91 protein-coding genes, 6 tRNA genes, 2 rRNA genes, 2 pseudogenes and 1 riboswitch (2 of these 102 only partly in view) are annotated in these 99419 nt (G+C 60.5%); of the genes and pseudogenes, 55 read left to right on the top strand and 46 right to left on the bottom strand.

Going from position 1 to position 99419, the window contains the following annotated elements:
• Together ACTG27_RS14055 and rrf are read left to right on the top strand one after the other, a co-directional pair.
• A 23S ribosomal RNA gene (locus ACTG27_RS14055) occupies positions 1–1375 on the top strand; it begins 1515 nt to the left of the window's first position.
• A 122-nt stretch (positions 1376–1497) separates the two neighbouring features.
• Positions 1498–1612, top strand: a 5S ribosomal RNA gene (rrf, locus tag ACTG27_RS14050).
• A 627-nt stretch (positions 1613–2239) separates the two neighbouring features.
• Here the strand turns inward: rrf and ACTG27_RS14045 are convergent.
• Positions 2240–2327, bottom strand: a tRNA-Ser gene (locus ACTG27_RS14045).
• A gap of 197 nt (positions 2328–2524) precedes the next feature.
• Here ACTG27_RS14045 and ACTG27_RS14040 point away from each other — a divergent pair.
• Together ACTG27_RS14040 and ACTG27_RS14035 are read left to right on the top strand one after the other, a co-directional pair.
• Positions 2525–3274, top strand: coding sequence for a DsbA family protein (locus ACTG27_RS14040; RefSeq protein WP_139747020.1), 750 nt, complete (start codon positions 2525–2527; stop codon positions 3272–3274).
• Positions 3275–3569: 295 nt separating this feature from the next.
• Entirely contained in the window at positions 3570–4472 is a 903-nt protein-coding gene (locus ACTG27_RS14035; protein ID WP_439965049.1) for a TSUP family transporter, read from the top strand.
• Here the strand turns inward: ACTG27_RS14035 and ACTG27_RS14030 are convergent.
• Positions 4387–5202, bottom strand: a complete 816-nt coding sequence (locus ACTG27_RS14030; protein WP_439979843.1) for a hypothetical protein — start codon at positions 5200–5202, stop codon at positions 4387–4389. The genes ACTG27_RS14035 and ACTG27_RS14030 overlap by 86 nt on opposite strands.
• Positions 5203–5417: 215 nt before the next feature.
• A complete protein-coding gene (gene hemL / locus ACTG27_RS14025; protein ID WP_439979842.1) occupies positions 5418–6704 on the bottom strand; it encodes a glutamate-1-semialdehyde 2,1-aminomutase in 1287 nt (428 codons plus the stop codon).
• 244 nt (positions 6705–6948) lie between these two features.
• Between hemL and clcA the strand changes: the two genes are divergently transcribed.
• The 3 genes from clcA (at position 6949) to erpA (ending at position 9562) form a co-directional block, all read left to right on the top strand.
• Entirely contained in the window at positions 6949–8337 is a 1389-nt protein-coding gene (gene clcA, locus ACTG27_RS14020; RefSeq protein ID WP_439979841.1) for a H(+)/Cl(-) exchange transporter ClcA, read from the top strand.
• Positions 8338–8428: 91 nt separating this feature from the next.
• Positions 8429–9124 carry a DUF6776 family protein gene (locus tag ACTG27_RS14015; RefSeq protein WP_005343032.1) on the top strand — a complete coding sequence of 232 codons (696 nt, stop codon included), beginning with the start codon at positions 8429–8431 and terminating at the stop codon, positions 9122–9124.
• A gap of 87 nt (positions 9125–9211) precedes the next feature.
• Complete coding sequence (erpA, locus tag ACTG27_RS14010) at positions 9212–9562, top strand: iron-sulfur cluster insertion protein ErpA (RefSeq protein WP_005340225.1); 351 nt, start codon at positions 9212–9214, stop codon at positions 9560–9562.
• Positions 9563–9700: 138 nt separating this feature from the next.
• On the opposite strand, the gene nhaC is transcribed toward erpA, so the two are convergent.
• Positions 9701–11110, bottom strand: coding sequence for a Na+/H+ antiporter NhaC (gene nhaC, locus ACTG27_RS14005; protein ID WP_047438574.1), 1410 nt, complete (start codon positions 11108–11110; stop codon positions 9701–9703).
• A 301-nt stretch (positions 11111–11411) separates the two neighbouring features.
• Here nhaC and ACTG27_RS14000 point away from each other — a divergent pair, with 301 nt between their 5' ends.
• Entirely contained in the window at positions 11412–11621 is a 210-nt protein-coding gene (locus ACTG27_RS14000) for a hypothetical protein (protein ID WP_005357820.1), read from the top strand.
• Here ACTG27_RS14000 and ACTG27_RS13995 read toward each other — a convergent pair.
• The 9 genes and pseudogenes from ACTG27_RS13995 to rsmC all read right to left on the bottom strand — a co-directional run bounded on the left by ACTG27_RS13995 (position 11616) and on the right by rsmC (position 16641).
• Entirely contained in the window at positions 11616–11888 is a 273-nt protein-coding gene (locus tag ACTG27_RS13995) for a late competence development ComFB family protein (protein ID WP_005343036.1), read from the bottom strand. The two genes, ACTG27_RS14000 and ACTG27_RS13995, sit on opposite strands and share 6 nt — an antisense overlap.
• A 109-nt stretch (positions 11889–11997) precedes the next feature.
• A tRNA-Leu gene (locus ACTG27_RS13990) sits at positions 11998–12083 on the bottom strand.
• A 71-nt stretch (positions 12084–12154) separates the two neighbouring features.
• Positions 12155–12240: transfer RNA gene (locus tag ACTG27_RS13985), tRNA-Leu, on the bottom strand.
• 44 nt (positions 12241–12284) lie between these two features.
• Positions 12285–12370: transfer RNA gene (locus ACTG27_RS13980), tRNA-Leu, on the bottom strand.
• 71 nt (positions 12371–12441) lie between these two features.
• A tRNA-Leu gene (locus tag ACTG27_RS13975) sits at positions 12442–12527 on the bottom strand.
• 53 nt (positions 12528–12580) lie between these two features.
• Positions 12581–12666 (bottom strand) — tRNA-Leu (locus tag ACTG27_RS13970).
• 128 nt (positions 12667–12794) lie between these two features.
• A pseudogene (gene glgA / locus ACTG27_RS13965) lies at positions 12795–14254 on the bottom strand (glycogen synthase GlgA).
• Entirely contained in the window at positions 14244–15461 is a 1218-nt protein-coding gene (glgC, locus tag ACTG27_RS13960) for a glucose-1-phosphate adenylyltransferase (RefSeq protein WP_323910785.1), read from the bottom strand. The pseudogene glgA and the gene glgC overlap by 11 nt, the downstream one beginning before the upstream one ends.
• 151 nt (positions 15462–15612) lie before the next feature.
• The gene (gene rsmC / locus ACTG27_RS13955) at positions 15613–16641 is read right to left on the bottom strand and encodes a 16S rRNA (guanine(1207)-N(2))-methyltransferase RsmC (protein WP_323910787.1); all 1029 of its coding nucleotides are present in this window, start codon (positions 16639–16641) and stop codon (positions 15613–15615) included.
• Positions 16642–16921: 280 nt separating this feature from the next.
• On the opposite strand from rsmC, the gene dapA reads away from it, so the two are divergent.
• Positions 16922–17794: a 4-hydroxy-tetrahydrodipicolinate synthase gene (gene dapA / locus ACTG27_RS13950; protein ID WP_439979840.1), complete on the top strand. Its 873-nt coding sequence runs from the start codon at positions 16922–16924 to the stop codon at positions 17792–17794.
• Positions 17795–17885: 91 nt separating this feature from the next.
• Here the strand turns inward: dapA and ACTG27_RS13945 are convergent, their stop codons facing one another.
• On the bottom strand, positions 17886–18854 hold the full coding sequence (locus ACTG27_RS13945; RefSeq protein ID WP_263085338.1) for a CYTH domain-containing protein: 969 nt from the start codon (positions 18852–18854) through the stop codon (positions 17886–17888).
• A gap of 169 nt (positions 18855–19023) precedes the next feature.
• On the opposite strand from ACTG27_RS13945, the gene ACTG27_RS13940 reads away from it, so the two are divergent.
• A complete protein-coding gene (locus tag ACTG27_RS13940; protein ID WP_005340244.1) occupies positions 19024–19704 on the top strand; it encodes a TIGR00153 family protein in 681 nt (226 codons plus the stop codon).
• Between the two features lie 25 nt (positions 19705–19729).
• Positions 19730–20995, top strand: coding sequence for an inorganic phosphate transporter (locus ACTG27_RS13935; RefSeq protein WP_005343043.1), 1266 nt, complete (start codon positions 19730–19732; stop codon positions 20993–20995).
• Positions 20996–21086: 91 nt separating this feature from the next.
• On the opposite strand, the gene ACTG27_RS13930 is transcribed toward ACTG27_RS13935, so the two are convergent.
• A complete protein-coding gene (locus ACTG27_RS13930; protein ID WP_439979839.1) occupies positions 21087–23540 on the bottom strand; it encodes a bifunctional aspartate kinase/homoserine dehydrogenase II in 2454 nt (817 codons plus the stop codon).
• The gene (metB, locus tag ACTG27_RS13925; RefSeq protein ID WP_439979837.1) at positions 23540–24712 is read right to left on the bottom strand and encodes a cystathionine gamma-synthase; all 1173 of its coding nucleotides are present in this window, start codon (positions 24710–24712) and stop codon (positions 23540–23542) included. Before metB ends, ACTG27_RS13930 begins: the two co-directional genes overlap by 1 nt.
• A gap of 205 nt (positions 24713–24917) precedes the next feature.
• Here metB and metJ point away from each other — a divergent pair, with 205 nt between their 5' ends.
• The 3 genes and pseudogenes from metJ (at position 24918) to ACTG27_RS13910 (ending at position 26427) form a co-directional block, all read left to right on the top strand.
• Complete coding sequence (gene metJ, locus ACTG27_RS13920; RefSeq protein ID WP_005340251.1) at positions 24918–25241, top strand: met regulon transcriptional regulator MetJ; 324 nt, start codon at positions 24918–24920, stop codon at positions 25239–25241.
• Between the two features lie 6 nt (positions 25242–25247).
• Positions 25248–26004 (top strand): annotated as a pseudogene (locus ACTG27_RS13915) (helix-turn-helix domain-containing protein).
• Positions 26005–26088: 84 nt separating this feature from the next.
• A complete protein-coding gene (locus ACTG27_RS13910) occupies positions 26089–26427 on the top strand; it encodes a tRNA-binding protein (RefSeq protein WP_439979836.1) in 339 nt (112 codons plus the stop codon).
• Between the two features lie 71 nt (positions 26428–26498).
• Here ACTG27_RS13910 and ACTG27_RS13905 read toward each other — a convergent pair whose 3' ends face one another.
• The 3 genes from ACTG27_RS13905 to nudE form a co-directional block, all read right to left on the bottom strand.
• Complete coding sequence (locus ACTG27_RS13905) at positions 26499–27770, bottom strand: aromatic amino acid transport family protein (RefSeq protein ID WP_058056504.1); 1272 nt, start codon at positions 27768–27770, stop codon at positions 26499–26501.
• Positions 27771–28207: 437 nt separating this feature from the next.
• The gene (cysQ, locus tag ACTG27_RS13900) at positions 28208–29020 is read right to left on the bottom strand and encodes a 3'(2'),5'-bisphosphate nucleotidase CysQ (protein WP_323914901.1); all 813 of its coding nucleotides are present in this window, start codon (positions 29018–29020) and stop codon (positions 28208–28210) included.
• 37 nt (positions 29021–29057) lie between these two features.
• A complete protein-coding gene (nudE, locus tag ACTG27_RS13895; RefSeq protein WP_005340262.1) occupies positions 29058–29666 on the bottom strand; it encodes an ADP compounds hydrolase NudE in 609 nt (202 codons plus the stop codon).
• A 147-nt stretch (positions 29667–29813) separates the two neighbouring features.
• On the opposite strand from nudE, the gene yrfG reads away from it, so the two are divergent.
• Positions 29814–30494, top strand: coding sequence for a GMP/IMP nucleotidase (gene yrfG, locus ACTG27_RS13890; protein ID WP_439979835.1), 681 nt, complete (start codon positions 29814–29816; stop codon positions 30492–30494).
• Positions 30495–30562: 68 nt separating this feature from the next.
• Here the strand turns inward: yrfG and ACTG27_RS13885 are convergent, their stop codons facing one another.
• The 4 genes from ACTG27_RS13885 to ACTG27_RS13870 form a co-directional block, all read right to left on the bottom strand.
• The gene (locus tag ACTG27_RS13885; protein ID WP_040067337.1) at positions 30563–30775 is read right to left on the bottom strand and encodes a hypothetical protein; all 213 of its coding nucleotides are present in this window, start codon (positions 30773–30775) and stop codon (positions 30563–30565) included.
• Positions 30776–30938: 163 nt separating this feature from the next.
• The gene (locus ACTG27_RS13880; protein WP_159157701.1) at positions 30939–31277 is read right to left on the bottom strand and encodes a DUF1294 domain-containing protein; all 339 of its coding nucleotides are present in this window, start codon (positions 31275–31277) and stop codon (positions 30939–30941) included.
• Complete coding sequence (locus ACTG27_RS13875) at positions 31274–31864, bottom strand: sugar O-acetyltransferase (protein WP_439979834.1); 591 nt, start codon at positions 31862–31864, stop codon at positions 31274–31276. Before ACTG27_RS13875 ends, ACTG27_RS13880 begins: the two co-directional genes overlap by 4 nt.
• Positions 31865–31950: 86 nt before the next feature.
• Positions 31951–33213, bottom strand: a complete 1263-nt coding sequence (locus tag ACTG27_RS13870) for an MgtC/SapB family protein (RefSeq protein ID WP_279488800.1) — start codon at positions 33211–33213, stop codon at positions 31951–31953.
• 217 nt (positions 33214–33430) lie between these two features.
• Here ACTG27_RS13870 and ACTG27_RS13865 point away from each other — a divergent pair, with 217 nt between their 5' ends.
• The 6 genes from ACTG27_RS13865 to cbl all read left to right on the top strand — a co-directional run bounded on the left by ACTG27_RS13865 (position 33431) and on the right by cbl (position 39224).
• Positions 33431–34432: a sulfate ABC transporter substrate-binding protein gene (locus ACTG27_RS13865; protein WP_201946985.1), complete on the top strand. Its 1002-nt coding sequence runs from the start codon at positions 33431–33433 to the stop codon at positions 34430–34432.
• A 56-nt stretch (positions 34433–34488) separates the two neighbouring features.
• Complete coding sequence (locus ACTG27_RS13860) at positions 34489–35064, top strand: RBBP9/YdeN family alpha/beta hydrolase (protein ID WP_439979833.1); 576 nt, start codon at positions 34489–34491, stop codon at positions 35062–35064.
• A gap of 271 nt (positions 35065–35335) precedes the next feature.
• Positions 35336–36175 carry a sulfate ABC transporter permease subunit CysT gene (cysT, locus tag ACTG27_RS13855; RefSeq protein WP_040067348.1) on the top strand — a complete coding sequence of 280 codons (840 nt, stop codon included), beginning with the start codon at positions 35336–35338 and terminating at the stop codon, positions 36173–36175.
• The gene (gene cysW, locus ACTG27_RS13850; RefSeq protein WP_005343065.1) at positions 36172–37062 is read left to right on the top strand and encodes a sulfate ABC transporter permease subunit CysW; all 891 of its coding nucleotides are present in this window, start codon (positions 36172–36174) and stop codon (positions 37060–37062) included. Before cysT ends, cysW begins: the two co-directional genes overlap by 4 nt.
• A gap of 22 nt (positions 37063–37084) precedes the next feature.
• The gene (locus ACTG27_RS13845) at positions 37085–38152 is read left to right on the top strand and encodes a sulfate/molybdate ABC transporter ATP-binding protein (RefSeq protein ID WP_439979832.1); all 1068 of its coding nucleotides are present in this window, start codon (positions 37085–37087) and stop codon (positions 38150–38152) included.
• Positions 38153–38276: 124 nt separating this feature from the next.
• The gene (gene cbl, locus ACTG27_RS13840) at positions 38277–39224 is read left to right on the top strand and encodes an HTH-type transcriptional regulator Cbl (protein WP_439979831.1); all 948 of its coding nucleotides are present in this window, start codon (positions 38277–38279) and stop codon (positions 39222–39224) included.
• Between the two features lie 58 nt (positions 39225–39282).
• On the opposite strand, the gene gbpA is transcribed toward cbl, so the two are convergent.
• Together gbpA and ACTG27_RS13830 are read right to left on the bottom strand one after the other, a co-directional pair.
• A complete protein-coding gene (gene gbpA, locus ACTG27_RS13835; RefSeq protein ID WP_439979830.1) occupies positions 39283–40704 on the bottom strand; it encodes an N-acetylglucosamine-binding protein GbpA in 1422 nt (473 codons plus the stop codon).
• 65 nt (positions 40705–40769) lie between these two features.
• Positions 40770–40855: riboswitch (cyclic di-GMP riboswitch) on the bottom strand.
• 265 nt (positions 40856–41120) lie between these two features.
• Positions 41121–42803: a methyl-accepting chemotaxis protein gene (locus ACTG27_RS13830; RefSeq protein WP_113740062.1), complete on the bottom strand. Its 1683-nt coding sequence runs from the start codon at positions 42801–42803 to the stop codon at positions 41121–41123.
• Positions 42804–43079: 276 nt separating this feature from the next.
• Between ACTG27_RS13830 and ACTG27_RS13825 the strand changes: the two genes are divergently transcribed.
• Positions 43080–44945, top strand: coding sequence for a M3 family metallopeptidase (locus ACTG27_RS13825; protein ID WP_439979829.1), 1866 nt, complete (start codon positions 43080–43082; stop codon positions 44943–44945).
• 84 nt (positions 44946–45029) lie between these two features.
• Here the strand turns inward: ACTG27_RS13825 and ACTG27_RS13820 are convergent, their stop codons facing one another.
• The gene (locus ACTG27_RS13820; RefSeq protein WP_439979828.1) at positions 45030–45263 is read right to left on the bottom strand and encodes a hypothetical protein; all 234 of its coding nucleotides are present in this window, start codon (positions 45261–45263) and stop codon (positions 45030–45032) included.
• A 308-nt stretch (positions 45264–45571) separates the two neighbouring features.
• Between ACTG27_RS13820 and ACTG27_RS13815 the strand changes: the two genes are divergently transcribed.
• Positions 45572–46864, top strand: coding sequence for a ferredoxin reductase family protein (locus tag ACTG27_RS13815; protein ID WP_439979827.1), 1293 nt, complete (start codon positions 45572–45574; stop codon positions 46862–46864).
• Positions 46865–46879: 15 nt separating this feature from the next.
• On the opposite strand, the gene ACTG27_RS13810 is transcribed toward ACTG27_RS13815, so the two are convergent.
• Positions 46880–50047: a S41 family peptidase gene (locus tag ACTG27_RS13810; RefSeq protein WP_439979826.1), complete on the bottom strand. Its 3168-nt coding sequence runs from the start codon at positions 50045–50047 to the stop codon at positions 46880–46882.
• 279 nt (positions 50048–50326) lie between these two features.
• Here ACTG27_RS13810 and ACTG27_RS13805 point away from each other — a divergent pair, with 279 nt between their 5' ends.
• The 6 genes from ACTG27_RS13805 (at position 50327) to ACTG27_RS13780 (ending at position 54980) form a co-directional block, all read left to right on the top strand.
• The gene (locus ACTG27_RS13805; RefSeq protein WP_042084254.1) at positions 50327–50806 is read left to right on the top strand and encodes a L,D-transpeptidase family protein; all 480 of its coding nucleotides are present in this window, start codon (positions 50327–50329) and stop codon (positions 50804–50806) included.
• A 120-nt stretch (positions 50807–50926) separates the two neighbouring features.
• The gene (locus ACTG27_RS13800) at positions 50927–51634 is read left to right on the top strand and encodes an AzlC family ABC transporter permease (protein ID WP_439979825.1); all 708 of its coding nucleotides are present in this window, start codon (positions 50927–50929) and stop codon (positions 51632–51634) included.
• A 1-nt stretch (position 51635) separates the two neighbouring features.
• On the top strand, positions 51636–51971 hold the full coding sequence (locus ACTG27_RS13795) for an AzlD domain-containing protein (protein ID WP_005340292.1): 336 nt from the start codon (positions 51636–51638) through the stop codon (positions 51969–51971).
• A 122-nt stretch (positions 51972–52093) separates the two neighbouring features.
• On the top strand, positions 52094–53620 hold the full coding sequence (locus ACTG27_RS13790) for a YjjI family glycine radical enzyme (protein WP_439979824.1): 1527 nt from the start codon (positions 52094–52096) through the stop codon (positions 53618–53620).
• A 10-nt stretch (positions 53621–53630) separates the two neighbouring features.
• Complete coding sequence (locus tag ACTG27_RS13785; protein ID WP_439979823.1) at positions 53631–54518, top strand: YjjW family glycine radical enzyme activase; 888 nt, start codon at positions 53631–53633, stop codon at positions 54516–54518.
• Positions 54519–54656: 138 nt separating this feature from the next.
• Positions 54657–54980 carry a DUF1820 family protein gene (locus ACTG27_RS13780; protein WP_005340296.1) on the top strand — a complete coding sequence of 108 codons (324 nt, stop codon included), beginning with the start codon at positions 54657–54659 and terminating at the stop codon, positions 54978–54980.
• A 63-nt stretch (positions 54981–55043) separates the two neighbouring features.
• Here ACTG27_RS13780 and ACTG27_RS13775 read toward each other — a convergent pair whose 3' ends face one another.
• The 3 genes from ACTG27_RS13775 to ACTG27_RS13765 form a co-directional block, all read right to left on the bottom strand.
• Entirely contained in the window at positions 55044–55976 is a 933-nt protein-coding gene (locus ACTG27_RS13775) for a LysR family transcriptional regulator (RefSeq protein ID WP_439979822.1), read from the bottom strand.
• A gap of 165 nt (positions 55977–56141) precedes the next feature.
• The gene (locus ACTG27_RS13770; RefSeq protein WP_439979821.1) at positions 56142–57338 is read right to left on the bottom strand and encodes an amino acid aminotransferase; all 1197 of its coding nucleotides are present in this window, start codon (positions 57336–57338) and stop codon (positions 56142–56144) included.
• Between the two features lie 127 nt (positions 57339–57465).
• A complete protein-coding gene (locus ACTG27_RS13765; RefSeq protein WP_005340299.1) occupies positions 57466–57741 on the bottom strand; it encodes a metal/formaldehyde-sensitive transcriptional repressor in 276 nt (91 codons plus the stop codon).
• Between the two features lie 71 nt (positions 57742–57812).
• On the opposite strand from ACTG27_RS13765, the gene dmeF reads away from it, so the two are divergent.
• On the top strand, positions 57813–58775 hold the full coding sequence (dmeF, locus tag ACTG27_RS13760) for a CDF family Co(II)/Ni(II) efflux transporter DmeF (protein WP_439979820.1): 963 nt from the start codon (positions 57813–57815) through the stop codon (positions 58773–58775).
• Positions 58776–58828: 53 nt separating this feature from the next.
• Here dmeF and ACTG27_RS13755 read toward each other — a convergent pair whose 3' ends face one another.
• Positions 58829–59242, bottom strand: coding sequence for a hypothetical protein (locus ACTG27_RS13755; RefSeq protein WP_213390241.1), 414 nt, complete (start codon positions 59240–59242; stop codon positions 58829–58831).
• Positions 59243–59504: 262 nt separating this feature from the next.
• Between ACTG27_RS13755 and pulA the strand changes: the two genes are divergently transcribed.
• Entirely contained in the window at positions 59505–63569 is a 4065-nt protein-coding gene (pulA, locus tag ACTG27_RS13750; protein WP_439979819.1) for a pullulanase-type alpha-1,6-glucosidase, read from the top strand.
• Positions 63570–63784: 215 nt separating this feature from the next.
• On the opposite strand, the gene ACTG27_RS13745 is transcribed toward pulA, so the two are convergent.
• A complete protein-coding gene (locus ACTG27_RS13745; RefSeq protein ID WP_439979818.1) occupies positions 63785–66226 on the bottom strand; it encodes a zinc/cadmium/mercury/lead-transporting ATPase in 2442 nt (813 codons plus the stop codon).
• A 184-nt stretch (positions 66227–66410) separates the two neighbouring features.
• On the opposite strand from ACTG27_RS13745, the gene tpx reads away from it, so the two are divergent.
• Positions 66411–66911 (top strand): thiol peroxidase, encoded by a 501-nt coding sequence (gene tpx, locus ACTG27_RS13740; protein ID WP_439979817.1) that lies wholly within the window; start codon positions 66411–66413, stop codon positions 66909–66911.
• A gap of 58 nt (positions 66912–66969) precedes the next feature.
• Here tpx and ACTG27_RS13735 read toward each other — a convergent pair whose 3' ends face one another.
• Positions 66970–67797, bottom strand: a complete 828-nt coding sequence (locus tag ACTG27_RS13735) for an ABC transporter substrate-binding protein (protein WP_439979816.1) — start codon at positions 67795–67797, stop codon at positions 66970–66972.
• Positions 67798–67941: 144 nt separating this feature from the next.
• On the opposite strand from ACTG27_RS13735, the gene ACTG27_RS13730 reads away from it, so the two are divergent.
• The gene (locus tag ACTG27_RS13730) at positions 67942–69162 is read left to right on the top strand and encodes a DEAD/DEAH box helicase (RefSeq protein WP_439979815.1); all 1221 of its coding nucleotides are present in this window, start codon (positions 67942–67944) and stop codon (positions 69160–69162) included.
• 2 nt (positions 69163–69164) lie between these two features.
• Here the strand turns inward: ACTG27_RS13730 and ACTG27_RS13725 are convergent, their stop codons facing one another.
• The 3 genes from ACTG27_RS13725 to ACTG27_RS13715 all read right to left on the bottom strand — a co-directional run bounded on the left by ACTG27_RS13725 (position 69165) and on the right by ACTG27_RS13715 (position 72292).
• The gene (locus tag ACTG27_RS13725; RefSeq protein ID WP_439979814.1) at positions 69165–69950 is read right to left on the bottom strand and encodes a hypothetical protein; all 786 of its coding nucleotides are present in this window, start codon (positions 69948–69950) and stop codon (positions 69165–69167) included.
• Positions 69947–71263: a sphingomyelin phosphodiesterase gene (locus tag ACTG27_RS13720; RefSeq protein ID WP_439979813.1), complete on the bottom strand. Its 1317-nt coding sequence runs from the start codon at positions 71261–71263 to the stop codon at positions 69947–69949. Before ACTG27_RS13720 ends, ACTG27_RS13725 begins: the two co-directional genes overlap by 4 nt.
• 198 nt (positions 71264–71461) lie before the next feature.
• On the bottom strand, positions 71462–72292 hold the full coding sequence (locus ACTG27_RS13715) for a CPBP family intramembrane glutamic endopeptidase (protein ID WP_335820039.1): 831 nt from the start codon (positions 72290–72292) through the stop codon (positions 71462–71464).
• Positions 72293–72412: 120 nt separating this feature from the next.
• On the opposite strand from ACTG27_RS13715, the gene ACTG27_RS13710 reads away from it, so the two are divergent.
• A complete protein-coding gene (locus ACTG27_RS13710) occupies positions 72413–73150 on the top strand; it encodes a substrate-binding periplasmic protein (protein WP_335820040.1) in 738 nt (245 codons plus the stop codon).
• A gap of 67 nt (positions 73151–73217) precedes the next feature.
• Here the strand turns inward: ACTG27_RS13710 and ACTG27_RS13705 are convergent, their stop codons facing one another.
• Positions 73218–73514: a hypothetical protein gene (locus tag ACTG27_RS13705; protein ID WP_005348860.1), complete on the bottom strand. Its 297-nt coding sequence runs from the start codon at positions 73512–73514 to the stop codon at positions 73218–73220.
• A 66-nt stretch (positions 73515–73580) separates the two neighbouring features.
• Entirely contained in the window at positions 73581–73955 is a 375-nt protein-coding gene (locus tag ACTG27_RS13700) for a YacL family protein (protein WP_041202421.1), read from the bottom strand.
• Positions 73956–74164: 209 nt separating this feature from the next.
• Here ACTG27_RS13700 and ACTG27_RS13695 point away from each other — a divergent pair, with 209 nt between their 5' ends.
• The 7 genes from ACTG27_RS13695 to ACTG27_RS13665 all read left to right on the top strand — a co-directional run bounded on the left by ACTG27_RS13695 (position 74165) and on the right by ACTG27_RS13665 (position 81589).
• Positions 74165–75280 carry a sugar diacid recognition domain-containing protein gene (locus ACTG27_RS13695; RefSeq protein WP_439979812.1) on the top strand — a complete coding sequence of 372 codons (1116 nt, stop codon included), beginning with the start codon at positions 74165–74167 and terminating at the stop codon, positions 75278–75280.
• 118 nt (positions 75281–75398) lie between these two features.
• Positions 75399–76658 carry a GntP family permease gene (locus ACTG27_RS13690; RefSeq protein WP_439979811.1) on the top strand — a complete coding sequence of 420 codons (1260 nt, stop codon included), beginning with the start codon at positions 75399–75401 and terminating at the stop codon, positions 76656–76658.
• Positions 76659–76667: 9 nt separating this feature from the next.
• Positions 76668–77801: a glycerate kinase gene (locus tag ACTG27_RS13685; protein WP_005348866.1), complete on the top strand. Its 1134-nt coding sequence runs from the start codon at positions 76668–76670 to the stop codon at positions 77799–77801.
• Between the two features lie 232 nt (positions 77802–78033).
• Entirely contained in the window at positions 78034–78597 is a 564-nt protein-coding gene (locus tag ACTG27_RS13680; RefSeq protein WP_439979810.1) for an NnrU family protein, read from the top strand.
• A gap of 58 nt (positions 78598–78655) precedes the next feature.
• The gene (locus ACTG27_RS13675) at positions 78656–79192 is read left to right on the top strand and encodes a glutathione peroxidase (RefSeq protein WP_439979809.1); all 537 of its coding nucleotides are present in this window, start codon (positions 78656–78658) and stop codon (positions 79190–79192) included.
• Positions 79193–79274: 82 nt separating this feature from the next.
• The gene (locus ACTG27_RS13670) at positions 79275–80210 is read left to right on the top strand and encodes a LysR family transcriptional regulator (RefSeq protein WP_005340335.1); all 936 of its coding nucleotides are present in this window, start codon (positions 79275–79277) and stop codon (positions 80208–80210) included.
• A gap of 182 nt (positions 80211–80392) precedes the next feature.
• On the top strand, positions 80393–81589 hold the full coding sequence (locus tag ACTG27_RS13665; protein WP_113740087.1) for a NupC/NupG family nucleoside CNT transporter: 1197 nt from the start codon (positions 80393–80395) through the stop codon (positions 81587–81589).
• A gap of 101 nt (positions 81590–81690) precedes the next feature.
• Here the strand turns inward: ACTG27_RS13665 and ACTG27_RS13660 are convergent, their stop codons facing one another.
• From ACTG27_RS13660 to ACTG27_RS13640, 5 genes are all read right to left on the bottom strand, one after another.
• Entirely contained in the window at positions 81691–82110 is a 420-nt protein-coding gene (locus ACTG27_RS13660; protein ID WP_005341419.1) for a DUF4426 domain-containing protein, read from the bottom strand.
• Between the two features lie 43 nt (positions 82111–82153).
• A complete protein-coding gene (gene yggU, locus ACTG27_RS13655; protein ID WP_005341417.1) occupies positions 82154–82456 on the bottom strand; it encodes a DUF167 family protein YggU in 303 nt (100 codons plus the stop codon).
• Positions 82456–83007 (bottom strand): YggT family protein, encoded by a 552-nt coding sequence (locus ACTG27_RS13650; protein WP_005341416.1) that lies wholly within the window; start codon positions 83005–83007, stop codon positions 82456–82458. Before ACTG27_RS13650 ends, yggU begins: the two co-directional genes overlap by 1 nt.
• Before the next feature lie 11 nt (positions 83008–83018).
• Positions 83019–83843, bottom strand: coding sequence for a pyrroline-5-carboxylate reductase (gene proC, locus ACTG27_RS13645; protein ID WP_439979808.1), 825 nt, complete (start codon positions 83841–83843; stop codon positions 83019–83021).
• Between the two features lie 142 nt (positions 83844–83985).
• Positions 83986–84687, bottom strand: a complete 702-nt coding sequence (locus tag ACTG27_RS13640; protein ID WP_439979806.1) for a YggS family pyridoxal phosphate-dependent enzyme — start codon at positions 84685–84687, stop codon at positions 83986–83988.
• Between the two features lie 39 nt (positions 84688–84726).
• On the opposite strand from ACTG27_RS13640, the gene tapT reads away from it, so the two are divergent.
• The 4 genes from tapT to ACTG27_RS13620 all read left to right on the top strand — a co-directional run bounded on the left by tapT (position 84727) and on the right by ACTG27_RS13620 (position 88340).
• Positions 84727–85761: a type IVa pilus ATPase TapT gene (gene tapT / locus ACTG27_RS13635; protein ID WP_005340354.1), complete on the top strand. Its 1035-nt coding sequence runs from the start codon at positions 84727–84729 to the stop codon at positions 85759–85761.
• A gap of 28 nt (positions 85762–85789) precedes the next feature.
• Positions 85790–86899, top strand: coding sequence for a type IVa pilus ATPase TapU (gene tapU, locus ACTG27_RS13630; protein WP_439980524.1), 1110 nt, complete (start codon positions 85790–85792; stop codon positions 86897–86899).
• A gap of 47 nt (positions 86900–86946) precedes the next feature.
• Positions 86947–87720: a peroxide stress protein YaaA gene (gene yaaA, locus ACTG27_RS13625; protein WP_064338818.1), complete on the top strand. Its 774-nt coding sequence runs from the start codon at positions 86947–86949 to the stop codon at positions 87718–87720.
• A gap of 194 nt (positions 87721–87914) precedes the next feature.
• Positions 87915–88340 carry a hypothetical protein gene (locus ACTG27_RS13620; protein WP_005340360.1) on the top strand — a complete coding sequence of 142 codons (426 nt, stop codon included), beginning with the start codon at positions 87915–87917 and terminating at the stop codon, positions 88338–88340.
• A gap of 359 nt (positions 88341–88699) precedes the next feature.
• Here ACTG27_RS13620 and ACTG27_RS13615 read toward each other — a convergent pair whose 3' ends face one another.
• Both ACTG27_RS13615 and arfB read right to left on the bottom strand, forming a co-directional pair.
• Entirely contained in the window at positions 88700–89191 is a 492-nt protein-coding gene (locus ACTG27_RS13615) for a methylated-DNA--[protein]-cysteine S-methyltransferase (RefSeq protein ID WP_439979805.1), read from the bottom strand.
• Positions 89192–89216: 25 nt separating this feature from the next.
• Positions 89217–89633, bottom strand: coding sequence for an alternative ribosome rescue aminoacyl-tRNA hydrolase ArfB (gene arfB / locus ACTG27_RS13610; RefSeq protein WP_021230947.1), 417 nt, complete (start codon positions 89631–89633; stop codon positions 89217–89219).
• A gap of 201 nt (positions 89634–89834) precedes the next feature.
• Here arfB and glnK point away from each other — a divergent pair, with 201 nt between their 5' ends.
• The 5 genes from glnK to ACTG27_RS13585 all read left to right on the top strand — a co-directional run bounded on the left by glnK (position 89835) and on the right by ACTG27_RS13585 (position 95230).
• On the top strand, positions 89835–90173 hold the full coding sequence (gene glnK / locus ACTG27_RS13605) for a P-II family nitrogen regulator (protein ID WP_005341406.1): 339 nt from the start codon (positions 89835–89837) through the stop codon (positions 90171–90173).
• 258 nt (positions 90174–90431) lie between these two features.
• Positions 90432–91439, top strand: coding sequence for a Fe(3+) ABC transporter substrate-binding protein (locus ACTG27_RS13600; protein WP_005340374.1), 1008 nt, complete (start codon positions 90432–90434; stop codon positions 91437–91439).
• A 39-nt stretch (positions 91440–91478) separates the two neighbouring features.
• Positions 91479–93104 carry an ABC transporter permease gene (locus ACTG27_RS13595; protein WP_439979804.1) on the top strand — a complete coding sequence of 542 codons (1626 nt, stop codon included), beginning with the start codon at positions 91479–91481 and terminating at the stop codon, positions 93102–93104.
• Between the two features lie 82 nt (positions 93105–93186).
• Complete coding sequence (locus ACTG27_RS13590; protein ID WP_236316902.1) at positions 93187–94221, top strand: ABC transporter ATP-binding protein; 1035 nt, start codon at positions 93187–93189, stop codon at positions 94219–94221.
• 103 nt (positions 94222–94324) lie between these two features.
• Positions 94325–95230 carry a Dyp-type peroxidase gene (locus ACTG27_RS13585; protein WP_040067425.1) on the top strand — a complete coding sequence of 302 codons (906 nt, stop codon included), beginning with the start codon at positions 94325–94327 and terminating at the stop codon, positions 95228–95230.
• A gap of 90 nt (positions 95231–95320) precedes the next feature.
• Here the strand turns inward: ACTG27_RS13585 and argR are convergent, their stop codons facing one another.
• Positions 95321–95791, bottom strand: coding sequence for a transcriptional regulator ArgR (gene argR / locus ACTG27_RS13580; protein ID WP_005340378.1), 471 nt, complete (start codon positions 95789–95791; stop codon positions 95321–95323).
• Between the two features lie 201 nt (positions 95792–95992).
• On the opposite strand from argR, the gene ACTG27_RS13575 reads away from it, so the two are divergent.
• From ACTG27_RS13575 to mdh, 5 genes are all read left to right on the top strand, one after another.
• Entirely contained in the window at positions 95993–96733 is a 741-nt protein-coding gene (locus ACTG27_RS13575) for an ATP-binding cassette domain-containing protein (RefSeq protein ID WP_005357971.1), read from the top strand.
• Between the two features lie 24 nt (positions 96734–96757).
• Positions 96758–97495 carry a transporter substrate-binding domain-containing protein gene (locus ACTG27_RS13570; RefSeq protein WP_005348898.1) on the top strand — a complete coding sequence of 246 codons (738 nt, stop codon included), beginning with the start codon at positions 96758–96760 and terminating at the stop codon, positions 97493–97495.
• A gap of 3 nt (positions 97496–97498) precedes the next feature.
• Positions 97499–98149, top strand: coding sequence for an arginine ABC transporter permease ArtQ (artQ, locus tag ACTG27_RS13565; protein ID WP_159142996.1), 651 nt, complete (start codon positions 97499–97501; stop codon positions 98147–98149).
• A 3-nt stretch (positions 98150–98152) separates the two neighbouring features.
• On the top strand, positions 98153–98815 hold the full coding sequence (artM, locus tag ACTG27_RS13560) for an arginine ABC transporter permease ArtM (protein WP_005348902.1): 663 nt from the start codon (positions 98153–98155) through the stop codon (positions 98813–98815).
• Positions 98816–99036: 221 nt separating this feature from the next.
• Positions 99037–99419, top strand: partial view of a malate dehydrogenase gene (gene mdh, locus ACTG27_RS13555; RefSeq protein ID WP_005340384.1) — the 5' end (the start) only. The gene runs 553 nt beyond the window's last position; only the first 383 of its 936 coding nucleotides appear in the window; the start codon lies at positions 99037–99039; its stop codon lies beyond the right edge, outside the window.

Here is a 99419-nt window from a genome sequence, read left to right as displayed (position 1 = left end):
CACACTACGGTGTGGAAGCCATTGATGCCCTGCTTCCAGGAAAAGCCTCTAAGCTTCAGATTACAAGTCATCGTACCCCAAACCGACACAGGTGGTCGGGTAGAGAATACCAAGGCGCTTGAGAGAACTCGGGTGAAGGAACTAGGCAAAATAGAACCGTAACTTCGGGAGAAGGTTCGCTCTTGACAGTGAAGTCCCTTGCGGATGGAGCAGTTGGGAGTCGCAGTGACCAGATGGCTGGGACTGTTTATCAAAAACACAGCACTCTGCAAACACGAAAGTGGACGTATAGGGTGTGACACCTGCCCGGTGCCGGAAGGTTAATTGATGGGGTTAGCGCAAGCGAAGCTCTTGATCGAAGCCCCGGTAAACGGCGGCCGTAACTATAACGGTCCTAAGGTAGCGAAATTCCTTGTCGGGTAAGTTCCGACCTGCACGAATGGTGTAACCATGGCCATGCTGTCTCCACCCGAGACTCAGTGAAATCGAATTCGCCGTGAAGATGCGGTGTACCCGCGGCTAGACGGAAAGACCCCGTGAACCTTTACTACAGCTTGGCACTGAACATTGAACCTACATGTGTAGGATAGGTGGGAGGCTTTGAAGGCGTGACGCCAGTTGCGCTGGAGCCGTCCTTGAAATACCACCCTTGTATGTTTGATGTTCTAACGCAGGGCCCTGAATCGGGCTCGCGGACAGTGCCTGGTGGGTAGTTTGACTGGGGCGGTCTCCTCCCAAAGAGTAACGGAGGAGCACGAAGGTTGGCTAATCCTGGTCGGACATCAGGAGGTTAGTGCAATGGCATAAGCCAGCTTAACTGCGAGACGGACAGGTCGAGCAGGTACGAAAGTAGGTCATAGTGATCCGGTGGTTCTGAATGGAAGGGCCATCGCTCAACGGATAAAAGGTACTCCGGGGATAACAGGCTGATACCGCCCAAGAGTTCATATCGACGGCGGTGTTTGGCACCTCGATGTCGGCTCATCACATCCTGGGGCTGAAGTCGGTCCCAAGGGTATGGCTGTTCGCCATTTAAAGTGGTACGCGAGCTGGGTTCAGAACGTCGTGAGACAGTTCGGTCCCTATCTGCCGTGGGCGTTGGATGATTGAAGGGAGTTGCTCCTAGTACGAGAGGACCGGAGTGAACGAACCTCTGGTGTTCGGGTTGTCACGCCAGTGGCACTGCCCGGTAGCTAAGTTCGGAATCGATAACCGCTGAAAGCATCTAAGCGGGAAGCGAGCCCTGAGATGAGTCATCCCTGACCCCTTGAGGGTCCTAAAGGGCCGTTGGAGACCACAACGTTGATAGGTGGGGTGTGTAAGCGCGGCGACGTGTTGAGCTAACCCATACTAATTACCCGTGAGGCTTAACCATACAACACCCAAGAAGTGTTCTAAGGCTTGTAACAGATACCAAGCGAACTACTCAAATTCAGTGATAGTGACAAGCCAAGCGCAACATCACTACTCACGTCAGCTTTCTAGATTAAGAATTTGCCTGGCGGCCATAGCGCCGTGGAACCACCTGATCCCATGCCGAACTCAGAAGTGAAACGCGGTAGCGCCGATGGTAGTGTGGCATTCGCCATGCGAGAGTAGGACACTGCCAGGCACCCAATACAAGAAACCCCGCTCATCGAGCGGGGTTTTTTATTGCCTGCAATTCAGTAAGTCACCTGATAATTGACCCATCTTATCTCTTCTCCTCTGTTCTTATTGTTACTCGACGCTGTTTTCAGGTTCCACAAATAGCCTGATGTTCCGCTTGGTACTCTTTCTTCGCTGAACCGCTGTCGCTTTGTACGGTGGCTCTGGCGTCGTCATATCCCGTGCATCCCATGATCGCCTATACGTCATGCTCTCTTGCTTGGGATCTCTGCTTCCTGAGTTAGCCGTCCCCTCTTTTTAAGCCGCAACCCCATCATCCCTGCTTTTCTGTGACTGTGTTAACCGACCCTTACTGTATTCCGAAGAGGGGTTATTGGCGGTAGCAACATGCTGGAGCTGTGGTCGCTGCATTGGGTCGCTGTTGTTTGGGGTAGTAAGGAAATGGGAAGGGATGTGCGCAGGAACTCAGAGGTTCGATGTTGGTAGGTGATCTTGTGGCAGCTATTTAGCTCGCAGGTGAGAAGATCAAGAAAGGAGTTGAAGAAGACTAATGTGTTGAGATCTATGAGGAGTGGCAAATAGCAGGCAAATAAAAAGCCCACGCAACATGGTTGCATGGGCTCGGTATGAATGGCGGAGGAGGTGGGATTTGAACCCACGGATGGTCGCCCATCGCCGGTTTTCAAGACCGGTGCATTCAGCCGCTCTGCCACCCCTCCGCAGCAGTGCGGAGAATATTACCATGCTGATCCGGCTTGTAAATCCCCGTCCGGTTTGATTGCTGGTTAATTGCGCGAAATGACATGAAAAAGTGGCAGTCAGGGCGCATCAAGCGCTTTTTTGGCCAGATAACTTGACTTGAAAACAGACTCAACCACTATAGTGGCCTCTATCATATCCTCTGCAAGATAACGTTATGACTATTAAAAATGCCCTCTTTTGCGCGCTGGCTGGTGTGACCCTGCTGGCGACGCCGGTACATGCAAGCGAGCTGACCAAAAGCGATGTCGAGCAAATCGTTCGCGACTATCTGGTCAAGAATCCCGAGATCCTGGTCGAGATGTCCAATGCCCTGCGTGCCAAGCAGGAGAGCCAGCAGGCCGAGAGTGACAAGGCGCTGATCAAGGCTCACTCCAAGCAGCTTTATGCCAATCAGGATCCCGAGATGGGGAATCCGAAGGCGTCGCTGACCATTGTGGAGTTTTTCGATTACAACTGTGGTTACTGCAAACGGGCCCATCCGCTGGTCAAGCAGCTGATGTCGGAAGATAAAGACATCCGGTACATCTACAAGCAGTTCCCCATTCTGAGCGAGTCCTCCTACTTCGCAGCTCGTGCTGCGCTGGCGGTCCAGCTGGGTCAGCCTGACAAGTACCAGGCGTTCCACGAGAAGCTCTATAGCCATCAGGGCCCGCTCGCTGATGAAGCACAGGTCAAGCAGTTGGCAGTGGCGGCCGGTGTTGACTGGAGCAAGGTGGAAGCGAAGATCAAGGATGGCAACATTGACCAGAACCTCGGTACCAACCGTGCGCTGGCTGAAGCGCTCGGTATCTCTGGTACCCCGGCCTTCATCATCGGTGATCAGATCCTGCGCGGTGCCCCCCGTGATCTGGCCAGCCTGAAGGGGTTTATCAAGGACGTGCGTGCCGGCAAGAGCATTCAATAAGCAGTTGCCATGGTCGAGGGCCCTGCGCCCTGGCCTGATACAGAAAGAGGGTCGGTATCACTACCGGCCCTCTTTTTTATTATGTCCTTTGGCACAAGTGGTCGTCGCGAAAGGACCATAACAACGTGCTCAGGACCCGGCCTGTTGGCCTCAGTAACAAGTATTAGCAGAGTCGTCGGAGTCTATTGATAAATATTTCGCCTCGCAGAGGCGTGTCGTGAGCATTGCTTAATTCCGGTCAAGATTTTTTCTGCTGCTTGCCTTAGAATCGCCGCCCGTTGCAGGAGAAACCCCTATGTTAGTTGATATTTTACGGCTGGTTTTTATAGCCGGAGGCCTCGTATTCATCTTTATGCTGGTGCAAGCCTGCTGGCGGAAGAAGCAGAGTGGATCCTTTGAGGCGACCCCCTTCTGGCCGGTGGCGTTGATCGGTGGGGTTGCCAACTTTCTCGATACCCTGGGGGTGGGCAGCTTTGCGGTAAAGACCGCCTGCTACAAGCAGTTCAAGCTGATCGATGATCGGGTGCTGCCGGGTACCCTAAATGGGCAGTGCGTGCTGCCAACCGTGACTCAGTCGCTGATCTTCGTCGGTGCAGTCGCAGTGGAGCCGCTGACGCTGATCAGCATGATGATGGCCGCCGCAGCGGGCGCAGCCTGGGGGGCTCGCCATGTGGCTTCGTTTGATCGGCAGACCATCCGGCTGGTGATGGCCATCTCCTTGCTGGTCGTCGCAGGGCTTATCTTTGCCGGTCTGCTGGGTCTTTTCCCTGTAGGCGGCGATGCGATGGGGCTCAGCGGCTACAAGTTGGCGATTGCCCTGCTTGGCAATTTCATCTTCGGGGTGCTGATGAATGTCGGTATCGGCCTGTTTGCCCCCTGCATGACGTTGGTTTATCTGCTGGGGATGAATCCGCTGGCGGCGTTTCCGATCATGATGGGCTCCACCGCCGTGCTCAGCGTCTTCTCCGCAGGCACCTTTATCCGCAAAGGGGCGTTTGATGCCAAAGCCGTGCTGGCGGTGGCCATCTTCGGCCCCATTGGTGTGGTGCTGGCTGCCATGCTGGTCAAATCCATGGATATGGAGATGCTGAAGTGGCTGGTTGCCTTTATCGTCATCTATACCTCCTGGACCATGTACGCTTCCTGGCGGGCGGCGCGTCGCTCCCTTGTGCAGCTGACGGTGGAGAGCGCAGGCTAGCCTGTACCAGTGCCGCTTCGGCCTTGGCCCCCAGAAAAACATAGAGGCCAAGCGCCAGCAGCAAACCCACCGCACACCCCATCACTCCGACCGCTGGCCAGAGCAGCTCGTTCTGGCCGAGCGAGCCTTTGAACAGCAGCAACAGCCCCTCGATGGAGACCGCGATCAGAATAGCGGCGATAAAGCGGGTGATGGTGCGGCGAATGGCGCTGTGGCGGAAGATATCCTTATGCAGCAGTACCTCCTCTTCCAGAATGGTCTTGCCCAGATCGAACACTGCCAGTGCCAGCGTCAGGAAGATGATGGCGCTAAAGGCGCCGAGCTGGTTCTGCTGCTCGCCGCACAATAGCTGGTAAAGCTGCTCCAGCCCGTGCCAGATGAGCGTCGCGACGATCAAAAACAGCGCCATGCTGAGCACCACATAGACCGCCTTGAACCAGGGCATGGCGCGGCGGCGCTCCCTGTCTCCCATCAACCAGCCAATCAGATGATTCAGACAGACGGTGATCTCTCGTCCTTGCCCCTGCACGATAAGGTGCAACCGGTTATGGGCGACCGGTGCCGCAGGCTGGATGCACATCGGCCCCTGATAGTGGTCAATGCTGACGACAAAGGGATACCCCTTGAGCGAGACAAGGGGGGCGCTGAGCAGCCCCTGCAGTAGCGGGGTCAACTCATCCTGATACTCCTGATAGCGCCGCAGCACATCGATGGGGCTCATCTCTGCCATATGGACCTCGGTGACGTGGGCTCTTGTGGTGAATGTGCAAATAGTGGGCCTGCTTTATGACAGGGATGGCGGGGCAAGTTGCACCAGAGAATGACAAATCGGTGGATGACGGGGGTAATGCACCAGAAATGGGCGTATTGCCGCCCTGTGTGGTGATGGAGTCTCTGTAATAGAAAAGGGCCCATGACGGGCCCTTTGCGACAACCAGCGGCGATTTAGCCAGCCAGCTTGGCGAAGCTGCGCTCGGCGGCGGCCAGGGTGTGTTCAATCTCCTTGTCGCCGTGAGCCAGCGACAGGAAGCCCGCCTCGTAGGCGCTCGGCGCCAGATAGACGCCCTCTTCCAGCATCAGATGATAGAAGCGCTTGAAGCGTTCCATATCGCAGCGAGTAACCTGCTCGTAGCGGGTGATTTCGGGCTCGTCGGTGAAGAAGAAGCCGAACATGCCGCCCACATAGTTGATGGCGAGCGTGATACCGTGTTTGGCGGCGGCCGCTTTCAGCCCTTCTGCAACCCGCGCAGTCTTGGCGCTCAGCTGCTCATAGAGACCCGGCTCCAGCAGCAGATCCAGCATGGTCAGACCGGCTGCCATGGCCACCGGGTTACCGGAGAGGGTACCCGCCTGATAGACAGGGCCGGTCGGTGCGATGTGTTGCATCACCTTCTTCTTGCCGCCGAAGGCGCCCACCGGCATGCCGGCACCGATGATCTTGCCAAGAGTGGTGAGATCCGGGTCGATGTTGTAGTGACCCTGGGCACCGCGCAAGGAGACGCGGAAGCCTGTCATCACTTCGTCCAGGATCAGCAGGGCTCCGAACTCGTCACAGATGGCGCGCAGCCCTTCCAGGAAGCCGGGGACCGGCGGGATGCAGTTCATGTTGCCTGCGACCGGCTCGACGATGATACAGGCGATTTCGCTGCCGTACTGGGTGAAGGCTTCACGCACCGAATCCAGATCGTTGAAGACGCAGGTCAGGGTGTGCTTGGCGAAATCGGCCGGAACGCCCGGGCTGTTGGGCTGACCCAGGGTCAGGGCGCCGGAACCTGCCTTGACCAGCAGGGAGTCGGCGTGGCCGTGGTAGCAACCCTCGAATTTGACGATCTTGTCGCGGCCGGTGTAGCCACGGGCCAGACGGATGGCACTCATGGTGGCTTCGGTGCCGGAGTTGACCATCCGCACCTGCTCCATGGAGGGGACAATCTGGCGGACTTTCTCGGCCATCAGCACTTCGATCTCGGTCGGTGCGCCGTAGCTCAGCCCTTTCTCAACGGCCTTAATGACGGCGGCCTTGATGGCCGGGTGGTTGTGACCCAGCAGCATGGGCCCCCAGGAGCCGATGTAATCCACGTAGGCCTGACCATCCACATCATAGAGATAGGCGCCATCGGCGTGATCGATGAAGCGGGGCGTGCCGCCGACCCCATTGAAGGCGCGGACCGGTGAGTTGACGCCACCCGGAATGGTCTGGCGGGCCTGTTCAAACAGCTGATCTGATTTTGACATGGATCATCCTTAATGGGATTTTGGTCGTCACACAAGGGATTGCAGCCGATTGAGACTCGGCAGGCCGGAGCATCAGGAGTATGCTTTGCGCTCTCGCCACCCGGACTCTCGGTCTGCTCCCGTGACAAAAATTTAACGGGCCGACTATAGCAGAAAGCCCCAGCCCTGGGCAGCCGAGCAACGCGCCGGGTGATCCTGATCTCAGCTAGCTGACGATATGGTTTTTCCAAGTTGGTGTAACAAGATGGCGCAACAAGCTCTCTCCTCTGAAGCCGATACCTCTTCGCGGGGGCCGCTTTCCCGCATTATCCTGCAAGACAAGATGCCCTTGCTGGTGCTGCTGCTGGCGGCGCTGGTCGGCACCCTGGCCGGACTGGTGTGCGGCCTGTTCGAATCGGGTGTCCACTGGCTGGCAGAGCAACGCATCGCGTTGCTGGCCGACCGTCCCTGGTGGCAGCTCGGTCTGCTTGGCTTTGGCTTCAGCGCCTTGTTGGGATTTGTCGGCTACTTCCTCACTCATACCTTTGCCCCCGAGGCTGGCGGCTCCGGCATTCCCGAGATCGAGGGGGCGATGGACGATCTGCGCCCTGTTCGGTGGTGGCGGGTGTTGCCGGTCAAGTTCTTCGGCGGCATCTGCACCCTGAGTTCCGGCATGGTGCTGGGGCGGGAGGGGCCTTCGGTACAGATCGGCGGCAACCTCGGCAAGATGGTGGCGGATATCTTCCGGCTGCCCAAGGAGCATGGCCATGCCCTGTTGGCCGCCGGTGCGGCGGGCGGTCTGGCGGCAGCCTTCAATGCGCCGTTGGCAGGCATTCTGTTCGTGATGGAGGAGATGCGGCCGCAGTTTCGCTACTCCTTTCTGGCCATCAAGGCGGTGGGGATCTCCGCCATCATGGCGACCTTGATGTTGCAGAACATGAAAGGGCAGGGGGCGGTGATCACCTTGCCTCACTACGATGCGCCAGCCCTCAAGGCGCTCTGGCTGTTCCTTTTTATGGGAGCCACCTTCGGGGTGCTCGGTTTTGTCTTCAACAAGTTGGTGCTGGCCTGTCAGGATGGCTATCTGGCGTTGCACCAGAACAAGCGCCACCGTTTTGTGGCCATCGGCATGCTGGTCGCCGGAACGTTTGGCGTGCTGTCGCTGTTTGCTCCCGCGGTGACGGGGGGCGGCACCGAGCTTATTCCCCATCTGATGGGGGATGAGTATGCGATGGCGACCCTGTTCCTCATCTTTTCGGTGCGGCTGGTCGCGACCCTCATCTGCTTCTGCTCCGGTGCCCCGGGCGGGGTGTTTGCGCCGACCCTGGCGTTGGGCACCTTGTTTGGCGTTGTGTTTGGCCATCTGTTTCATGCGGCGTTTCCGGAGCTTGGCATCGAGCCCGGCGCCTTTGCCATCGCCGGAATGGGGGCGCTGTTTGCTGCCACCGTGCGTGCCCCCATCACCGGTATCGTGCTGGTCACCGAGATGACCGACAACTATCAGCTGATTTTGCCGATGATGATCACCACGGTCGGTGCGACTCTGGTTGCCCAGTGGCTGGGTGGCCGGCCCATCTATTCCCAGATCCTGGAGCGAACTTTACGGCTCGCCGCGCGTCAAAAGCGGGGTGATGGCAGCGCCACGGCAAGTTAATTTTTCCCTTTATCGCCTTTGGCCCCGGTCAGGGCGGTATAGTGAAGGGAGAGGCGCTGCCGTAAATGGCGTGATAACGGGATGAGGGGCTATGTCCAATCTATTGAAGTTATTGGTCGTGTTAGCCGTTGGCGGGCTCATCGGTTACTTTGTCGGGAACCGTCAGGAGCTGGCTCAGAGCAGTCTGTTGGTGGTACAGCAGGAGACGCTGGATCGTCAGGGCAAGGCCATCGGCCAGCTCAAGACCGAATTGGGGGTGAAAGATACCCAGCTGGCGACCCAGAAAGCGGCCTTCGAGCAGTTGCAGACCACCCTGAAGAGTCAGGAGGCGCAGGTGCAGGAGCTCAAGCGCCAGCTGGCCTTTTTCGAGCGGATCATGCGCCCCACCGGCGAACAGGTGGGGGTGGTGATCGACAACCTGACCCTGCAGGAGACCAGCATTCCCGGTCGCTACCACTACCGTCTCGCCCTGACCCAGCCTGCCAAAAAGCGGGAGCTGTTTCGTGGTCAGGTGCAGATCCGGGTCGAGGGGAGCCTGGCTGACAAGCCGAAGACGCTAACCGGCCGCGATCTCGGGATGAAGGTGAGCGAGTGGCGCTATGCCCTGCGTTATTTCCAGCTGCTGGAAGGGAATTGGCAGTTGCCGGAAGGCTTTGTGCCGGATCGGATCCGTGTCACCATCAACAAGGATGGCAGGCAACCGGCGCAAGAGCTGCTGGTTGAGTGGGGTGAGGTGATCAAGCCGCTGGTCGCCGCACCGCCTGCTCCGGTTCCCGCGGCCGGTTAAACGTGGTGAATACTTGAACTGAATGGTCGGGTATTGGATAATTTCGCGGTTTCCATGTTTGTGGATCTAATGGTTGTGAGGTCAGTAATGAGTGCAGTAGCAGAAGCCCCGCTGCCCATCCAGATGACGGATGCGGCGGCCAACAAGGTGAAGAACCTGATCACCGAGGAAGAGAATCCCGAGCTGAAGCTGCGGGTATACATCACGGGTGGGGGCTGCTCCGGTTTCCAGTATGGCTTTACCTTTGATGAGAAGATCAACGACGGGGACACCGTAGTCGAGAAGAATGGCGTCACCATGGTGATCGATCCCATGAGCCTGCAATATCTGGTAGGCGGCAGTGTGGATTACACCGAGGGTCTGGAAGGTTCACGTTTCACCGTGACCAACCCCAATGCCACCACGACCTGTGGCTGTGGCTCCAGCTTCTCCATCTGATCGGCATATCGGTCTGATGAAACGGCTCTCGGCAACGAGGGCTGTTTTTGTTTGTGGTGATCAGTTAGCTCCATCAAACAGCATTTCTCTGAAACAACATAGGCGCCTCGATGGCGCCTATGTTGTTTGCAGGATGGCTTAGCGGGAGCTTGCCGCCGCGACCAGCGGGACCCGGTTCACTGCCTTGCCCATGTAGGCGAGGGTGATGGTCACAATGATGCAGGTGAAGCTCAGCCACATGTAGGGCAGGTAGTCGAGGGTTGCCACCCCCAGAACCCCGGCCATGAAGATGCCGTTGTCGCTCCAGGGCACCATGCCGCAGGTGAGGGTGCCGCCAAACTCGGCGTTGCGAGAGAGGTTCTTGCGCGCCAGTCCCAGTCGGTCGTAGTTCTTGGCCATGATCTTGGGGGTCAGGATCAGCGACACATACATTGCCGAGCCAAACACGTTGGCCAGAAACGCGGTGCCGATGGTGTGGCTGGTCAGGCTGCCGACGCTGTTGATGCGCTTCTCGAAGGCGCTGGCGATCACTTCCAGAATACCGACCTTCTCCAGCAGGCCGCCAAACCCGAGACCGAAGATTATGACCGCAACCGAGCCCAGCATGGACTCCATGCCGCCGCGACCTAGAATGTTGTCGATAAAATCGATGCCGGAGGTGATGGCAAAAGGACTATAAGCCGAGTGCATCGCCTTGACCGGATCCATGCCCTGGAAGGCGATGGCCCAGATCAGGCCCAGCAGGGCACCGAAGCTGATCACCGGGAAGGCGGGCTTGCGATTGGCCAACAGGCCCAGCACCAGCACCACCGGCACTATGGCCAGCGGGGTGATATTGAACTGGTTGTCGAGAGCCTCCATCACCAGATTGACCTGCTCCAGGCTGACGTTGCCCGAATACTGCATGCCCACCACGGTGAATAGCACGGCGGTGATGACATAGGAGAGCAGGCTGATAGGCAGCATCCCCTTGATGTGTTCCACCACGTCGACGTTGGACATGGTCGAAGCCAGCACTACTGAGTCGGAGAGCGGAGAGAGCTTGTCACCAAAATAGACGCCGGAGAGCACGGCACCGGCTACCAGCGGCGCAGGCACGCCGAGGCTGTGGCCGATCCCCATCATGGCGATACCGGCGGTGGCGGCAGAGCCCCAGGAGGTGCCGGTGGCCAGCGAGGTCAGGGAGCAGATGATCAGGGTTGCCAGCAGGAAGATGGACGGGTGAATCACCTTGAGGCCGAAGTAGATGATGCTGGGGACTATGCCACCAGCAATCCAGGTGCCGACCAGAGCACCGACGGAGACCAGGATAAGGATGGCCCCCATCCCCTTGGCAACGCCGTCAACGGCAGCCTGCTCCAGGGATTTGTAATCGTGGCCGAGTTTGATGCCAAGCCCCATGATGACGAACCAGGCGATGAACAGCGCCAGCTGGATCGGCAGATCGAGCACGCTGGTGAACGAGAATGCCAGGGCCAGGAAAATGGCCAGACAGGCAAACACCTGTGCCATGCCCGGTAGTCGGATGTGGTTTTGTTGGTTTTGCATAGATACTTCCTAAACTCTTGCTCGCCAAGGTCACTCCCTCTCGTCCTGTGGATACATCAATCCCGAGGAGGCAACCCAAAAAGAGGCCGCAATCTACCACAAACCCGACGGGTTAAAGCCCCATCAAATTGGCAAAAATGCACATTTGATTGAAAAAATCACAAATTAGTTGATCTCATAACCCGTTTTTGAGCGGCCTGTTGACACAAAGGGTCACATACGAAGCTTGCTCGTGACGCTACTTGCATCCCCAGTAGATGAATATGATAATTATTATCAATTGTTGATTGGGGAGAAAACAATGCGCTGGATATTGCGGGGGATGATGTTGCTGGTGGCGGTGGCCGTACTCGCATGGGGTCAGGATAAAGAGTACGGCACCTGGAGTGCCGGTTTTCTGCTGGCTGCTTGGGTGATGCTGGAGCCCGGATTGCGGCCCGCCTTGATCTTGCTGCCAGTGGCCGGGTTGACCGGTATCGTCACCCTGCTCTGGCAGCAGCCCTGGTTATGAGCTTTTGACGGGAGCCTGCTTGATCTTCTGCTGTGCCACCTTGAGCGATTCGACCACCAGCTTCTCCATTTCGGTGCGCTTGGCGTCGGTCAGGAAGTAGATCATGTCGACATTGTGGCGAATATAGTGGGCCGGAAGCTGGTTGAGAGTAAGGCAGCAGAGGTCGGCCATCTGATCGCTGTTGAGCTTTTGCTGCAGCCCCTGTTTCTCAATCTCCTTGAGCACCAGATGTTCGTAAAAGTTGTGAATGTCGGTATCCAGTATCATATGCGTTCCTTGGCATGACGATGAGCGGGGAGTCGTCAAAAGCATAGCCATAACAAGGAGTAAAAACAAAAGGCCCATCACTTTCGTGATGGGCCTTTTGCGTAATGAATGGTGCGAAGAGAGGGACTCGAACCCTCACATCCGTGGGACACTAACACCTGAAGCTAGCGCGTCTACCAATTCCGCCACCTTCGCACACTGATTTTCTCCAGCTGGTTTTTAAATGCGGTTGGAGCGCATTGCTCTGTGTTTACATGTCAGAATCATGGTGCGAAGAGAGGGACTCGAACCCTCACACCCGGGGGGCACTAACACCTGAAGCTAGCGCGTCTACCAATTCCGCCACCTTCGCACATTGTGTTACCAGTTTTGATTTACATGCTGTCTGGAGAAGCATGGTGCGAAGAGAGGGACTCGAACCCTCACATCCGTGGGACACTAACACCTGAAGCTAGCGCGTCTACCAATTCCGCCACCTTCGCACACTGATTTTCTCCAGCTGGTTTTTAAATGCGGTTGGAGCGCATTGCTCTGTGTTTACATGTCAGAATCATGGTGCGAAGAGAGGGACTCGAACCCTCACACCCGGGGGGCACTAACACCTGAAGCTAGCGCGTCTACCAATTCCGCCACCTTCGCACATTCGGGTTTTCTAGTTGGATTTACATGCTGCTGAATCAGCATGGCAGTATTGGTGCGAAGAGAGGGACTCGAACCCTCACATCCGTGGGACACTAACACCTGAAGCTAGCGCGTCTACCAATTCCGCCACCTTCGCATCACTGCGGAGGGGGATTCTATAGAGTTTTGGGGGAGCGTCAACAGCCAAAGGGGACTTTTTTCGCTGTTGACGCCCAAAGTGGCGCCAAGGGTACAAAACTTCAGCAATCAGCTGACGTTTGGCGTTCAGTAACGGCCCAATGCGCTCTGATACATCCGTTCATACTGGGTGACCGAGTCAGGCCAGTTGAAGCGGGTGCTCATGGCATTGCGCTGTACCTTGGTAAAACGCTCTTTGTCCTGCAGGAAATAGAGCAGGCTGCGGCGCATGGTATCGAGCAGGATGGCGGCAGTCGGATCGTTGAAGCAGAAGCCGGTGGCATGCTCGGGATCGGCATCCCAATCCACCACGGTATCTTTCAGACCACCCACGGCGCGCACCAGTGGCAGGGTGCCATAGGCGAGACTGTACATCTGGTTGAGGCCGCAAGGCTCGAACAGCGAGGGCATCAGGAAGAAGTCGGCACCGGCTTCGACCAGATGAGCCAGTCGATCGTCATAGGTGTTGATGAAGGCGAGCTTGCCCGGATAATCCCGGGCCATGGTTTGCAGTTGCGTGGCGAGCGCAGGATCGCCAGAGCCGACGATCACCACTTGTACCTGATGGTGGAGGAATTTCTCCAGCGCAGGGAGCAGCAGGGGACGCCCTTCTGCTCGGTCAGGCGGCAAACCATGCCGTAGATGGGCAAGTCCGCTACGGCCAGCCCCGCTTCCTGCTGCAGGCTCTGTTTGCAGATCTGTTTGCCAGCCATGTTGTCGATGCTGTAGGTCGCAGGCAGGAATTCGTCGAACTCCGGATCCCAGTCCTTGTAGTCGCAGCCGTTGAGGATGCCGCAGAGATCCGCCGCCCGTTGCTGGAAGATATGCGCCATGCCGTGGGCGCCGAGGTGAGTCAGCAGCTCCTGGGCATAGTTGGGGCTGACCGCATTGATTTTGTCGGCGTAAAGCACCCCGCACTTGAGCAGATTGACATGACCGTAGTCGTAGTTGATGCGGCGTTCGTAGTCGGCGATCTCGGGCATGGCCCAGAACTGCTCGCGGCCAAACACCCCCTGAAACGCCGCGTTGTGAATGCTGATCACGCTGCGGGTCTGCTGGAAGAAGGGGTTGTGGGCGTGACGGGTTTTCAGCAGCAGTGGCAGCAGGCCGGTGTGCCAGTCATTGCAGTGGGCGATATCCGGAGCAAAGCCAAGCTGCTCGCAGGCATGGAGGGCTGCGGCCGAGAAGAAGGCAAAGCGCTCTCCATTATCCGGATAGGCCTGATTGTTCTCGGCGTAGAGCTGGGGACGATCGAAATATTGCGGGCAGTCGAGCAGATAGACGCAGACGCCATCCAGCTCCATCTGGTAGATGCGATAACCGATATCCGGCAGCCCGGGGTGGGTTGGCAGCCAGCGTGACGCCACCAGTCTGGCCTCATCCCGTCGCTTTATCGTTTTGTAGAAGGGGAGCATGATCCTGACATCATGCCCCTTCTGGGCCAGGTACATCGGCAGGGCTCTGGCGACATCGGCCAGGCCCCCGGTCTTGACCAGCCCCTCAACTTCCGAGGCAACAAACAGGATTTTCAGTGGGTTAATAGCCAACTCTTGCTCCCTTAGGTACCACCACGATACCGCCTTCGGATACGGTAAATCGCTCTCTATCGTGGTCCAGATTTTCACCGATAACGGTGCCGGGCGCAATTTCAACATTTTTATCTATAATCGCGCGCCGGATGGAGCACCCTTCACCAATCTTCACGTCCCCCAGCAGCACGGATTCACTGATATGGCTGCACGCGCCGATATTGCAGCGGAAACCGAGGATGGATCGCTGGATCTGGCTGCCCTGAATGAAGCAACCGGCGGAGATCAGCGAGTTGGCGATCTTCACCTTGCACTCGTCGCTGTCGATGAAGGTAGCAGGCGGCAGCGCCGGATAGTGGGTGTGCAGGGGCCACTTGCGGTTATAGAGAGAGAAGGGGGGATTGTCGGCCACCAGGTCCATGTGCGCTTGCCAGTAAGAGTCGAGGGTGCCCACATCCCGCCAGTAGACGTACGGTTTCTCGCCGGGGATGACGTTGGTGCTGTAGTCATAGACATAGACGGGGGCACGTGGGTAGAGGCTCGGGATCACATCCTTGCCAAAGTCGTGGCTGGAGTTCTCCTCGGCGGCATCCCGCTTCAACTCGCGGCAGAGGGCATCGGTCTCGAAGATGTAGTTTCCCATGGAGACCAGCGCCTGGGTCGGATCGCCGGGAATGTGCTTGGGCTGCTTTGGTTTTTCCTGAAAGCCGATCATCCGCCCTTCGGTATCCACCTCGATCACCCCGAAGGCGCTCGCTTCTTCGATGGGCATGCGAAGTGCCGCGACCGTCATGGCGGCGTTCTTCTGCTTGTGGAAGGTGACCATCTGGCTCACATCCATCTTGTAGATGTGGTCGGAGCCGAAGATGCAGACGTGATCCGGTTCGGCTCGCTCGATAAAACCGAGGTTCTGGTAGATAGCATCGGCGGTGCCGTCATACCAGCGTTTGCCCATCCGCATCTGGGCCGGGATGGGATCGATAAAGCGGTCGGTGATGCCGACGATATTCCACCCCTTCTTCATGTGCAGGTAGAGGGACTGTGATTTGAATTGGGTCAGTACATAGATGCGCAGAAAGTCGGCGTTGACGAAGTTGTTGAGGACAAAGTCGATCAGCCGGTAGCTGCCACCAAAGGGGACGGAAGGCTTGCTGCGGGTAGTGGTCAGAGGCTGCAGGCGAGTACCTTCGCCACCAGCCAGGATCATGGTCAATATGCCTGCCATCGTATTTCTCTCCCTGAATTAACAACATGAAAAGGTTTTCAATGTTCGGTATAAAAACACCCCTAAAGGGGTGGTTTTTATCGTGTGTTTAATACCTTATCAGATGCCGGATGGCGCTCTCTAGCTGTTTTATTGTGCTGCTTACACTTATTTACATTTTGCTCAGATAGACCTTGAATTTGGCATCACTGCTGATCACTTCAGTCCGTTTGAAGTGTGTCTCCAGTATAGGCTGGTAGCGCAAGAAGGCGTTGGCAACAATGGTCAGCGAACCATTTGGCAGCAAAAATTCCGGCGCCTTGGCCAGGAACTGCTCGGTTGCCGCATAGAAGGTTTTGAGACCCGCATGGAATGGCGGGTTGGAGACGATGTGCTGGAAACGGATGGAGACATCCGAATAGACATCGGAAGCGGTGACCTTGCCCTGCAGACCGTTGATCGCCAGGGTGCGGCGGCTCGATTCGAGCGCCAGCGCGCTGATATCCACCATGTTGACCCGCAGATCCGGATTGCGCTTGGCCAGCACGGACCCAATCACCCCGGCGCCGCAGCCAAAATCGAGCAGTTCGCCCTTCATCGGCGGTACGGCGGCTAGCAGCATCTGGGTGCCGAGATCCAGCTCGGCGGCGCTGAAGACGCCGGGCAGCGCCAGCACGGTCAGTTCGGTATCACCGGCCTTGCACTGATAGCGGCCAAACCAGCTATCCAGATCGAACGGGGCGACCGGTTTGCAGAGCTCACCATGATAGAGGGAGCAGCGGCGGGCCGAATCGCGCTTGATCGGCTTTTCGCCATAGGGGACCAGTAGCTTGTCGGCGCCATTGATGCCGCCGCGGTTTTCACCGGCCAGGAACAGATCGGCACCCGCTTCCAGCAAGGGGGTCATCATGGCCAGCAGATATTGTGCCTCGGCCTTGGCCTTGGGCATCAGCAGTAACAGGGCATCGAAGCGCGGGGCGCCGCCGAGCTGGTGGTCGAACAGGATAGCTTCGCCGAGGGCGGCCTGCTGGCTGCGGTAGTAGCAGTAATCGGTGGTAAAGACGGTCAGGGTCCGGGCCAGGCTCACCAGCTGGCGGGGGTAGTCATCCTCCAGCGCGCCACAGACAAGTAGCCGCTTGCCGACAAAGAGGGCTTGGTTTCGTTCCAGCATCTGGCTGACGGCACTGATTGGGCTGCTCATCGGGTCTCTCCACGCAATTTTGGGCGGCCATTATACATAGCCCCTTTCGCCTTGACATTTATGCCGTGTTCCCGAAATATGCCCAGACACCATTTTTTGACCAGAGATGACGAAATGCGGTTCAACGGGTTGAAACGAAAGCACAAAAAAAGCCTGAAATTCGGGCCTGCCGACGTTCGCGCGTAACCTCTCATCCCTGAGAAGCTTCAAACCCCGGTTGCGCACATCGTACCGGGGTTTTTTATTGCCATATGCGCGTCATTTAGGAGAAGGAGATCCCATGTTTCAAGGTTCAATCGTTGCGTTGATCACCCCGTTTCGACAGGGAAAGCTGGATGAAGAGGCGCTGCTGCGTCTGGTGGAGTGGCATATCGAACAGGGCACTCACGGCATTGTGCCGGTGGGTACCACGGGGGAAAGTCCGACCCTGACCCACGACGAGCATTGCCGGGTGGTGGAGCTGGTGGTCAAACAGGTCGCTGGCCGTATTCCGGTGATTGCCGGAGCGGGCTCCAACAATCCGGTCGAAGCCATCGAGTACACCCTCCATGCCGAGCGGGTGGGGGCTGATGCCACTCTGCATGTAGCCGGTTACTACAACCGTCCCAATCAGGAGGGGCTCTACCACCACTTCAAGGCGGTACACGATGCCACCGCCAAGCAGATCATCGTCTACAACATTCCGCCGCGTGCCATCGTCGACGTGCAGCCGGCGACCCTGGCCCGTCTGGCCGAGCTGCCGCGCATTGCCGGGGTGAAAGACGCGACTGGCGATCTGGCGCGCCCCTGGACCGAACGCCAGCTGATCAAAAAGCCTTTCGCCTGGCTCTCCGGTGAGGATGCCACTGCGGTTGCTTACAACATCGGCGGTGGTCAGGGTTGTATCTCGGTGACCGCTAACGTCGCGCCCAAGCTGGTAGCCGAGGTGCAGAACCTCACGCTGGCGGGCAAGTGGCAAGAAGCGCGTAAGCTGCAAGACCGGCTGATTCCGCTCCATCAGGCGATGTTTGCCGAGCCGAGCCCGGCTGGTGCCAAGTATGCCGCCTCTCTGCTCGGTTTCTGCAGCGAGGAGTGCCGCCTGCCGGTGATGCCGCTGTCGGAAGCGACCCGCCAGCGCATTCGCAACGCCATGCAGCAGCTCAACCTGCTGTAGTGCAAAACGGGTGAGCCAAGGCTCACCCGTTTTGTTTTCGGCTTTTGTTTCTGGCCTTTATTTTCGACCTTTAGTACCGGTATGGCCACGCTCAGGCTGCGTGATGCAGCCAGGCGGCGATGGCCAGCTGCAACTCGACATACGCCGGATAGAGGAAGAGCTCGGCCAGCTCGGCAGGCCACTCGTTTTGCTCGCCCGATTGGGCTTGCAGATGGGCGTGCAGGCTGGACAATGCTGGCAGCCATGGCGCTGGCTGTGGCTGCGCGGCCGCACTGCGGGCGACCAGATCGATCCCCTGGCACAGGGCCGCGAGTGCCTGCTGTTGAATGCCTTTATCCTGAGGATGCTCCAGCCAGAGCTGCTCGTGATGCTGCCAGTGACGCAGCCCCTCGCTTACCCCCGTTATGCCATCCATACCTTCATGTTCGACCAGCGCCTGCAGGGCCAGCGGTTTGCCAAGACCAGCCAGTCGATAGCCGCGCTGGGCCTTGGATTGGGCGCCGAGGCGCAGCCCGCCGATCCTGGCGAGGCGCCGGGCCAGTGCAAACAGCGCCGCGGTCGCGCCGGATTTGAGCTCCAGTTCCAGCTCGTTGATGGTGGTGCTGCCCTGACTGCCGACGATCTCTCCCTGATCCCAGGCCAGTTCAATCTCGGCCCCCTCGAAGGCGATCAGCCAATGGCGGCGCAGGAAGTCGGTACGAAACTGGGCGACCAGTTGCTGCTGAATGTGGTCGCGCTCGCTCAGGGTCGGCCAAATCTCATCGGGAAAGGCCGAGAGGGTCGGCAGATCGCCGCTCACGGGAGCGTTGTACTCGGGTCTGGCGTGCAGGCCGCCCACCACCTGACCGCGGCATTTGATGGTCTGCTCGGCGAAGGCGTCGCAGCGGCGAATGCGCAGCCCCATGTCCAGACGACGCAGGGCAAGGGTCGGCGTATCGAAATAGACGTTGCCGAGCTGCTGTTGTGACGATTCTTTAATCTCAAGAGAATTCAGCAGGTTGGATAACTCGGGTTGAATGTCGCGGGCGACAAAAAACTTTATCTCGATCTCAGTTTGCATAGTCATTCCGGGCTGGCAGGCAACTTTGGGGGGCAGGATTCGGGTCGCGGGGATATAATGCCCGCGAGACGACTAGATTAATTCGCGGTTTAATTGAGGGCGCAGTTCGGTTACCATGCGCGCCTCATAAAATCGTATCGAGTGTTTTTTCACCGACACAGGTTTGGCCATGCCAGTAAATACTATTTTGGGGCTTTTTGCCAAGTCCCCCATCAAGCCGCTGCAGAAGCATATCGTCAAGGTTCACCAGTGCTCCCAGCAGTTGGTTCCCTTCTTTGACGCCGTTGCCGAAGACCGTTGGGAAGATGCCGAGAAGATCCGGCAGCAGATCGCCCAACTGGAAAAAGAGGCAGATACCCTCAAGCGTGAAATCCGTCTGAAACTGCCTCGCGGCCTGTTCCTGCCGGTTGCACGTACCGACCTGCTGGAGCTGTTGACCCAGCAAGACAAGATTGCCAACCGTGCCAAGGATATCTCCGGCCGCATGCTTGGCCGTCGCATGGAGTTCCCCGCCGAAATGCGGACGGATTTCATGGCTTACCTCAAACGTTGTATTGATGCGACCGCTCAGGCCGAGAAAGCGATCGGGGAGCTCGACGAGCTGCTCGAGACCGGCTTCAAAGGACGGGAAGTGGAAATGGTTGCCGAGATGATCCACCAGCTGGATCTGATCGAGGACGATACAGACACCATGCAGATCGGACTGCGCCAACAGCTGCAAGCGGTTGAGCACAATTACAATCCGATCGATGTGATGTTCCTTTACAAGATCCTCGAATGGGTAGGTGACCTGGCAGATCAGGCTGAGCGCGTAGGCGCCCGTCTGGAACTGATGCTGGCTCGTTCGTAATCGACTGACTGGGTAAACACTACTAATGGACATTATCGCGAATTACGGCACCACTCTGGTGCTCGTGGCGGCCTTGTTCGGCTTTTTGATGGCTTGGGGCATTGGCGCGAATGACGTGGCCAACGCCATGGGGACATCGGTCGGCACCAAATCCCTGACCATTCGTCAGGCGATCATCATTGCCATGATCTTCGAATTTGCCGGTGCCTATCTGGCCGGTGGCGAAGTGACGGCCACCATCCGTAACGGCATCATCGACAGCAATGCGTTTGTCGATAGCCCGGACCTGCTGGTGCTCGGCATGATCGCCTCCCTGCTGGCGGCCGGCGCCTGGTTGATCCTCGCCTCCTACTTCGGCTGGCCTGTTTCCACCACTCACTCCATCATCGGCGCCATCGTCGGTTTTGCGGTGGTGAGCATTGGCCCGGAAGCGGTGCAGTGGAGCAAGTTTGGCGGCATCGTCGGCTCCTGGGTCATCACCCCGGCCATCTCAGGTGTCATCGCCTACTTCATGTTCATCAGCGTGCAGAAGCTTATCTTCAACACCGATGACCCCCTGAACAACGCCAAGCGCTATGTGCCGTTCTACATGTTCCTGACTGCGCTGGTGATCTGTCTGGTGACCATCAAGAAGGGGCTGACCCACGTCGGTCTGCACCTGAGCGATGGCGAGGGCATTCTGCTCTCCATCGCCATCTCCATCGCAGTGGCGTTTGCCGGCTGGATCTACATTCGCGGCCAGAAGTACAACCCGCAGGATGACAGCAAGATGCACTTCGCCAACGTGGAGAAGGTGTTCGGCATCCTGATGGTGATCACTGCCTGTGCCATGGCCTTTGCCCACGGCTCTAACGACGTGGCCAACGCCATTGGCCCGCTCTCTGCGGTGGCCTCTATCGTGGCTTCCGGTGGCGAGATTTCCAGTCAGGCAGCCATTGCCTGGTGGATCCTGCCGCTGGGCGGTATCGGTATCGTGATCGGTCTGGCGACCATGGGCGAGAAGGTGATGGCGACGGTCGGTACCGGTATCACTCACCTGACCCCGAGCCGTGGTTTTGCTGCCCAGCTGGCCACTGCCGCGACCGTAGTGATCGCCTCCGGTACCGGTCTGCCCATCTCCACCACCCAGACCCTGGTCGGTGCTGTGATGGGTGTCGGTCTGGCGCGCGGCATTGCGGCGCTGAACCTGGGGGTACTGCGCAACATCGTGGTCTCCTGGATCATCACTCTGCCTGCCGGTGCCATCCTGGCTATCGCGATCTTCTACGTGCTGCAGGCCTGCTTCTCCTAATCGAAGCGGCATTCAGCAAAAAGCCCGAGTCATTGACTCGGGCTTTTTTATTGTGCGCGGGAGAGAGGTGCTGCTCCCTTTGCAATCAGCCTTAGAGGCTGGCGCAGATCTGCCACAGATCGTACTGGATAGCGGCGGCTGTCACTTCCCGACCCGCCCCCGGTCCCTGGATCACCAGCGGGTTGGTGCGGTAGCTGTCGCTCTCGATGGCGAAGATGTTGTCGCACGGCAAGAGGTTCGCAAACGGGTGATGGGGCTCCAGCGCCTCCAGTCCGACCCGCGCCTTGCCGTCATGCTCGAAGCGGGCCACGTAGCGCAGTACCTTGCCGAGGCGCTTGGCTCCTTCGAAGGCGGTCTGGATCGGGCCATCCAGCTCTTTCAGTCTGTCCATGAACTGATCGGCGGTCACCTTGCGCAGCGTGACGGGCACCAGATTCTCCAGCTCGATATCGGCGGAGTCGAGCTCGAAGCCCGCTTCCCGCGCCAGAATAAGCAGCTTGCGCCGCACATCCTGACCGGAGAGATCCTCGCGGGGATCCGGTTCGGTCAGGCCGTGCTGCCACGCCTCGTCCACCAGCTCGGAGAAGGGGCGGGTGCCGTCATACTGCTGGAACAGCCAGGAGAGGGTGCCGGAGAAGATGCCGGAGACCCCCTGAATGCGGTCGCCGCTCTGGCGCAGCATCTGGATGCTGGACTGGATCGGCAGCCCGGCTCCCACGGTGGCGTTGTAGCGCCACTGCACCTGATGGTCGCGACAGGTTTGCTTGATGCGCTGGTAGAACTCGCTGTCGGCGGCACCGGCAAACTTGTTGGCGGCGATGATATGAATGCCGAGCTGGGCAAAATCCGGATAGTAGCGGCTCACCGTTTCGCTGGCGGTCATGTCCAGCGCAACCAGCGCATCGAAGCCGTGCTGTTCAAGCTGGGAGAGCAACTCCGGCCAGATCAGCGGCTTGGGATTGAAGTTGTCCTGTACCTTGAGGGGGTTGAGTCCCTCTTCATCCAGCAGGCCCCCTTCCGAGCTGAACACCCCGTAGAGGGTGAGCGCCAGATTGAGCTCATGTTCGAGCCGTGCCTTTTCACGGGCGTAGAGGCTGAGCCAGTGGCCGCCGATATTGCCCTTGCCGAACACCACCAGTCCGACCCGGGTCGGGCGGCTGAACAGGGCGCTGTGCAGGGCGATGAGCAGCGGCTCCAGCACCACTTGGCGCAGCACCGCCACCAGACTCAGGCCATCTCTGGCCACCTGTACGAACTCCAGCGGTTGATCTGCCAGTAGCTGATAGAAGCGGTGGCACTGCTCCGCGTTATCGGTGACACCGGCCCCCACCAGCGCCACCAGACTGTACCCCTCTTTCTGAATGAGGCCGGTGAAGCTCCCTTGCAGCTGGAAGTCGCGCAGCAGCTCGAAGGCGCCCTGTGCTACCTCAAGGGTGTAGGCGAGGCGCAGGATCCGGCGATCCGGCTGGCGCTGCAGGGTGAGCGGGTTGAGACGGTGACGGGCCAGATGGGCCTCGATGGTGGCCACCGTCTGCTCATAGTTGGTTTGCGGCAGCACCTTCAGCTCGATGAGGGCGATCTGATCCACCGAGGAGACGATGCGGGCGCCACCGGAGCGGGGGGCGCGGCGCAGGATGTGGGTACAGCCCTCGTCCGGGTTGTAGCTGCAGCGCAAAGTGAGGCGCTGGCGGCTGTCGGCCACCGGTTGCAGGGTGCGCGAGTGCAATACCGAGGAGCCAAGACGGGCCAGCTCGTTCGCTTCCGCGAGGCTCAGGCGCTCCAGCAGACGCGCCTCCTTCACCCGACGCGGGTCGGCGCTGTAGACCCCGGCCACATCGCTCCAGATGGTGGTGGATTCGCCGTCCGCCAGCAGTGCCAACAGGCTGGCGCTGTAGTCGGATCCGTTGCGACCGAGCAGCAGGGAGCGCCCCTCCATGTCGGCGGCAATAAAGCCGGTCACCACGATGCGACCGGCATGCTCCGCCAGTCGCGCCTTGAGCAGTTCGCTGGAGAGGGCGGTATCCACCTTGACCAGAGCGCCATCCTCGGCGCGCAGGAAACTGCGGGCATCGAGCCAGATAGCCTTGTCGCCTCGGCTGGTGAGCAGGGCCGCCAGCAGGCGCGCCGACCACACTTCGCCAAAAGCGAGCAGGCCGTTGCGGGCGAAGCGATCAAACTGCCCTTCAAGCGTTTTGGCTATCAGTTGCATGTCGTCGGCCAGCTGCTTGCTCAGATCAAGCTGTAGCTCGCCCTCCAGCAGGCCGTCGATCAGGCTCTGCTGATAGGCCTGCAGGGCCGAGATGGCTTCACCGGCGGCTTCGTCCCCCGCTTCGGCCAGCTCCACCAGCTGGATCAGCCGGTTGGTGGTCTTGCCGGCGGCGGAGACCACGATCAGTTCATCCCCGCCCACCTGTTGTTCAACGATACTGGCGACCCGGCGATAACAGACCGGATCCGCCAGACTGCTGCCACCAAATTTGTGGACGTGACGTCGCTTCAATCCTGCTTCTGCTGCCACCGCGATCTCTCCTTGCTGCTGTTCCATTACTTCGCTACCTGTTTTGCCTGCTGCGCCTGTTCAAAAGCCTGAGCCAGATCGGCCACCAGGTCTTCACCGTGTTCAATACCGACCGACAACCGCAGCAGTTGGGCGCTGATGCCTGCTGCCTGCTGCGCCGCCGGGGTCATGGCCCTGTGGGTCATGCTGCCCGGATGGGCCACCAGACTCTCCACCCCGCCGAGGGACTCGGCCACCGAGAAGAGGGTGAGGGCCGCGAGGAAGGCGCGAATGCCTGCCTCGCTGCAATCGAGTTCAAAACTTAGCATGGCGCCGAAGCCGGACTGTTGACGGCGCGCAATATCGTGGCCCGGATGGCTCGGCAGGCTGGGGTGATAGATGCGTTTCACCAGCGGCTGCTGTTGCAGGAAGGCGAGGATGCGATCGGTATTCTCCTGATGGGTGCGCAATCTGGGGGCCAGAGTGCGCAGGCCGCGCAGGGTGAGGTAGGAGTCGAACGCCCCGGAGGTGAGCCCCAGACAGTTGGCCCACCACACCAGCGACTCGGCCAGTGCGGCCTCCTTGGCGATCGCCACTCCGCCCACCACGTCGGAGTGACCGTTGATGTACTTGGTGGTGGAGTGCACCACCACGTCGGCACCGAGGGCCAGGGGTTGTTGCAGCAGGGGGGAGAGGAAGGTGTTGTCCACCACCACCTGCGCACCCACCTCGTGGGCGGCGCTGGCGATGGCGCTGATATCCACCACCCGCAGCAGCGGGTTGGAGGGGGTCTCGACCCATACCAGCGCTGGCTTTTGCGCCAGTGCGGCGGCCAGTGCGGCCTCGTCACCCTGATCGACAAACTGCACCCGGTAGTGGCCCTTGGCCGCCAGATACTCGAACAGGCGCCAGGTGCCGCCGTAGCAGTCGTGGGGGGCGAGCAGCAGATCCCCCGCCTTGAGCAGTGCTGTGGTGACCAGATGGACGGCGCCCATGCCGGTGCCGGTGACCACGGCGCCAGCGCCTCCTTCCAGCGCCGCCAGCGCGTCCGCCAGATTGGTGCGGGTCGGATTGCCGGAGCGGGCATAATCGTATTGACGGGGCTCGCCAAAGTCGGCAAAGGTGTAGTTGCTGGAGAGGTAGATGGGGGGCACCACGGCACCGTGTTGCTGGTCTGTCTCAATCCCGGTGCGAACCGCCAGGGTGGCCTTGTGGGTCATATCACTCTCCTTGATGTCTCTTCACACGCCGGCATCTTGCTGCCACACGCCATCCCGCCATTGCGGGCTCATGGTCAACCACACTACGCCAGCTTAAAAAAGCCGTCAACACTTCCAGACGTCTAAATGGCTTTGCTGTTGGATTGCCATTAATTTCCTTAAGGGTTAAAATCCGCGCTCACGGCTAAATGAGAACAGGTGAGTCATGGGAACAGAGTGGAACGGCGACTACGTCAGCCCCTACGCGGAACACGGTAAGAAGAGCGAACAGGTCAAGAAGATTACCGTCTCGATCCCGCTCAAGGTGTTGAAAGTGTTGACCGATGAGCGCACCCGCCGTCAGGTGAACAACCTGCGCCATGCGACCAACAGCGAGCTGCTCTGTGAAGCCTTCCTGCACGCTTTCACCGGCCAGCCGCTCCCTTGCGACGAAGATTTGCGCAAGGATCAACCGGACAGTGTCCCGGCCGAAGCGCGCGCCATCATGGAAGCGCTGGGCAAAGAGATCGAAGATTTCGACAAGGAATAATCCCCAATGACGCGGCCCTGGCCGCGTCATTGCTATCTGCCATGTCCCGCTTCAGCCTGCGCCACTATCACCACCACGTCTGCAGTCATAGCCACGACTTTGCCCAGCTGGTGATCCCCCTCGACGGCCCCCTCGAGATCGAGGTGCAGGGCCGGGGGCGCAGGCTTGCCCCCGGTTCTGCCTGCGTCATCGCCCCCGGCGAGCGGCACGACTACGCTGCTGATCCGGCTCTTTCGTTTCTGGTGCAGGAGAGCGACTGGCTGCCCGGGGATCTGGCGGCCTGCCCCTTTATCGAGCTGGATGAGCCCCAGCGCCACTACCTCGCGTTTCTGCACCGCATGCTGGCCGAGGGGCGGCAGGTGGCGGGCATGGAGCAGGTGTGGCTCTCCCTGCTGGCGGAAGGGCAGGGGATGCAGAGCGCAGCCATTCCACGCCTTGCCGCTCGCATCCTCAAGGTGCAACGCCATATCGAGGCCAACCTCGCTGCCCCGCTGACCAATCAGCAACTCGCCGCCATCGCCTGTCTTGGCCAGAGCCAGTTCAAGCTCGCTTTTCGCCAGCAGCTGGGATGAGCGTTTCCCACTACATTCGCAGTCGACGCATGGCGCTGGCGCGTACCCTGCTTGCCGGTACGCAACTGCCCGTCGGCGAGATTGCCAGCCGCTGTGGTTACCAGAATCAGGGGGCCTTCAGCGAGCGCTTCCTGGCCGAGACCGGGCTTACTCCGTCCCTCTGGCGCCAGCAAAACGGCCACCTGCCGTAACGAAACGGCTGATCGCCGAAGACGGGATGCTCTCTTTGGGCCATGCTGCGGGTCATGCAAGGTACACGATAAACAGGAGCCGAAATGGAGACGATTAGCTGGCAGGATTTCGAGATGGTGGAGCTGAGGGTGGGCACCCTGGTGCGGGTCGAGCCGTTCCCCGAGGCGCGTAAACCGGCCTACAAGGTGTGGGCGGATTTTGGCCCTGAACTGGGGGTTCGCAAGAGCAGTGCCCAGATCACCGCTCTCTACCAGCCAGAGCAACTGGTGGGCCGCCAGATCATCGCCGTAGTCAACTTCCCGACCAAACAGATAGGGCCGTTTCAGTCTGAATTTCTGCTGACCGGTTTCTATCGGCTGGATGGCGCCGTAGTGATGGCCATTCCCGAGCGGGCGGTGGAGAACGGCGCCAAGCTGGGCTGAGTTCACACCCGAACAGAGACAAGAGAGGCGACCCCGGGGTCGCCTCTCTTTTTGTTATCTGCTGCGAGTCGTTACTTCAACAGGCTGAAGATCAGCGCCGATACCGCCAGCGACCCGGTCAGCAGGATAAAGCCGTTGGTCCAGCCGTGACGGAAGCGGGCCAGCGCCTCCACCTTGTAGATGGCAATCACCGGCATGATGAACAGGATCATGGCGATGACCGGGCCGGAGAGGGTCTCCATCAGTCCCAGAATGCCCGGGTTGATGACGGCGGCGCCCCAGATGGCGAAGAACATCAGGGCGATGCCTAGTTTGTCCGCCTTGGCAAGCGGCAGGCCGGTGGGCTTGGCGATCAGGCTTTTCAGGCTTTCACGGGCACCGAGGAAGTGGCCGAGGAAGGAGGAGCTGATGGCGATAAAGGCGATGAGCGGCCCCAGAGTCACGATCACCGGGTTGTCGGTGATGTTGGCGAGATAGGAGAGCACAGAGACGTTCTGGGCCTTGGCTTCGGCCAGCTGGGCTGGCGAAAGGCTCAGCACGCAGGAGAAGACGAAGAACAGCACGAAGCCCACCAGCATCACTGTGGTGTTGCGCAGGATCAGGCCGCTCTTGGCTTCTGCCTGCTCGCCATATTCACGACGCTGCACGTTGGCAAAACCGGAGATGGCGGCGGCGTGGCTGAAGGCGAACACGGTGACAGGCAGCGCCAGCCAGACGGTGTTGAGGAAGCTGACCCCCTCAAACGCGGTCACTTCCGGCCATTGCCACTGGGGAATGAGGTAGCAGGAGAGGGCCGCCAGAATGGCCGCCAGCGGATAGACCATAAAGGCGAAGGCACGCAGCATCGCCTTCTCACCCGCCAGCATCACGGCGATCATGGCAAACACCAGCACGCCGGAGAGCATCACCCGATCCGGGGTCGCCATGCCGAGCTGGTTGACCATAAAGCTCTCCACCGTGTTGGTCAGCCCGACCCCGTAGATGAGCAGGATCGGGAAGATGGAGAGGAAGTAGAGTGCCGAGATAAGGCGACCGGCCATCTTGCCGAAATGCTCCTCCGCCACTTCAGTGAAGTCGGCGTGGGGACGTGAAGAGGAGAGCACGAAGCGCGCCAGCCCGCGGTGGGCGAGGAAGGTCATGGGGCCTGCCAGTACTGCGACGATAACGAGGGGCCAGATGCCGCCCAGACCCAGATTGATGGGCAGGAACAGGATGCCGGCGCCAACGGCGGTGCCAAACAGGCTGATAACCCAGTGGGTGTCGTGACGGCGCCAGCGGGTGATGCTGGCAGTGGTGGAGCAGGAACCGGATAGCTCCTTGGTAGCCTCTACAGATAAACTCATTACTAATTCACTTTTTGTTAGTGTTTTAATCTGAGTTCATTGTGGTTTATCGGGATTTAATTCTCAAAAAGCGAGACTGAAACATATCACTGCTATTGCGGGGTTTAGCCAGCGAGATTGGGAATGGAATCTGGTTCACAGAATGTAACAAAACTGATATTTGTGATTTTTGTGAAATATAAAACCAAAATTTGATCCGCTCTCGTTTTTTTATTTTGGCTAAACAGGTGTTTTCAGAATTACGTGAAAAATCGTACCATTTCTCGCCGACCGATTGTGATGTTTCACTATCATTTCGCTTCTTTGCCAGCGTATCACGCTGTTCAAAAGCGCCTTTGGTAGCGGATCACACCGGCCATCACTCGGGGAAACTTCCCTGAAAAAGCAGGCGGCCATCGGGCCGCCTGCTTGTCTGGTGTGATGATATCGCTACTCGTCTAGTGGGCCAGAATGTTGCCCCAGGCGAGATCCGGATCCCCCATCACGATAAAGTCAGGGTTCTCCAGCGACTCGGTTTCGTTGTAACTGAGTGGCTGCAACGCCAGGCTGAGGATGCGGCCACCGGCCGCCTCGACGATGCACTGGGCGGCGGCGGTATCCCACTCGCCGGTAGGGCCGAGCCTTACGTAGCAATCGGCCGCACCTTCCGCCACCAGACAGGATTTGAGGGAGCTGGAGCCGAGCGGGATCAGCTCGTAGTTGATGGCCGGGTTGAGGCGGCGGGTGAGGTTCTCCAGCTTCTGGCGGCGGCTGATGGCTACTACCAGCGAGTCGGGCTGGTCATGCTCGTGATGTATGGCGCTGATGGGCAACACCTCGCCATTCACCTCCTTGAAGGCGCCGTAGCCGCGCACCGCCCAGTAGAGCACGTCAGACTCGGGGGCATAGATGACCCCGAGCACCGGCACATTGTCCCGCACCAGCGCGATCAGGGTGGCGAAGTCGCCGCTGCCCGCGATAAATTCGCCAGTGCCGTCGAGGGGATCCACCAGCCAGTACTGCCGCCAGTTGGATCGCTGGCTGAAGGGGATGTCGGCTGCCTCTTCGGTCAGCACCGGCACATGGGGGGTGAGCGCCGAGAGCGCCTGCTTGAGGTAGGCATCGGCAGCAAGATCGGCACTGGTGACCGGGGTCGCATCCTCCTTCAGCTGACGCTCGAACTGACCGCCGTGATAGATGTCGTGAAGGATCCTTCCGGCTTCGCGGGCAATCTCCTTGACCCCCGGCACCCAGGCCAACAACTCCTGCATCTCGTTATCCTCTGTCTGTTAACTGCCCGTCTGCGGGCTACTCTGCCTGCTCCGCCAGCCACTTCTGGGCCAAGAGCAGGGCACTGATGCTGCGCGACTCGGTGAAGTCGGGCCGCGCCAGCAATTCGTCGATCCGGTTGAGTGGCCAGGGGATCACCTCCAGCGGTTCGGGTTCATCGCCGATCCGCTGTTCGGGGAAGAGGTCCCGGGCCAGCAGGATGTCCATCCGGCTGGAGAAGTAACCGGGCGCCAGCGACACCTGCTTGAGTAGGGTCAGGCTGTTGGCGCCAAAGCCCGCTTCCTCCATCAGCTCCCGGTTGCCCGCCTCGAAGGCATCTTCGCCCGGGTCGATCAGCCCTTTAGGGAAGCCCAGCTCGTAGGAGTGGGTGCCGGCGGCATATTCGCGCACCAGCAGCAGGGTGTGGGCATCGAACAGCGGCACCACCATGACGGCGCCACGATTGCCGCCGCGCATCCGCTCGTAGACCCGCTCTTCGCCATTGGAGAACTTGAGGTGTAGCGATTCCACCTTGAACAGTCGGCTCTCGGCGACGATATCGGCTTTGAGGATCTCCGGTTTGCTCTTGGGATGATCCAGTTGGTCGGCAGAGATGTGCTCGGGTTTGCTCTTGTGGGGGTCGCTCATCGGACGCTGGCAGCTCGTTAAAAAATCGTGCTTCAAGAGTAAACGACTCTCACACCGAACACCACGGGCCAGGGATGGCAAAGGGGGAGGAAAAATCCGCTATACTGCCGCTCCATTTCTTTCGCGACACCGAGATCAAGAGACCCGATGCCACACTCCCGCGCTACCACCTTGCCCTGGCACCAGATAGACACCGTCTTGCTCGATATGGATGGCACCCTGATCGATCTGCATTTTGACAACCACCTCTGGCAGCAGCTGGTGCCGGAGCGTTACGCCGAGCGGCTCGGTCTGCCGCTGGATGAAGCCAAAGCGCAGATCGATGTCCACTATCACGCCGTCAACGGCACCCTCAACTGGTACTGCGTGGATTACTGGAGCGAGACCCTGGGACTCGATATTTGCGCCCTCAAGCAGGAGCTGCTGGCGAAGATCCAGTGGCGTCCCCACGCCATCCACTTTCTGGCCGCGCTGCGCGCCGCGGGCAAGCAGCTGGTGCTTTTCACCAATGCCCACCCCGCCAGTCTGTCGGTGAAGGATGCGCAGCTGGGGCTGAGCGACCATCTGGATCTGATGGTGAGTACCCACGAGCTGGGCTGGTCGAAGGAGAGCCAGTACTGCTGGCAGGCACTGGCCGAGCGGCTGGCGTTCGATCCGGCCCGCACCCTGTTTGTGGATGACAGCGAGCGGATCCTGCGGGCCGCCGCCGACTATGGCATCGGCTACCAGCTGGCGATCCAGAATCCGGATAGCTGCAAGCCGGAGCAGAGCATTACCGCTTTTCCGGCGATCCGCGACTATGCCGAGTTGCTGCCGCTGGCAATCTGAGCCTGCTGAAACAAGAGAGGGCTGCATCGTGCAGCCCTCTCTGTATCTGAAACCTTGCGGTGAAAAAATCACAGCTCCCGAAACGGGCGCCGTTTCTCCTCTTCGATGACGATCGCCTCCAGATTGGCGATCCTCTCCTGCAATTCTCTGATGATCATATCCTGCTTGCCGAGGCGGTCGGTGATGCGGGCATCCCCCATCTGATAGCGGGCCCGCTTGCCGAGATATCCGAACAATAGGCTGATAAATACGATCAGGACTATGCCTGTCCACATGGTCATGTCACGACTCCTTGTCGTCTATAAACGGCGAAAACGCTGATGGATCCGTTCTGTTTTCTCATAGCCGCCAATTGGCCGCAATGGGGCCCGTTTCGTCTTTGTGATGCAGTTGGCTATTGCTGCCAGAGCGGGCGGTCAAGCCACAATTTTGTTACTCGGGTGGCTATTGTTGCCAGAGGGGGCGGCCAAGCCAGAGGGCCCACAGGGTGAGGTGCAGCAGCACGATAAACCAGAAGACCAGCCGGTAGCTGCGCTTCTGGGTCTTGTGGCGCAGCCACTGGCGGGCCACCAGCGCCCCCGGCCAGCCGCCGCACAGCTCCAGCAGATGGAGCCTCGATTCGGGAATGCGCCACTCACCCCGTACCGCCTGCCGCTTGTCCCAGGCGTAGGCGGCTACCGTGAGCAGGCTCATGGAGAGCAACACGGCCAGGGGCCACCACTGCTGTTCGCCGAGGCCGAGCCAGAGGGCGGCGCCCAGTGGCAGCAGCGCCAGCGCCATCATTGGGCCAGCTCCCAGCAGCGCTCCTCGTCCTGCTTGAGGGTGCGGATCACCTTGGCCGGATTGCCCACTGCCACTGAGTCGGCCGGGATGTCGCGGGTCACCACGGTGCCGGCACCTATGATGGAGCGCGGCCCTATGGTGACGCCGGGGCAGATGATGGCGCCGCCACCAATCCAGCAGTCGTCACCGATCCGCACCGGCTTGTTGTAGGCGGTCCAGTTGCGTCGCTCCAGATAGTTCATGGTGTGGGTGGCGGTGTAGATCTGCACGTTGGGGGCCAGTAGCACATGGCTGCCGATGTGCACTTCGCCCACGTCGAGAATGGTGACGTTGAAGTTGAAGAAGGTCTTCTCGCCGATATGAATGTTGCGGCCGAATTCGCAGGTAAACGGCGTGCTGATCCAGCAGGAGTCGGGGCAGTGGCCAAAGAGCTCGCGGCAGATCTGCTGGCGCAGAGGGGCATCGCCCGCCGATGAACCATTGAGCCGGGCCAGCAGCGCCTGACCGCGGATCCGGTCGTTGGCTATCTCCTCGCTCTGGCTATCCAGTGCCCCGCCTGCCAGTACCTTGTCCCAGTCGCTCGCCATTGCTACCTCCCCATGCTGCAAGAGCAGGCAGTATACGTGACTGTCAGGGGCGCCGTCAGTCTGTCACTTGTTGCAGGTGATCCCGGTCATCCTGTTGGCCAGACGAGGGGAAGGATCAGCAGGGCCGAGACGAAGTAGGGGAGCAATACCCGCAGCCCGAGACTGCGCCCGCCGATGCCGAGGGCAAGCAACCCCTTTACCAGCGAGTTGACCAGTCCGGCGAGCAGAATGCCGCGAGCGGCCACCTCCAGTGCCAGCTCCTTGTGGGAGAGCTGGGAGAGTGACAGCGTGATGGCGTCCACGTCGGTGATCCCCGACACCAGCGACAGCAGATAGACCCCCGAGTTGCCTACCTTGTCTTGCAGCAGCGTTGCCATAAAGCCGATCAACGCCAGCAGCAGGCCGAACTTGATGGCGGTGGCCAGATCGAGCGGGTTGCTGGTTTCCGGCTGTACCGGGCCGTCAGTCAGCTCCTCGCGCTGGCGCCAGAACCAGAAGGCAAAGCCGTACACCGTGGTCGCCAGCAACACAAGCGGGGCGGCGAGGCGCATCGCCAGTTCGCTGTGAATGAGCAGCACCAGTACCAGCAGCCGCAGCCACATGGTGGCCCCCGCCAGCAGGATGCCGGTGGCCAGCAGCCGCTCCAGCCCTCCTTGTTCCTTGTTGAGGCGGGCAAACTGCAGGGTGAGGGCGGTGGAGGAGGCCAATCCCGCCAGTATGCTGGTGAGCACCAGTCCGGCGCGAGTACCGAGCAGCCGCACCGCGAAGTGGCCACAAAACGAGATGCCGGCGATCACCACCACCATCAGCCAGATTTTGAAGGGATTGAAAGCATCGAGGGGCCCCATCTCCTCGTTGGGCAGCACCGGCAACAGCACCAGCGAGATAAGCAGAAAGCGCAGGGTGGCGTGAAACTCGGTCTCGCTGAGAAAGAGCATCCCCTGCTGGATCTGTCCCTTCAAACCCATCAACAGGGCGGCCAGCACGGCGCAGGCCACCGCTTCGCTCGGGCTCAGCAGCACCGACATCAGCCCCAGCAAATAGGTGAGCAGCATAGCTACCGAGCTGGTGAGGCCAAACTCCCCTTGCCAGCGCTGGGCCAGCCAGACCGAGAGGCCGCAGCCGATCACCACCGCTAGAAGGCCGAGCAGCGGCAGCCAGGGGCCCAGGGTAGGCAGCAGCAAACCGCACACCCCGCCGAGCAGGCCGATGAGGCCGTAGGTACGCATCCCGGCGATGCGCTGGTTATCACCCAGCTGGCGAACCTGCCAGCCCCGTTCCAGTCCGATGATGAGGCCGATGGCCAGCGAGACCAGGGCACCGTTGACGGGTTCTGCATTGATCCACATAACGACTTCCTTTTCGTCATCTGCCTGCCTTGTTCCCATGATGGCACAGCGCTTGAGGTCACAGAGGGGCATGGCTCACAGAGTGTGCGTCCGGCTCCCGGTGCGGGTAGCTGAGCTGATATGAGCAAAAGAGATAAGCAAAGAGTTATTTCTTTCTTCTGGGCATAACAACTCCACGGCATGCTGTTCTCAACCCAACAAGATATGGAGTATCACCATGAAACTGCGAATGACCGCCCTGACCCTGTTCTCTCTGCTGGCATTTGGTCAGGCCAATGCCGCCGAGATCCGCCTGCTCAACGTCTCTTACGATCCGACCCGCGAGCTGTTTCAGGAGTACAACGCCGCCTTTGCCAAGGAGTGGAAGGCGAAGACCGGCGACGACGTGGTGGTGAGCCAGTCTCACGGTGGCTCCGGCAAGCAGGCCCGCGCTGTGGTGGATGGACTGGAGGCCGACGTGGTATCGCTGGCGCTGGCCTACGATGTCAACGCCATCGCCAAGGAGGGGCTGACCGCTGCCGACTGGCAGAGTCGCCTCGGCAACAACGCCTCGCCCTATACCTCCACCATTGTCTTCCTGGTGCGCAAGGGCAATCCCAAGCAGATCAAGGATTGGGATGATCTGGTGCGCAAGGATGTCGCCATCGTGACCCCCAATCCCAAGACCTCCGGCGGTGCCCGCTGGAACTATCTGGCCGCCTGGGGTTATGCCCTGAAGAAGAGCGGCAGTGAAGAGGGGGCCAAGCAGTTTGTCGGCGATCTCTTCAAGAACGTGAAGGTGCTGGACTCAGGCGCCCGCGGTGCCACCACCAGCTTTACCGAGCGTGGTCTCGGTGACGTGCTGCTGGCGTGGGAGAACGAAGCCCTGCTGGTGCTTGGTCAGGCGGGTGCCAGCGACAAGTTCGAGCTGGTGGTGCCTTCGGTCTCCATTCTGGCGGAGCCGCCGGTCGCGGTGGTGGACAAGGTGGCCAGGAAGCACGGTACCGAAGCGGTGGCCAAGGCCTATCTCGATTATCTCTACTCTGACGAGGGGCAGCATATCGTCGCCAAACATCACTATCGCCCCAGCAACCCGGCGATCCTGAAGGAGACGGCAACCCAGTTCCCGCAGCTTGCCTTCTTTACCGTCAAGGATCTGGAAGGGGATTGGGAGAAAGCCCAGAAGAAACACTTCGCCCAGGGCGGTCTGTTTGACCAGATCTATCAGCCGGGTCGTTGATAGCTTCGTTATCCATCACTGAACTGGCCCCTGTGCCAGCCGATAGGAGCACCAAGATGAACAAGATCCTCCTGGTTCCCGGTCTGCACAACAGTGGGCCGGATCACTGGCAGAGCCGCTGGCACGATCATTTTCCCCAATGGCAGCGGATGACCGGGCTACCGTGGGACAAGCCGGACCTCAGGGTCTGGAGTGCCAAGCTGGCGAGCAAGCTGAAACGTCGCCGCAGTCGGGTCCATCTGGTGGCTCACTCCTTCGGCGCCCTGACCGCCATCGCGGCGGCCCGCTTGCAGCCGGAGAAGGTGGCCTCGATCTTTCTGGTGGCGCCCGCCGATCCTGCCCGTTTTGGTATTGCGGATGAGGCCTTGGCCGGGCCGCTGCAGGTATCGGCCCAGCTGGTGGCCAGCCGCAATGATCCCTGGATGAGCTTTGAACGGGTCGAATACTGGAGCCGTCAGTGGCAGGTGCCGCTGTTCGATGCCGGTGAGGCGGGCCATATCAATGCCCAGTCAGGTCATGGGGACTGGCATCAGGGGCTGCATTTGCTGGGGGCTCTCTATCGCCGTGGTGAGCTGGTGGTGGCTCCGGTCAAGGCCTCATCGCCCCGGCCGGTCGTACTGGGCTTTCGCTAGGTATCTGTGAAGTGGTTGGAGGGTTGTCGGGCGCGCTGTTCGCTGGCTACTCCATGCCCCCGTTCTTTGAATGCTCCGCTCCGTATTGCTCCATTTCTTAGGTCTTTTATTTATATAAAAGACCTTTTTTTATTTGGAGTGCGCCAAGAGCCTTGTGACTCTGCGGTTAGACAAAAAAGTGATTAGCAAAGTCGCAATTGATGTTTGTTGCCGATGAGGGGAGTGCGCAGAATCACCATATCGAAAATTCTTCATAACAGATGGATGTGTTATGCGATTTGGTTCTTATTCTGTCCTGCCCGGTTTTGGCCCCACCTTGGGGTTCAGCTTGCTCTATCTGGGCCTGTTGGTGCTGTTGCCGCTCTCGGCCCTGGTGCTGTTTGCGATCAACAACCTGACCGCCGCCGAGTTCTGGCAGGTGATCGGTTCACCCCGGGTGCTCGCCTCCTTTCGCCTGAGCTTCGGTGCGGCCTTTGTCGCGGCGCTGCTCAACAGCCTGTTTGGCCTGATCCTGGCCTGGATCCTGGTGCGCTACACCTTCCCCGGTCGTCGTCTAGTGGATGCGCTGATCGACCTGCCATTTGCCATGCCGACCGCTGTCTCCGGCATCGCCCTGTGCGCCATCTTCGCCCCCAACGGCTGGATCGGCCAGTTGCTGGCGCCGCTCGGCATCCAGCTCGCCTACAACCCCATCGGCGTCGTTATCGCACTCACCTTTATCGGATTGCCGTTTGTGGTGCGCACCCTGCAGCCGGTGCTGCGGGAGGCTGAAACCGAGCAAGAGGAGGCGGCCGCCAGCCTCGGCGCCGATCGCTGGCAGACCTTTCTGCGAGTGCTCTGGCCCACCCTGGTGCCTGCCCTGCTGACCGGTTTTGCGCTGGCGTTTGCCCGCGGGGTGGGGGAGTACGGCTCCGTCATCTTTATCGCCGGCAACCTGCCGATGGTCTCGGAAATCGCGCCGCTGATGATCATGAGCCACCTGGAGGAGTATGACTATGCTGGTGCCTCCGCCATCGCAGTGGTGATGCTGCTGATTTCGTTCATTTTGTTACTGCTAATCAACAAGTTGCAGGCCTGGAGCTGGTCTCGCATCGGAGGGAGCCGGATATGAGTTCATCTGCTATCGCCATTGAGGCGGCCTCTGTGGAGGCGACCCCCGCTCGCAAGGCACCGGTCGTGATCCGTGAACCCCAGTGGGTCAAGTGGCTGCTCATCACCGTTGGTTTGGGCTGGTTTGCCGCCCTGTTGCTGCTGCCGTTGGCTACCGTCTTTATTCAGGCGCTGACGCCGGGGCTCGCCTTCTTCTGGCACGCCATCAGCGAGCCGGATGCCCTGAGCGCCCTCGGTCTCACCGCACTGGTGACCCTCTGCGCCGTTCCCCTCAATCTGCTGTTCGGGATCGCGGCAGCCTGGGCCATCGCCCGTTTCCGCTTTCCCGGTCGGCAACTGCTCATCACCATCATCGATCTGCCCTTCTCGGTGTCGCCGGTGATCGCCGGTCTGATGCTGGTGTTGATGTTCGGTAGCCGCGGCTGGTTTGGTGACTGGCTGAGCGAGCACGACATCAAGATCATTTTCGCCACCCCGGGGATCATCCTGGCTACCACCTTCATCACCGTGCCCTTCGTGGTGCGCGAGCTGCTGCCCCAGATGGAGGCGCGCGGCCCGGAAGAGGAAGAGGCGGCCATCATGCTGGGGGCGAGCGGCCTGCAGATGTTCTGGCGCGTCACCCTGCCCGGCATTCGCTGGAGCCTGATGTACGGCCTGCTGCTCTGTACCGCCCGTGCGGTCGGGGAGTTTGGCGCGGTGTCGGTGGTTTCCGGTCATATTCGCGGCCAGACCAATACCCTGCCGCTGCATATCGAGATCCTCTACAACGAGTACCAGACCGGCGCCGCCTTTGCAGTGGCAAGCCTCTTGGCTCTGTTCGGGATCTTCACCCTGCTGGGTGAAACCCTGTTGGCCCGGCTGCGTGCCCAGCCCACCAAATCTCACTGATCACCGTTTTAAAGAGGCAGCCATGAGCATTCAGGTTCAACAACTCAACAAGTATTTCAATCAGTACGCGGCGCTGGCAGACATCAACCTCGACTTTCACGACGGTGAGCTGGTGGCCCTGCTTGGCCCCTCCGGCTGTGGCAAGACTACCCTGCTGCGGATCATCGCCGGGCTGGAGCAGGCCGACAGTGGCAGCGTCATCATCCGCGGTGAGGACGCCTCGGATCTCCATGTGCGTGAGCGCAACGTCGGCTTCGTGTTCCAGCACTACGCCCTGTTTCGCCACATGACGGTATTCGAAAACGTGGCGTTTGGCCTGCGGGTCAAACCGCGCAGCGAGCGCCCGGCCGAGACGGCGATCCGTGCCCGGGTCAAAGAGCTGCTGGATCTGGTGCAGCTCAGCCACGTGGCCGAGCGCTATCCGACCCAGCTCTCCGGCGGTCAGCGCCAGCGGGTTGCGTTGGCCCGCGCGCTGGCGGTGCAGCCCAAGGTGTTGCTCTTGGACGAGCCCTTCGGCGCCCTCGATGCGCAGGTGCGCAAGGAGCTGCGTCGCTGGCTGCGCGAGCTGCACGACGAGCTGCACGTCACCAGTCTGTTCGTTACTCACGATCAGGAAGAGGCGCTGGAGGTAGCGGATCGGGTGGTGCTGATGAATGCCGGACGGGTCGAGCAGATCGGCACCCCGGCCGAGGTCTACGACCAGCCCGCCAGCTCCTTCGTCCACAGCTTCCTTGGCAGCGTGAATCAGTTCCGCGGTCGGGTGGCGGAGCAGGGATTCGGTGTTGGCGAGCAGCTGCTCGGCGGGCCGTCGGCTTCTCATCTGGCCCACGGCAGTGCCGCCATCGCCTATGTCCGTCCCCATGAACTGGAGATCTTGCCAGCCGATGCGCCGGGCGGGATCCGCGCCACCATTACCCGCCTGCTGCCCATGGGGCCGCGCATTCGGGTGGAGCTGCGCGGTGACGGTGAGACCAAAGGGGCTCACTATGAGGCGGAGCTGACCAAGGAGGCGGCCAAGCTGTTTTCCCCGGGGCAGGGGGTGCGGCTGGTGGCCAGACAGGCTCAGTTCTATCCCGATTATCAGATTTGATGTTGTGTTGCGGGCGGTGTGGCCGCCCGGGTTCAGGCGCTTTGCCGGGGCATGATCCGGCCAAATAACAAAAATGAGAGGGGCGAGCAGATTGTGTCGCCCACTCTTCGCAGGAGGCGACAAGGTGAATTTTCAGCAGTTACGCATTATCCGGGAGGCCGCGCGGCGGGATTACAACCTGACCGAGGTGGCCAACGCCCTTTTTACCTCGCAATCCGGGGTGAGTCGCCATATCCGCGAGCTGGAAGAGGAGCTCGGTATCGAACTATTTATACGCTACGGCAAGCGGCTGCTCGGTATGACCGAGCCTGGCAAGGAGCTGCTGGTGATTGCCGAGCGCATTCTCAATGACGCCAACAACATCCGCAAACTGGCCAGCACCTTCGCCAACCGCGACTCGGGACGTTTACTGGTGGCGACCACCCATACTCAGGCCCGCTATGCCCTGCCGCGGGTGGTGAAGGCGTTTCGCGAGCAGTTCCCGCTGGTGCAGCTGGAGCTGCGTCAGGGTAGCCCGGAGGAGATAGTGCGGCTGGTGCAGACCGGCGAGGTGGATATCGGCATCAGCAGCGAGCAGCTCGACAAGAGCGAAGGGGTGGTGGCATTTCCCTACTACCGCTGGCACCACAATATCGTGGTGCCCGAGCAACATCCGCTGACTGGCGAGCGGGATCTGACGCTGGCGGCGCTGGCCAACTGGCCTATCGTCACCTATCAAGCCGGGTTGACCGGGCGGGTGCGGGTGGATGAAGCCTTTGCTGCGGCTGGCATTGAGCCGCAGATCCTGCTGACGGCGCAGGACTCCGATGTCATCAAGACCTATGTCGAGCTGGAGATGGGGGTCGGCATACTGGCCGATATGGCGTTCGACGCCCAGCGCGATCAGGGGCTGGTACAGCTCGACGGCAGCCGGCTGTTTGCCCCCCACACGGCCTGGATTGGCCTCAAGCAGGGGCAGTTCCAGCACAACTTTGCCTGGCAGTTTATCCAGCTCTGCAACCCCGAGCTGGCGCTGGCGGATATTCAAGCCCGCGCCATGGGCAGCGAGCCAGCCCTCGACTTCCAGATTTGAATAGGAAGAGATGACAAAAGGGGAGCCAATGGCTCCCCTTTTGCTCTCCGGCGACGAGTTACTTCACTTCATCCCAGGCCATTTGCCAGTGGGAGCCGATGCCCGGCTCGTACTGGGTGGCTGTGGTGGTCCACTGCTGGCAGTAGCCGCTGTAGGGGAAGGGCTTGCACTGATAGACCTTGCCATTTTTCGGCTGCTGCACCTTGGTGCCGGCGGCATAGGATTTGAGCGAGTTCGGGAAGACGAAGTCGTATTCGCCGCTGCTCTGCTCCTTGAATATCAGATCCATGGTCTGTTGGATGGTCTCGCCGCCCGCTTTCGGGGTGGCCTTGATCACCAGCTGGTGGTGACCAGCCTTGAGACCTTCCAGCGCCATGGTGAAGGTGTGGCTGCTGTCCTTGATGTCGGCACTGCTTTCACCCTTGGCGACGCCGCCGTGGTCATAGAGGGTGTTGGTGACGGCCAGATCGCCCTGTGCGGTGACGGTGAAATCGAGGGTTGCCTTGCCGTTGTCCAGCACATAGTCGCTGGCCAGACCGCTGACGCTGATGCTGTCCACTACCGGCGGCTGCAGCTGTTGCAGATCAATCTCGACTCGATCCAGTTTGCTGTCTCGATGCAGATAGACGGAGTTCATACCGTAGACCGGATTGAACTGGCCATCGGCTCCTTGCTGACCGGCGCGGATCAGGCTTTGCTCGGCGTTGATCTTGCTGGCGAGGGCATGGGCCCAGCTGTTCTTCTGGCCCAGCTCGGCGGTGGTGATGGTCAGCACGGTCTGCAGATCGGGGCGCTCGCCGTTGGCATCGAATACCCGGGTCATCGCCTTGTCACCCACAGCAAGGTCGATGGAGGGGTAGATGGTGCCTGCCTGGCTCCACTCCAGCGGCGGCTGGCTACCATCTTTGAACTTGGCATCGATGATGTTGTAGAAACTGTTGCTGGTGTCGCCCACTTCCCACACGCCGAGGATCACTTGATAACCGGTGCGCTCCGGCAGGACACAGTTGTGGGTCACCTGCTTGGGCGGCTGCACCATGTTGCCGTCGATGACGCAGAAGGGGGTCAGGTCGAACGAGGCGCGGGTGAGCGGCTGGTTGGGGTTCCAGTCCTGCTTGGTGAGGTAGTAGCGCCAGTTGCGGGTGACGTGGTTGGCGGTGAAGGTCCAGCTGATGGCGAAGGGGCCGGGCTGTACTTCACGCTTGGTCCAGCGGTCGCTGGTCTGGATGTTCAGCTCGCTCCAGCGCGGGCTGCCCGCCGAGGCGATTTGACCATCCTGCGGGCCGGTTTGCGGGAAGCCTGATGGGCCCTCCACGCTCTGGGGTTCCCACTGCACGCCGCCACACTGGCTGTTGCCACCGGTTTTGCACAGGTAGTTGCGACTCTCGGGCTGGCTGATGTAGCCGTGGGCCAGGGCGCTACCGCTGGCCAGCAGGGCCAGCATCGCCGCGATGTGATTGAGTTGGATTTTTGCTGCCATACATTCCTCTGTTCGATAGATGTGGGCAGTCAGTTGGCCGGGGAGTTCCCCGATGCACACTTGCGTGTGGCAACCCCGCTATCCTGGACAAAACGTCTGTAGACCGGAGGCTTTGCGTCCCGACCTTTCGGTCAGTTTGCCAAATGACTAGATGGTTAGTGATGGGCCAAATGTTCGGCCATCAGCATTGTGCACTGCATTGATTAATTATTTGAAGTTAAATGTTTAAATGCGCCATTCAATGGCGCGAAAATCATTCTAACTGGCTGTTTTTAAATTGTTCTCTTATCTGTGAATGGCACCGATTAACGTTGAATATGCCGATAAGATGCATGTTGATTGCGTGTTGCTGACGTAAAAAAAACCTGCCAGCTTGCCTGGCAGGTCGGGTGACAAGGCGACACGGATTGACGCCATCAATGACGGGCGCGCTGCTCTCCGGAGGGGGGAGATACGGGAGCCATCATTGGCGCTGCAGCTGACTCCTTGCCCAGTTTGAACACCGCAAGTCGCTCATCCAGACTGCGGGAGAGACCGGCCAGCAACTCGCTCTCCTGCGCCAGTTGCGAGGCGGACTGGGACATCTCCAGCGCCGAGTCGTTGATGCCGCTGACGTTGCGGTTCATATCCTCGGCCACCATGCTCTGCTGCTCGGCGGCGGTGGCGATCTGGGTCGCCATGTCGCTTACATGCTGGATGTGGTTGACGATCAGGGTGAGATCCTGCCCCGCCTGCTGGGACTGGTTGACGCTGCTCTCTGCCAGTTTGCGGCTGGTATCCATGGCGTTGGCGGCGGTGACGGCCCGTTGCTGCAGCTGGGCAATGGTGCTCTGGATCTCTTCGGTGGATTGGCGAGTGCGGCTGGCCAGCTGGCGCACCTCGTCGGCCACCACGGCAAAACCGCGGCCCTGCTCACCGGCACGGGCTGCCTCGATGGCGGCGTTGAGGGCCAGCAGGTTGGTCTGCTCCGAAATGGCGCTGATGACGGCGGTCACTTCGCTGATCTGCATTACCCCCTCCTTGAGCTGGTTGACCTGCTGGGTGGCCTGCTCCACCTCGGTGGCCAGCGCCTTGATGCCGTGCACGCTGGCGTGAACGTCGCGGTTGCCGAGACCTGCTTCACCGGTCGCTTCCTGGGTATCCCGCGCGGTATTTTCGGCGTGCCCGGCCACATCGGAGATGGTGGCGCTCATCTCGTTCATGGCGGTAGCGAGCTGGGCCAGCTGATCCCGCTGGCTGGTCACCGCCTGATTGGTCTGCTCGGCAGAGGCGGCGATGCGCAGGGCGGCATCGGCCACGTTGCGAGCCCCCTGACTGGCCTCCAGCAGGGCGTGACGGATGGCATCGAGACTCTGGTTGGTGCAGCGGGCGACCACTCCCAGCTCATCCTTGCCCTGTACCGGGATGCTTACCACCAGATCCCCCTTGGCGACTCGTTGCATAGCGTGGTTGATCTGGCTGAGGGGGGAGACGATGGAATGGGTGATGCGCCAGCCCAGCAGCCCCATCAGCAGGATCACGATGGCGGTGGCGGTCCCCATCTTCATGTACTGGGCCCAGATGGTCTGCTGAATATCTTGCAGCAGCATGCCGGAACCGAGGATCCAGCCCCAGGGCTGATAGCCGGAGACCATGGAGAGCTTGTCGGCGGTCTCACCGGACGGGCCGACCCAGACATATTGCAGAGTGCCCTGTTTGCCCCCTTTGGCGATATCCACCATCTGATACCAGAACTGCCCTGCGGTGGCGGCGCCCCCTTCACCCATCTTCTGGCCGACCAGTTCGGGACGGATGGGGTGAACCACCATGGTGCGGTTCTCGTCGATGACGAACAGGTAGTTGTTGCCATCAAAGCGGGTGTTGGTCAGCAGCTTGCGCGCCTCCTGCTGGGCCTGCTCTGCTGGCAGGGTGCTGGCCAGAAACTGGATCTGGCTCATGGCCTGCTCCAGTACCGCATTGAGCCGCGCCTCTCGCTCGCTCATCAGATTGCGCTGGAGCGCGTTGGCCGAGATAAGCAGCAGCGAGACAAAACCGACAAACGCCAGTGCGAGCAGCAAAATCAATTTGCGGCTCACGGTAATATCACCGAGCTTGAACATGACTAAACCCTCATTTCCCTGTTGATTTTATGTGGCTCTGTACTGCGGCAGCCAGTTCGTAAGAGTTAACAACTCATTTACTTTCAGTCTCTTGCCGAGCTTTCTCAAATGAGCGTTTTAACATCAGTATAGTCAGCAGACAGCAACCCCCACTTTTTGGTAGCGTGTTCAGGCGCATCCCTGCGCAATTTTTGCCAAAGAGTGTGAATCATTTGGCATTTCACTAAAAAAAGGAGTGGGCCCCGCTGCGGGTGACCCCATAACAAGAGGGAATTTATGAGTTCCATTGCCAGGAATTACTTCAACCAGCTCAACGCCGACTACCTGCAGGTTCACAGGCGCAAGGAGGATCTCTTCTGGTCCACCTATATGGGCACCAGCGACGATCAGGCCGGTTTCACCGCGGCCGAGCAGGCCTATAAGGCCTTTTGTGCCAATCCGGCCCGTCTGCCCGAATTGCGGGAGATATTGGCGCAGGCCGACGAGGATGATCTCAAACGCGGTCTGCAAGGCTGGATCGCCTTCTTCGAGTGCAATGTGATTGAAGATCCCGCCGCTGCCGCCCTGATGGATGAGCTGGTAGCCGCCGAGGCGGAGCTGTTCGCCCGCCGCAAGGGGCTGAAACTGACCCTGCTGGATGAGCAGGGTCAGCAGGTCGCAGGCAGCCTGCCCGCCGCCAGCACCTCCCTTGCCGCCAGCCCGAGCGAGGTGGTGCGCCAGAGCGCGCTCGCCATGTTCCACACCCTGGAGCGGTGGGTGGTCGGCAACGGTTTTCTCGAGGTGGTGGCGATCCGCAACCGCTTTGCCCGCGCCATGGGCTATCGCGACTACTTCGACTACAAGGTGCGCAAGAACGAGCAGATGAGCCCGGAGCAGCTGTTCGCCATCCTCGACGACTTTATTGCCCGCACCGACGCCCGGTTGCAGCAGAGTCTGGTCGAGCTGAAGGCCGCCAAGGGCGAGGCGGCCCTGCTGCCCCACAACCTGCGTTACAGCGTGAGCGGCGATGTGACCCGCCAGCTCGATCCTTACGTGCCCTTCTCGCGGGCGCTGCGGGATTGGGTCGAGAGCTTCCGCCGGCTCGGCATCCAGTATCGTGGTGCGACCCTGACCCTGGACTTGCTGACCCGGGAGGGGAAATACGAGAACGGCTTCTGCCATGGCCCGGTACCGAGCTTCTTCCAACAGGGGGAGTGGGTGCCAGCTGTGGTCAATTTCACCAGCCTGGCCGATCCGGCGCAGGTGGGCAGCGGCTGGAGTGGCCTCAACACCCTGTTCCACGAGGGGGGCCACGCCGCGCACTTTGCCAATGTCACCGGCAACGCCCCCTGCTTCTCACAGGAGTTTCCGCCCACCTCCATGGCTTATGCCGAAACCCAGTCGATGTTCTGCGACAGCCTGCTGGACGATGCCGACTGGCTCAAACGCTACGCCAGAAATGCGGCAGGAGAGGCTGTTCCCGATGCCCTCATCAAGGAGATGATCGCCGCCCGCCAGCCGTTTCGCGCTTTTAACGAACGCCAGATCGCGCTGGTGGCCTACTTCGAACGGGATCTCTACGCCATGGATGAGGCCGAACGTACCCCCGAGGCTGTGCTGGCGCTGGCCCGCCAGTGGGAGCGCAAGATTGTCGGGGTCGAGAGCCCGCGCCCGCTGCTGGCCATTCCGCACCTTCTTAATCAGGAGTCAGCCTGCGCCTATCACGGCTACCTGCTGGCGCTGATGGCGGTGGAGCAGACCCGCGCCTACTTCCTCAAGCGTGATGGTTACCTCACTGACAACCCGCGTATCGGGCCGGATCTGGCCGCCCACTACTGGGGACCGGGCAATGGCATGACTCACGATGAGACTTTGCGCAGCCTGACTGGCGAGGGGTTTAGCGCAGTGCCGCTGGCCGAGGCATGCAACCTGAGCGCTGCTGAAGCCTGGCAACAGGCTAAGGCCTGCATGGCCGCCGCCCAGCAGCGCCCCGCGGCGGGTGAGGGAAGCCCGCTCGATGCCCATATCCGGGTGGTACACGGAGCCGAGCTTATCGCCGACAACAGCGAGTCGGAAACCCGCATGCTGGCCGATTTCGAAGCGTGGATTACCCGGCGCTACTTTGCTGGAGATGTCAGAGAGGAGTTGAGCTGCGTGCAGTAAGTGATGTGATGAAGGCCGGCTTGTTATGAATAGGCAATTGGCAGGCGGGGAAACCTTCCTGCCATTCTTTTTGCTCATTGTTTACTACTCATCGATGACCTTTTTTCCACAATTTTCACAGATGGTGTGGCGTTCAAAGCGATCCATGTTGGCCAGAAAGGGGCCGGCGGCCCAGCCGGTAATGAAGTCTTTGATAAATGCTGTGCGTTTTTGCTCCGGTGTCGGCTGTTTGCCAAATGATTTGTCGACCAGCACCACGACATGGTTGGTCTCGCGCTGACAACTCGGGCAGACGCGTTGTTCGGTGGATGAAAGCAAGGGGGATCTCCTTGTCCGGAAGAGTGGGCAGCAGGTTTTCCGCCGCAGATATGTAACGTCCCCATTTGATTCCTTTTTCTGGCAGGTCGTCAATCACGGCAGAGGTGGATTGTGCGCTATCTCCTGTGAAGAGGGGCGAGCCAACAAGGGTGATCACGAGGGGCCAGTCGGCCCCTCTTTTGTTTCCGTTTGTCACACATTGCCACACAAGCTTCCCCCTATGGCAAAGTCTTGTGACCGGACGGGTGTGTAATGGCGCCATGAGCAGGGAGATGAGGCCCTGCCGCGATGGAACCAGGGAGCATGTTATGACGAATAAATGGATGTGGTGGCTGTTGCCGCTGCTGGCGGTCGGGGTCTGGTGGCTCGGTTATGCGGGGGATGCCAACGGGGTGTGGCCCTGGCGCCATGAGATGTTACTGCTGACGGGCCTACTGGGGATGACCTATATGGCCATTTCGCTGTTGCTGGCGTTGCGCCTGCCGCAGTTGGAGGTGTGGTGTGGCGGTCTGGACCGGATGTTGCGATTGCACCGCCAGATGGCCATCGGCGGTGCATTGGCGTTGACCGCCCACTGGCTGATGGTGGAGGTGCCCAAGTGGGCAGTCTCGGCGGGTTGGCTGAGTCGTCCTGCGCGGCGTGGGGCCAGCGGTGCTGGGGCTGGCGCAGGCAATGGCATCTCGCTCCATGCCCTTGGCAATACCCTCGGTGAGTGGAGTTTCTATCTGCTGATCGCGCTGGTGGTAGTGAGCTTGCTGGCGCTGGTGAGTTATGGCCGTTTTCGGCTGATCCACCGGCTGGTGCCAATTATCTATCTGGCGGGGTGGGGGCACGGGCTCTGCCTGTTGCCTCAGGTAGGGGCCATGACTCCCGTGGGGGTATCGATCTGGTTGATCGGTGGGTTGGGAGCTATCGGGGCCCTCTACTCCCTGCTGGGACAAGTGGGAGCGCGGGATCGCCATCCGGGCCGGGTCATTGCGGTGCGGGCGCTGGCGGATCACACCTGCGAGCTGACCATGCAGCTGGAGCGGCCGCTCGCCCATTACCGCCCGGGCCAGTTTGCCTTCTTCGAATTTGATGCCAAGGAGGGGCCGCACCCCTTTACCCTGGTGCGGGTGTCAGCGGATCGGCGCCAGCTGGTGATCGCGGTGCGGGCGCTCGGGGATCATACCCGTCAGCTGGTGGCAGAGGCGCGCGTCGGGGATGGAGTTGTGGTGATCGGCCCCTATGGCGCCTTTGTTGCGCCGCAAGGGGGAGGCCGAGCCCTCTGGCTGGGGGCCGGGATAGGTATCACGCCGTTTGTTGCCTGGCTGGAGGGGCTGGCTGCCCGTGGGGAGCGGGGCGAGGGGATCACCCTGATCCAGTGTGCGCCGGATCTGGCGGGGGCTGTCTACCACCAGCGGTTGGTCGAGCTCTGTCATCGCACCGGTGTGCGTTATCAGCTGCATCTGGACAAGACAGCCGGGCGGCTGGATCTGGCCCGCATCGCGCAGGATGCGCCCGAGCAAGTGTGGTTTTGCGGGCCGGAGGGGATGGCAGATGCCCTGACCCGGCTGTTACCGGACGGGCATCTGCATCGCGAGCTGTTCCGCTTTCGTTGAGCTCGATGGGGGCCGTTATTTGGCGCTGGCTGGCAACTGCTTGAGGGCGGCTTGTACTGCCGCCTCCAGTTGCGGGTCGAGCCCGGCCACCATGTCGGCGGGAGTGAGTGGCACCTGCAGATCCGGGATCAGCTCCTGATTCTCGTAGAAGGTACCGTCCGGTTTGCGCAGCCCCAGGGTCGGAATGCCGTAGGAGAGTCCCGGGATCAGCCGGGAGTCGTGGCTGTAGACCATGGTGCCTGTGCCGGGCACCGGATCGCCGACGATGGGGCCGACCTTGAGGGCACGGTAGTACTCGGGGAAGGCGGAACCTTCCGAGTAGCTGCCAGCGTTGACCAGCACCACCGAAGGCTTGGTCCACTGGCGAGTGGCGGCATCGGTTTCCCCCTTGCCCTGACGGGGCCAGCTGCTGGCCATCCCCTTGGCGCTGCCGCTGCCGGTCAGAAACTCCACCAGGGTATTGGCGAGATAGCCACCGCTGTTGAAGCGGACATCGACGATCAGCGCATCGCGATTGCGCTGTCTGCCGAGGGCATCCGCCACCACCGCATCGTAGACCTCGCTATTCATTGCCGGCAGATAGACGTAGCCGACCCGTCCTCCGCTCAGGCTGGCCACCAGCTCCCGCCGTTTCTCAATCCAGCGATCCTGTTGCAACTGGTACTCCTGCTGTTTGTCGATGGCGGTGAGCACCACCTCGTCAGTTTGCTTGTTGCCCTCCTGCTGGAAGGTGAGGGCGAGCCGGGCACCGGCCTGATGGTTAAGGGCTTGATCCAGCTCGGCCAGATTGGCAATCGGGACGCCGTTGATGGCGAGCAGGCGGGCGCCCGGGGCGATATCGCTCTCCTGATCCAGCGGGCCGCCAGAGAGCAGAGCGGTGAGCATCACCCCTTGCTTGCCATCCTGCCAGTAGCCGCCAAGGCTGGCGGTCTCGTCCGCCATGCGCGGGAAGGGGGCGGGGCCACTGCCCCAGGTGTGGGAGACATTGAGCTCGCCAGCCAGCTCCGCTAGCAGGTTGCCAAAGTCCCGCGGGTTGCCGATGCCCGGCAGCAGGCGGCGGTAAGCGGCGACATAGCTATCCCAGTTCACCCCGTTCATGTCGTCCAGATAGAACTCGTCCCGGGTGAGCCGGGCGATCTGATCGAAGGCGGCGGTCATGCGTTCCTGCCAGCGGCTGGTGGGCTGCAAGGCGAAGGGGGCGCTGGTGGCTTCGCCGGAGTCGAGGTGGATCCGGGTGATCTCCCCATCCCGCACCAGGGTAGCCAGGGAGCCCTGCTGGTTGAGGCTTGCCAGCGCTGGGCCGGGCTGCTCGCCAAACAGTTCGCTGGTTTTGCCCTTGCGCAGATCCTGGCTGTAGCCCTTGATCTCGCTCTCGCTGTTGACCCCCATCTCTTCCACCAGATAGATCAGCTGGTCGCCGATGATGCGGCTGGCGAGCAGGGTGCCGGTGGGTTGCAGCAGCAGCGCTTCTCGATGGTTGAGACGATCGCTCTCAAAGCCGTATCCCCCTTTCGGCGGCTCCAGTTCGGCAATCGCATCGGCTCTGGCGGCGCGGCTGCTGTAAATGCCGAGCAGGTTGGTGACGAGGGGCTCGCCATCGGGCCCCAGTGCGCCAAACCGGGTCGATTGCCAGTAGAGGATGGCGCCATCCTGACTCCAGCCCGGTTGCCCATCCTGATAGCCGTTGAGGCTGACATTGACCGGTTTGGCCTTGAGGTTGGCCGTGTCGATCACCGCGATCTCCTGCTCTGCCGCATCGGGGCGGAAAGTGAGCGCCAGATGGCGTGAGTCGGGGGCAAAGTCGAGATGTACCTCGTGGCGCGACGGGTTGAAGCTGGCAGGCACCAGCTCCCGCTGCTTGTTGCTCGCCAGATCCAGCAGGTGGATGGCCTGGCCATCCACCACGAAGGCGAGCTGCTTGCCGTCGGGGGAGAGCACCGGACGGCTGATCCCCTTGTCGGGTATGGCCAGCAGCAGACTCTCGGTCAGAGTGCCGGGATCGCTGAACAGCAGATCCGGATCACCCTTGCGCAAGCGATAGAGGGCGGCGTGCCCCTGCTGCTCCGACAGATAGATGAGGGCGCGCCCCTGCTCGGCGAAGAGGGGGCTGGACTGCTCGCTCGGATCGCGGGTCAGCTGGCGCACCCGCTCCCGCTCGGGGTCGACGGCAAACAGGTTGCCCTCGCTCACCAGGATCAGCTCGTCCGCCTCTTCGCTGACCAGCGCTTCGTCTGCCAAGGTCAGGGTCTCGCTCGCCTCATCCGGCGCGCTGGCCACTTGCGGGGTGAGGGTCAGCTTGCGTGGCTCGCTGCTATCGGCATCGAGGCGATAGAGTTCCCCCAGCCATGACCAGACCAGATCGCCATTGCGAGAGGCGCTGAGCCCCCGTACCGGATGGCCCTGATAGTGGGTCAGCTGTTGCTCCTTGCCGCTGGCAAGATCCCGGCGCCAGACGTTGAAATCGCCGCTGCGCTCGCTCAGGTAAAAGAGGGTATCTCCCTTGTCGCTCCAGACCGGATCGGTGGCCGCCACCCGATCTTCGGTCAGCTGCTTGTGCTGCTTGCCATCAAACAACCAGAGACGGGGCACCGCGAACGAGTGCTGATGCTTGCGAAAGGGTTGATCCGCCGCGGGCATCTGATAGGCGAGCCGCTCCCCGTGGGGGCGGGCGAGGGTTGCAGGCAGCGGCAGATCGGCCTGCAAGGTGCCGCCGGTGATCGGGGTCCAGTAGAGCTCGCCCCATTGGTAGCCTTCCGCGACAAAATGGTCGGCATCGGGCGCCCCCAGGCGCTGGCTGCTCAGCAACAGCCGTTTGCCATCGGCGCTGAAGGCTTGCGGCAGATCGGTGCGCGAATCGCGAGTGAGGCGCACCATCTCGCCGCCGCTGGCGGGTACCACGAACACATCTTCGTTGCCGTAGAGATTGGCGGCAAAGGCGAGCTTTTTGCCATCCGGCGACCAGATTGGCCGCTGGCTCAGGTAGTCGCTGCCGGTGAGCGCCGTGGCGGGGCCACCCTCGGCACTGGCGACAAAAATGCGCCCCTGCCAGGTGAAAGCAAGCTGCTTGCCATCGGGGGAGAGGGCGGGCTCGCGTAGCCAGAGCGCATCGGCGGCGACACTGGCGGGCAGCCAGAGCAGAAGTGGCGAGAACAGCAGGGTGGCAAGGCGGCACGAAGAGCGCATGGCATGATCCTGTCGGGGAGTGGAGTGTTATCTTCGCCGATCATTGCCCCGGGTGCCAGCGCGATAATTTTTTGTATCTTGTTGTTTTAACTGTTAATTACCAATGCCAAATGACGGCGTTCAAGGAAGATGGCCTTGCTGCGGCAAGATATGTTTTGCCGGGCATATTGAGTATTGATGGCGATCCAATATCATGGCGCTCGCTCGCCGCTCGGCGGGCATCGTTCAGATGATCTGGTAACAAGAAAAGCCCGCACCAGAGGCTTGTCGAGGGATGGAATGAGAGCCGTATTACTGTGTTTGTTGGGGCTTTGGCCCGCATTGAGTTTTGCCTTTACCGAAAAAGCCGATTTGGTGGTGGTCAAGAAGTCGACCTATAGCCTGACCCTGATGAAGGATGGCAAAGAACTGAAGCGCTACTGGATTGCTCTGGGCCCGGCGCCCAAGGGGCACAAGCAGCAGGAAGGGGATCAGCGTACGCCGGAAGGGCGCTACACCCTCGACTACAAGAAGACCAATTCCGGCTACTACAAAGCCATCCATATCAACTATCCGAACCTGGATGACATCAAGCGCGCCAATGAGCTGGGTGTTCGTCCGGGTGGCATGATCATGATCCACGGCCAGCGCAACAGCATTGGCAACCGCAGGGTTCAGCCTTCCAACTGGACCAATGGCTGCATCGCCATGCTCAACCACGAGCTGGATGAGGTGTGGGACGCTATTGATCCGGGTACGCCCATCGTCATCGAGCCCTGATCCCCTTGTGCACGCCCGCGACTCCGCGGGCGTTTTATTTCCCGCCAGTGATGACGTGACAGCGCTTGCTGTCCCGTGCTAGTTTTTTCGGCTCGCTTTGGCTGTGACAAGGAAGATCACATGATGTCAGTAACGAGCGTGCCCGAGCGAACGGGGATGCTCTGGTGGCGTGCCACACTGGATATGCTCCCGCTCTCCATTTCGGTGTTCCCCTGGGGGATCCTGTGTGGCGCTTTGGCGTTGCAGGCAGGGCTGAGTCCGCTTCAGGCTCAGCTGATGTCGTTGCTGGTCTACGCCGGAGCCGCCCAGCTCTCGGCCACGACCCTGTTCGGGGCGGGCACGCCCCTGCTGCCCATCATGGGCTCCACCATGGTGATCACTTCCCAGCATCTGCTATACGGCTTCACCTTCCGCCGTGACGTATTGCCGCTCTCCCTGCGCTGGCGGGCCAGCCTTGCTTTTTTCCTGACTGATGAGATGTTCGCTGTTGCGCTGAAAGACCGGGAGCGCAGCGGCCACTTTGATCCGGCCTACGCGCTCATCGCGGGATTCGTCTTCTATCTGTTCTGGAATCTGGCGACCCTGCTCGGCATCGCGGCCGGCCAGTACATCGATGGACTGGACAGCATGGGGCTGGATTTTGCTATCGCGGCCACCTTCATTGCCATGACCATTCCCGCCATGAAAAACTTGCCCATGGTGGCGGCCACTCTGGTGAGCGGCGGCACAGCGTTGCTTACCAAGCCGCTGCTGGCGGAGATCCACATCATCGTCTCGGCTCTGGCTGGCATGGTGGTGGGCTATGTGTTGCACCGGATGAGGAGGTAGCGTGAGCTGGCTGATGATTGGCCTGCTGGCCCTGATCACCTTTTTCAACCGCTTCGCCTTCTTTTCTCGGTTGACCCGATATCAGCCGGGTGCCGAGATGGGGGCGTTTCTCGGCTTCTCGGCCCAGTCGGTGCTGACTGCAATCTGGTTGCCCATCGTCTTTAGCTACGAGCCGGGGATAGGTCTTGACTGGGATCCTGACTACCTGACTGCCACCCTGTGGGTGATGCTCTTGACCCTGTTGCGGCTGCCGACTCTGGTTGTGGTGGTGGGCGGAATGGGGGGCTTCTTTCTGCTGCGCTGGCTGGGAGGCATAGCCGAGCTCTTACCTTGGTGAAGCGCGAGCCGTGATCTTGTGTAATGGATGTCATTATTCGACATCCGTCATGTCATGAATGTCACTTCAAAAAAAGCCTGCAAATGGTGAGGATATGGGCTCTGTCCGTGAAGGAGTGTCCCATGTCTTTGATCGAAATCTGTCAGCGCATCGTGCGCGATCCCCATCTCTCCGCCGCCCAGAAGAGCCACGCGCTGGCGCTGGCCGCCGAGAATGCGTTGCCCTACCCCGACCTGCCTGCCGCAGTCGCCGAGGCGATGGAGCAGGGATTTATCTGCGACATGTTCGAAGGGCACGCCCCCTACAAGCCGCGTTATGTGCTGCCGGACTATGAAAAATTCCTGACTCAGGGCTCTGCCTGGCTGGAGCTGGCGGCGCCGCAGGATTTCGACGAGGCGCTCAACGCCCTGCGCATCCTCTATCACCATGTCCCCTCAGTCACCGGCATGCCGGTCTGGCTGGGGCGGCTCGACCATCTGCTGCTGCCGTTTGTCGGCGAACTGGATGACGAGACCCTCTATCGCAAGCTGAAGGGGTTCTGGGTCTATCTGGACAGGGTGCTGCCGGACGCCTTCATGCACGTCAACATCGGGCCGGATGACAACCGCATCTGCCGCCTGATCCTGCGCATCGACAACGAGCTCAAGCAGGTGGCGCCGAACCTCACCTTCTTCCACGATCCGGAGCAGACCCCGGACGATCTGCTGCTGCAGGCGGTGAAGAATATCGCCGAGTGCAGCAAGCCGCACATCGCCAACTACCCGATCCACCGCGACACCTTCGACAATCGCGGCTTTGGCATCGTCAGCTGCTACAACGCCCTGCCGCAGGCCGGTGGCGCCAATACCCTGGTGCGCATCTCCCTCAAGCGGGTCGCCGAGCAGTGTCAGGGGATCGATGATTTCCTCGGCTGCCTGCTGCCCCATTACTGCCGTCTGGCCTCTCAGCTGATCGAAGCGCGGGCCGCTTTCCTCCATGATGAGTCCGGTTTCTTCGACAGCTTCCTGGTGAAAGAGGGGCTGCTGGACGAGGATCGCTTCGTCCCCATGTTCGGCATCTATGGCATGGCGGAAGCGGTCAATATCCTGATGGATAAAGAGAATCTGCCGGATCGCTACGGCCATGGCGAGGAGGCGAACCAGCTTGGCTATCGCATCTCGGCCCAGCTCTCCGCCTATGTGACCACGACCCCGCAGACCCATGCCTGGGGGGGCCGCGCTTTGTTGCATTCGCAAGGTGGCCTCAGCATCGATGTAGCGGTCACTCCCGGGGTGCGCATTCCCTACGGGCATGAGCCGGATCCGGCAAGCCATGTGCTGGCACTGGCACCGCACCACACTTATTACCATTCGGGGATCAGCGAGATCCTGACCCTGGATCCCACCATCCGCCAGAACCCGCAGGCGCTGTTGCAGCTCTGCAAGGGGGCACTTGCCATCGGCATGCGCGAGTTCACCGCCAACGTGGCCGACAGCGATCTGGTGCGGGTGACCGGCTACATGATCCGCAAGAGCGACGTGGCCCGCTTCGCAGAGGAGGGGTCGCGCTTGCAGACCACCTGTCTCGGTGCCGAGGCGAGTGAAGTGACCGCCATTCGTCAGCGGGCACCACGAGTGGTCGCCCACGAATCGACTATCGGCGAGTATTGAGTTCGCACCGATGGCTGATGTTTTGCCAACACGCAGCGCCCTGGTAAGCAGGGTGCTGCCGTTCTCCTGTGTCGACGGGCCGGGCAACCGGCTGGTGCTGTTTCTGCAGGGCTGCAACTTTCGCTGCCCCGGCTGCCACAACCCGCACACCATAGGGCTGTGCGACGATTGTGGCGACTGCCTCGAGGTCTGTCCGAGCGGCGCCCTCTCCATGAGCGAGGGCAAGGTGCAATGGCAGGCAACGCTCTGCACCGATTGCGACGCCTGTCTGGATGTCTGCCCGCGCAGTGCCAATCCCAAGACTGCCACCATGACGGTGGCCGAGGTGTTGGCCCTGCTGCGTCGCTACGGCCCCTTGCTGAGCGGGATTACCGTCTCCGGTGGTGAGGCGACCACCCGGCTCCCCTTCGTGGTTGCGCTGTTTGCCGCCATCAAGGCCGCGCCGGGTCTGACCCATCTCACTTGCCTGCTCGACAGCAACGGTTCGCTGGCCGAAACCGGCTGGCAGCGGCTGCTGCCGGTGCTCGACGGCGCCATGCTCGATCTCAAGGGGTGGGGTGACTCGGTGCATCACACCCTGACCGGCTATGGTCGCGAGCGGGTGCTAGGGTCGCTGCAACTGCTGGCACGCCACGGCAAGCTGACCGAACTGCGGCTGCTCCATGTACCTGGCAAGAGCGATTTTCTTGATGCGAGTGGTGAGCTGGACGCAGATCTTGCCGCCTTCTTGCAGCGGCTGGGGCCTGTGCCCATTCGCCTGAACGGCTTTCGCCATCACGGAGTGCGGGGAGAGGCGGCGCAATGGCCAGAGGCTCACCAAACCGAGTTGGAACAGCTGGCCAGCCGTTTGCGTGCAGCGGGATTGGGGCCGGTCTCACTGCCTGCCTTGATGGGCTGAGTGGTTGCGTCATCCGGTGACCGTCATGGCGTGAGGTGCGGCATGGAAAGGCCGCAACTGTGATTTCTGTCTATTGGAGGGGGCGAGAACGGCGGCTAGAATAATGGCCATCTTCTTACCCCTCAATGACAGATAATCATGAGTGAAAGCAAGGCGTTATATCGGGTTCAGTTTATTTGCCACAGCGAGCGCTACGAAGTCTATGTGCGCGAAGTCAATCAGGGCCAGCTGTTCGGTTTTATCGAGATTGCCGACTTTGTCTGGGACAACCACACGGCGCTTATCGTCGATCCCAGTCACGAGAAGCTCAAGAGCGAATTTGCCGATGTGCGCCAGACTCTTATCCCTATGCATCAGGTGCTGCGCATCGATCAGGTGAAAAAGCAGGGGGCAGCCCGCATCACGGATCTGGGCAGCAACGTCGCCTCCTTCCCCAGCCCCATCTATACCAAACGCCCCTGATCCCTCATTGCCGTTGATGTTTCGCCGCGGCGAAACATCAACCTCTTCTCGCTGTCGCCCGGCTCAGGGCTCAATCAATTCGCGACCCAGTTGCAGGATCCGCTGGCGGAACCAGTGACGGGCCGAGCCATCACCGGCTGGGCCATACCAGACCAGACTGTGACTCACCTTGCCGTAATCGAACGGTGCCGGACGCATCACCAGATCCGGCTGACTGGCCATGCAGGCCGCCCAGCCACCGATGGCGGTGAGGATCAGATCAGTCTGGGGCAGCAGAGCCGCCGCGCTGGCAAAATCGGGCAGGGTGACGCCAATCTGGCGACGTACCTGCTGCTGGGCCAGGCTCTGTTCGAAGAAGGGGTTGGCCAGCTCCTGATCCCGGATGGCGATATGGCGCCAGCTCAGGTAGGCATCGAGATCCCAGGGTTTGGCCAACGCGGGGTGGTCTTTGCGCAGCAGGCAGACCAGTTTCTCTTCCCGCAGGGTCTCCCACACCAGCCCAGGCTGGCGCGGCAATGGCTGGCTCTGGTCATGGGGCAGGATCACGAAGTCGAGTTTGCCCGCTGCCAGCGCCTCCAGCCCCTGCTCATCCTTGTTCCAGATCTCCGGCACCATGCCCGGCACCTCTTTCATCAGCTGACCCAGAATTGGGCCCACCGGCCAGGTCATGACGCTCTCGCGCAATCCCAGCCGCAATGTGCCCTGCCACTGCTGCGGGTTGAAGGCGTTCTGGCGAGTGAGGCCGTTCAGTTCCCCCAACAGCCGGTGCAGGGTCGGGGCCAGTCGTTCGGCCATGGGGGTGAGCAACAGCTGGTTTCCCTGACGGTAGAGCAGTTGATCCCCCAGCAGATCTCGCAGCTGGTTGAGGGTTTTGCTGACGGTGGAAGGTGTGGTGCAGAGCCGCTCTGCGGTGCGGGTGACGCTCTGGTTGTCGAGCAGCAGATGCAGGGCGACCAGATGGCGACCTCCCAGCCGAGAGAGAGCGATCAGATCCATAGTGGCTCCTGAAATTGATGAAGATAAACAGGCTTGGAATCAGAAAGATTCAACGTGACCTGCTGGCATTCTCTCACAGCAGGGGGAGGGTGAGCAGATCCATCAAGAGGTGACCGCGAACGCAACAGACAAAAAAAAGCCCCGCCAAAGCGGGGCTGATGCGGATTAGCCCTTGAGCACCGCCGCCATGGCGTCAGCAACATAGTCGACGTTGCGGCTGTTGAGGCCCGCCACGCACATACGGCCGGAGCGCACCAGATAGACGGCGAACTCCTCGCGCAGGCGATCTACCTGCTCCGGGGTGAAGCCGGTGTAGCTGAACATGCCGCGCTGGTTGATGAAGTAGCTGAAATCTCGGCCTGGCACTTTGGCGCTCAACACCTCGAACAGCTTCTGGCGCATCGCCTTGATGCGGTTGCGCATCTCGGTCACTTCATCGACCCACATGGCGTGCAGCTCGGGCTGGATCATCACCGCCGCGGTGATTTGGCCACCGTGAGTGGGAGGGCTGGAGTAGTTGCGGCGCACGGTGGCCTTCATCTGACCCAGCACCCGGCTCGCCTCTTCGGCATCCTGACAGATGACCGACAGGCCACCACAGCGCTCGCCGTAGAAGGAGAGGTTCTTGGAAAACGAGTTGCTGACGAAGAAGCTGACACCGGCGGCCACCATGGCACGGATGGCGTAGGCATCCTCTTCCAGCCCGTCGCCGAAGCCCTGGTAGGCGATGTCCATAAAGGGGATCAGGTTCTTATCGACCACCAGCGCGATCACTCGATCCCACTGGGCGCGAGAGAGATCCACCCCGGTCGGGTTGTGACAGCAGGGGTGCAGCAGCACGATGCTCTTCGCCGGCAGGCTGCTAAGGCAGTCGATCATGGCATCGAACTGCACGCCGCCGGTGGCCGCATCGTAGTAGGGGTAGTCATGCACCTTGATGCCGGCTCCCTCGAACATCGCCTTGTGGTTGTCCCAAGTGGGATTACTGACCCACACCTCGGAGGTCGGGAAGTAGCGCTTGAGCAGATCGGCGCCGATCTTCAGCGCGCCGGAGCCACCGATGGTCTGGATAGTGGCGATACGTCCCGCCTTGACCGCTTCATGGTCGGCACCAAACAGCAGATGTTGCACTGCGGTGCGGTAGTTGGCGGCGCCTTCCATAGGCTGGTAGGGGCGCGGCGCCGGGGCGGCGGCGCGCTGGGCTTCGGCCTGCTGCACCGACGGCAGCAGCGGAATGCGCCCCTGCTCGTCGTAATAGAGGCCAATCCCCAGGTTCACCTTCTGCTCGCGGGTGTCTTTGTGGAAGGTCTCGACTAGCGTCAGGATGGGGTCGCCAGCATAGGCATCGACGTGTTCAAACATGGGGGATCCTTGAAATTGACTGTCCAGTAAAACCGGCGGTCAGCCGGGCTGGACATCATGGCGCAAAGCTGGCGGTGGCTCAAGCCTGACGCTGGTCTAGCCTGAAGGGATGGTGCCGCCATCCTGCTTACTTCAAATAGGATCGCAGGACGCTGACCACCTGATCCAGATCCTCCAGCCGCTCGGCCGGGGTGGCATCGGGGGCGCCGAGATGCTCGCGCATATGCCCTTCCAGCACCTCCAGCATCAGGCCGTTGACGGCGCCGCGGATGGCGGCGATCTGCTGCAAAATAGCGGTGCAGTCGCTCTCCTGTTCCAGTGCACTCTCCAGCGCACCGGCCTGTCCCTTGATGCGGCGCACCCGTGCCAGCAGCTTCTTCTTGTCGTGAATGGTGTGGGACATGACGGATCCTCTCGATCAATAAAACTATACTGGGGTATAGTATATTGCATCATCGCTCTCAGGAGAAATCCATGTCATCCCTCGCTCAATCCCACTGCCATCAACCCGTCATCCACGAGGGCAATCCGCTGGCCGAACAGAAGACCCGCTGGGCCGTATTGCTGACCGTCATCATGATGGTGGCGGAGATTGGCGGCGGCTGGTTCTACAACTCCATGGCGCTGCTGGCCGATGGCTGGCACATGAGCTCCCACGCGCTGGCGCTCGGTCTCTCGGTGCTGGCCTATCGCGCCGCCCGCCATTTCGCCCGTGACCACAGGTTCAGCTTCGGCACCTGGAAGATCGAGGTGCTGGGTGGCTTCACCAGCGCCCTCTTGCTGGTGGGAGTGGCCGGGTTGATGCTGTTCGAGTCTGTGTTCCGGCTGCTCGACCCCAGCCCGATACACTATCAACAGGCGATCGCTATCGCGCTGGTGGGACTGCTGGTGAACCTTGCCTGCGCCTGGCTGCTCAAGGATGATCACGGCCACCATCACCACGGCCATGGGCATGACCACCATCATGAGCATCACGACCACGCTCATCATCATGACCATGACGATCACCACGGCCATCAGGATCTCAACCTGCGCGCCGCCTATATCCACGTGTTGGCGGATGCGGCCACTTCCGTGCTGGCGATTCTGGCGCTGACTGGGGGTATGTTGTGGGGGGCCGACTGGCTGGATCCGCTGATGGGCATAGTGGGTGCCGGGCTGGTCGCGGTATGGGCCTGGGGCCTGTTGCGCGACTCCGGTCGGGTGCTGCTGGATGCCGAGATGGATACCCCGCTGGTGACGGAGATCCGCGAGGTGATTGCCGAGCTGCCGGGCACTGATATTCGCGATCTGCATGTCTGGCGGGTAGGGCAGCAGCAGTATGCCTGCGTGCTCTCTTTGCTGATGGTCAATCCGCTACCGGCGCAGCAGATCCGCGAGCGGCTGGCGATCCATGAAGAGCTGGTGCATGTGACCATCGAGATCGCGACCGAATAAAAGCAAACAGGGGGTCTTGGCCCCCTGGTTTCAGTGCCGTTGGTTCCCTGATGTCAGTGCGGTTGCCCGGTGATCTCCTCCTGGGGCTTGTGTTGCCACACAGCGCCGAGCAGCAGCTTGAGCAGCAGTCCGGGCGGGTTGTCCAGCAGCTTGCCGGACTCCAGCAGCAGCTGACCATCGGCGCGAAATCCTAGGCTGGCATCTATGGTGCCATCCTCAGAGACCACCTGGATCAGGCCATTGAGGGCGGAGCGCTCGCCGGGCTGACAGCGCAGCCGCAGTTCGCGGGGTTCCCCCAGCAGGGTAAAGGCGCGGCTCAGCGGGGGCGAGTCTTCATAATCGGGCCAGTTGAAGAAGTGATACTGCTCGGCCAGGGCGCCAGCCTGCTGGCAAAACTGGTCGAACAGCTGCCCGATCGCCTGATACTCCTGATCGAGTCGTCTTGCCTGTTCTTCAATCCGTTTCATTGTTTACTCCTTGTCTATCCACTTGATCAGACATTGCTTTTCTGACCCCGTGACTGCCGTTTTCCAGATATGAGGCCAAATGGCCGCGAGGTCTGTGAGCCGGATCGAAGTTTCAGTCTGAAAACGTTATCTTGTTGAAACTGGATGGTTTTTTTGCCTTTCCGCTCACATTTGAATCGATTGCCGCTGATTAATATGGCACCGCCTGGCAATGACCGGGTGCTCGACTATCGAGACTAACTACAGCGGGAATTATAAAAATATGGATATGAAAAAGACCAAAGTGGCGCTGGTAACAGCCTCACTGCTCGCGCTTTTGTCTGGCTGTAATGACAACAGCTCTGATGCCTCCGGTGTGAACCCCGTCCCCCCTACACCGCCTACACCTGAAGTCACCGATGGGCCTGTCGCTCGTCTGCCCAAGATGGATCCCCCGAAAGAGTTGCTGGTTGCCGGCGACAATCAGGTGGTCATTGCGCTGGTGGATACCCAGTCGGCAGCCAAGGGGGCCAAGGCACCGTTTGACAGCCACAGCCTGCACCTTTGGAACAACGACGCCTGCCAGGCAACGGCCGATAGTGGCCTGAATACCGGTTGGGATGACAAGAGCAAGACTCCTGCCACTGCCGACAGCTTTGGTCCGGCCTGGGTCGTGCCGCTCAAAAATGTGGAAGGGTGCATCAACTTTATCGCTCGCAACGGCGATCTGGCCAACCTGACCGGCAGCGATATGAAGGTGAGCTTCAGTGAGCACCCGGATCGCACCGTGGCCATCGTCGCGGGCAAGAAAGATCTGTTTGGCAGCCGTGCCGAAGCCTTTACCGCCGCCTTTGGCGTAGCGGGTGCCAGCGCTCATCTTATCGATGGCAATACCCTGATTTGGCAAGGGGGCAAGGACAAGCCCCACGTTCGCCTCTATTACAGCGACTCGGGCACCATCAAGGCCAATGCCGATGGAGTGTTCGATTTCCCCTATATCAGCTTGACCGCGACCGGCCTGACTGCCGAGCAGCAGGCCAAATATCCGCATCTCAAGGATGCCGCCGCCTTTGCCCTGCCGGCCGGTAAAGATCTCAAGCCCCTGCTGAAGGGGGAGCTGGTGGCTATCGGCACCGATACTGACGGTATCCTGCAGGGGGCGACCCTGGTGCAGAGCGCCGGCGCCCTCGATGCGCTTTATGCTCCCGAGGCGACCAAGCTGAGCTATGGTGCCGTGGTGGAGGGTAACCGGGTGACCTTCCGCCTCTGGGCGCCGACCGCCAAGTCGGTCAAGCTGGCCCTCTACAACGCCAGCCACCAGAAGAGTGGTGAAGTGGCCATGACCTTCGACAGCACCAGCGGCAGCTGGAGTTACGAAGGGGGCAGCGAGCTGATCGGCCAGTTCTACCGCTACGACATGGAGGTCTACCACCCGCTGAGCCGCAAGGTCGAGCACTACGAGGTGACCGATCCCTACTCCTTGAGCCTCGCGATGAACTCCGAGTTCAGTCAGGTAGTGGATCTCGACGATCCGGCCCTGAAACCGGAAGGATGGGACAGCCTCAAGGCGCCCCACAGCCAGCAGAACCCCGCCGATATCACCATCTATGAGGCCCATGTTCGCGACCTGACCGGGAATGACGCCTCTACCGATGAAGAGAAGCGCGGCAAGTTTGTTGGCCTGACCCAGCCCGACTCTGTACCGGTCAACCATCTGAAAGCGCTGGCAAAGAGCGGCGTCAGCCACCTGCACCTGCTGCCGGTGTTCGATATCGCCACCGTCAACGAGGATCCGGCCAAGGTAGCCAATCTCGGCGATGACTTCAGCAAGCTCTGTCAGGTCAATCCGGATGTGAAAACATCCAAATTTGGCGGCTATTGCGGTGGCGGTCAGACCGTGGGAGATGTGCTGGCCGACCTGCAAGGGGGCGACAGCAAGGATAATCCGCAGGTGCAGGAGCTCTCCGGCTATCTGCGCGGCGTCGACTCCTTCAACTGGGGTTATGATCCCTACCACTACACCACGCCGGAAGGCTCCTACGCCACCAACGCCGAGGGCACCAAACGTATTCTGGAGTTCCGCGAGATGGTCAAGGCCATCAAGCAGAACATCGGCATGAACGTGGTGATGGATGTGGTCTACAACCACACCAACGAATCCGGGCTCGGCCCCAAGTCGGTGCTCGACAAGATCGTGCCCTGGTACTATCAGCGCCTCAATCCGGAGACCGGCTCGGTGGAGAACTCCACCTGTTGCTCCAACACGGCGCCGGAGCACGCCATGTTCGCCAAGCTGATGGATGACTCTCTGGTCACCTGGGCGCGCGACTACAAGATCGACGCCTTCCGCTTCGACCTGATGGGCCACCATCCGAAAGATCAGATGGTGCAGGCGCTGGCCGCGGTGAAGAAGGTCAATCCCGAGATGTACTTCTACGGTGAGGGGTGGAACTTCGGCGAAGTGCAGGATGACAAGCGCTTCGTGCAGGCGACCCAGAAGCATCTGGGCGGTACCGGTATCGGCTCCTTCTCCGACCGCTTGCGCGATGCGGTGCGCGGCGGCAGTCCGTTCGACGGCGGCGATACCATTCGCAAGACCCAGGGCTTTGGCAACGGTGCTTTCGTTGATCCTAACGAAATGAGCAAGGTGGATCTGGCTACGGCCTTGCACCAGTCCGATCTGGTGCGGCTCGGCATGGCGGGCAACCTCAAGGAGTTCGTGCTGACCGACAAGGATGGCATGCCGAAGAAAGGCGCCGAGATCGACTACAACGGTCAGAGCGCCGGTTATGCCCAGGATCCGGTGGAAGTGCAGAACTATGTCGACAAGCACGACAACCAGACCCTGTTCGACAACCTGATCTACAAGGCGCCTGCCGGAGCCGATCTGGTGCGGATGCAGGGGGTCTCGCTGGCGACTGCCATGCTGGGTCAGGGCATTCCCTTCACCCACGCCGGTGTCGAGCTGCTGCGTTCCAAATCCATGGAGCGGGACAGCTATGACTCGGGCGACTGGTACAACAAGGTCGACTACACCCTGGGCGACAACAACTTCGACAAGGGGTTGCCGCGCAAGGACAAGGATGGCGACAACTATCCGCTGATCGAGCAGGTGCTCGGCAAGCATGCCAAGCCGGGCTCGGCCGAGATGGCGCAGATGGTGAGCTTCTATCAGGAGCTGGCGGAGCTGCGCAACTCCTCCCGCCTGCTGCGTCTGGGCAGTGGCGCCGAGGTGATCAAGCGGGTCGACTTCCGCAATACCGGCCCGGATCAGGTGCCCGGCCTTATCGTCATGACGGTGGATGATGGCGTCAGTGCCGGGGGGGATCTGGATCCGGCCATCGACGGTCTGGTGGTGATGATCAACGCCAGCAACCAGAGCCAGAGCATCGGCGACTTCCGTGACGGCAACGATCAGCCCATCGATCTGAGCGGTATGGTGCTTGGCAGCAAGCATCGCGCAGTCGACAGCATTGCCAGCGGCGCCGCCTATGATAACGGCCAGCTGACGCTGGGGGCCTGGTCTGCCGCCGTGTTCGTCAAGCCGCAGTCTGGTGCACAGGGCGCGGGCCTGCCGGTCAGCAAGAAGACCGACCTGAGCACCCTGCCACCGTTTGGCAACACCGATGTTTATCTGAAGGGGTTCCTCGATGAGTGGGGCAACACCAACCAGATGATCTTCAGCGGCAACTTTATGTACGAGTTCACTACCGAGGTGAGCACCGACAAGCTGGGTACCACCAACGTCAAGATCGCTGACGCCAGCTGGGGGCCGGTCAACTACGGCAGTTGCAACGCTGGTGACAAGCTGGTGGTCGGCACTCCGCTGACCCTTTGCAAGGGTGGCGATACCGGCAACATCGGGCTCGATCTGGCCAAGGCAGGCAGCTACAAGTTTGTCTTTACCGCCATGAACAAGGACAAACCGACCCTGAGCGTCAGCTTCACCGAGCCGGTGCAGAGCTGCAAGGTGCTGGATACGGTGGCGGGCAATCCGCTCGGCTACAACCTGTTCGTCAAGGGTGAGCTCTCCGGCTGGGGAGCCCAACCTCAGTACCAGCTGAGCTACAAGGGGATGGACGGTGATCTTGCCATCTATCAGGCGGCGTTCAACTACACCGGCAGCACCGAGTTCAAGGTGGCCAACGAGGACTGGAGCAAGGAGTACCTGCTCAACGGTGGCGGCGCGGTGAACGCTGAAACCGGCTATTCGTTCGCCTTCTCCAAGGGGGGCAGTGCCAATAACAGCATCACCCTGCCGCAGGGGCTGTGGAGTGTGCTGGTGAAGGTTGACCCGGCTGGCGTCAAGGCGGGTACTGCCGTCATTCAGGAGTGCAGCGTCAAGTAAGCAAGCCATTGAGTCCGGGGGATGGCTCGGCGTCCCCGGGTTGAATTCCACCTCGCCAAGGGTGGGATAACTCCGAGAGAGTAAGCAAAGCGCGACTGCCGACCGGCAGGCGCGCTTTTTCTTTTACGGGGTGCCGTGAGAGAAATGAGAGGAAAAAGAAAAGCCGCCCCGGTTGGGGCGGCGGTTGTTATTTCACGGTTTCTGATTGTGCTGGATTAGCGCTTGCGCAGCAGGCGCAGGGCGTTGGCGGTCACCAGTGCGGTGGCGCCGGTATCAGCCAGCACCGCAATCCACAGGCCGGTGATGCCGAGCAGGCTGGTGACCAGGAAGATGGCTTTAAGCCCCAGCGCCAGCGCAATATTCTGGTGAATATTGGCCAGTGCCGCCCGCGACAGCCGGATCATCGCGGCAATACCGCCGAGCTGGTTGTGGGTCAGCGCCGCATCGGCGGTCTCCAGCGCCACATCGGTGCCGCCCCCCATGGCGATGCCGATACTGGCCCGCTTCATGGCGGGGGCATCGTTGATGCCATCGCCGATCATGGCAACCTTCCGGGTGCTGGCCAGCTTGGCGATCTCTTCTACCTTGTTCTCCGGCAGCAGACCGGCGCGCCAGCCCATGCCCAGCTCGGTGGCGATCGCCTCGGCGGCACGGGGGTTATCGCCGGTCAACATAATGCTGTTGAGCCCGAGCCGGTTGAGCTCTTGCAGCGCAGCCGCCGCCTCCGGCCGGATCTGATCCCGCAGCGCCAGCAGGGCAACCGGCGACGCCTGAGCATCGCTGCTCTGGCAGAGCACGACCACCGTCTTGCCCTGCCGCTCCAGCGAAGCAATCCGGGTTTGCTGTTCCATATTCAGGGCCGCCACCCGGCTCGGTGCCAGCAGTTGCCACAGTTCACCGTTGATGCGTCCCTCAACCCCCATGCCCGGCAGTGCGCGCAGGTCGCGGGCCTCCGCCAGCGTCAGCCCCTGTTCGGTCGCGTTGGCGACCACGGCGCGGGCCAGCGGGTGGTGGGAGCCCTGCTCGATGGCAGCCGCCAGTGCCAGCAACTCGGTCTCCGGTTGGCCATTGAGGCTCACCAGTTCGGTCAGTTGCGGTTTGCCCAGGGTCAGAGTGCCGGTCTTGTCAAAGGCGACAGTGTCGATATGGGCCAATCGCTCCAGCGCGGCCCCGCCCTTGATCAGCGCCCCCTGACGGGTGGCGGCGGCCAGCGCCGAGGTAACCGCTGCCGGGGTGGAGATGACCAGCGCGCAGGGGCAGCCGATCAGCAGCAGCGCCAGCCCGCGATAGATCCACTCGTCCCAGCTCTGGCCGAAGGCAAGGGGCGGCACCAGCACCACCAGCAGGGCGATCAGCATCATGGCCGGGGTATACCAGCGGCTGAAGCGGTCGATAAAGCGCTCGATGGGTGCGCGCTGGCTTTCGGCCTCCTCGATAAGGTGCAGAATGCGGTCGATGGCGTTGTTGCCGGGCTCGGAGACGACTTCAAGGCGCAGTACCCGATCGGCAGCCAGACTGCCGGCCGGCACCTTGTCACCCTGATGGCGCTCCACCGGAATGGATTCACCGGTCAGGGCGCTCTCGTCAAACGCACCGAGCTCATCGAGCAGGCGGGCGTCGGCAGGCAAGCGGGCACCCGGGGCGATTTCGATGATATCGCCGGGACGCAGCTCATCGGCAGCTACCTCTTCCCTCACTTCGCCCTCGGCAGTGGTACGGATCCGCAGCGCCTTGTCGGGCACCAGCGCCATCAGGGCGGTCACTCCGGCTCGGGCGCGCCCGGCGGCGTAGGCCTCCAGATGCTCGCCCAACATGAACAGCAGCAGCACCATGGCCGCTTCGGCGGTTTCGCCGAGAAACAGGGCGCCCACGGCGGCGACCGTCATCAGGGTCTCGATGGCGAAGGGGGAGCCGCTTTTGGTCAGCGCCCACGCCTTGCGGGAGATGGGCCACAGCCCCCAGAGGGTCGCCAGGGTAAAGAGCGGCTGACCGAACTCTTTCGGCAGCAGGGCGGCAACCAGCATCAGACCCGCCAGTGACAGGGGCTGCCAATATTTGCCCAAAAAGTTACCGAATAGATTGCCCTGCAGGGGCTGTTGTGAAGCTTGCTTGCGGCCAGCTGTCTGTTTGTCAGCGCTTTCCCCCTTGAGCTGGAAACCGGCGGCCAGCACGGCGGCGGTGACGGGATCGGGGGAGAGGCCTGGGGCCAGATCCACCACCAGCTTCTCGGTGGCAAACAACACGCGCGCCTGTTGCACGCCGCTCACCCGGCTGACGGCGGTCTCGATCTTGCGGGCGCAGCTGGGGCAATCCATCCCCAACACCTGCCAGCTGTGGCGACTGTTGCCTTGCACAGGCGCAACCAGCGGGTCGGCAGGTGGCATATCGTGCTCGTGATCATGTTCATGAGCCGGCGATAAGGGTGCACTGCAGCACGCTTTATCGTGGCAACTTCCTCGGGGAGGCTCTTCATCCCCGGGTGATTCATTGCCGTCACGGGATGCGTGCTCATGAGGCGTCGGGGTTGAACAGCAACTGACGGGCGTGGTGTTGTCGCAGCAGTGGCTATCGTGGTGATGCTCACTCTGGCCGGGGGCCGCCTTGCTGACGGCCTTGATGGGGGCGGCGCGCTGATGATTGCAGCAGGATTTGCTCATGATGAGTCCCTCTTGATGGATCCCGCCCCTGCGAGATCCCTGATTACCGAGAAGGAGTCTAAACCTTGGTGTTAAGTCCAAGGTCAACCCCTTTATATCCCTTGTCTTCGCGGGTGTTTGTCTGGTCCCGCCGCCCCTATACTGATCACCCGGATTTTTACTACACCAATAAAGGACATAACACATGAGCAACTCAGTCACTCTGCAAGGCAACCCGGTCTCCGTCGCTGGTCACTTCCCGGTCGCCGGTGAGCAAGCCAAGCCCTTCTCCCTGGTGGCCAAGGATCTCTCCGACGTGACCCTGGCAAGCTTTGCCGGTCAGCGCAAAATCCTGAACATCTTCCCGAGCGTCGATACCCCGACCTGCGCGACCTCTGTGCGCAAGTTCAACGAGCAGGCCAGCACGCTGGAGAACACTGTCGTGCTGTGCATCTCCGCCGATCTGCCGTTCGCCCAGTCCCGCTTCTGTGGCGCCGAAGGGCTGGACAAGGTAGTGACCCTCTCCACCCTGCGCGGTGCGGCCTTTATGGAAGATTACGGCGTTGCCTTCTCTTCCGGTCCGCTGGTCGGTCTGACCGCTCGCGCCATCGTGGTGCTGGATGGTGACAACAAGGTGCTGCACAGCGAGCTGGTCGCCGAAGTGGCCGACGAGCCGAACTACGCTGCGGCGCTGGCCGTGCTGTAAGGCTGCAAGCCATAAAAAATCCCGCTTCGGCGGGATTTTTTATGCGGGAATTGTCTGTTCAGGGTGTAGTAGGCGGGGTGGTTGCCGGTTCAGCCTTGGCGGCTGGGGAGGGTTGCCACTCCACATAGGGGCGGTGGATCTTCTCGTAGATCTCGGCCAGTTTGCCGGTGGCGGCCAGCTGAACGATGGCTTGGCGGAGAAATTCGTCCATCTCATCACCTGCTGCCCCTTTCTGGATGATAAAGACATCCTCGAAATCCCCGAAAAATTCTCGCCTGATATTGGTCAGCCCCAGCTGCTTGAGCATCAGGTCGGCCTCCTCTTGTGCCCAGACAAAGGCGTCGATACGGCCGCGTGAGAGCTTGCGCAGTGACTGCTCGATACTCATCGATCGCTGCACCGGGAAGGGCATATAGTCGGGAACGGCCTCGATCAGCAGATCCCGTTTGGTGGGCACTATGCCATAGGCCATATCAGTGGTGACCGGATAGGCGGTATTGCTGTAAATCACATGGGCAACCTTGCCAAAACTTCGGGTACTGAAACGATAAGCCAGCATATCGATATCCTTGAGGTTGCGGATGGCGGGCAGCCCCAGGTCCGCCTTGCCGGAGATCACCCCAGCCATGGCACGGGCGATGGGGTAGATGGTGATCTTGATGGTTACATCGGGGTAGAGATCATCGATGGCGTGCACCAGGTCGACAAAGGGGCCTGTCTTGTCGGCATTGATCAGCCCTGGCAGCTCGCCAAGGTGGGCATTGAGGATGCGCACCGGTTTCGGCGGCTCGGGGGTGGCGTCGTTTTCCGGAGTCTGCGACAGGCCGAGAGTCGCGCTGCCGAGCAGGGTGACCACGAGCAGCAGAAGGGGGATGTGTCTGGTCATGGCGTGTCTCTCTTGGTGATGGGTCAGCTAAAGTGTAGTCAGCCCGTCGCCAGCGCCCCTCGGCCAGGCCATCATGGATAGGGTTTTACTTCTCGGCCCCCGCTCACTAGACTTCGCCTCCCACTTCTTTGTTGACGTAGCGCCATGACCTTTAGCGAACTTGCCCTTCATCCCGCCCTGCTTGCCTCTTTGCCCGCCACCTTGCAGACGCCGACCCGCATACAGCAGCTGGCCATTCCGGCGGCGCTGGCGGGGCAGGATCTGCTGGCGCTGGCCCAGACCGGCAGCGGCAAGACGCTGGCGTTTGGCTTGCCGCTGCTGCAACGGCTGGATCCTACCTCCAGTCAGGTGCAGGGTCTGGTGCTGGTACCGACCCGCGAGCTGGCGATTCAGGTCACTGCCGCGCTAAAAGAGGGTGCCGAGGCGCTGGGGTTGCGCATCGTGACGTTGTGTGGGGGCGTTGCGCAGGAGCGGCAACAGGCCGAACTGGCGCAGGGGCCACAGCTGCTGGTCGCCACGCCGGGGAGGTTGCGGGCTCTGCTGACCCAACAGTTGCTGGGGCTGGATGGTTTGCAACTCTTGGTGCTGGATGAGGCGGATCGCCTGCTGGAGATGGGCTTTGCTCCCGACATCAAGGCGCTGCTCGGCTTTATTCCGGCGGATCGCCAGACCCTGCTCTTCTCCGCCACCTTGCCTGCCGAGCCGGAGACGCTGGCCAACGGCCTGCTGCGCGAGCCTACCCGTATCGAGGCCAACCCCCTCAACAGCGTGGTGAACGAGATCGAAGAGCGGCTCTATCTGGTCAACAAGAGCAGCAAGGTCCCGGCGCTCATCAGCCTGCTCAAGGAGCAGGCGTGGCCGCAGGTGCTGGTCTTTATCAGTGCGCGGGATGATGCCGACGGGGTTGCCAGAAAGCTGGCCAAGGCGGGCATTGCGGTGGCCGCCCTTCATGGCGAGAAGGAGCAGGCGGTGCGCGAGCAGGCGCTCGGCGATTTCAAAGAGGGCAAAATTCGGGTGCTGGTAGCCACCGACCTGATGGCGCGTGGCATCCATGTGGAGGCGCTGCCAGTGGTGATCAATCTGGACTTGCCCGCCAGCGCCCCCGTCTATGTACACCGCATCGGTCGTACCGCCCGGGCTGGCCGCGAGGGGCTGGCCATCTCGCTGGTCTGTCATGGCGAGAGTGACATGCTGCAAGCCATTCGCACCCTGACCGGCCGCGAGCTGCCGTTGGGCGATCTGGCGGGATTCCCGGTTACCGACCAGCCTGCCAGCGGGGAGGGCAAGCGCCCCCCTCGTGACAAGCAGGCCAATCGCCGCACTCAGGCCAAACGCAGCGTCAAGCAGTTCAAGGGCAAGCGCTGACCTCAGGGTTTACCTTGCTCCCGCGCGAAGAAGTCACGACGCCACTGGCTCAACACCTCCTCCTTGTGTTGTTGCCACAGGGCAGGATCCATCTGCTGTTGGCTGGCCGCCAGTTGCTGCTCGAGCTCGGCCAGCTCTCGCTGATAGCGGCTGCGTTGATCCAGCTGCTGCTGGCGCGCCCTGGCAAACGCCAGCGTGGCTTCAGCCTGCTCTGCGGGCAGGAAGTGACGGGCCAGGGTGGCTAGCTCCTCATCTCCCCACAGCTGACGGGCTTGCTGCAGGCGGGCATCCGGGTTGAACAGATCCACCGCCAGATCCGGATGATCCGCCGCCCACCGATCCTGCAAACGGGTGAGGGCGGTCATTCGCTCGGCCAGCGGTAACTGCTCGCTCTCCTGCGCCAACTGATCCAGCGCCAGGGCATAGCGCCCCTGTAACCGGATCAGGCTCTCCCTCTCGCTCAGCCACCCGGCCTCTGTTGCTTCCAGATTGCTCACACGCTGCGCCAGCGGCAACTCGCTGTCGCTGATCTCGCTGGCAAGCTGGTTGATCAGTTCATCCGGCATCGCCTGCCAGCTGCTGGGCACTTCTTTGCTTTTGCCATCCATCCCCTCAGCGTTTGGTATGCGGGGAGGCGGGCTCCCCGGTTCTGCTGGCAACTCCACATCGGCCGGAGAAGGCGTCGTCGACCGTTCTGGCGATATTGGGGGCTGCTCTTCCTGCCAGCCCAGATTCATCAGCAAAAGGGTCAGGATAGCCAGCGCCAGTATCCCGTAACGGCGAGTCATCGGCTGATCTCTCCCTTGACCGGGAAGTGGTCTGAGAGGTTGCTGGCGGGCCAGAGGCTGCCATCGCTGCTGCGCGGGATCCAGACCGTGTTGAGGTTGTGGCTGGCGCTGCCGTACTCCCGACTCACTACCAGATAGTCCAGATACTCGACGTTGGCGCCACCGGAGAGCGGGCCACCGGCATAGGGGTTGATCCTGGGATCGAAGGTGGCTTCGGTATAGCCGCCATAGGCGGGTTCATGGGCGTTCAGATTGGCCAGCATGTTGGCGTAGTCATCGGCAAACTTGCGTTTGTTGACATTGAAGTCGCCGCCGTAGATGACGGTGTCCGTGGTCGGGATCTTGAGGCTGGCTGCCAGAGAGCGGATCTGACCGAACTGGATCTGGCGCAGCTTGCGCGCCTCGTCGGTGTCGAAGCTGGCGGTGTGGGTGGCGAACAGGTGCCACGCCTTGCCCCCCTTGATCACCTCGGCGTACATCACCCCCTTGTCGGCGAAGCAGTCGGTACCGGTGCATTGGGGATAGACCAGCTGGGCCTCCCGCACTATGGGATAGCGGCTGACGATCACCACGCCGCCGTCATGAATGTTGACCCCGGGCTTGTCGAGTACTTTGGTCTGGTAGGGGTACTCTTTCGCCAGCGCCTGTAAAAAGCCCTCGCGGCGGCCATCGAATACCTCTTGCAGCAGCAGGGCGTCATAACCCTTGAGATAATCAGGCAGCAAGGTCAACCGCTCGCCGATGCTGGAGGCGATGACCGGCAGTGCCCAGACGTTGTAGCTGGCCACCTTGAGCCTGTGTTCTGCCGGTTCCGGTTGCTCCTGTTTTTGGGGGGGCGTGATCATATAGTGCAGATCGTCGTAGCGGCCGGTGAACTTGGCGGCAAAGGCCAGCTCTTGTGGCCCTGCAACGCGATGGATCGCCCGATCGTTTTGCCAGCCGGATGCGCCGGTCGGCGTTTCGCCACCGTGCTGCAAGGTGGTGTTCCACCAGGTTCCCTCCATCAGCTGGTTGAGCCGATAGACGTCGCCACCCGCTGTGGTCACACGGGTTTCGAACAGATAGCTCTTGCCCGCTTTTACCCCCTCATAGCGATTGAAGCTGAGTACCATGGCACTCTCCCATGGGCCTAGTTCGGTGCGGTGCTGGCTCCACTGACTGCCGGGTTGCAACTGGCCGCTGCCGCTTTGGCGGATGTCGATCTGAAGCGGTTCAGGACTGTTGTTGGTGAGATAGACATCGGTATCGGCCAGTGCCAGTTGCGGGAACTGGCTGACCAGCAGCAGGGCGGCATAACTGAGGGTTTTCTGCATCACAGGATCCTTTTGGTTGCAGGGCAATGGAAAGTGACTGTTATGGCGAATGCAGAGGTCAGTTTGTTTACATTTTGGTTACAAGTAAATGAATTGGTTTTGTTTGGAGCTTTATGGAGGTGTAAAGCGAGCGAGGCAGCACGCTTAAAGAGAGAGGGAAGAGCGAGGGAAGGCGCCCGTGTCAGGCGCCTTCAGGAGTTAGCGGTGGGCCAGCGGGTAGGTGAAGAGCGCCAGATGGGCGAAGTTGAAGGCGAAGTGGATCAGGATGGCCACGGAGAGTCGCCCGCTGAGCTGGAAGGCCAGGCCATAGCAGCAGCCTGCCAGGGTTGCAAACAGCGCCAGCAGTGGGCCACCGGGCAAGTGGATGGCTCCGAACAGTAGCGCAGCCACGACGATGCCAATCCAGGGACGGTAACGTTCGGTCAGCCCCTGCTGGATCGCGCCGCGAAACAGCGCCTCTTCCGCCACACAGGTGAACAGCAGGTTGTTGAGTGCAAACAGCCACCACCAGTGGGGCAGACCCACTTCCGGTTTCAGTGCCCCCAACTGCCAGGCGATGACCAGCAGGGCACCCAGCGGCAGCAGCAACAGGGCCAGCGGGCGCCAGCGGATTGCGCCCCCCTTGCCCAGCAACATCGGGCAGGCCAGCAGCAAGCCAAAGAGCAGCAGCGGCTTGTCGAGGTTCAGATACATGTTGAACGGTACGCTGGCAGGGCCTGCCAGCGCCTGATCCAGCACCTTGAGATTGTTGAAGCCGGGGATCAGGTGCAGGGTCAGCGCAATCGCCCAGAGGATCAGCACCACTCTGGTCACCATCGCCCAGCGGGCGGGGAGGGTTGGCGTACGCCACGCCAGCAGTAATCCTGCGACCGAGACCAGCAGGGCGGGTAGCGTCATTCTGTCAAGCCACAGTGCCAGCAGCAGGGAGAGTCCCAGCAGGGCAAAGGCGGGAAGACGTTGGCGGAAGAGGGCAAGCAGCACGGCCAGCGCCAGCGCGCCCCAGATAAATGAGTCGGGGAGGGGTAACATTGGATCTCCTTGATCGAGGCAGGCGGCAACCTTAACAAGTGGACGTCAGCAGGACAACCGCGCAGGAGGTGGTTGGATCCCTTCTCTATACTCATCAACAGGGTAAAGGGAGAGCAGCTGATGAAGCACTGTCTGTGGTTGTTGTGTTGTTGGTGTGTCTGGCTGCAGGCCGCACCCTTGCTGCTGGTGACCGGTGAGTTCACCCCCTATACCGGCAAGGCACTGTCTGAAGGCGGCGAGAGCACCCGGCTGGTGACGACCCTGCTGCAAGAGGCCGGGTATCGGGAGATCCAGGTCGACTACCTGCCCTGGCCCCGCGGCTATCAGTTGACCCGCAATGGGTTGGTTGCGGCCACCTTCCCCTACGCCTGGACTGCCGAGCGGGCCAAGCTCTTCCACTACAGCGCTCCCATTCATATAGATCGCCTCTCCTGGTTCACCTATCGGGGGAGTGAGGCCATTCAGGCTGGCCGCTGGCAAGGGCTGCGTGTCTGCATTCCGCTGGGGTGGAGCACCAGCCATGCCGACGGGGTGATAAAGCGTTTCGGGCTGGATCTGCAGCGCCCCAAGACCCTGGCACAGTGTCTGCAACTGCTGGATCGCAAACGGATCGATCTGCTGCCGATGAACGAGACGGTGACCCGGGATGCCAGCCGTCAGCTGTTTGGCGACCCCTGCCATCTGCAGGCATTGCCCCACTTTCGTCAGAGCGACACCTTTTACCTGATCATTTCACGGCAGTATCCGGAGGCCGCCAACCTGCTTGAGCGCTTCAATCATGCCCTGGCTGCCGCCCGTGCCGATGGTCGCTATGACCAACTGGTCTCCCGAGCCGGAAAGGGGATCGATTGCCGTTGAGAGTGCACGGCCGGAAAACAAAAAGCCGGAGCAGTGGCTCCGGCTTTCTATTTGCCTTCAGGGACGCTTAGCGGCCTGATTCGGCAATCACGCGGGCGATGATATCGGCGCGCTTGCCAGCTTCCAGTTCGCCCAGGGCGATCAGGCCAGCCTTGAAGATGACGTTCTTCGGCAAGCTGACGTCGTCCAGCGTGGCGATCGCTTCAACGTGCATGCCGTTCAGACGGCTGGCATCGCGCGGGCTCAGGTTGACCTGAGTGTTCATCACCTGCTTGCCTTTCTTCTTGGCTGGTGCAGCCGCTTTCTTGGTGGATTCCTGTTCTTCGTCTTCCGGCAGTTCGTCATCAAAATCGTAAATAGACATAGTCAATCCTGTTGAGTTAGGCAAAAGGGCACGTTTGCCCGACATAGTAATCCGACATTGGGTCAATCAGCCCATATCCTCGTTACGGATAAAGGCGCGCCAGGAGCTGAGCACCTGGGCAAAATCTTCCAGCCCGCACATGGCCAGCTGTTCATCATCGTAGTAGGCGAGATCGTCAAGATCCTCACCCAGCTCGATATTGAGGGCGTTGGCTTTCACCTCCGCCTCTTCATGGGTCAGCAGCAGGGAGTAGTCACCGCCGTTGAGCCGGTATTCGACTCGGGTGCGGTTGGAGAGCTGATCAATGATGGAGAAGAGCTCGTCGAGCTTCTCCTCATCCTTGCCAACCTCGTCGATCAGCCACTGACCGATGGCTTCATGGCCCATGGAGAACCGGGCGCGATAGCCACCAAACGGGTCGCGGCGAAATTCATAATCCATAGCACAGTCCAGATCGGAGGGATGGGCCATCACGGGCAGGCGGGTGCAAGCACGCAATTCCTGCTCCATGGCGGGGCACACATCGGGTAAAGTGGCCTATTCTAGCGATCCCCCTCTCGCTTGTCTTGATGATGTGGCATCTTTGCGCCCATGTGCTCTGAATCGCCCCGTGGTGGCGCTGCCAGATCAGCCCCTTGTCCGGAGATGTTATGCAGCTAAACGATAACCTTGCCCGCCAGATCGTCGCACGGGCGATGAAAATCCTGTCGTTCTCGGTCAACGTGATGGACGAACACGGCCTCATCATTGCGTCCGGCAATCCGGAGCGGATCCATCAGCGCCACGAAGGGGCCGTGCTGGCGCTCACCGAAAACCGGGTGGTGGAGATCAGCGAAGCGACAGCCTTGCAGCTCAAAGGGGTGCGACCCGGCATCAATTTACCCATCTCCTATCAGGGGGAGCTGATCGGGGTGATCGGCATTTCCGGCGATCCGGAGGAAGTGCGTGCTTACGCCGAGCTGGTGCGAATGACCGCCGAACTGATCCTGGAGCAGGCGGCGCTCACCGAGCAGTTGCAGTGGGACAAGCGCCACAAAGAGGAGCTGGTGTTACAGCTTATACGTGGTGAGGGACGAGTCGATCAATTGCAGCAGGCGGCCCGTTTTCTCGGGCTGGAGTTGGCCCAGCCTCGGGTGGTGGCCGTGCTGGCGCTGGAGGAGGCGGATCCGGCGCGTCTGCGGGAGCTGGTTCATCAGTTGGAGAACCCGGAGCGGGACAATCTGGTCGCCATCAACGGGCTCGACGAGATAGTGGTGCTCAAACCGGCGCAATTGAGTGATGGCGTCTGGCAATCGGCGCAGGAGCGCAGCCGGATCAAGCAGTTGCTGGCGCGAATTCCCCACTTCAAGGTGCATATCGCGGTGGGCGATTACTTCGCCGGGATCGACGGGCTGGCGCGCTCTTACCAGACGGCGCGCGATACCCTGCGCCGTGGCATGCGGCAGGCGCCGCGCAAACAGGTCTACTTCTTTGAGGACTACCGTTTGCCGGTGCTGCTGGGCAGTCTGGCGGACTCCTGGCAGGCGGATCAGCTGCGCACACCGCTGCAGAAACTGGCCCGGGAAGATGGCAAGGGGGCGCTGCAGAAGACCCTGCGCCACTATTTCTTGCAGGATTGTGATCTGCATCGCTGTGCCGAAGCGCTGTTCATTCACCCCAATACCCTGCGTTACCGACTAAACCGGATCGAGCAGATAACCGGGTTGAATTTCAACAAGTTAGACGACAAATTTTTGCTCTATCTCGGCCTTAATCTCGACTTGTGATTGTGAAGTTGGACAAAAAACCACTTTTACATGACGCAATTTTTGGTTTGTAAGCCAAAGCATTCTGATTGGAGATCTCCATAATGGCGGCCATTCACTCCCATTGAAGGTGTCCGTCATGATCCCGGTTACAGCCCTTGGCGCCATCGCGGCGCTCTCCATCGCCATCATCCTCATTTTGAAGAAGGTGCCGCCCGCTTACGGCATGATCGTGGGTGCCCTGGCCGGTGGCCTGATTGGCGGTGCCGATCTGACCCAGACCGTCGCCCTGATGATCGGCGGTGCCCAGGGGATCACCACTGCGGTGATGCGGATCCTGGCGGCCGGTGTGCTGGCGGGCGTACTGATCGAATCGGGTGCGGCCACTACCATCGCCGAGACCATCGTCAAGAAGCTGGGGGAAACCCGCGCCCTGCTGGCGCTGGCACTGGCGACTCTGATCCTGACTGCGGTCGGCGTATTCGTGGATGTGGCCGTTATCACGGTCGCCCCCATTGCGCTGGCCATTGCCCGCCGTGCCGACCTCTCCAAGGCGGCCATCCTGCTGGCGATGATCGGCGGCGGCAAGGCGGGCAACGTCATGTCCCCCAATCCCAACGCCATTGCCGCGGCTGACGCCTTCCATCTGCCCCTCACCTCTGTGATGGCGGCGGGCATCATTCCGGGTCTGTTCGGTCTGGTGATGGCCTACTGGCTGGCCAAGCGGCTGAACAACAAGGGCAGCAAGGTTGCTGCCGACGAGGTGGTGAGCTTTGCCGGTGCCAAGTTGCCGGGCTTTGCCGCCGCCATCAGCGCGCCGCTGGTCGCCATCCTGCTGCTGGCACTGCGACCGGTCGCCGGTATCGTGGTGGATCCGCTGATTGCACTGCCGCTCGGTGGTCTGGTCGGCGCCCTGATGATGGGGAAATTCAGCAAGGTGAACCAGTTTGCGGTCTCCGGCCTCGCCCGCATGGCGCCAGTCGCCATCATGCTGCTGGGTACCGGTACCCTGGCAGGCATCATCGCCAACTCCGGCCTGAAAGATGTGCTGATCGGCCTGACCGCCTCCGGTCTGCCTTCTTACCTGCTGGCGCCCATCTCCGGTGCCCTGATGTCGCTGGCGACTGCCTCGACCACCGCCGGTACCGTGGTGGCCTCCAACGTATTCAGCTCCACCCTGATTGAACTTGGCATCAGCAGTCTGGCCGGAGCGGCGATGATCCATGCCGGTGCCACCGTGTTTGACCACATGCCCCACGGCTCTTTTTTCCATGCCACCGGTGGCAGCGTCCACATGGGGGTAGGTGAGCGCCTGAAACTTATCCCTTACGAAACTGCAGTCGGTCTGACCATTGCCACTGTCTCCACCCTGATGTTTGGCGTGTTTGGCCTCGCCTAAGGAATTGATATGAAAATTGTTATTGCCCCCGATTCATTCAAGGAGAGTCTGAGCGCCATGGCGGTGGCTGATGCCATCGAGGCTGGTTTCAAGCAGGTACTGCCGAACGCCACCTACGTCAAATTGCCGATGGCCGATGGCGGTGAAGGCACGGTGCAATCGCTGGTGGATGCCACCGGTGGCCGCATCCTGCCGGTCGAAGTGACCGCGCCACTTGGCAACAAGGTGCAGGGCTTCGTCGGCCTGCTGGGCGATGGCGAGCGCGCCGTCATCGAGATGGCCGCCGCCTCCGGCATCCATCTGGTGGCGCCCGAGCAGCGCAATCCACTGCTCACCTCCAGCTTCGGCACTGGTGAGCTGATCCTAGCCGCGCTGGAGATGGGGGTGAAGCATCTGATCCTCGGTATCGGCGGCAGCGCCACCAATGACGGCGGTGCCGGCATGATCCAGGCGCTCGGTGGCAAGCTGCTCAAAGCCGATGGCTCAGCCATCGAGTTGGGCGGCGCAGGTCTCAGTGAGCTCGCAACCATCGATCTGAACGGTCTGGATCCGCGCCTGAGCGAGCTGGTTATCGAGGTGGCGTGCGATGTGAACAACCCGCTGTGCGGCCCGAAAGGCGCCTCTGCAGTGTTTGGCCCGCAAAAGGGGGCGACCCCAGAGATGGTGGCGCAACTCGATGTCAACCTCTCCCGTTATGCCGACTGCATTGAGCAGGCCCTTGGCAAGCAGGTGAAGGATATTCCGGGGGCGGGTGCCGCCGGTGGCATGGGGGCCGCGCTGGTCGGTCTGCTTGGTGCCGAACTCAAGCCCGGCATTCAGATCGTCATCGAAGCGCTGAAACTGGCCGAGGAAGTGGCCGATGCGGATCTGGTTATCACCGGCGAAGGGCGCATCGACAGCCAGACCATCCATGGCAAGACGCCAATCGGTGTCGCACGCTGTGCCAAGCAGTTCGGCAAGCCGGTGATCGGTATCTCCGGTTGCCTGACCGACGATTGCGGTGTGGTACATGATCACGGTCTGGACGCGGTATTCGCCGTGGTCAACCGCGCCATGTCTCTGCCGGAGGCGCTGGAGAGCGCCAGCACCAACATTCAACTCACCGCGCGCAACGTTGCGGCGCTCTATCAGCTCAAGGGCTGATCCTGTTCGGCCGATGCTCCCCATCGGCCACTCAATATCCCCGTTTGGGGCATCTCCCATCCCGCGAGATGTCTGACTGCCCTGGCACTCCTTTGCCGAGCCATTGTGATCGGCTCTTTTCTTTCTGCTCCTTTGTCTTGCCACACTTTTGACTCCATGGGTAAGCGCGGTTTTGATAGGCGCACATCTCCCTTTACGGCATAGTGGTCGTACCAAGTACAAGGAGAGACTCATGTTCCTGCTGACCCTGGGGGTTGCGCTGTTTACCCTGATCCATCTCTACCCCTGTTTTGCGGTGGCCCATCGGGCGCGACTGAGAGAACGGCTGGGTGAGAATCGCTACAAGGGGCTCTTCTCCCTGCTGGTGTTTGTCGCCATCGCCTGCATCATCGCCGGTTGGCGTTCGGCCAGCTCGCTGCCGCTCTACTTCCTGCCGGAGTGGGGGCCGATGACCATGACGGTGATGATGCCCTTTGCGCTGATCCTGTTCTTCTCCGGCCAGGGGCCCAACCATCTGCGCCGCTGGCTGGTGCATCCCCAACTGCTCGGTACCCTGCTCTGGGCGGTGGTCCATCTGCTGGTCAACAGCGAGGCGCGATCTCTGGTGCTGTTTGGCGGCATCGGGCTCTGGGCGCTGGTGAGCATGGTCTGGATTTCGGTGCGGGACTGGCAGCGATATCCCCGCCCGGCGGCTAACTGGACGGGCACTGGCATCAGCGTCGGGGCGGGCCTGGCTGCCACCGCGCTGTTGGTGTTCTGGGGCCACGGCTGGCTGACCGGCATTCCCCTGCATTGAGAGTGAACTGCAGCTCTGGTAACCGCGTATGATGGACAAAACAAAAGGAGTCTTGGCGATGAAATGGTTCACTTTGTTGCTGTTATGGGGGGCCGGTGCTGCCTCTGCGGCGTGCCCCGATTACTTCAATGTGGAGATGCGGGAGCTCAACAATGCCCAGCGCCACAACCTCTGTCAGCTGACCGAGGGCAAGGTGGTGCTGGTGGTCAATACCGCCTCCTACTGCGGCTACAGCGGCCAGTTCCGCGATCTGGAGAAGCTCTACCAGAGCTACAAGGATAAGGGATTGATTATTCTCGGTTTCCCCTCCAACGATTTCTGGCAGGAGGCGGGCAACGAGACCAAGACCGCCGAGGTGTGTCGCCGCGACTATGGCGTCACCTTCCCGATGTTCAATCGGGTAGCGGTGCGGGGCTCCGATGCTGTGCCACTGTTCAAGGGGCTGGCGGCGGCCGCTGATGGGGATGAGCCGAACTGGAACTTCCACAAGTATCTGGTGGGGCGCGATGGCAAGCTGATCGCCAGCTACGGCGCCAACCAGAATCCGGCTGACGACCCCCTCAAACTGCAGATCACCCGGGCGCTGGGGCTCTGACCCTACCCCTTGGCGGGCTGCTCTGGAATAATGGGCTCCCGCCACTCAATCCGGTTATCTTGTGCTGCAACGTCTTCCTCAAATGGTGATCTTCGATGCGCTGGTGCGCGAGCAGGGGATCTCTGCCGCCGCCCGTCGTCTCGGGGTCTCCAAATCCCATATCAGCAAGCAGCTGGCGCTGCTGGAGACCACCCTTGGCGCCCAGCTGGTCCAGCGCACCACCCGCCGCTTCGTCCTGACCGAGCTGGGTCAGGAGTATGCCCGTCATTGTCATGCGCTGGTGGCGGTGGCGCAGGAGGCGGACTCCATGATCGCCGAGCGGCGCGGCAAGGTGAGCGGTGTGCTCCATCTCGGGGTGGGCCAATCCTTCGGCCGTCTGCACGTCATTCCCCATCTCAAGGCGTTTCAGGATCGCTATCCCGAGCTGGAGCTGGAGGTCTCGCTGTTTGACCACAGAACCAATCTGGTGGATGAGGGGCTGGATCTCTGGCTCACCACCTATGAGGACAAGCCGGAAGGGCTGGTGGGACAGCGGCTGGCCGACATTGGCTTCGTGGTGGCGGCTTCGCCGGATTACCTGCTGAGCCACGGCACGCCGCTTCATCCCAAGGATCTGGCCCAGCACAACTGCATCACTTACCAGAGTCGGGAGCGGCGCTATCACCAGTGGTCGTTTCGCCAGGGCAAGGAGCGCCAGACGGTGCAGGTGGCGGGCAACTATCGGGTGGATATGGCGGAGGCGGTACGCGATGCGGCACTGGCCGGGCTCGGCATCGCCTATATCGCCAACTACTTGCTGGACAAGGAGTTACAGAGCGGCAAGCTAATCCCTGTGTTGCCAGGGTGGCGACCGAACCAGCAGATGGCGGTACACGCCGTTTATGCCCGGCGCGAACATCTGGATCCCAAGATCCGTCTCTTCATCGATTTCCTCAAGGCCCGCTTTGGCCCCGAACCCTATTGGGAGCAGCGACTGGCCCCCTGGCTCGGGGGTAAATTGTCCGGCGGTGAGGAATAATTGTTTCCATATAAGAACTCTCGATTTCTCCTGATACTAAAATCGAACCAAATCAGCCAGTTGGCGCAACCGATATCGTGCAAACGTTTTTTCTAACAGGGTTGTAACCAAGCGGACTTGCAGTGACGGGGGGAGAGGCGCAGAATCCGCGCCCATCTTTTGCCCCACCTGATGGAGTCCCTATGATTGCCCTGCTCGGCATCCTGAGTATCCTGGCGCTTGCCGTCATCTGCTCTGATAATCGTCGTCGTATCCCGTTGCGAACAGTTGGCCTTGCCCTCTGCCTGCAAATCATGTTTGCCGGTCTGGTGCTCTGGCTGCCTGCCGGTCAGCATGTGCTGAACGGGGTCAGCGAGAGCGTAAGCAGCGTGATTGGTTACGGTCAGGAGGGGATCGCCTTCCTGTTCGGTGATCTGGCCAAGTTCAAGCTGGGCTTCATCTTTGCCTTCAACGTGTTGCCGGTCATCATCTTCTTCTCCGCGGTGATCGCCATCCTCTACCATATCGGCATCATGCCGCGGGTGATCGCCCTGCTGGGTGGTGGCTTGCAGAAATTGCTGGGCACCGGCCGCGCCGAGAGCCTCTCCGCGACCGCCAACATCTTCGTCGGCATGGTGGAAGCGCCGCTGGTGGTCAAACCCTACCTCTCCAAGATGTCCGATTCCCAGTTCTTCGCGGTGATGAGCTGTGGTCTCGCTTCCGTCGCCGGTGGCACCCTGGTGGGCTATGCCAGCCTCGGGGTTGAGTTGAAATACCTGATCGCTGCCGCCTTCATGTCAGCCCCTGCCGGTCTGGCGATGGCCAAGATCCTGGTTCCGCCGAGTGTTGAAGAGGTGGATCACCATCAGGATGTCGAGATCCCCCGCGCTACCAACGTGATTGAAGCGGCGGCCGATGGCGCCATGTCCGGCCTCAATATCGCGGTGGCGGTCGGTGCCACCCTGCTGGCCTTCGTTGGCGTGATCGCCATGCTCAATGGTCTGCTCGGCTGGGCTGGTGGTCTGGTGGGGCTGGATCTGAGCTTCCAAATCATTCTGGGCTGGCTGTTTGCCCCCGTCTCCTGGCTGATCGGTGTGCCCTGGGATCAGGCGCAAGCCGCTGGCGCCCTGATCGGTACCAAGATCGTGGTCAACGAGTTCGTCGCCTTTATCGGTCTGGTGCAGGATCAGACCCTGAGCGAGTCGAGCAAGGCCATCGTGACCTTCGCCCTGTGCGGCTTTGCCAACATCTCCTCCATGGCGATCCTGATCGGCGGTCTGGGCTCCATGGTGCCGGAGCGCAAATCCTTCATCGCCCGTTACGGCATGCGCGCCATTCTCTCCGGCGTGCTGGCGAACCTGATGAGCGCTTGTCTGGCCGGTCTGTTCCTCGCCCTGTAACCGCTGCGGTACGGAATAGATGTAACAAGGGCGCCCTGATGGCGCCCTTGTCATATGGATAAAATGAAGCCCCTACCTTGGTCGGGGCTTCTTGTTGCTGCTCAGTCGACGTAGAAGGTCTGCTGGAAGCTGAGGTTCTGTTGCTGCCCGCCGCCCATGATCTTCAGGGTGAACTGATAGGTATCTTCGTTGCGGTAGGGGAGGGTCGCCAGATAGTAGATGGCATCGCCCTCTTTTACCTCCTGAAAGCTCAGAGTGCGGATAGTGCCGGTCAGGTTCTTGGCCTCACCGGTGATCCCCACGGCTTGCGCCACTTTCTGCTTGTCCTGTACCGCGATATTGATGATGGCGTTGTAGCGACTGCGCTCCAGCCCGTATGTTTTGGCCACTTCCGGGGTAAGGAAGCTGGAGTTGAAGGCGTTGTAGTGCACCAACCAGGGGCCCAGCTCCTTCATCTGTTCTGCCTTGAGCGGCAGGGTCATCAGCAGTGCCAGCAGGCCACTCATCCAGGCTGTTTTCATCTGTCATCCCTCTCATATCTTCGGTTGGCGCAGGCCGATTCATTCAGCCTTGCGCGTCATTCAGCAGTGCACTCACTTCTTGCGGCAACTGTTTGGGGCTGTCGATGGCGACAGTCTTGTGCCGCCCCAGCTCGCCCCGCACTATGGTGACCTGTCCCTTGGCCACCTTGAACTGCTTGGCCAGAAACTTGATCAGATGGCTGTTGGCCTGGCCATCGACCGGTGGCGCCGTGATGGCCACTTTCAGCTCTTCGCCATGCAATCCGATGATCTGATCCCGACTCGCCTTGGGCTGGATCACCAGATGCAGTACCAGTTCATCCCCTTGTTGCAGGACGGCTGGCATCAAATCATCCACCACAGCTGGCCAAACAGGTCACCCAGCAGGTAGTTGATGGCTTGCAGGCCGATAAAGGCGACCAGCACCGAGAGATCCAGTCCGCCCAGTGCCGGCAGTACGCGGCGGATAGGGGCGAGGAACGGCTCGGTCAACTGATGCATCACGTATTCGATGGGGTTGCGGCCCTGGCTGACCCAGCTCAGGATGGCGCGGATCAGCAGTACCCAGAAGATCATCGAGCCCGCTTTTTTCAGCACGGTCAGCGCGGCGAACAGGCTGATGCTGAGCCAGTCCGCCAGCAGCACGTTCATGCTCTTGAGCAGGGCCAGCTTGGCGAAGGCGATGGCAAGCGCCAGCACCACGGAGGCGAGATCGATGCCGCCAAAGCCCGGGATAACACGGCGCAGCGGGATCACCAGCGGATTGGTCAGCTTGACCACCATCTGGCTCATCGGGTTGTAGAAGTCGGCACGGGCCCACTGCAGCCAGACGCGCAGCAGGATCACCATCAGGTAGAGATCGAAAACGGTGTTAATCAGAAAGTAAGCAGTGTTCATCTGGGCTCCTGTTAGAAGAGGGTTTCCATTTCGGTGGCACGAGCGACGGCCGCCTGCATGGCTTGCGCAGTCAGCGGCATCAGCCCCTGTTGCTGGAATGTCTTGATGGCTTCGGCTGTGGTGCCTCCCTTGCTGGTCACCTGCTCACGCAGGGTCTGCAGCGCCAGCTCCGGGTTTTGCTCCACCATGGCGGCTGCGCCCAGCGCGGTTTGCTGCACCAGCAGGCGTGCCTGATCGGGCGAGAAGCCCATCGCCTCTGCCTCTTCGGCGATGGCCTGCATAAAGAGGAAGAAGTAGGCCGGGGCACTGCCCGCCGCGGCGATGACGCCGTTGATGCCGGATTCTTGATCCACCCAGAGGGTCTTGCCGACCGCCTGCATCATCTGCTCGGCAAAGTCGCGATCCGCGGCGGCAATATGTTCGGGTGCATAGAGACCGGTCATGCCCAGACCCAGCAGGGCCGGGGTATTGGGCATGGTACGGATGATGCGGTCGTGGCCACCGGCCATCTCGCCAAGGCGCGCCACCTTGATACCGGCCGCGATGGAGATGAGCAGCTTGCCTTCAAGGGAGCCCAACTCTTCAGTCAGCGCAGCCAGCATACCGGCCATCAGCTGCGGCTTGACCGCCAGCACGATCACCTCGGCGTCGCGGGCCGCCTCGGCATTACTCTGGGTGATGCGAATGCTATGTTCCCTCGCCAGCGCCTCCAGCTTGGGCAGACTGGGGTTGGCAGCAGTTATCTGCCCGGCGGGATAACCCGCCTTGACCAGTCCGGCGATGATGCTTCGGCTCATGTTGCCCGCGCCGATAAAGGCCAGCGTTCTATGCTGCATCAGATGCTCCTGTTGCACATGGGGTCGCGGCGGGGTTGGCGCAGCCTGCACCACCTGACGCCAGAATTCGGTGTTCCATCAAACGCTCCTGTTGATGAAGTCGCGGCAAGAGGCGGACGTATGGGTTATCCACTGGCCTTGCCTATGAGTAGTCACGGGCGCCGAAGATGGCGGTGCCGACCCGCACCATGGTGCTGCCGTGGGCTATCGCCAGTTCAAGATCCTCGGTCATCCCCATCGAGAGGGTATCCACCGTGGGGTATTGTCGCGCAAGCTCGGTGAACAGAGTCTGCATGCGGGTCATTTGGGCGGCCAGCACGCGCTCGTCACTGGTGTGCTCTGGAATGGCCATCAGTCCCCGCAGCACCAGTCGGTCACAGTGGGAGACCAGCTCGGCAAGGCGGAAAATCTCTTGTTCCGACGTTCCGGATTTGCTGCTCTCTCCGCTAATATTGATTTGCAGACAAACATTTAGCGGTGCCATTGTAGTTGGGCGCTGGTTGTTGAGGCGGTCGATCAGCTTGTCCCGATCCACGCTCTGCACCCAGTCAAACCGTTCGGCGACCAGTTTGGATTTGTTCGATTGCAAAGGGCCGATAAAGTGCCACTCTATGTCGCTATATTCCGGCTGCTGGCGCAAGGTATCGATCTTGGCCGCTGCTTCCTGAGCGTAGGATTCGCCAAAGCAGCGCTGACCTGCGGCATGGGCGGCCATGATGGCCTCGACAGGTTTGGTCTTGCTCACGGCCAGCAGGCGGATCTGCTGCAGGTTGCGGCTCGCCCGTTCGGCGGCCTGGGCAATACGTTCCTTTACCTGAAACAGGTGCTGGGCAATCTGGTTCATATTTCGTTAGTGATCTTGTGATGGGAGAATGACAAGTCTATGGATATCACAGAGTTATTGGCTTTCAGTGTAAAGCATAAAGCCTCGGATCTACACCTCTCGGCCGGGGTTCCCCCGATGATCAGGGTTGATGGTGAGGTTCGCAAGATCAATTTGCCCGCCCTGGAACACCGGGAAGTGCATGCCCTTATTTACGACATCATGAACGACCATCAGCGCAAGGAGCTGGAGGAGAACTTCGAGGTCGACTTTTCGTTCGAGGTGCCCAATCTGGCCCGTTTCCGGGTCAACGCCTTCCAGCAGGCGCGCGGCTCGGGCGCGGTATTTCGTACCATCCCCAGCACTGTGCTGAGCCTCGAGGATCTCGATGCGCCGGAGATTTTCCGCAAGATCGCCGAGTTCCCGCGGGGTCTGGTACTGGTGACCGGCCCGACCGGTTCCGGTAAGTCGACCACCCTGGCGGCCATGGTCAACTACATCAACGAGAACTTCCATCACCACATTCTCACCATCGAAGACCCCATCGAATTCGTCCACGAGAACAAGCGCTGTCTGGTGAACCAGCGGGAAGTGCACCGTGATACCAAGAGCTTCAGCAACGCCCTGCGCTCGGCACTGCGGGAAGACCCGGACATCATTCTGGTGGGCGAGATGCGCGACCTTGAGACCATTCGTCTGGCCATGACCGCCGCCGAAACCGGCCATCTGGTGTTTGGCACCCTGCACACTTCGTCGGCGGCCAAGACCATCGACCGTATCATCGACGTCTTCCCCGGTGCGGAGAAGGACATGGTGCGCTCCATGCTCTCCGAATCCCTGCGGGCAGTTATCTCCCAGACCCTGCTCAAGCGCATTGGCGGTGGCCGGGTGGCGGCTCACGAGATCATGATGGGCATTCCGGCGGTGCGTAACCTCATTCGGGAGGACAAGATTGCCCAGCTTTACTCGGTGATCCAGACCGGGATGACCCACGGCATGCAGACCATGGATCAGAGTCTCAAGCAGCTGGTGAGTCGTGGCGTGGTGGCATCCCTCGATGCCAAGGCCAAGGCCGTCGATCCCAACAGCATTTAAGCGACTCGCACCCAGGGAGGGATAGATGATGAATCTGGATGAACTGCTGGGCCAGCTGGTAGAGAAAAAAGGGTCGGATCTCTTTGTGACGGTGGGGACGCCCCCCACCCTCAAGGTAAATGGCCATCTGGTGTCGCTGGGTGGAGACGCGCTCGACAAGAAGGGGGCGCTGACGCTGGTCAGGGATACCCTCAGCAGCGATCACTTCGAGCGCTATATCCGCACCAAGGAGGCCAACTACGCGATCTATCGCGAAGCGCTTGGCCGTTTTCGGGTCAGTGCCTTCTGGCAGCAGGAGCTGCCCGGCATGGTGGTGCGGCGTATCGAGACCCGCATTCCCACCTTTGAAGATCTGCAGCTACCCAAGATCCTGCAAGAGGTTGCGATGGCCAAGCGGGGGCTGGTGCTGTTTGTCGGCGCCACCGGGGCGGGCAAATCGACCACCCAGGCGGCGATGATCGGCTATCGCAACCAGCATGCCGATGGTCACATTCTGACGGTGGAAGATCCGGTGGAGTTCGTCCATCAGCATGGTCGCAGTCTGGTGACCCAGCGAGAGGTGGGGATCGACACCGAGTCGTTCGATGTGGCGCTAAAAAGCTCACTGCGTCAGGCGCCGGACGTGATCCTGATCGGCGAAATCCGAAGTCAGGAGACCATGGAGTTTGCCCTGCAGTTCGCCGAGACGGGACACCTTTGTCTCGCCACTTTGCATGCCAACAATGCCAACCAAGCGCTGGATCGCATCCTCCATCTGGTGCCGCAAGACAAACACCGCCAGTTCCTGTTCGATCTCTCTTTCAACCTCAAGGCCATCGTCGCCCAGCAGCTGGTGCCGAGTATGGATGGCAAGCGGCGCTGCGCCGCGTTCGAGATCCTGCTCAATACCCCGCTCATCACCGACATTATCCGCAAGGGAGAGATGCATCGCCTCAAGGAGGTGATGACCAAATCGACCGAGCTGGGTATGCAGACCTTCGATCAGGCGCTCTTCAGCCTGTTCTGCGCCGGCCAGATTGGCTACAGTGAGGCCCTCGCCCACGCCGACTCGGCCAACGACCTGCGACTGCTGATCAAGCTCTCCGGTCGCGAGCGGCTCGGTACCGGCACGCTGGACAATGTGACGCTGGATGAATGAATCATGGGGCCGCTCTGCCGTTCGGCCCCTCGCCATAAAGGAACGTTATGCTGATTGTGGTTTCCCCGGCCAAGACGCTGGATTACGAGTCACCGCTGGTGACACCCCGTTTCACCCAACCCGAGCTGCTGGATCACTCCGCCGAACTGATTAGCCGGGCCCGCCAACTGAGCCCGGACCAGATCGCCACTCTGATGAAGATCAGCGACAAGCTGGCCGGTCTCAATGCCGCCCGTTTTGCCGAGTGGCAGCCAGATTTCACCCCCGCCAATGCCCGTCAGGCACTGCTGGCTTTCAAGGGGGATGTCTACACCGGTTTGGCGGTAGAGGATTTTAGCGAGGCCGATTTTGACTTTGCTCAGGCACACCTGCGGATGCTCTCCGGCCTCTATGGCGTGTTGCGTCCCCTCGACCTGATGATGCCCTATCGACTGGAGATGGGGACCAGGCTCGACAATAGCCGAGGCAAGGATCTCTACCAGTTCTGGGGCGAGGTGATCACTCACCACCTCAACGACGCGCTGGCAGCGCAGGGGGATGAAGTGCTGATCAATCTGGCCTCCGACGAGTATTTCAAGTCGGTACGACCCAAGAGCCTGAAAGGGCGGATTGTCACACCGGTGTTCAAGGATGAGAAAAACGGCCAGTTCAAGATCATCAGCTTCTACGCCAAGAAGGCGCGCGGCATGATGGCTCGCCACATCATCAAGCACCGTCTGACCGAGGTGGAGCAGCTGACCGGTTTCAACGCCGAGGGTTACTACTTCGTGCCGGAAGAGTCGGACGCCAATACCCTGATGTTTAAACGCGCCGAAAATTAATTACAAAAAGAGGGAACCAATCTTTCGACCCGCGGGTCTGAATATGTGAATCCTCTGTTGTAAGCACTTTTTATTCGCCGACGTTTGATACGTCGGCTTTTTTATTGCCGTTTTTATTGTCCATCGATTGCCTTCGCCGGGACTATGTGGTTCAGATAGACTCAAGACAGGGAGCGAGTCGTCGTGAGGTGAATATGGAACAGAAAAATGCCATTCGGCAGGTTGCCGTCCCTTGGGCTCCGTCCCGCCAGCTACCGCCCGGTCTGGTTGTGGCCGAGCTGCATCAGGATCTCTGGAGCGACTCTCTGACCATCATGCTGGGGCGGGCACGCAGCATCGATCTGCCCCCGCAAATCCTCTGCCGGGTCTATTTTCGCCATATCTATGCTCTGCGGGTCATCGAGGATTGCGATCTGGCCGAGGGGAAGGATAGCCACGCCATCGAAGAGCAGATCCAGCTCATCACTCCATCCCGTTTTGCCAGCTGGTTCCATCAGGAGTCGGACGGCCTGCATCTGGATGAAGATCTGCAGCACTATCGCATCTCGACCTGGGATTATTGTGCCGATGTGCTGACCTCCTCGGCGCCGGAGCTGCAATTCCTGCCCCAGAGCGAGTAGCCAGCTGTTACGTCAGAGGCGAAGGATGATCCTTCGCCTCTTGGTTTTTGGGCTGGTGCAGATTTTGTGGCGTTCAGGCCATTCAGCTTGGGTGGTGGCCTGTTGTGTCGGCACAAAAAAAGCGCCTCAGAGGAGGCGCGGGGAAAAAGACAGATTGGAAGCGTCACATGGGTGCTACTTGAATCAGCGAATGAGCCGTGCCATTCAAGTATGGAGCCATCATGCCAAGCTCAATCTGAAGTAGTTCTGAGGCGATTCTTCATTTTCTGTTCATCTTGTCAGCAAAGCGTGGTCACTGACTGAAAGCCTTTTCATTCTGGTCGCGATATTGTCCCGCCCTCTCCAAGGCGCTCACCGTCTCATGGGGCCAGCTCGAATGTTGTGCCTTCCTGTTCCAGTGCCAGCAACCAGCGCTTGATGGGAATGCCGCCAGCATAGCCGGTCAGATTGCCGCTGCGTCCGATCACCCGATGGCAGGGTACTATGATGCTCAGCGGATTGCGGCCATTGGCAGCACCTACCGCTCGCACTGCCTTGGGATTGCCGATAGCCTGGGCAATCTCGAGATAGCTCACGGTCTCGCCATAGGGGATATCACACAAAGCGTTCCACACCGTTTGCTGGAACGGGGTGCCCTTCGCTGCCATGGGCAGATCGAACTGCTGCAATTTTCCGGCAAAATAGGCGGTGAACTGCTCGACGAAAGGATCAAGAGCCAGGTCATCACGCTGCCACTCATCGGTCGGAGTTACCGGCTGCTCCCCCCGCACGAACTCCACATAGCGCAGGCCATCCTGATCGATGGCGACCAGCAGGGGGCCGCGGGCGCTGTCGCAAAAACTGTATCTCATCGGCTGACATCCTTTGGGGGCTGGCTCAGTCCAGAACCGGTTTGCCACGGGCGGACTTGATATCCCCCTTGCGTTTCTTGGCATCGACCCGTTTGCGCTGGGAGCTGCGGGTCGGCTTGGTGGCATGGCGGGCCTTGGGGCGCCAGGCTGCTTTTTTCAGCAACTCCACCAGACGGCTCATCGCCTCCTTGCGATTCATGTCCTGGCTGCGATGGCTCTCGACCCGGATCAGGATAAAGCCATCGTGTACCCGGCTATCGCTCAGCTTGTCGAGACCCTCCTTGTAGAGGGGCGTCAGGCTGGGAGAGTTGCGGTAATCGAAGCGCAGCCAGACGGCGGAGTCGGTCTTGTTGACGTGCTGTCCACCGTTGCCCTGTGCCCGCATGGTCTGAAATTGCAGCTCATGCCAGGGAATCGTGACGCTGTTGGAGATAACTAACATGCTGTTTTGCTCTTGTTTGGTGCATACCCGCTGACCGCTGCAGCATGGTGCCTCATTATGGGGCGTGCTGGCCGGTTATGGGGATGTGCCTGGCGAATGGCGCCGGCATTAAACTATATCTATATGAAATATAACAATAAAAATACTTGGCATAAGAATTGAAACCCGATTCATGACACACCATGGATTGGGAGCAACCAGATGAAGCTGATTAGTGCGATTATCAAACCGTTCAAGTTGGACGATGTCCGCGAGGCTATTGCCAACCTGGGGGTGGAAGGGCTGACCGTGTCCGAGGTCAAGGGATTTGGCCGCCAGAAGGGACACACCGAATTATACCGGGGAGCCGAGTATCAGGTCGACTTCCTGCCCAAGGTGAAGCTGGAGATTGCTACCGCCGATGATAACGTGGAAGGGGTGATCGAGGCGATCTGCAAGGCGGCCTATACCGGCAAGATCGGCGACGGCAAGATTTTTGTCTACGACTTGCTGCAAGCGGTGCGCATCCGCACCGGCGAGAGTGACGACGAGGCGCTGTGATGAACCGCATCAGTGACGTACAGATCTGTTGACCTCCCGATCTCGGGGAATCCCGATGGAGTGAGCGCTTATTGAAGCCTGATCAACATAACGTTTTGCTCAGAAGAGGCCGAATGGGATTCCATCCGGCCCTTTTCATTTATGGGCGATTAAATATGTGATGTGGCGACGGCGAGCTTTCTTGATCCGCTTATAAGATGTATGCAGAATGCAAACGGAAATCGTTATCACTCTGTATAGCTAATCAAGGAATGGATGATGAAAATGAAGATGTTGGCACTGGCTTTCTCTGCGTTGGCAGCTCAGTCGGCATTGGCGGCCGGGGAAGTGAATGTCTACTCCAACCGGCAGGATGAGCTGATCAAGCCCATCATCCAGCAGTTCGAGAAGGAATCTGGCATCAAGGTGAACGTGGTGTTCGCCAAAGAGGGATTGAACGAGCGTCTGGAGCGGGAAGGCAAGCTCTCTCCGGCCGACCTGATGCTGACCGTCGATATCAGCCGTCTGACCGATCTGGTGGACAAGGGGTTGGTGCAGCCGGTGGACAGCAAGATCCTGCAGGAGAACATCCCCGCCATCTATCGTGATCCGGAGAATCGCTGGTTCGCCCTGACCACCCGGGTTCGCGCCATCTACTCCAGCAAGGATCGCCTCGGCAAGCTCGATACCATCAGCTACGAAGATCTGGCCAAACCGGAATTCAAAGGGAAAATCTGCACCCGCAGCGGCAAGCATGAGTACAATGTGGCGCTGGTCTCCTCCATGATTGCCCATCACGGCATGGCTGAGACCAAAACCTGGCTGGAAGGGGTCAAGGCCAACCTGGCGCGCAAGCCGCAGGGCAACGACCGGGATCAGGTCAAGGCGATCAAGGATGGTATCTGTGACGTGTCACTCGGCAACAGCTATTATCTGGGCGCCATGTTGAAAGATCCTGCGCAGAAGTCTTGGGCGGATGCGGTCTATATCAACTTCCCGAACCAGGCTGACCGCGGTGCCCACGTCAACGTGAGCGGCGTGGCCATGACCAAGTATGCCAAGAACAAGGCAGAGGCCCAGAAGCTGATGGAGTTTCTGGCTGGTGACACCGCCCAGCACATGTATGCGGACGTGAACGCCGAATATCCGGTCAAGGCCGGGGTCGAGCCTTCTGCCATGGTCAAGTCCTGGGGTAGTTTCAAGTCTGACGCACTACCGGTCAGCGATTACGCCAAGCACCGCAAGGACGCCTTGCAGTTGCTGGATGAAGTGAAGTTCGACTTGTAATCAGATGGGGCCAACGGCCCCATCAACATCTGTGGTCTCATGAAAAATTTTGGATGGATGACCGGCAGCTGGGCCATCGCCCTGCTGCTGGGTTTACCGGTTATAGCCCTGCTTTTCTCTGCCTTCTCGGCTGAGGGGGAGCTGTTTCGCCACCTCGCCGATACCGTGCTGCTCGATTATCTGGGCAATACCCTGGGGCTGGTGGTCGGCGTGGTACTGCTCAGCCTGCTGTTTGGCGTACCCACCGCCTGGCTGGTGGCCATGTGTCAGGTGCCGGGGCGGCGCGCTCTGCAATGGGCGCTGATGCTGCCGATGGCCATGCCCTCCTATATCGTCGCCTACGTCTATACCGACTTGCTCGATTACTCGGGCCCGCTACAAGCCTGGTTGCGAGCGCTCTTTAGCTGGAACAGTCCGGCCGATTACTGGTTTCCGGCCATTCGCTCCCTTGGCGGCGCCGCCTGGGTGCTGGCGCTGGTGCTGTTCCCCTATGTCTATCTGCTGACCCGCGCCTCTTTTCTCGAGCAGTCAGTCAGCCTGATCCACTCCAGCCGCCTGCTCGGCTGTACCCCGTGGCAGAGCTTTCGCCGCCTCAGTCTGCCGCTGGCGCGCCCCGCCATCATGGTGGCGGTATCGCTGGTGGCCATGGAGACGCTGGCCGATTTCGCCACCGTCCACTTCTTTGCCATCAACACCCTGACCACGGCGGTCTATGACACCTGGCTCGGCTATGGCAGTCTGGCCACCGCGGCGAAACTCTCCTGCCTGATGTTGCTGGCTGTGGTGCTGTTGATCGCGCTGGAGCGCCGCTCGCGCAGCAGGCAGCAGGTGTTCCAGAAGTCCATGGGCCATGAGCAGCCGCTGCGCTATCCGCTCAAGGGGATGAGTCGCGCTCTGGCCGGTTTCTGGTGCTGGGGGCTGGTGCTGGCCGGTTTTGGCCTGCCGTTCGTCATCCTGCTCGATTACGGGGTGCGCTACTTCGAGTTGTCGTGGACACCGGAGTTTGTCCGCTTTGCCGGCAACAGCTTGGCTATCTCGGCGCTAACCGCCCTGCTGGCGATGGGGATTGCCCTGCTGCTTGGCTTCTTCCGCCGCCTCGATGGCGGGATCAAGAGTCTGTTGCCCCTGCGCATCGCCGCCATGGGTTACGCCATGCCGGGCACCGTGCTGGCTATCGGGGTGCTGGTGCCGCTCACCGCCCTCGACTTTGCCATCAACGATCTGGCCGAGTGGCTCGGGCGTCAGGGCCCAGGCTTGCTGCTGACCGGCACCATCACCGCCATCGTGTTCGGTTATCTGGTACGCTTCGTGGCCATCGCCATCGGCTCGGTGGAGAGCAGCATGGGCAAGATCTCCCCCAGCCTCGACATGGCTGCCCGTTCTCTGGGGCAAGGGGATGGCGCTATGCTGCGCCGTGTCCATCTGCCGCTGGTGCGCCGCGGTCTGTTTGCCGGTGCCATGCTGGTGTTTATCGAATCCATGAAGGAGCTGCCCGCCGCCCTGCTGCTGCGGCCGTTCAACTTCGATACCCTGGCGACCCACGTCTACCAGTTCGTCTCGGACGAGATGCTGGAGCGCGGCGCGCTCGGGGCCATCGTCATCGTACTGGTGGGGCTGTTGCCGCTGATCTGGGTTAACCGCAGTCTGGACAGTCCGGGTCACTGAGCCGCCACGTCGGTCAATGAAATTGCATGCGGTGTGCTGAACCGAAAGGCAGCGCGCCGCCAGAAACGAGAGGAAGTCAGCCTTGTCCTGTTTGCAGGTTGAAAATGTCAGCAGCCGTTACAACGGCCGCAATGTGCTGGAACAGCTCTCCCTGACGGTGGCAGACAACGAGATCGTCTGCCTGCTGGGAGCCAGTGGCTGCGGCAAAACCACTTTGCTCAAGGCCATCGCCGGGCTGCTGCCGTTGGCAGAGGGCTCTATTCGCCTCGGCGATACCCTGCTCGACGGGCCGGGTGCCAGCGTGCCGCCCGAGGCGCGCAACATCGGCATGATCTTTCAGGATTACGCCCTTTTTCCCCACCTGACGGTGGCCGACAATGTCGGCTTTGGCCTGACCAAACTCGATCGCCGCGTCCGCCAGCAGCAGGTGGACGAGGCGCTGGCGCTGGTCAATCTGCAGGGGCTGGGGGATCGCTATCCGCACCAGCTCTCCGGTGGTCAGCAGCAGCGGGTAGCCATCGCCCGGGCGCTGGTGTGCAAGCCGCGGCTGATGCTGCTGGATGAGCCCTTCTCCAACATCGATACCCAGGTGCGGATGAAGTTGATCCTCGAGATCCGCGCCCTGCTCAAGCAGCAGGGGATCGGCGCCATCTTCGTCAGCCACAGCAAGGAGGAGGCGTTCGCCTTCGCCGATCGGCTGGCGCTGTTTCGCGCCGGTCACATCGAGCAGGTGGGCCAGCCTGAGCAGCTCTATCGCCGCCCGCAAAACCGCTTCGTGGCGGAGTTTCTCGGCGGGGTCAACTATCTGGCTGCCGAGGTGGTGGACAGCCACTGCGTGCAGACGGCGCTCGGGGTCATTTGTGGCAGCGAGCCTCATGGCCGGGCGGTGGGCGAGAAGTTGCAGCTGATGCTCCGCCCCCAGCAACTGCTGCTGGAGAGCGCCGCAGATGGGGAGCTCAAGGTGGTGGAGCAGCAGTTCCTCGGCCACCACTGTCGGGTGCTGTTCGAGTGTGGCGATCTGCAGCTGGAGGCGAGCATTGGCGAGCCCCTTGATGGGATGCGGGCACGGATCAAGGTTGCCCCCCATGGGTTGGTGTTGTTTGCCCCTTTGCCCTGAACGCGTGATATCGTCGTGAAATCAAAGAACTGGATCCACTCTGGTTTATAATCGCGCAACGCAAATAGCCCGTAACGCTAACGCCTACTCAGGGGAGAGATATATGAAAGCCCAAGCCGGGATCTGCGCAGAGCCGAATCTGCACGCCCTCTATCTGATGTTCAATCGTACCGGCGATGCCGCCGAACTGGTCGGCCGTCTGGCCAAACTGCCCGCCTTGTGGCAGGCGGTCGCCGCCGATTTCCCTGATGCCGGTTTCAGCGGTCTGGTTGCTGTTGGCGCCGACGCCTGGGATGGTCTCTACCCTGCCGCCCGTCCGCCCCAGTTCCGCAGCTTTATGGCGCAATCCGCCAACGGTCAGGAGGCACCCAACACCCCGTTTGATCTTTTTATTCAGCTGCGCGCCGATCGGGTGGATGTGCTGCACCACGCCGGTCACCGCGTGATGGCACTGCTGGCCGGATTGGTCGAGCTGGCCGAAGAGGTGCGCGGTTTCCGCAATCTGGATTGCCGTGACCTGACCGGTTTCGTCGATGGCACCGAGAACCCGCAGGATGAACACCGTGCCGAAGTGGCGCTGCTGGCTGATGGCGAGTTTGCCGGTGGCTCCTACATTCACGTCCAGCGCTGGGTCCACGCCATGAGCGACTGGGAGAAGCTGGCGCAAAAAGAGCAGGAAGACATTATCGGTCGCACCAAGCCTGACAACATCGAATATGAGTCTGCTGCCAAGCCGCTGACCGCCCACATCAAGCGGGTCAATCTCAAGACTCCGAAAGGGGAGTCCATGGAGATCCTGCGCCAGAGCATGCCCTGGGGCACCATGACCGAGCAGGGACTCTACTTCATCTCCTGCTGCCGCACTCCGCAGCACTTCAACGCCATGCTGGCCAGCATGTACAAGGGGGAGGGCAGCCACTTCGACCACCTGCTGCGCTTTACCAAGGCAGTGACCGGCGCGGCTTTCTTCGCCCCATCGGAGGGTTTTCTGATGGCGCAGGGCAAATAAGCCCGCCTGACGAAGCTGCAGAAAACAAAAATCCCGGCCTTGGCCGGGATTTTTCGTTCTGGCGTGACCGCGATGACGCGGTAGCGGCCATTACGGCGTCTGTTCGAACAGCTCGAGGGCGGAGAGGTAGAGCTCTTCGATATCGGTATCGCTGGTCGGGGTGATGAAGATGGTGTCATCACCGGCGATGGTGCCGAGGATCCCCTCTGCCTTGCCGAGGGAGTCGAGCAGGCGGGCGATCAGCTGGGCTGCGCCCGGGCTGGTGTGGATCACCACCAGTGCGCCGTTGTGATCGACGTCCAGCACCAGATTCTTGAGCGGGCTGGAGGTGGTGGGCACGCCCAGTTCCACCGGCAGGCAGTAGACCATCTCCATCTTGGCATTGCGAGTGCGAACGGCGCCGAAGCGGCTCAGCATGCGCGATACCTTGGACTGGTTGATGTTCTCGAAGCCCAGCTCTTGCAGGGCGGTGACGATTTCTGCCTGGGAGCCAAAGCGCTCTTCTTTCAGCAAGGCTTTAAAGGCCTTGGCCAGTTTTTCTTGCTTGTCGTTGTGTTTCATCTTGGTCTCACGAATGAGGAGGTGTGGCGGCCTGTGCGATACAGGCGGCAGATACGAACAGCGGGGCCATTTTGCATTCATATGCCGTTTTTTGCAAGGAAGCGGCGCTTGTTCTGCATATTGATTCAAAAATGGCTTGCATCAACCTTTATTAGGGATAGAATCGGGATGAAATTTTGAAAACTTATTCAATTGGGCTGTATGGGTATTGAATTAATAGGTATCGAGAAGTCCTGGCACAAGGTGCCGGTTCTGCAACAGGTCAGCTTTCGGACATCCCCCGGTGAAACCTTGGTGTTGCTGGGCCCGAGCGGTGCTGGCAAGAGTTCCCTGCTACGGATGATGAACCTGCTGGATACCCCGGATGCGGGTGTTCTGCGGATTGGCGAAAGTGAATTTTCTTTCCCGAACTCCCTCTCTGCTGCCGAATTCAACCGCCAGTCCCAACTGCTGCGTCGCAAGGTGGGGATGGTGTTCCAGCAGTACAATCTCTGGCCACATCTCACTGTGATGGAGAATCTTATTGAAGCGCCGGTCAAGGTGCTCGGCATGAGCAAGGAGGCCGCCATCGAGAAGGGGGCCTACCTGCTGGCCCAGCTGCAACTGGCCGACAAGCGCGATGCCTGGCCTGCCCGTCTCTCCGGCGGTCAGCAGCAGCGGGTGGCCATTGCCCGTACCCTGATGATGGACCCGGAAGTGCTGCTGTTTGACGAGCCGACTGCCGCCCTCGATCCCGAGATCACCAAGGAGGTGGCCGAGATCATCCGCAACCTGAGCCAGACCGGCATTACCCAGGTGGTGGTGACCCACGAGGTCGACTTTGCCCGCAAGGTGGCCAGTCAGGTGATTTATCTGGAGAAGGGGCGGATCATCGAATCCGGCACCGCTGCCATTTTCCAATCCCCGCAAACCAGCCGGTTTGCCGAATTCTTGATGCATTGATATTGAATCGATAAGGAAGCTGTCATGAAAAAGAGTCTGTTGTTGGTTGCTGCCATGGGCCTGTTGAGTACCTCCGTCATGGCCAAAGAGATCAAGTTCGCCACCGAGGCCACCTACGCGCCGTTCGAATACCTGGATGACAAGAACGAGTTTCAGGGTTTTGACATCGATCTGGCGCGCGCCATCTGCGAGCAGGCCAAGCTGGAGTGCAGCTTCCACAACCAGGCCTTTGACAGCCTGATCCCCAGCCTCAAATTCCGTCGCTACGATGCCGCCATCGCCGCCATGGACGTAACCCCTGAGCGGGCCGCTCAGGTCGATTTCTCCGACATCTATTACGAGAACTCGGCAGTATTCGTCGCCAAGAAAGGGGCCTTCAAGGGGCCGGAAGAGATGGTCGACAAGACAGTCGGCGTGCAGAACGGCACCTCCCACCAGTCCTATCTGGTGGATAACTGGGTGAGCAAGGGTCTGCTGACAGTGCCGTACGCCAGCTACCAGAGCGCCTTCCTCGACATGATGAATGGCCGTACCGACGGTGTCTTTGCCGATACTGCCGTTGCTGCCGACTGGCTGAAGCAGCACAAGGAGTATGCCGTGGTGGGTACGCCAGTGACGGATGCCAAGTACTTCGGTACCGGCTTTGGCATCGCGGTCGCCAAGGGCAATCAGGAGCTGCTGACCCAGCTGAACAAGGGGCTGGCCGAGATCAAGGCCAACGGCACCTATCAGAAAATCTTCGACAAATACTTCGCGCAGTAAGCCATGTTGAGCCTGTTGTTGGATGCAGCCTGGATGACCCTCGGGCTGGCCTTGGCATCACTGGTCGGGGGCATGGTATTGGCACTGGCGTTCAGTGCCGCCGAGCTCAGCAAGCAGCGTGCATTGGTGTGGCCGGTGGCCACCCTGACCACGCTGATCCGTGGCCTGCCCGAGTTGCTGGTGGTGCTGTTCATCTACTTCGGTTCGACCCAGGTGCTGTTCCTCCTCACTGGCGAGTATGTGGAGTTCAGCCCGTTCGCCTGTGGCGTGCTGGCGCTCTCCCTGCTGTTCGCCAGCTATGCGACCCAGACCCTGCGGGCGGCGATCAATGCGGTGCCTTCAGGTCAACGGCTGGCGGCGCTGGCGCTGGGTTTGAGCAAGAGCCACATCTTCTTTCGCATCGTGTTGCCGCAGGCGTGGCGCCATGCCCTGCCGGGCCTCGGCAACCAGTGGCTGGTGTTGCTGAAAGATACCGCGCTGGTGTCGCTTATCGGGGTGAACGAGATGATGCGTCAGGCCCAGATGGCCTCGGCCAGTACCTATGAGCCTTTCACCTGGTATGCCGCCGCCGCCCTCATCTATCTGGCCATCAGTCTGGTGAGTGAATATGGCCTCGGGCTGGCTGCCCGCTACACCCGCCGCTACGGAGGCTAACTGATGCAAGAGTATCTCGTTACGTTGCTGGGCGGTCTGGTCACCACGCTGGAGCTGACCCTGTTCAGCCTGCTGCTGGGGATTGTGTTGGCAGCCCTGATGACCTGGGTGTTGGAGCTGCGCTTGCCGGTGGCGACCCAGCTGGTGCAGCTGTGGGTGCTGCTCTTTACCGGTACGCCGCTGCTTATCCAGATCTTCCTGATTTACTACGGGCCGGGCCAGTTCGAGTGGCTGAAAGCCAGCCCGCTCTGGCCGCTGCTCAAGCAGCCCTGGTTCTGCGCCGTGCTGGCGCTGGGCCTCAACACGGCGGCCTACTCCACCCGGTTGTTCAAGGGGGCGCTCGATGCCATCCCGGCCGGTGAAGTAGAGGCGTGTCGTGCGCTTGGTTTTAACGGTCGCCAGACCCTCTGGATGAAGGTGCGCCACGCCGCCCGTCATCTGGTGCCTGCCTACTCCAACGAGGTGATCCTGGTGCTCAAGGGGAGCTCCCTCGCCAGTACCATCACCATCATGGACATTATGGGGCTGGCGCAGGGGTTGAACGCCCAGACCTACGATACCTTGGCTGTGTTCGGGGTGGCTGGCGGGCTTTATCTGGCGATGAACGGATTGTTAACAATTGGTTTTCGCTGGTGTGAAAAACGGGCGTTGGCATTCCAATCCTGAGACCTTCATAACTACCTCTTTATGGTAAGGAGAAGTGCAGAAAAACTGTGCTTCTCCTCCAACTTTTTGTATTTCCCTCCAATTTTTGCTCCCGCATGTTTCGTGGCTCACAGAACCCGTGACTGCAACTGTTATCAGATTGTTTTTTATGGGGGGATCCATTAAGGTTGGGCGCACAACAACAAACAACCTTAAACCTACGCTTAAACATGGAGTTGATCATGAAAGTTGCCGTTCTGGGTGCCGCTGGTGGCATCGGTCAAGCCCTCGCTCTGCTGTTGAAAAACCGTCTGCCGGCTGGCTCCGAGCTGAGCCTGTATGACATCGCCCCGGTTACTCCGGGTGTGGCCGTTGACCTCAGTCATATTCCTACCGACGTCGCCATCAAGGGCTTCTGCGGTGAAGATCCGACTCCTGCGCTGGTTGGGGCCGATGTGGTGCTGATCTCCGCCGGTGTGGCACGCAAGCCGGGGATGGATCGCTCCGACCTGTTCAACATCAACGCCGGTATCGTCAAGAATCTGGTCGAGAAGTGCGCGGCCACTTGCCCGAAAGCACTGATCGGCATCATCACCAACCCGGTCAACACCACTGTGGCCATCGC

It is taken from the genome of Aeromonas sp. 97A, assembly GCF_051919185.1.
Classification (GTDB): domain Bacteria; phylum Pseudomonadota; class Gammaproteobacteria; order Enterobacterales; family Aeromonadaceae; genus Aeromonas; species Aeromonas veronii.
This window is presented reverse-complemented; position numbering and strand designations above follow the sequence as displayed.

Coding starts and splice junctions, on each gene's coding strand:
- ACTG27_RS13650 (WP_005341416.1), bottom strand. CDS start 83,007: ATGAACACTGCTTACTTTCTGATTAACACCGTTTTCGATCTCTACCTG.
- ACTG27_RS13620 (WP_005340360.1), top strand. CDS start 87,915: ATGGAACAGAAAAATGCCATTCGGCAGGTTGCCGTCCCTTGGGCTCCG.
- ACTG27_RS13995 (WP_005343036.1), bottom strand. CDS start 11,888: ATGATACTGGATACCGACATTCACAACTTTTACGAACATCTGGTGCTC.
- ACTG27_RS13585 (WP_040067425.1), top strand. CDS start 94,325: ATGAAAGCCCAAGCCGGGATCTGCGCAGAGCCGAATCTGCACGCCCTC.
- yrfG (WP_439979835.1), top strand. CDS start 29,814: ATGCCACACTCCCGCGCTACCACCTTGCCCTGGCACCAGATAGACACC.
- ACTG27_RS14015 (WP_005343032.1), top strand. CDS start 8,429: ATGTCCAATCTATTGAAGTTATTGGTCGTGTTAGCCGTTGGCGGGCTC.
- ACTG27_RS13595 (WP_439979804.1), top strand. CDS start 91,479: ATGAAAAATTTTGGATGGATGACCGGCAGCTGGGCCATCGCCCTGCTG.
- ACTG27_RS13810 (WP_439979826.1), bottom strand. CDS start 50,047: ATGCGCTCTTCGTGCCGCCTTGCCACCCTGCTGTTCTCGCCACTTCTG.
- ACTG27_RS13765 (WP_005340299.1), bottom strand. CDS start 57,741: ATGTCCCACACCATTCACGACAAGAAGAAGCTGCTGGCACGGGTGCGC.
- cysQ (WP_323914901.1), bottom strand. CDS start 29,020: ATGCAGGAGTTGTTGGCCTGGGTGCCGGGGGTCAAGGAGATTGCCCGC.
- ACTG27_RS13755 (WP_213390241.1), bottom strand. CDS start 59,242: ATGAAACGGATTGAAGAACAGGCAAGACGACTCGATCAGGAGTATCAG.
- ACTG27_RS13715 (WP_335820039.1), bottom strand. CDS start 72,292: ATGTTACCCCTCCCCGACTCATTTATCTGGGGCGCGCTGGCGCTGGCC.
- yaaA (WP_064338818.1), top strand. CDS start 86,947: ATGCTGATTGTGGTTTCCCCGGCCAAGACGCTGGATTACGAGTCACCG.
- glgC (WP_323910785.1), bottom strand. CDS start 15,461: ATGGCAGGCATATTGACCATGATCCTGGCTGGTGGCGAAGGTACTCGC.
- ACTG27_RS13690 (WP_439979811.1), top strand. CDS start 75,399: ATGATCCCGGTTACAGCCCTTGGCGCCATCGCGGCGCTCTCCATCGCC.
- ACTG27_RS14000 (WP_005357820.1), top strand. CDS start 11,412: ATGCGCTGGATATTGCGGGGGATGATGTTGCTGGTGGCGGTGGCCGTA.
- ACTG27_RS13825 (WP_439979829.1), top strand. CDS start 43,080: ATGAGTTCCATTGCCAGGAATTACTTCAACCAGCTCAACGCCGACTAC.
- ACTG27_RS13805 (WP_042084254.1), top strand. CDS start 50,327: ATGAGAGCCGTATTACTGTGTTTGTTGGGGCTTTGGCCCGCATTGAGT.
- ACTG27_RS13665 (WP_113740087.1), top strand. CDS start 80,393: ATGATTGCCCTGCTCGGCATCCTGAGTATCCTGGCGCTTGCCGTCATC.
- erpA (WP_005340225.1), top strand. CDS start 9,212: ATGAGTGCAGTAGCAGAAGCCCCGCTGCCCATCCAGATGACGGATGCG.
- ACTG27_RS13845 (WP_439979832.1), top strand. CDS start 37,085: ATGAGCATTCAGGTTCAACAACTCAACAAGTATTTCAATCAGTACGCG.
- ACTG27_RS13940 (WP_005340244.1), top strand. CDS start 19,024: ATGCCAGTAAATACTATTTTGGGGCTTTTTGCCAAGTCCCCCATCAAG.
- tapU (WP_439980524.1), top strand. CDS start 85,790: ATGAATCTGGATGAACTGCTGGGCCAGCTGGTAGAGAAAAAAGGGTCG.
- dmeF (WP_439979820.1), top strand. CDS start 57,813: ATGTCATCCCTCGCTCAATCCCACTGCCATCAACCCGTCATCCACGAG.
- ACTG27_RS13885 (WP_040067337.1), bottom strand. CDS start 30,775: ATGACCATGTGGACAGGCATAGTCCTGATCGTATTTATCAGCCTATTG.
- ACTG27_RS13745 (WP_439979818.1), bottom strand. CDS start 66,226: ATGAGCAAATCCTGCTGCAATCATCAGCGCGCCGCCCCCATCAAGGCC.
- ACTG27_RS13865 (WP_201946985.1), top strand. CDS start 33,431: ATGAAACTGCGAATGACCGCCCTGACCCTGTTCTCTCTGCTGGCATTT.
- proC (WP_439979808.1), bottom strand. CDS start 83,843: ATGCAGCATAGAACGCTGGCCTTTATCGGCGCGGGCAACATGAGCCGA.
- ACTG27_RS13685 (WP_005348866.1), top strand. CDS start 76,668: ATGAAAATTGTTATTGCCCCCGATTCATTCAAGGAGAGTCTGAGCGCC.
- ACTG27_RS13800 (WP_439979825.1), top strand. CDS start 50,927: ATGATGTCAGTAACGAGCGTGCCCGAGCGAACGGGGATGCTCTGGTGG.
- ACTG27_RS13730 (WP_439979815.1), top strand. CDS start 67,942: ATGACCTTTAGCGAACTTGCCCTTCATCCCGCCCTGCTTGCCTCTTTG.
- hemL (WP_439979842.1), bottom strand. CDS start 6,704: ATGTCAAAATCAGATCAGCTGTTTGAACAGGCCCGCCAGACCATTCCG.
- ACTG27_RS13815 (WP_439979827.1), top strand. CDS start 45,572: ATGACGAATAAATGGATGTGGTGGCTGTTGCCGCTGCTGGCGGTCGGG.
- pulA (WP_439979819.1), top strand. CDS start 59,505: ATGGATATGAAAAAGACCAAAGTGGCGCTGGTAACAGCCTCACTGCTC.
- rsmC (WP_323910787.1), bottom strand. CDS start 16,641: ATGAGCAGCCCAATCAGTGCCGTCAGCCAGATGCTGGAACGAAACCAA.
- nudE (WP_005340262.1), bottom strand. CDS start 29,666: ATGAGCGACCCCCACAAGAGCAAACCCGAGCACATCTCTGCCGACCAA.
- ACTG27_RS14040 (WP_139747020.1), top strand. CDS start 2,525: ATGACTATTAAAAATGCCCTCTTTTGCGCGCTGGCTGGTGTGACCCTG.
- ACTG27_RS13725 (WP_439979814.1), bottom strand. CDS start 69,950: ATGACTCGCCGTTACGGGATACTGGCGCTGGCTATCCTGACCCTTTTG.
- ACTG27_RS13600 (WP_005340374.1), top strand. CDS start 90,432: ATGAAAATGAAGATGTTGGCACTGGCTTTCTCTGCGTTGGCAGCTCAG.
- ACTG27_RS13615 (WP_439979805.1), bottom strand. CDS start 89,191: ATGAGATACAGTTTTTGCGACAGCGCCCGCGGCCCCCTGCTGGTCGCC.
- ACTG27_RS14035 (WP_439965049.1), top strand. CDS start 3,570: ATGTTAGTTGATATTTTACGGCTGGTTTTTATAGCCGGAGGCCTCGTA.
- clcA (WP_439979841.1), top strand. CDS start 6,949: ATGGCGCAACAAGCTCTCTCCTCTGAAGCCGATACCTCTTCGCGGGGG.
- ACTG27_RS13870 (WP_279488800.1), bottom strand. CDS start 33,213: ATGTGGATCAATGCAGAACCCGTCAACGGTGCCCTGGTCTCGCTGGCC.
- ACTG27_RS13575 (WP_005357971.1), top strand. CDS start 95,993: ATGGGTATTGAATTAATAGGTATCGAGAAGTCCTGGCACAAGGTGCCG.
- ACTG27_RS13770 (WP_439979821.1), bottom strand. CDS start 57,338: ATGTTTGAACACGTCGATGCCTATGCTGGCGACCCCATCCTGACGCTA.
- ACTG27_RS13780 (WP_005340296.1), top strand. CDS start 54,657: ATGAGTGAAAGCAAGGCGTTATATCGGGTTCAGTTTATTTGCCACAGC.
- ACTG27_RS13830 (WP_113740062.1), bottom strand. CDS start 42,803: ATGTTCAAGCTCGGTGATATTACCGTGAGCCGCAAATTGATTTTGCTG.
- tpx (WP_439979817.1), top strand. CDS start 66,411: ATGAGCAACTCAGTCACTCTGCAAGGCAACCCGGTCTCCGTCGCTGGT.
- ACTG27_RS13720 (WP_439979813.1), bottom strand. CDS start 71,263: ATGCAGAAAACCCTCAGTTATGCCGCCCTGCTGCTGGTCAGCCAGTTC.
- ACTG27_RS13785 (WP_439979823.1), top strand. CDS start 53,631: ATGGCTGATGTTTTGCCAACACGCAGCGCCCTGGTAAGCAGGGTGCTG.
- ACTG27_RS13790 (WP_439979824.1), top strand. CDS start 52,094: ATGTCTTTGATCGAAATCTGTCAGCGCATCGTGCGCGATCCCCATCTC.
- ACTG27_RS13700 (WP_041202421.1), bottom strand. CDS start 73,955: ATGGATTATGAATTTCGCCGCGACCCGTTTGGTGGCTATCGCGCCCGG.
- ACTG27_RS13875 (WP_439979834.1), bottom strand. CDS start 31,864: ATGGCGAGCGACTGGGACAAGGTACTGGCAGGCGGGGCACTGGATAGC.
- ACTG27_RS13710 (WP_335820040.1), top strand. CDS start 72,413: ATGAAGCACTGTCTGTGGTTGTTGTGTTGTTGGTGTGTCTGGCTGCAG.
- ACTG27_RS13675 (WP_439979809.1), top strand. CDS start 78,656: ATGAAATGGTTCACTTTGTTGCTGTTATGGGGGGCCGGTGCTGCCTCT.
- ACTG27_RS13910 (WP_439979836.1), top strand. CDS start 26,089: ATGGAGACGATTAGCTGGCAGGATTTCGAGATGGTGGAGCTGAGGGTG.
- ACTG27_RS13935 (WP_005343043.1), top strand. CDS start 19,730: ATGGACATTATCGCGAATTACGGCACCACTCTGGTGCTCGTGGCGGCC.
- artQ (WP_159142996.1), top strand. CDS start 97,499: ATGTTGAGCCTGTTGTTGGATGCAGCCTGGATGACCCTCGGGCTGGCC.
- ACTG27_RS14030 (WP_439979843.1), bottom strand. CDS start 5,202: ATGGCAGAGATGAGCCCCATCGATGTGCTGCGGCGCTATCAGGAGTAT.
- nhaC (WP_047438574.1), bottom strand. CDS start 11,110: ATGCAAAACCAACAAAACCACATCCGACTACCGGGCATGGCACAGGTG.
- ACTG27_RS13705 (WP_005348860.1), bottom strand. CDS start 73,514: ATGTCTATTTACGATTTTGATGACGAACTGCCGGAAGACGAAGAACAG.
- cysW (WP_005343065.1), top strand. CDS start 36,172: ATGAGTTCATCTGCTATCGCCATTGAGGCGGCCTCTGTGGAGGCGACC.
- ACTG27_RS13945 (WP_263085338.1), bottom strand. CDS start 18,854: ATGCAAACTGAGATCGAGATAAAGTTTTTTGTCGCCCGCGACATTCAA.
- artM (WP_005348902.1), top strand. CDS start 98,153: ATGCAAGAGTATCTCGTTACGTTGCTGGGCGGTCTGGTCACCACGCTG.
- ACTG27_RS13860 (WP_439979833.1), top strand. CDS start 34,489: ATGAACAAGATCCTCCTGGTTCCCGGTCTGCACAACAGTGGGCCGGAT.
- metJ (WP_005340251.1), top strand. CDS start 24,918: ATGGGAACAGAGTGGAACGGCGACTACGTCAGCCCCTACGCGGAACAC.
- argR (WP_005340378.1), bottom strand. CDS start 95,791: ATGAAACACAACGACAAGCAAGAAAAACTGGCCAAGGCCTTTAAAGCC.
- dapA (WP_439979840.1), top strand. CDS start 16,922: ATGTTTCAAGGTTCAATCGTTGCGTTGATCACCCCGTTTCGACAGGGA.
- cysT (WP_040067348.1), top strand. CDS start 35,336: ATGCGATTTGGTTCTTATTCTGTCCTGCCCGGTTTTGGCCCCACCTTG.
- ACTG27_RS13660 (WP_005341419.1), bottom strand. CDS start 82,110: ATGAAAACAGCCTGGATGAGTGGCCTGCTGGCACTGCTGATGACCCTG.
- arfB (WP_021230947.1), bottom strand. CDS start 89,633: ATGTTAGTTATCTCCAACAGCGTCACGATTCCCTGGCATGAGCTGCAA.
- metB (WP_439979837.1), bottom strand. CDS start 24,712: ATGACCCACAAGGCCACCCTGGCGGTTCGCACCGGGATTGAGACAGAC.
- glnK (WP_005341406.1), top strand. CDS start 89,835: ATGAAGCTGATTAGTGCGATTATCAAACCGTTCAAGTTGGACGATGTC.
- ACTG27_RS13570 (WP_005348898.1), top strand. CDS start 96,758: ATGAAAAAGAGTCTGTTGTTGGTTGCTGCCATGGGCCTGTTGAGTACC.
- tapT (WP_005340354.1), top strand. CDS start 84,727: ATGGATATCACAGAGTTATTGGCTTTCAGTGTAAAGCATAAAGCCTCG.
- ACTG27_RS13670 (WP_005340335.1), top strand. CDS start 79,275: ATGGTGATCTTCGATGCGCTGGTGCGCGAGCAGGGGATCTCTGCCGCC.
- ACTG27_RS13695 (WP_439979812.1), top strand. CDS start 74,165: ATGCAGCTAAACGATAACCTTGCCCGCCAGATCGTCGCACGGGCGATG.
- ACTG27_RS13775 (WP_439979822.1), bottom strand. CDS start 55,976: ATGGATCTGATCGCTCTCTCTCGGCTGGGAGGTCGCCATCTGGTCGCC.
- ACTG27_RS13930 (WP_439979839.1), bottom strand. CDS start 23,540: ATGGAACAGCAGCAAGGAGAGATCGCGGTGGCAGCAGAAGCAGGATTG.
- ACTG27_RS13680 (WP_439979810.1), top strand. CDS start 78,034: ATGTTCCTGCTGACCCTGGGGGTTGCGCTGTTTACCCTGATCCATCTC.
- yggU (WP_005341417.1), bottom strand. CDS start 82,456: ATGCCAGCCGTCCTGCAACAAGGGGATGAACTGGTACTGCATCTGGTG.
- ACTG27_RS13640 (WP_439979806.1), bottom strand. CDS start 84,687: ATGAACCAGATTGCCCAGCACCTGTTTCAGGTAAAGGAACGTATTGCC.
- ACTG27_RS13880 (WP_159157701.1), bottom strand. CDS start 31,277: ATGATGGCGCTGGCGCTGCTGCCACTGGGCGCCGCCCTCTGGCTCGGC.
- ACTG27_RS13735 (WP_439979816.1), bottom strand. CDS start 67,797: ATGACCAGACACATCCCCCTTCTGCTGCTCGTGGTCACCCTGCTCGGC.
- ACTG27_RS13905 (WP_058056504.1), bottom strand. CDS start 27,770: ATGAGTTTATCTGTAGAGGCTACCAAGGAGCTATCCGGTTCCTGCTCC.
- gbpA (WP_439979830.1), bottom strand. CDS start 40,704: ATGGCAGCAAAAATCCAACTCAATCACATCGCGGCGATGCTGGCCCTG.